The 115,343-nt window shown below is 30.2% G+C and carries 97 protein-coding genes and 1 other RNA gene (2 of these 98 only partly in view); 56 read left to right on the forward strand and 42 right to left on the reverse strand.

Features of this window, described 5'->3' with window-relative positions:
• The 6 genes from FRY74_RS07340 to FRY74_RS07365 form a co-directional block, all read right to left on the reverse strand.
• A protein-coding gene (locus FRY74_RS07340; RefSeq protein ID WP_147100071.1) for an acyl-CoA dehydrogenase family protein crosses the window boundary here: on the reverse strand, positions 1 to 101 show its start. The gene continues 1,039 nt to the left of window position 1, outside the view; the window shows 101 of its 1,140 coding nt (coding positions 1–101); its start codon is at positions 99 to 101; the stop codon falls past the left edge of the window.
• Positions 102 to 112: 11 nt separating this feature from the next.
• The gene (locus FRY74_RS07345) at positions 113 to 640 is read right to left on the reverse strand and encodes an adenine phosphoribosyltransferase (RefSeq protein WP_147100073.1); all 528 of its coding nucleotides are present in this window, start codon (positions 638 to 640) and stop codon (positions 113 to 115) included.
• Positions 641 to 700: 60 nt separating this feature from the next.
• Complete coding sequence (locus tag FRY74_RS07350) at positions 701 to 1,543, reverse strand: class I SAM-dependent methyltransferase (protein ID WP_147100075.1); 843 nt, start codon at positions 1,541 to 1,543, stop codon at positions 701 to 703.
• A 69-nt stretch (positions 1,544 to 1,612) separates the two neighbouring features.
• The gene (locus FRY74_RS07355) at positions 1,613 to 2,728 is read right to left on the reverse strand and encodes a helix-hairpin-helix domain-containing protein (protein WP_147100077.1); all 1,116 of its coding nucleotides are present in this window, start codon (positions 2,726 to 2,728) and stop codon (positions 1,613 to 1,615) included.
• A 15-nt stretch (positions 2,729 to 2,743) separates the two neighbouring features.
• Positions 2,744 to 4,300: an alanine/glycine:cation symporter family protein gene (locus FRY74_RS07360; protein ID WP_147100079.1), complete on the reverse strand. Its 1,557-nt coding sequence runs from the start codon at positions 4,298 to 4,300 to the stop codon at positions 2,744 to 2,746.
• Positions 4,301 to 4,350: 50 nt separating this feature from the next.
• Entirely contained in the window at positions 4,351 to 5,415 is a 1,065-nt protein-coding gene (locus tag FRY74_RS07365) for an anhydro-N-acetylmuramic acid kinase (protein ID WP_147100081.1), read from the reverse strand.
• A 64-nt stretch (positions 5,416 to 5,479) separates the two neighbouring features.
• On the opposite strand from FRY74_RS07365, the gene FRY74_RS07370 reads away from it, so the two are divergent.
• Entirely contained in the window at positions 5,480 to 6,619 is a 1,140-nt protein-coding gene (locus FRY74_RS07370) for an acyl-CoA dehydrogenase (RefSeq protein WP_147100083.1), read from the forward strand.
• A 35-nt stretch (positions 6,620 to 6,654) separates the two neighbouring features.
• Here FRY74_RS07370 and FRY74_RS07375 read toward each other — a convergent pair whose 3' ends face one another.
• The 3 genes from FRY74_RS07375 to FRY74_RS07385 all read right to left on the reverse strand — a co-directional run bounded on the left by FRY74_RS07375 (position 6,655) and on the right by FRY74_RS07385 (position 10,513).
• Complete coding sequence (locus tag FRY74_RS07375; RefSeq protein ID WP_147100085.1) at positions 6,655 to 7,941, reverse strand: UDP-N-acetylmuramoyl-tripeptide--D-alanyl-D-alanine ligase; 1,287 nt, start codon at positions 7,939 to 7,941, stop codon at positions 6,655 to 6,657.
• A gap of 67 nt (positions 7,942 to 8,008) precedes the next feature.
• Positions 8,009 to 9,508 (reverse strand): SUMF1/EgtB/PvdO family nonheme iron enzyme, encoded by a 1,500-nt coding sequence (locus FRY74_RS07380; protein WP_147100087.1) that lies wholly within the window; start codon positions 9,506 to 9,508, stop codon positions 8,009 to 8,011.
• 36 nt (positions 9,509 to 9,544) lie between these two features.
• Positions 9,545 to 10,513 (reverse strand): PorP/SprF family type IX secretion system membrane protein, encoded by a 969-nt coding sequence (locus tag FRY74_RS07385; protein ID WP_147100089.1) that lies wholly within the window; start codon positions 10,511 to 10,513, stop codon positions 9,545 to 9,547.
• A gap of 167 nt (positions 10,514 to 10,680) precedes the next feature.
• Here FRY74_RS07385 and porU point away from each other — a divergent pair, with 167 nt between their 5' ends.
• The 10 genes from porU (at position 10,681) to bshC (ending at position 22,340) form a co-directional block, all read left to right on the forward strand.
• Positions 10,681 to 14,472, forward strand: a complete 3,792-nt coding sequence (porU, locus tag FRY74_RS07390) for a type IX secretion system sortase PorU (protein WP_147100091.1) — start codon at positions 10,681 to 10,683, stop codon at positions 14,470 to 14,472.
• A 105-nt stretch (positions 14,473 to 14,577) separates the two neighbouring features.
• Positions 14,578 to 15,792 (forward strand): type IX secretion system outer membrane channel protein PorV, encoded by a 1,215-nt coding sequence (gene porV, locus FRY74_RS07395; RefSeq protein WP_147100093.1) that lies wholly within the window; start codon positions 14,578 to 14,580, stop codon positions 15,790 to 15,792.
• 8 nt (positions 15,793 to 15,800) lie between these two features.
• Positions 15,801 to 16,277, forward strand: a complete 477-nt coding sequence (gene ispF / locus FRY74_RS07400; protein ID WP_147100095.1) for a 2-C-methyl-D-erythritol 2,4-cyclodiphosphate synthase — start codon at positions 15,801 to 15,803, stop codon at positions 16,275 to 16,277.
• Between the two features lies 1 nt (position 16,278).
• Positions 16,279 to 17,289, forward strand: a complete 1,011-nt coding sequence (gene murB, locus FRY74_RS07405; RefSeq protein ID WP_147100097.1) for a UDP-N-acetylmuramate dehydrogenase — start codon at positions 16,279 to 16,281, stop codon at positions 17,287 to 17,289.
• Between the two features lie 67 nt (positions 17,290 to 17,356).
• Positions 17,357 to 17,539, forward strand: a complete 183-nt coding sequence (rpmG, locus tag FRY74_RS07410) for a 50S ribosomal protein L33 (protein ID WP_147100098.1) — start codon at positions 17,357 to 17,359, stop codon at positions 17,537 to 17,539.
• A gap of 7 nt (positions 17,540 to 17,546) precedes the next feature.
• Positions 17,547 to 17,699: a DUF4295 domain-containing protein gene (locus FRY74_RS07415; protein WP_147100101.1), complete on the forward strand. Its 153-nt coding sequence runs from the start codon at positions 17,547 to 17,549 to the stop codon at positions 17,697 to 17,699.
• Between the two features lie 66 nt (positions 17,700 to 17,765).
• Complete coding sequence (gene ftsY / locus FRY74_RS07420) at positions 17,766 to 18,719, forward strand: signal recognition particle-docking protein FtsY (protein ID WP_147100103.1); 954 nt, start codon at positions 17,766 to 17,768, stop codon at positions 18,717 to 18,719.
• Positions 18,720 to 18,759: 40 nt separating this feature from the next.
• Entirely contained in the window at positions 18,760 to 19,413 is a 654-nt protein-coding gene (locus FRY74_RS07425) for a DUF1566 domain-containing protein (RefSeq protein WP_147100105.1), read from the forward strand.
• 31 nt (positions 19,414 to 19,444) lie between these two features.
• Entirely contained in the window at positions 19,445 to 20,761 is a 1,317-nt protein-coding gene (gene rimO, locus FRY74_RS07430; RefSeq protein ID WP_147100107.1) for a 30S ribosomal protein S12 methylthiotransferase RimO, read from the forward strand.
• Positions 20,754 to 22,340, forward strand: coding sequence for a bacillithiol biosynthesis cysteine-adding enzyme BshC (bshC, locus tag FRY74_RS07435; RefSeq protein ID WP_147100110.1), 1,587 nt, complete (start codon positions 20,754 to 20,756; stop codon positions 22,338 to 22,340). Before rimO ends, bshC begins: the two co-directional genes overlap by 8 nt.
• A 7-nt stretch (positions 22,341 to 22,347) precedes the next feature.
• On the opposite strand, the gene FRY74_RS07440 is transcribed toward bshC, so the two are convergent.
• Positions 22,348 to 25,107 carry an InlB B-repeat-containing protein gene (locus tag FRY74_RS07440; RefSeq protein WP_147100112.1) on the reverse strand — a complete coding sequence of 920 codons (2,760 nt, stop codon included), beginning with the start codon at positions 25,105 to 25,107 and terminating at the stop codon, positions 22,348 to 22,350.
• Between the two features lie 265 nt (positions 25,108 to 25,372).
• On the reverse strand, positions 25,373 to 27,604 hold the full coding sequence (locus FRY74_RS07445; RefSeq protein WP_147100114.1) for a T9SS type B sorting domain-containing protein: 2,232 nt from the start codon (positions 27,602 to 27,604) through the stop codon (positions 25,373 to 25,375).
• 208 nt (positions 27,605 to 27,812) lie between these two features.
• Between FRY74_RS07445 and guaA the strand changes: the two genes are divergently transcribed.
• From guaA to FRY74_RS07460, 3 genes are all read left to right on the forward strand, one after another.
• Positions 27,813 to 29,342, forward strand: coding sequence for a glutamine-hydrolyzing GMP synthase (guaA, locus tag FRY74_RS07450; protein ID WP_147100116.1), 1,530 nt, complete (start codon positions 27,813 to 27,815; stop codon positions 29,340 to 29,342).
• Positions 29,299 to 31,218, forward strand: a complete 1,920-nt coding sequence (locus FRY74_RS07455) for a LysM peptidoglycan-binding domain-containing protein (protein ID WP_147100118.1) — start codon at positions 29,299 to 29,301, stop codon at positions 31,216 to 31,218. Before guaA ends, FRY74_RS07455 begins: the two co-directional genes overlap by 44 nt.
• Positions 31,219 to 31,350: 132 nt before the next feature.
• A complete protein-coding gene (locus FRY74_RS07460) occupies positions 31,351 to 33,717 on the forward strand; it encodes a choice-of-anchor B family protein (protein ID WP_147100120.1) in 2,367 nt (788 codons plus the stop codon).
• Positions 33,718 to 33,775: 58 nt separating this feature from the next.
• Here the strand turns inward: FRY74_RS07460 and FRY74_RS07465 are convergent, their stop codons facing one another.
• The 5 genes from FRY74_RS07465 to FRY74_RS07485 all read right to left on the reverse strand — a co-directional run bounded on the left by FRY74_RS07465 (position 33,776) and on the right by FRY74_RS07485 (position 37,537).
• Entirely contained in the window at positions 33,776 to 34,096 is a 321-nt protein-coding gene (locus FRY74_RS07465) for a MerR family transcriptional regulator (RefSeq protein ID WP_147100121.1), read from the reverse strand.
• Between the two features lie 10 nt (positions 34,097 to 34,106).
• Complete coding sequence (locus FRY74_RS07470) at positions 34,107 to 35,438, reverse strand: MATE family efflux transporter (RefSeq protein WP_170227978.1); 1,332 nt, start codon at positions 35,436 to 35,438, stop codon at positions 34,107 to 34,109.
• A 37-nt stretch (positions 35,439 to 35,475) separates the two neighbouring features.
• Positions 35,476 to 36,018, reverse strand: a complete 543-nt coding sequence (gene rsmD, locus FRY74_RS07475) for a 16S rRNA (guanine(966)-N(2))-methyltransferase RsmD (RefSeq protein WP_147100125.1) — start codon at positions 36,016 to 36,018, stop codon at positions 35,476 to 35,478.
• A complete protein-coding gene (locus FRY74_RS07480; protein WP_147100127.1) occupies positions 36,009 to 36,872 on the reverse strand; it encodes a DUF3822 family protein in 864 nt (287 codons plus the stop codon). Before FRY74_RS07480 ends, rsmD begins: the two co-directional genes overlap by 10 nt.
• Before the next feature lie 68 nt (positions 36,873 to 36,940).
• Positions 36,941 to 37,537 carry a hypothetical protein gene (locus FRY74_RS07485; protein ID WP_147100129.1) on the reverse strand — a complete coding sequence of 199 codons (597 nt, stop codon included), beginning with the start codon at positions 37,535 to 37,537 and terminating at the stop codon, positions 36,941 to 36,943.
• A gap of 173 nt (positions 37,538 to 37,710) precedes the next feature.
• Here FRY74_RS07485 and FRY74_RS07490 point away from each other — a divergent pair, with 173 nt between their 5' ends.
• The 5 genes from FRY74_RS07490 (at position 37,711) to FRY74_RS07510 (ending at position 45,524) form a co-directional block, all read left to right on the forward strand.
• The gene (locus FRY74_RS07490) at positions 37,711 to 39,150 is read left to right on the forward strand and encodes an ATP-dependent DNA helicase (RefSeq protein ID WP_147100131.1); all 1,440 of its coding nucleotides are present in this window, start codon (positions 37,711 to 37,713) and stop codon (positions 39,148 to 39,150) included.
• A 120-nt stretch (positions 39,151 to 39,270) separates the two neighbouring features.
• Positions 39,271 to 40,371, forward strand: coding sequence for a non-hydrolyzing UDP-N-acetylglucosamine 2-epimerase (gene wecB, locus FRY74_RS07495; RefSeq protein WP_147100133.1), 1,101 nt, complete (start codon positions 39,271 to 39,273; stop codon positions 40,369 to 40,371).
• A gap of 143 nt (positions 40,372 to 40,514) precedes the next feature.
• Positions 40,515 to 41,726: an OmpA family protein gene (locus tag FRY74_RS07500; protein ID WP_147100135.1), complete on the forward strand. Its 1,212-nt coding sequence runs from the start codon at positions 40,515 to 40,517 to the stop codon at positions 41,724 to 41,726.
• A 46-nt stretch (positions 41,727 to 41,772) separates the two neighbouring features.
• Complete coding sequence (locus FRY74_RS07505; RefSeq protein ID WP_147100137.1) at positions 41,773 to 44,175, forward strand: GumC family protein; 2,403 nt, start codon at positions 41,773 to 41,775, stop codon at positions 44,173 to 44,175.
• On the forward strand, positions 44,172 to 45,524 hold the full coding sequence (locus FRY74_RS07510; RefSeq protein ID WP_147100139.1) for a lipopolysaccharide biosynthesis protein: 1,353 nt from the start codon (positions 44,172 to 44,174) through the stop codon (positions 45,522 to 45,524). Before FRY74_RS07505 ends, FRY74_RS07510 begins: the two co-directional genes overlap by 4 nt.
• A 4-nt stretch (positions 45,525 to 45,528) precedes the next feature.
• Here the strand turns inward: FRY74_RS07510 and FRY74_RS07515 are convergent, their stop codons facing one another.
• Positions 45,529 to 46,188, reverse strand: coding sequence for an FkbM family methyltransferase (locus FRY74_RS07515; protein ID WP_147100141.1), 660 nt, complete (start codon positions 46,186 to 46,188; stop codon positions 45,529 to 45,531).
• Positions 46,185 to 47,192: a sulfotransferase domain-containing protein gene (locus tag FRY74_RS07520; protein ID WP_147100143.1), complete on the reverse strand. Its 1,008-nt coding sequence runs from the start codon at positions 47,190 to 47,192 to the stop codon at positions 46,185 to 46,187. The genes FRY74_RS07515 and FRY74_RS07520 overlap by 4 nt, the downstream gene beginning before the upstream one ends.
• Between FRY74_RS07520 and FRY74_RS07525 the strand changes: the two genes are divergently transcribed.
• Genes FRY74_RS07525 through FRY74_RS07540 form a run of 4 tightly spaced genes read left to right on the forward strand, consistent with a single transcriptional unit; the run spans position 47,192 to position 50,574 of the window.
• A complete protein-coding gene (locus FRY74_RS07525) occupies positions 47,192 to 48,343 on the forward strand; it encodes a glycosyltransferase family 4 protein (protein ID WP_147100145.1) in 1,152 nt (383 codons plus the stop codon). The genes FRY74_RS07520 and FRY74_RS07525 overlap by 1 nt on opposite strands.
• 1 nt (position 48,344) lies before the next feature.
• Complete coding sequence (locus tag FRY74_RS07530; protein WP_147100147.1) at positions 48,345 to 49,202, forward strand: glycosyltransferase family 2 protein; 858 nt, start codon at positions 48,345 to 48,347, stop codon at positions 49,200 to 49,202.
• Positions 49,202 to 49,774: an acyltransferase gene (locus FRY74_RS07535; protein WP_147100148.1), complete on the forward strand. Its 573-nt coding sequence runs from the start codon at positions 49,202 to 49,204 to the stop codon at positions 49,772 to 49,774. The genes FRY74_RS07530 and FRY74_RS07535 overlap by 1 nt, the downstream gene beginning before the upstream one ends.
• Positions 49,774 to 50,574, forward strand: coding sequence for a glycosyltransferase family 2 protein (locus FRY74_RS07540; protein WP_147100150.1), 801 nt, complete (start codon positions 49,774 to 49,776; stop codon positions 50,572 to 50,574). Before FRY74_RS07535 ends, FRY74_RS07540 begins: the two co-directional genes overlap by 1 nt.
• 18 nt (positions 50,575 to 50,592) lie before the next feature.
• On the opposite strand, the gene FRY74_RS07545 is transcribed toward FRY74_RS07540, so the two are convergent.
• A complete protein-coding gene (locus FRY74_RS07545) occupies positions 50,593 to 51,060 on the reverse strand; it encodes a hypothetical protein (RefSeq protein ID WP_147100152.1) in 468 nt (155 codons plus the stop codon).
• Between the two features lie 134 nt (positions 51,061 to 51,194).
• Here FRY74_RS07545 and FRY74_RS07550 point away from each other — a divergent pair, with 134 nt between their 5' ends.
• The 14 genes from FRY74_RS07550 (at position 51,195) to FRY74_RS07615 (ending at position 69,159) form a co-directional block, all read left to right on the forward strand.
• Entirely contained in the window at positions 51,195 to 51,920 is a 726-nt protein-coding gene (locus FRY74_RS07550) for a class I SAM-dependent methyltransferase (protein ID WP_147100154.1), read from the forward strand.
• A 23-nt stretch (positions 51,921 to 51,943) separates the two neighbouring features.
• Positions 51,944 to 53,041, forward strand: coding sequence for a glycosyltransferase (locus FRY74_RS07555; protein ID WP_170227979.1), 1,098 nt, complete (start codon positions 51,944 to 51,946; stop codon positions 53,039 to 53,041).
• Positions 53,041 to 54,966 (forward strand): asparagine synthase (glutamine-hydrolyzing), encoded by a 1,926-nt coding sequence (gene asnB, locus FRY74_RS07560; RefSeq protein WP_147100158.1) that lies wholly within the window; start codon positions 53,041 to 53,043, stop codon positions 54,964 to 54,966. Before FRY74_RS07555 ends, asnB (FRY74_RS07560) begins: the two co-directional genes overlap by 1 nt.
• Entirely contained in the window at positions 54,966 to 56,105 is a 1,140-nt protein-coding gene (locus tag FRY74_RS07565; protein ID WP_147100160.1) for a glycosyltransferase, read from the forward strand. Before asnB (FRY74_RS07560) ends, FRY74_RS07565 begins: the two co-directional genes overlap by 1 nt.
• Positions 56,095 to 57,342 carry a hypothetical protein gene (locus FRY74_RS07570; RefSeq protein ID WP_147100162.1) on the forward strand — a complete coding sequence of 416 codons (1,248 nt, stop codon included), beginning with the start codon at positions 56,095 to 56,097 and terminating at the stop codon, positions 57,340 to 57,342. Before FRY74_RS07565 ends, FRY74_RS07570 begins: the two co-directional genes overlap by 11 nt.
• The gene (locus tag FRY74_RS07575) at positions 57,342 to 58,439 is read left to right on the forward strand and encodes a glycosyltransferase family 4 protein (protein ID WP_147100164.1); all 1,098 of its coding nucleotides are present in this window, start codon (positions 57,342 to 57,344) and stop codon (positions 58,437 to 58,439) included. The genes FRY74_RS07570 and FRY74_RS07575 overlap by 1 nt, the downstream gene beginning before the upstream one ends.
• A 130-nt stretch (positions 58,440 to 58,569) precedes the next feature.
• The gene (gene asnB / locus FRY74_RS07580; RefSeq protein ID WP_147100166.1) at positions 58,570 to 60,435 is read left to right on the forward strand and encodes an asparagine synthase (glutamine-hydrolyzing); all 1,866 of its coding nucleotides are present in this window, start codon (positions 58,570 to 58,572) and stop codon (positions 60,433 to 60,435) included.
• 72 nt (positions 60,436 to 60,507) lie between these two features.
• Entirely contained in the window at positions 60,508 to 62,613 is a 2,106-nt protein-coding gene (locus FRY74_RS07585; protein WP_147100168.1) for a bi-domain-containing oxidoreductase, read from the forward strand.
• On the forward strand, positions 62,613 to 63,773 hold the full coding sequence (locus FRY74_RS07590; protein ID WP_147100170.1) for a glycoside hydrolase family 88 protein: 1,161 nt from the start codon (positions 62,613 to 62,615) through the stop codon (positions 63,771 to 63,773). The genes FRY74_RS07585 and FRY74_RS07590 overlap by 1 nt, the downstream gene beginning before the upstream one ends.
• Positions 63,766 to 64,524, forward strand: a complete 759-nt coding sequence (locus FRY74_RS07595; protein ID WP_147100172.1) for a hypothetical protein — start codon at positions 63,766 to 63,768, stop codon at positions 64,522 to 64,524. The genes FRY74_RS07590 and FRY74_RS07595 overlap by 8 nt, the downstream gene beginning before the upstream one ends.
• Complete coding sequence (locus FRY74_RS07600) at positions 64,521 to 65,354, forward strand: formyltransferase family protein (protein ID WP_147100174.1); 834 nt, start codon at positions 64,521 to 64,523, stop codon at positions 65,352 to 65,354. The genes FRY74_RS07595 and FRY74_RS07600 overlap by 4 nt, the downstream gene beginning before the upstream one ends.
• Positions 65,355 to 65,423: 69 nt before the next feature.
• The gene (locus FRY74_RS07605) at positions 65,424 to 66,482 is read left to right on the forward strand and encodes a hypothetical protein (RefSeq protein WP_147100175.1); all 1,059 of its coding nucleotides are present in this window, start codon (positions 65,424 to 65,426) and stop codon (positions 66,480 to 66,482) included.
• 16 nt (positions 66,483 to 66,498) lie between these two features.
• The gene (locus FRY74_RS07610) at positions 66,499 to 67,533 is read left to right on the forward strand and encodes a sugar transferase (RefSeq protein WP_147100178.1); all 1,035 of its coding nucleotides are present in this window, start codon (positions 66,499 to 66,501) and stop codon (positions 67,531 to 67,533) included.
• A 9-nt stretch (positions 67,534 to 67,542) separates the two neighbouring features.
• On the forward strand, positions 67,543 to 69,159 hold the full coding sequence (locus FRY74_RS07615) for a hypothetical protein (RefSeq protein WP_147100179.1): 1,617 nt from the start codon (positions 67,543 to 67,545) through the stop codon (positions 69,157 to 69,159).
• A 14-nt stretch (positions 69,160 to 69,173) separates the two neighbouring features.
• On the opposite strand, the gene FRY74_RS07620 is transcribed toward FRY74_RS07615, so the two are convergent.
• On the reverse strand, positions 69,174 to 70,274 hold the full coding sequence (locus FRY74_RS07620) for a hypothetical protein (protein ID WP_147100181.1): 1,101 nt from the start codon (positions 70,272 to 70,274) through the stop codon (positions 69,174 to 69,176).
• Positions 70,275 to 70,393: 119 nt separating this feature from the next.
• Between FRY74_RS07620 and FRY74_RS07625 the strand changes: the two genes are divergently transcribed.
• On the forward strand, positions 70,394 to 71,503 hold the full coding sequence (locus FRY74_RS07625) for an SPOR domain-containing protein (RefSeq protein WP_147100183.1): 1,110 nt from the start codon (positions 70,394 to 70,396) through the stop codon (positions 71,501 to 71,503).
• Here the strand turns inward: FRY74_RS07625 and FRY74_RS07630 are convergent.
• From FRY74_RS07630 to purB, 5 genes are all read right to left on the reverse strand, one after another.
• On the reverse strand, positions 71,500 to 72,288 hold the full coding sequence (locus FRY74_RS07630; protein WP_147100185.1) for a hypothetical protein: 789 nt from the start codon (positions 72,286 to 72,288) through the stop codon (positions 71,500 to 71,502). The genes FRY74_RS07625 and FRY74_RS07630 overlap by 4 nt on opposite strands.
• Positions 72,289 to 72,390: 102 nt before the next feature.
• Positions 72,391 to 72,849, reverse strand: coding sequence for a hypothetical protein (locus FRY74_RS07635; protein WP_147100187.1), 459 nt, complete (start codon positions 72,847 to 72,849; stop codon positions 72,391 to 72,393).
• A gap of 45 nt (positions 72,850 to 72,894) precedes the next feature.
• The gene (locus tag FRY74_RS07640; protein WP_147100189.1) at positions 72,895 to 74,724 is read right to left on the reverse strand and encodes an ABC transporter ATP-binding protein; all 1,830 of its coding nucleotides are present in this window, start codon (positions 74,722 to 74,724) and stop codon (positions 72,895 to 72,897) included.
• Between the two features lie 23 nt (positions 74,725 to 74,747).
• Entirely contained in the window at positions 74,748 to 75,614 is an 867-nt protein-coding gene (locus FRY74_RS07645; RefSeq protein ID WP_147100190.1) for a glycosyltransferase family protein, read from the reverse strand.
• Positions 75,614 to 76,969: an adenylosuccinate lyase gene (gene purB / locus FRY74_RS07650; protein WP_147100192.1), complete on the reverse strand. Its 1,356-nt coding sequence runs from the start codon at positions 76,967 to 76,969 to the stop codon at positions 75,614 to 75,616. The genes FRY74_RS07645 and purB overlap by 1 nt, the downstream gene beginning before the upstream one ends.
• A 99-nt stretch (positions 76,970 to 77,068) precedes the next feature.
• On the opposite strand from purB, the gene FRY74_RS07655 reads away from it, so the two are divergent.
• The 4 genes from FRY74_RS07655 (at position 77,069) to FRY74_RS07670 (ending at position 80,770) form a co-directional block, all read left to right on the forward strand.
• Complete coding sequence (locus tag FRY74_RS07655; RefSeq protein ID WP_147100194.1) at positions 77,069 to 77,905, forward strand: EI24 domain-containing protein; 837 nt, start codon at positions 77,069 to 77,071, stop codon at positions 77,903 to 77,905.
• A complete protein-coding gene (locus FRY74_RS07660) occupies positions 77,895 to 78,647 on the forward strand; it encodes a menaquinone biosynthetic enzyme MqnA/MqnD family protein (protein WP_147100195.1) in 753 nt (250 codons plus the stop codon). Before FRY74_RS07655 ends, FRY74_RS07660 begins: the two co-directional genes overlap by 11 nt.
• 141 nt (positions 78,648 to 78,788) lie before the next feature.
• Positions 78,789 to 80,420: a tetratricopeptide repeat protein gene (locus FRY74_RS07665; protein ID WP_147100197.1), complete on the forward strand. Its 1,632-nt coding sequence runs from the start codon at positions 78,789 to 78,791 to the stop codon at positions 80,418 to 80,420.
• Positions 80,420 to 80,770 carry a hypothetical protein gene (locus tag FRY74_RS07670; RefSeq protein ID WP_147100199.1) on the forward strand — a complete coding sequence of 117 codons (351 nt, stop codon included), beginning with the start codon at positions 80,420 to 80,422 and terminating at the stop codon, positions 80,768 to 80,770. Before FRY74_RS07665 ends, FRY74_RS07670 begins: the two co-directional genes overlap by 1 nt.
• On the opposite strand, the gene FRY74_RS07675 is transcribed toward FRY74_RS07670, so the two are convergent.
• From FRY74_RS07675 to ribD, 3 genes are read right to left on the reverse strand one after another with little or no spacing between them, the layout of a single operon-like run.
• The gene (locus tag FRY74_RS07675; protein WP_147100200.1) at positions 80,767 to 81,375 is read right to left on the reverse strand and encodes a YigZ family protein; all 609 of its coding nucleotides are present in this window, start codon (positions 81,373 to 81,375) and stop codon (positions 80,767 to 80,769) included. The genes FRY74_RS07670 and FRY74_RS07675 overlap by 4 nt on opposite strands.
• The gene (locus FRY74_RS07680) at positions 81,376 to 82,242 is read right to left on the reverse strand and encodes an EamA/RhaT family transporter (protein WP_147100202.1); all 867 of its coding nucleotides are present in this window, start codon (positions 82,240 to 82,242) and stop codon (positions 81,376 to 81,378) included.
• Positions 82,235 to 83,287 (reverse strand): bifunctional diaminohydroxyphosphoribosylaminopyrimidine deaminase/5-amino-6-(5-phosphoribosylamino)uracil reductase RibD, encoded by a 1,053-nt coding sequence (gene ribD, locus FRY74_RS07685; RefSeq protein WP_147100204.1) that lies wholly within the window; start codon positions 83,285 to 83,287, stop codon positions 82,235 to 82,237. Before ribD ends, FRY74_RS07680 begins: the two co-directional genes overlap by 8 nt.
• Before the next feature lie 68 nt (positions 83,288 to 83,355).
• On the opposite strand from ribD, the gene FRY74_RS07690 reads away from it, so the two are divergent.
• Positions 83,356 to 84,444 carry a M42 family metallopeptidase gene (locus tag FRY74_RS07690; RefSeq protein ID WP_147100206.1) on the forward strand — a complete coding sequence of 363 codons (1,089 nt, stop codon included), beginning with the start codon at positions 83,356 to 83,358 and terminating at the stop codon, positions 84,442 to 84,444.
• 52 nt (positions 84,445 to 84,496) lie between these two features.
• Here FRY74_RS07690 and FRY74_RS07695 read toward each other — a convergent pair whose 3' ends face one another.
• On the reverse strand, positions 84,497 to 85,294 hold the full coding sequence (locus tag FRY74_RS07695; protein WP_147100208.1) for a DUF2797 domain-containing protein: 798 nt from the start codon (positions 85,292 to 85,294) through the stop codon (positions 84,497 to 84,499).
• Positions 85,295 to 85,373: 79 nt separating this feature from the next.
• Here FRY74_RS07695 and FRY74_RS07700 point away from each other — a divergent pair, with 79 nt between their 5' ends.
• The 3 genes from FRY74_RS07700 to FRY74_RS07710 are packed head-to-tail and all read left to right on the forward strand — an operon-like array spanning position 85,374 to position 88,372.
• Positions 85,374 to 86,882 carry a GH3 auxin-responsive promoter family protein gene (locus FRY74_RS07700; RefSeq protein WP_147100210.1) on the forward strand — a complete coding sequence of 503 codons (1,509 nt, stop codon included), beginning with the start codon at positions 85,374 to 85,376 and terminating at the stop codon, positions 86,880 to 86,882.
• Positions 86,883 to 86,902: 20 nt separating this feature from the next.
• A complete protein-coding gene (locus FRY74_RS07705; protein WP_147100212.1) occupies positions 86,903 to 87,694 on the forward strand; it encodes a hypothetical protein in 792 nt (263 codons plus the stop codon).
• Between the two features lie 54 nt (positions 87,695 to 87,748).
• A complete protein-coding gene (locus FRY74_RS07710; RefSeq protein ID WP_147100214.1) occupies positions 87,749 to 88,372 on the forward strand; it encodes a deoxynucleoside kinase in 624 nt (207 codons plus the stop codon).
• A gap of 355 nt (positions 88,373 to 88,727) precedes the next feature.
• On the opposite strand, the gene FRY74_RS07715 is transcribed toward FRY74_RS07710, so the two are convergent.
• The 3 genes from FRY74_RS07715 to FRY74_RS07725 form a co-directional block, all read right to left on the reverse strand.
• Positions 88,728 to 89,576, reverse strand: coding sequence for a hypothetical protein (locus FRY74_RS07715; RefSeq protein WP_147100216.1), 849 nt, complete (start codon positions 89,574 to 89,576; stop codon positions 88,728 to 88,730).
• A gap of 253 nt (positions 89,577 to 89,829) precedes the next feature.
• On the reverse strand, positions 89,830 to 92,580 hold the full coding sequence (locus tag FRY74_RS07720) for a sodium-translocating pyrophosphatase (RefSeq protein WP_147100218.1): 2,751 nt from the start codon (positions 92,578 to 92,580) through the stop codon (positions 89,830 to 89,832).
• Between the two features lie 164 nt (positions 92,581 to 92,744).
• Positions 92,745 to 93,722, reverse strand: a complete 978-nt coding sequence (locus FRY74_RS07725; protein ID WP_147100220.1) for a pyruvate dehydrogenase complex E1 component subunit beta — start codon at positions 93,720 to 93,722, stop codon at positions 92,745 to 92,747.
• 117 nt (positions 93,723 to 93,839) lie between these two features.
• On the opposite strand from FRY74_RS07725, the gene FRY74_RS07730 reads away from it, so the two are divergent.
• Both FRY74_RS07730 and FRY74_RS07735 read left to right on the forward strand, forming a co-directional pair.
• Positions 93,840 to 94,778: a GNAT family N-acetyltransferase gene (locus FRY74_RS07730; RefSeq protein ID WP_147100221.1), complete on the forward strand. Its 939-nt coding sequence runs from the start codon at positions 93,840 to 93,842 to the stop codon at positions 94,776 to 94,778.
• 85 nt (positions 94,779 to 94,863) lie between these two features.
• On the forward strand, positions 94,864 to 95,709 hold the full coding sequence (locus tag FRY74_RS07735) for a polysaccharide deacetylase family protein (RefSeq protein WP_170227980.1): 846 nt from the start codon (positions 94,864 to 94,866) through the stop codon (positions 95,707 to 95,709).
• On the opposite strand, the gene FRY74_RS07740 is transcribed toward FRY74_RS07735, so the two are convergent.
• The gene (locus tag FRY74_RS07740) at positions 95,699 to 96,910 is read right to left on the reverse strand and encodes an NAD(P)-dependent oxidoreductase (RefSeq protein ID WP_147100223.1); all 1,212 of its coding nucleotides are present in this window, start codon (positions 96,908 to 96,910) and stop codon (positions 95,699 to 95,701) included. The two genes, FRY74_RS07735 and FRY74_RS07740, sit on opposite strands and share 11 nt — an antisense overlap.
• Before the next feature lie 99 nt (positions 96,911 to 97,009).
• On the opposite strand from FRY74_RS07740, the gene ssrA reads away from it, so the two are divergent.
• Positions 97,010 to 97,412: a transfer-messenger RNA gene (gene ssrA, locus FRY74_RS07745) on the forward strand.
• A gap of 41 nt (positions 97,413 to 97,453) precedes the next feature.
• Here ssrA and FRY74_RS07750 read toward each other — a convergent pair.
• From FRY74_RS07750 to FRY74_RS07770, 5 genes are all read right to left on the reverse strand, one after another.
• Positions 97,454 to 98,899, reverse strand: coding sequence for a TolC family protein (locus tag FRY74_RS07750; protein ID WP_170227981.1), 1,446 nt, complete (start codon positions 98,897 to 98,899; stop codon positions 97,454 to 97,456).
• A gap of 1 nt (position 98,900) precedes the next feature.
• Positions 98,901 to 100,247: an ABC transporter permease gene (locus tag FRY74_RS07755; RefSeq protein WP_223265847.1), complete on the reverse strand. Its 1,347-nt coding sequence runs from the start codon at positions 100,245 to 100,247 to the stop codon at positions 98,901 to 98,903.
• Positions 100,225 to 101,457 carry an efflux RND transporter periplasmic adaptor subunit gene (locus FRY74_RS07760; protein WP_147100226.1) on the reverse strand — a complete coding sequence of 411 codons (1,233 nt, stop codon included), beginning with the start codon at positions 101,455 to 101,457 and terminating at the stop codon, positions 100,225 to 100,227. The genes FRY74_RS07755 and FRY74_RS07760 overlap by 23 nt, the downstream gene beginning before the upstream one ends.
• A gap of 2 nt (positions 101,458 to 101,459) precedes the next feature.
• Positions 101,460 to 102,137 carry an ABC transporter ATP-binding protein gene (locus tag FRY74_RS07765; RefSeq protein WP_147100228.1) on the reverse strand — a complete coding sequence of 226 codons (678 nt, stop codon included), beginning with the start codon at positions 102,135 to 102,137 and terminating at the stop codon, positions 101,460 to 101,462.
• Between the two features lie 230 nt (positions 102,138 to 102,367).
• The gene (locus FRY74_RS07770) at positions 102,368 to 102,748 is read right to left on the reverse strand and encodes a hypothetical protein (protein ID WP_147100230.1); all 381 of its coding nucleotides are present in this window, start codon (positions 102,746 to 102,748) and stop codon (positions 102,368 to 102,370) included.
• Between the two features lie 190 nt (positions 102,749 to 102,938).
• Between FRY74_RS07770 and FRY74_RS07775 the strand changes: the two genes are divergently transcribed.
• On the forward strand, positions 102,939 to 104,027 hold the full coding sequence (locus tag FRY74_RS07775) for a T9SS type A sorting domain-containing protein (protein ID WP_147100231.1): 1,089 nt from the start codon (positions 102,939 to 102,941) through the stop codon (positions 104,025 to 104,027).
• Here the strand turns inward: FRY74_RS07775 and FRY74_RS07780 are convergent.
• Complete coding sequence (locus tag FRY74_RS07780; RefSeq protein ID WP_147100232.1) at positions 104,017 to 105,735, reverse strand: M23 family metallopeptidase; 1,719 nt, start codon at positions 105,733 to 105,735, stop codon at positions 104,017 to 104,019. The genes FRY74_RS07775 and FRY74_RS07780 overlap by 11 nt on opposite strands.
• A 159-nt stretch (positions 105,736 to 105,894) precedes the next feature.
• On the opposite strand from FRY74_RS07780, the gene FRY74_RS07785 reads away from it, so the two are divergent.
• From FRY74_RS07785 to rny, 3 genes are all read left to right on the forward strand, one after another.
• Complete coding sequence (locus FRY74_RS07785; protein WP_147100234.1) at positions 105,895 to 106,179, forward strand: hypothetical protein; 285 nt, start codon at positions 105,895 to 105,897, stop codon at positions 106,177 to 106,179.
• A gap of 11 nt (positions 106,180 to 106,190) precedes the next feature.
• Positions 106,191 to 106,475, forward strand: coding sequence for a cell division protein ZapA (locus tag FRY74_RS07790; RefSeq protein ID WP_147100235.1), 285 nt, complete (start codon positions 106,191 to 106,193; stop codon positions 106,473 to 106,475).
• A 332-nt stretch (positions 106,476 to 106,807) separates the two neighbouring features.
• A complete protein-coding gene (gene rny / locus FRY74_RS07795; protein WP_147100237.1) occupies positions 106,808 to 108,349 on the forward strand; it encodes a ribonuclease Y in 1,542 nt (513 codons plus the stop codon).
• A 3-nt stretch (positions 108,350 to 108,352) separates the two neighbouring features.
• On the opposite strand, the gene FRY74_RS07800 is transcribed toward rny, so the two are convergent.
• Both FRY74_RS07800 and FRY74_RS07805 read right to left on the reverse strand, forming a co-directional pair.
• Positions 108,353 to 109,450 carry a GNAT family N-acetyltransferase gene (locus tag FRY74_RS07800; protein ID WP_147100238.1) on the reverse strand — a complete coding sequence of 366 codons (1,098 nt, stop codon included), beginning with the start codon at positions 109,448 to 109,450 and terminating at the stop codon, positions 108,353 to 108,355.
• Between the two features lie 17 nt (positions 109,451 to 109,467).
• Positions 109,468 to 110,121: an ABC transporter ATP-binding protein gene (locus tag FRY74_RS07805; RefSeq protein ID WP_147100240.1), complete on the reverse strand. Its 654-nt coding sequence runs from the start codon at positions 110,119 to 110,121 to the stop codon at positions 109,468 to 109,470.
• Between the two features lie 208 nt (positions 110,122 to 110,329).
• On the opposite strand from FRY74_RS07805, the gene sucC reads away from it, so the two are divergent.
• The gene (gene sucC, locus FRY74_RS07810; RefSeq protein WP_147100242.1) at positions 110,330 to 111,541 is read left to right on the forward strand and encodes an ADP-forming succinate--CoA ligase subunit beta; all 1,212 of its coding nucleotides are present in this window, start codon (positions 110,330 to 110,332) and stop codon (positions 111,539 to 111,541) included.
• Positions 111,542 to 111,638: 97 nt separating this feature from the next.
• On the opposite strand, the gene FRY74_RS07815 is transcribed toward sucC, so the two are convergent.
• Positions 111,639 to 112,973 carry a zinc-dependent metalloprotease gene (locus FRY74_RS07815; protein WP_147100243.1) on the reverse strand — a complete coding sequence of 445 codons (1,335 nt, stop codon included), beginning with the start codon at positions 112,971 to 112,973 and terminating at the stop codon, positions 111,639 to 111,641.
• Positions 112,974 to 113,171: 198 nt separating this feature from the next.
• On the opposite strand from FRY74_RS07815, the gene ffh reads away from it, so the two are divergent.
• Together ffh and FRY74_RS07825 are read left to right on the forward strand one after the other, a co-directional pair.
• Positions 113,172 to 114,503 (forward strand): signal recognition particle protein, encoded by a 1,332-nt coding sequence (gene ffh / locus FRY74_RS07820; RefSeq protein WP_147100245.1) that lies wholly within the window; start codon positions 113,172 to 113,174, stop codon positions 114,501 to 114,503.
• 1 nt (position 114,504) lies between these two features.
• A protein-coding gene (locus FRY74_RS07825) for a bifunctional 5,10-methylenetetrahydrofolate dehydrogenase/5,10-methenyltetrahydrofolate cyclohydrolase (RefSeq protein ID WP_147100247.1) crosses the window boundary here: on the forward strand, positions 114,505 to 115,343 show its 5' portion. 43 nt of this gene lie beyond the right edge of the window; the window shows 839 of its 882 coding nt (coding positions 1–839); the start codon lies at positions 114,505 to 114,507; its stop codon lies beyond the right edge, outside the window.

Genomic DNA, 115,343 nt, shown 5'->3' on the forward strand with positions numbered 1-115,343 from the left:
TCTTTATCCCATTGATAACGGTTTGGTCTAATTTCTTTTTCTGCAAAATCACGCACCATTTGTGCAATCATTTGTTCATTTTCACTAACATTAAAATCCATCGATAATTTTTTTAAAAGTGTACTAAACTACTAATATTTTCGGAATATTTTGAAAGACTTTTGCTTCCTTCTAAAAAATCTAACTCTACAACAAAGCTAAATCCTGCAACATTTGCATTTTGCATTTTTATTAATTCAGCTGCAGCAATTGCAGTTCCACCGGTCGCTAATAAATCATCATGAATTAATACATTCCAGTTGTCTTGTAAAGCATCTTCATGAATTTCAACTTCAGCAGTTCCATATTCTAAATCATATTTATATGACATTGTTTTGTATGGAAGTTTACCTTTTTTACGAATAGGAATGAAAGGTATATCTAATTTATTTGCCAGCATAATTCCAAACCAAAACCCTCGACTTTCTATACCTACAATAGCATCAATACATTTATCTTTATAATTTTCAGCCATATCATTTACTATTTTTCTAGTTAATTCAGCATCTAATAGGATAGGAGTAATGTCTTTAAAAATAATTCCAGGCTTTGGAAAATCTGGTACATCTCTTATTACTTGTTTGATTGTTTCTGCTAGCATTTATATTATTTTTTAATAAAATACAATTTTAGGATATAAATCTGATTAATCAAATGACTTTTAAAAGACTTTAGTTAATTCGCCGTATTCAATAATTTTACCTGTGGTTGATTTTATACAAAGTTTATTTATTTCTATTTTTTTTGAAGGAAAATATTTAATTACTGTTTCTTTTATTTCTTCTTCTCCTAGTTTGGGAGAGTAAGTGTTAACAATTAAAAATCCTGTTTTATTTAAAATTTGACTGGAAGTTTTCACTAATTCAGGAAAGAGAGTTTCAATTTTCCATCGTTCTTTTTTTGCTCCAATTCCATAAGCAGGGGGGTCCATTATAATTGCATCATATTTATTACCTCTTTTTTCTTCTCTTTTAGAAAATTTCAGGGCATCTTCAAGTATCCAGGAAATGTCATTTAAATTAGAACTTTCCATATTCTCTCTTGCCCATGAAATAATTTGTTTAACAGAGTCACAATGATTTACATTAGCTCCAATAGAATTTGCAACTAACGAGGAGCCTCCTGTATGAGCAAATAGATTTAAGAACTTATCATCTTTATTTAAATTTGAAATTAAATAATCCCAATTTGTTTTTTGCTCTGGAAAAATTCCTATGTGTTTAAATTTTGTTAATTGAAGATTAAATACGCAATTTTTAAATTCAATTTGCCAGTTTTTTTTGGCTTTTTTATTTAATATTTTCCAATAACCAGAATTAGAGGTTTCCTCAATAAATTCAAAATCAGCCTTTTTGTTCCAGTCATTTTGAGAAAGAATAGGAGTAAAGTACGCATTTCGTTCTGGGCGAATTGTAATGGTATTGCCCCATCGCTCTAGCTTTTTGTTGTTGCCAGCATCAATTAATTCATAATCTGCCCAATGTGAGCTGTATATTCGTTGCATCTAAAAAGCTATAAATAATTGGATAAAAGGCTAAATTAACGATTAGAGAGTGGAGAAGCAAAAAGCGATTTATTTCACTGTTAAATATGGCGAAATTTTCAGGTAAGTTTCTGTTGAAATTAAATGAATCTTTTTAATATCAGTTATTGATTTATAGTTTCCATTTGCTTTTCTATATTTTATTATGGCATTGCCTGTTTTCCAATCGATATAAGGATGCTTTGTCAAATCCTTAATTTTATCAGTATTAATATTTAGTTGTGTCGGGTTAATATTTTCTAATTCAAGCTGAGATTCAAATCCATTATAGGTGTCTTCTGATAAATTATATACTTCTTTAAGTTGTTCTTTTTTAATAAATCCTCCTAAACTGTTTCTATACTTGATAATTATATTAGCATATTTTTCAGAGTTTATTCCTTTTAACTTAGTGAGTTCTTTTGCATCTGCTTTATTTATATTTATTTTTTCAGTAAAGTCTTTTTCTTTTTTTGTGGCCTTTGATTCATCAAATTTATCTGGAAGTAAGATAAAAGGTTTTAACTTATAATAATTACTTTCATCTAAGCCATAAATTTTCTTTACATCAGCTTTTGTTTTCCAGCTACCTCCTTTAGCTTTATAGTTAAAAATGGTTTTTATTTGCCAATCAGAAAAACCAAGTTTTTTCCATTCTAACTTTGTTATAGTGTTTGGGTTGAACTCAAAATATAATATTTCAGTTTTATTATCCTTTTTGGAAGTTATTACTGAATTATTTTCAATTTTTTCTGGGAGTAAGATGTAGGGTTTTAAAATTTCATAATTTGAAGAATCTAAACCATAAATTTTGGAAACATCATTTTTCACTTTCCATTTTCCACCCTTAGATTTGTATTTGTTAATGATTTTAATTTGCCAATTTTCAAAACCTAATTTTATCCATTCTTCATCAGAAATGATGTTTGGATTGAAATTAAATAATTCAATATTTGAGGTTTCTTTATTTACTTTTAAATTTGAATCTCTTTGTTTCTCAAATTGATTTATAGCGTTTTCAAATTCACTAAAATCAGTTGTTTTAGTGAGATTGAAATAATCAGCAAATTGAATACCGAAAATCAGTAATAGGATAATGAAAAATAAAACAACCACACCGTTTTTTTCTCCTCGAGAAAAAGAAAAGTAGTCATTTAACTTTCCCATAGTAATTTTTGTGGATTATTTAAACTTTTTAATTGCTCCGCTTTTAATTCGAGCAAAATAGTCATTTAAGTCAGCTTTAATTTCTCCAGCAAAAAAGTAAAGACCCAAAATATTTGGGAAAGCCATACCTAAAATCATCATGTCAGAAAAATCCATAACAGCACCTAGGGTAGAAGAAGCTCCAACAACAATAAATCCTAAGAATAGTGCTTTGTAGGAATAATCAGCAGCTTTAGATGATCCAAATAAGTAAGTCCAAGCTTTAATTCCATAATAACTCCATGATATCATTGTAGAGAATGCAAAAAGAACAGCGGCAAAGGCTAATATATATCTAGACCAACCTCCTAGAGCATGTTCGAATGCAGCAGAAGTTAATTCTGCTCCAACTAAGCCTTGAGGCTCGTGAGCATAACCTGTAAAAATTAATACTAAGGCAGTCATTGTACAAACAACCACAGTATCAATAAATGGTTCTAATAAAGCAACAATTCCTTCACTAACTGGCTCATTTGTTTTTGTTGCTGCATGGGCTATAGAGGCTGAACCAACCCCTGCTTCATTAGAAAATGCTGCACGTTGAAAACCAACTATTAAAACTCCAATAATACCACCTTTAGCAGCATCTGGACTAAAAGCTCCTGAAAATATTTCACTAAAAGCTTCCCCAATGTTTCCAATATTTAAGATAATAATAGTTAAAGCACTTAGTACATAGATTCCAACCATTAAAGGAACTATTTTATCAGTTACATTAGCTATACTTTTAATTCCTCCAATAATAACAATACCAACTAAAATTGCCAATATTACACCAAACCATGCTCCATATTCACTTAAGAAACTTAATTCTTCTAAACTAGTTAATTGTGCAAAAGCTTGGTTAGCTTGAAACATATTTCCACCACCAAAAGAACCTCCAATACACAAAACTGCAAAAAATATAGCTAAAACACTTCCTAATGTACCTTTACCTTGTTTTTTCAAACCCTTAGAAAGATAATACATTGGACCTCCAGATACAGTTCCATTTTCATCAATATTTCTATACTTAACTCCTAATGTGCATTCTACAAATTTGGTTGACATTCCCAATAATCCAGCAAGTATCATCCAAAAAGTAGCTCCTGCGCCACCAACAGTAACTGCAACAGCAACACCAGCAATATTTCCTAACCCAACTGTTCCAGAAAGAGCAGTAACAAGAGCTTGAAAGTGAGATACTTCACCTTTATCATTTGGATCGTCGTAATCACCACGGATAAGCTCTAAAGCATGTTTAAATCCTTTAATATTTATGAATTTATTGTAAATGGTGAAAAATACAGCTCCAATAACTAACCACAAAACTACGACAGGGATATTCGCTAAAGGACTTGATTCGTCAACAAAATATTTAAATGGTTTCCAAAAAACAACTTGAGCCATTACTTCTACTATAGGAGTAAATACTTCATTAATTTTATCGCTCAGCGTTTTTTCTACTACTTCAACTGTTTCTTGAGCAAAAGTAATCGCAGGAATTATTAATGTTATGATTGATAAAAAAGTAAGTTTCAATTTATTTTTCATAGAGTTGGTTTTCGATTTTTTCAATAAAGCTCAAATATAATTAAACTTTATTAATTTGTTAAAGCATTGTAGATACATCCTCCAATATTATCAAATTGAGCACCAGTAACACTTTTCAAAGTGTTTATTTCATTTCTATATCTTAAAACGCCTAAAAATCCAAAGATTAATGCTTCTTTAAAATTTATGATTTCCTCGGGAGGGATTATTATAGAAAGATTACTATTTTTCTTTAATCGCTCAATTAAAAAGGAATTAAAAACTCCACCTCCAGTTATTAATAGAGTAGATTTTTCTGTTACTTGATTTGATATTTGTAATGCAATATGCTCTATAAATGTGCTCAATTTATTTTCAACAGGAATATCATAATTATTTAAAATAGGGAATATATATTTTTCAACCCATTCAAAACCTAATGATTTTGGATGAGGTGTTTGATAATATTCTAAATTATTTAGTTTAGTTAATAAAGAACTATCAATTTTTCCAGATCTAGCAATATCTCCATTAGCATCATATTCCTTACCTAAATCATTTGCAAGTTTGTTTAATACCATATTAGCCGGACATATATCGTAGGCAATTCTTTTTTCTTCTTGATAAGAAATATTGGCAATTCCTCCTAAATTTAAGCAATAGTCATATTCATTAAATAGTAATTTATCCCCTATTGGAACTAATGGAGCTCCATTTCCTTTTAAGGCCAAATCTGAAGTTCTAAAATCACAAATTACAGGATATTTAGTGATTGAAGAAATGTTTGCACCATTTCCTATTTGTAAGGTTAATTTCTTTTGAGGTTGATGAAAAATGGTATGACCATGAGAAGATATAAAATCAATAGATTTTATATTATTTTTTTTAATAAAAATATTAATAGAATGCCCTATGAAATCGCCTAATTCATTGTCTAGTAAAGAAAGCTCTAATCCTGAATAATTTATTGCTTTTATAAGTTTAGTTTTTAGTTTATCACTAATATTAATGGTGCTTGCAGCATTAATATTGTAAGACCATTGTTTGTTTTTGGATATAGAAAAGGAACAATAACAAATATCAAGACCATCTAATGAAGTTCCAGACATAACACCAATAACATTATACGTATTCATAGGTTTGAAAAATCAGATTAAAAAGTTATTTTTGTATTCCTTTCAAATTTATAAATAATTAACAATGAATATAGAATTAACAGAAGAACATTTAGCAGTTAGAGATGCTGCTAGAGATTTTGCACAAAATGTGTTAAAACCAGGTGTAATTGATAGAGATGAGCAACAACGTTTTCCTGCGGAAGAAATAAAACAATTAGGAGAGTTAGGTTTCATGGGAATGATGGTTGATCCTAAATATGGCGGTGGCGGTATGGATACTATTTCTTATGTTTTAGCAATGGAAGAAATTAGTAAAGTTGATGCTTCTTGTTCTGTTGTCATGTCAGTTAATAATTCTCTTTATTGTTGGGGAATTGAAAAATATGGAACTGAAGAACAAAAACAAAAATATTTAGTTCCTGCGGCTAAAGGTGAAGCGATTGGAGCTTTTTGTTTATCAGAGCCAGAAGCTGGTTCAGACGCAACATCACAAAGAACTACAGCAATTGATAAAGGAGATTATTATTTGTTAAACGGAACAAAAAACTGGATTACAAATGGAGGTTCAGCATCTTACTATATTGTTATAGCTCAAACAGATGTTGAAAAAGGGCATAAAGGTATTAATGCTTTTATTGTAGAAAAAGGAATGGAAGGATTTGTTGTTGGAGCAAAAGAAAACAAAATGGGAATTAGAGCAAGTGATACTCATACATTATTGTTTAATGATGTAAAAGTTCCTAAAGAAAATAGGATAGGAGAGGATGGATTTGGCTTTAAATTTGCGATGAGTGTTTTATCTGGAGGTAGAATAGGTATTGCTTCTCAAGCACTAGGAATTGCGTCTGGAGCGATGGAACTTGCAATTGCTTACTCAAAAGAAAGAGAAGCATTTGGTAAACCAATTCACCAACATCAAGCAATTGCATTTAAATTAGCAGACATGGCTACAGACGTTGAAGCTTCAAGATTGTTATGTTTGAGAGCGGCTTGGTTAAAGGATCAAAAAATTAATTTTGATAAAGAAAGCGCAATGGCAAAAGTTTTTGCTTCAAAAACTGCAATGTGGGTTACTACTGAAGCTGTTCAGGTTCATGGTGGTTATGGTTTTGTTAAAGAATACCATGTTGAGCGTTTAATGCGTGATGCAAAAATCACACAAATTTATGAAGGTACTACAGAAGTTCAGAAAATTGTTATTTCAAGATCTATTTTGAAATAAGATTACTTTTGTTTTAAATATAAAAGCTCCACTTTTTAGTGGAGCTTTTTTTGTAGATATTCTGCAACTTTTTCTAATCGAATTCCTCTTGACCCTTTTATTAAAATAGATGAATAATTAATTACTTTTTTATCAAAATGCTGAATTAAGTCTTCACTATTTTTAAAATAACTAAAGTTGTATTTGTCTTTTACATTACTAAAATGCTCTCCAACAAAAATGGTATCAATACTTAATTCGTAAGCTTTATTAATAATATTTTGATGTTCGTCAACACTTACTTTTCCAAGTTCTAACATATCCCCTAATATCATCAACTTGTTTGATTTTTTTGTTGTGGCGAAACTATTTATGGCAACATCCATACTTGAAGGATTTGCATTATAAGCATCTAAATAAATCTCTAAATCTTTCAATTTTATTAATTGTGAGCGATTGTTTGAAGAAACATAAGTTTCAATACCTTTTATTATTTTTTTAGATGGAACTTTGAAATATTGACCTACACAAATAGCTAATAATATGTTATAAAAATTATAGTTTCCATAGAGATTTGAATTAACGTCCTGGTTATTCCATTTCAATTTTATATTTGGTGTTTCTGTCAGAAGCTCAGATGTGCAATCAGCCTCTTTTTTACCATAGGTATATTTATTTAGCGAAAGAGATATTTTTTGCAAAAGTGGATCATCATTATTACAAAATATCAATCTGCCATTTTTAGAGATGTAATTATACATTTCATTTTTTGTTTTAATAACTCCTTCCTTACTTCCAAAGCCTTCAATATGTGCTGTACCTATATTTGTAATAATGCCATAATTAGGTTCTGCAATTTTACATAAATCATTTATTTCTCCTATATGATTTGCACCCATTTCAATTATTGCAATTTCACAATCTTTTTTAATGGACAAAATAGTTAATGGAACTCCAATATGGTTATTTAAATTTCCTTGAGTATAAGCTGTATTATAGTGTTGACTAAGAACTGAATTTATTAATTCCTTACTAGTTGTTTTACCATTTGTTCCTGTTATACCAATGAAAGGAATATTTAATTGTTTTCGATGATAATTCGCTAATTTTTGTAAAGTACTTAATACATCATCAACTAATATTGTTTTTTCATTGATAAAAAATTCTTTTTCATCAATTATAGAAATACTTGCACCATTAAGAATCGCATTTTGAGCGAATTTGTTTCCATTAAAATTATCACCCTTTAAGGCAAAAAAGATGCAATCTTTCTCTATTTTACGAGTATCAGTGCAAATCCCAGAACTATTCGAAAATAGTTTATATAACTCTTTAATTTCCATTTTGTAAACATAAAAAAAGCTCGAACATTTTGTTCGAGCTTTTAAAAATATAATTAATTGTCAATTGTTAATATCCTAAACCAACCGGGCTACCAACTCTAGTCATAGCACATCTAAATCCTATAAAGTCAGTTGATTGATCTTCCAATAACCATCGTCTTGTTCCAGGTACAGCCCAGTAAGCTCTGTCTTTCCATGAAGCACCCTTATAAACTTTAGATCTATCATTAATACGAGTAGTCTCACCAAATTGATACATCTGTAGTAATGGGTTTTCGTTAGCAAAGTCAGGGTTATTACCCATATCAGCATTCACGTAATTAATATTAGATTCCCAGTTTCCATCTAAATGATTTATGTTATCAGCTCTTCTATAATTTCTTCTAGCTTGTAAATTATCTTGTTGCGGATCTACATCTCTATAGATTAATCTACCCAAACTATCTTTTTCTGCAACAATACCATCTTCATCTAATAATCTTGTTTTGTAAACATTACCTCTAAATGGTCTAAAATCATCATTATCTTCCATTGATAGAGGTCTATATGTATCCATAACCCATTCAGAAACGTTACCAGCCATGTTGTATAAGCCATAATCATTTGGCCAATAAGCATAAACTGGAGCTGTAATATCAGCATTATCATTTAGCTTTCCTGCAACCCCCATATTATCTCCTCTTCCTCTTTTAAAGTTAGCAAGTATCTGACCAATATAATTTTCATTTGAGTTTCTTACAGCATGACCATTCCATGGATATAATTTTTTATCAGGAATAAGTTCGTCAATAGTATTACCGATTAACCCATAAGCAGCATACTCCCATTCAGCTTCAGTTGGGAGTCTATATTTAGGAAGTAAAATACCATCCTCCATTCTAACATTTCTATATTCTTTGTTAGGATCTAAATCAGGAATACCATCTACACGTTTACCACTTTCGTATTGCCCAGCTCTATATGCTTCTGTGTTAAAGTTATCTTCATTAATTTGGTTAGGATAGTGTTCAAATAGTCCTTCTCTAATTAAAATAATTTCATTTACTCGGTCTGTTCTCCATGCACAGAAATCATTTGCTTGAAGCCAATTAACACCAACTACAGGGTAATCTCTATATGCTGGGTGTCTTAAATAAAATTCTACATAAGGCTCATTGTATCCTAATCTACTTCTCCATACCAATGTGTCGGGTAAAGCTTTATGATAAACCTCAGGATAATCGGCACTGAATACTCTATCTAACCAATATAAATATTCTAAATAAGCAAAATTAGTAACCTCGGTTTCATCCATGTAAAATGAAGAGACTGTTACGGTTCTTGGTATATTATTCCATTCGTAATTTACTTCCTGTTCAACTCTACCCATAGTGAAACGTCCACCTTCTACAAGAACTAAACCAGGGCCTGTTTCTTGCTCTAAATATGGAACTTTTTGAAAACCTCCATTTTTTGGATTGTTATATTCCCAACCAGTTGAACTAGACTGTTCTCTTTTACATGAAGTGAAGAAAAGAGCAGAAATTGACATTATCGCCAAAAAGTAATTTATTCCTTTTAATTTCATAACTATTAAGTTTCTTGAATACAAATATAAGATAAACTAAAAAGAAGGGCAACTTATTGTTCTGAATCTTCTTTTTTTAGGTTTACAATCAAACTGAAGTCCTAACGAGAATTCGTGAGAACCAGCTGTCTTGTTTGTTAGGCTTGAAATCGTTATATCGTAGCTATAACCAAATTTCATTATTCCTGTTTGAAAGCCAATTAGAGTAATAAATGCATCTGAATTTCTATACCATAAACCACCAATAATAGGTCCTTTGTTATAATACATACCAAAATTAATCTGTGTAAATTTTTCTTGCATTTGAATTAAGACATTTGGAGATAAAGATGCAACAGCGTCTCCTTTACCTTCTAGTGGAATTACAGCACCTCCATGAATTGTTATTTTCATAGGTAAAGGGCTTTCTCCTTTAATCACAGATTCGTTAGGTTCTGTTAAGTGGTTTACAGCAACACCAAAGAAATATAAATCGCTAAAACCTAGTAATCCTGCTGAAAAATCAACATAATTTGCTGGAGCATCTCTCTTTACTTCATTAGTATTGTACACAAAACCTCTTCTAGCATCTATCATATCTCCAAAAGTAAGTTTGCTCCAATCTACACTCTTTTGAGCCCATGTAGCTTGCAATCCAGCTTTAATAGAAAATCTTCTAGTAACTGGAAGTTGATATGAATAGATACCACTTACGTTTGTTGTGTTTAAAGTTCCTTCACCAGCTCTATCGTTCATAACTAATAAACCCAAGCCTCCATTTAAAGCGTCAACATGCTGATCATATGATGCGCTGTAAGTAACAAATGATCCGCTAATACCAGGCCATTGATTTCTATAATTTAAAGACACTCTAGGGCAATGGGCTGTACCTGCGAATGCTGGATTCAGGTATAATGGGTTCGCGTAAAATTGTGTGAACTCAGGATCCTGACCATAGGCATCAATTGACAATAGAGATAAAGCTATTGTGGCAATGTAGATTTTACTCAAAAAGTTTCTCAACATATAGTAGGTTTTGAATCAAACATTTTACGGAAAAATGTTTAACAAAGTTTCAAATGTATAAAATTTACAATACTTATAAAAACAATAAATAAAAAATTGTTACGTTTTTCTGTAAATTTAGCTTTAATATTACATTTTATAAACTTTTTTAATCAAAAATTAAATCAATGAGATTTTTTAAGTTGTTGATAATCATATTTTTACCATTAATTGGTTTTTCTGGAAATAAAATTATAGAGGGGGAGATTGATTGGCAAAACAATATTGAAAATAATACTTTAGATGGTGAAAAAAGGACTTTTTTTAGCTTTAAAAATGCAAATTACGATGAAGACAAAGATTTTTTGGCTTTTTTTTCTCATCGGATAAAACTTAATAACGAAAGAATTGTAAGTGTTTCTATTATTAATATTGAATATGAAAATATTCAAGTTAATTTAGAAAAAAATATTGCCGGAATTACTTATGTATCAGATAATATAGACCTTCAATTTTATAATGCGATTCAAAAAAAACAAAATTTTGGAGTAATTAATTTTACGCCTTTAGTTTTTGTGTCAGGTAATTATCAGAAAATTAAAAGTTATAAAATTAATGTTGTTACAGCACCAGTAATATCTACGGTAAGTTCAACAAGTAAAACTTTTATACCTAATTCAGTTTTATCTTCTGGTGAATGGTTTAAAATTGGTGTTGTTGAAGATGGTGTATATAAATTGTCTTATTCTTTCTTAAAAGGTATTGGAGTAGAAATTGATAACATTAACCCACAATCAATTAAAATTTATGGTAATGGTGGTAAGATGCTACCTGAATTAAATTCAGACTTTAGATTTGATGATATTCAGCAAAATGCTATTGAAGTTTTTGGAGAGTTGGACGGGCGATTTGATATTGAGGATTATGTTTTATTCTATGGACAATCGCCAAATTTATGGAGTTATGACCAGTCTAATCAAATCTTCACTCATGAGATAAATAGATTTAGTGATACTACTTTTTATTATATAACTGTAAGCAATACTGGAGAATCACCAAAGAGAATAACTACACAAGGATCTTTATCTTCTCCAAACAATATTGTAACTTCCTTTAATGATTATGGATATTACGAAAGAGATCTTTATAATTTAATTAAATCTGGTAGAGATTGGTATGGAGATGTTTTTGATGTAAAAACTTCGTATGATTATGTTTTTAATTTCCCTAATATAGATTTAAGTACTGCTGCAAAAATAAGTGTTAGTGGAGCAGCTAGGTATAGTAGCTCTAGTAATTTTGCTGTAGGTGTTAGTAACTCTAATTTTAATGTAACTTTTGGAAGCGTCAGTTTGCAAAATTATTCAGGTCCTTACGCTTCGGCTTCTAATGCTTCAATGACTTTTACACCGAATAGTAGTTTGTTAAATGTTAATGTAGTTTACAATAAACCAAGTTCAACTTCTGTTGCTTGGATTGATGAAATCGAACTTAATGTTAGAAGAAATTTAGTGATGACTGGAGATCAGCTATTTTTTCGAGATGCTCAGTCAGTTGGTGTTGGTAATGTTAGTCAGTTTAATCTTTCTAATGCTTCTAATATTTCTAAAATATGGGATGTAACAGATCCTTTAAATGTTAAGGAACAATTTTTTACTTTAGGATCTTTAGCGAGTTTTTCTTGTTCAACATCAGAATTAAAACATTTTGTTGCATTTAATAATAATTATAAAACGCAAGTATTCAATAAAGGAAGAGTAAATAATCAAAATTTACATGGATTATCTGCTCAAGATATGATAATTGTTAGTCATCCTCTTTTTTTGTCACAAGCTGAAGATTTAGCCAATCACCATAGGGAAGAAGGAATGAGGGTGGTTATCGTTACTCCAAACCAAATTTATAATGAATTTTCATCAGGCTCTCAAGATATTGTAGCGATTAGAGATTTTGTTAGAATGTTCTATGAAAGAGCAACTTCTTCAGATGATATGCCTAAGTATTTACTTTTATTTGGAGATGGCTCTTACGATAATAAAAATAGGTTAACTGATAATACAAACTTTATCCCAACATATCAATCTGTTAACTCTCTATCAATTACAGGTTCTTTAGTTTCTGATGATTATTTTGGTTTATTGGATCCCAATGAGGGTAAATGGTCTTCTACAACTGAATATGTTGACCTTGGGATTGGAAGGTTTCCCGTTAAATCTATTGAAGAAGCCGATAATGTTGTGAATAAAGTTATAAATTATAATACGGCTATGACTATGAAAGATTGGAGGAATAGAATTGAGTTTATAGGAGATGATGAGGATGGAAATACTCATATGTCACAATCGAATCAATTAGCTGGAATAGTGGAGATTGATAATCCAAATTATAATGAGGATAAAATATTTTTTGATGCTTATAAACAAATTTCTACACCAGGAGGGAATAGATACCCTGAAGTTAATGAAGCTATAATCAAATCTTTTGAAGAAGGTGCCTTAATTGTTAATTATACAGGTCATGGTGGAGAAACCGGTCTTGGTCATGAAAGAGTTTTTACGGTTAGTGATATAAATGGTATAGAAAATCCTAATAATTTACCTCTGATGGTAACAGCAACATGTGAATTTAGTCGATTTGATGACCCTAAGAGGACTTCCGCAGGTGAATTAGTATTGTTAAATAAAGGAGGGGGAATTGCTTTGTTGACAACTGTAAGGTTGGTTTATTCAACTCCAAATTTTTATTTAAATAAAACTTTTTATGACAAAGTATTTGAACCTGTTAACAATGAAATGCCTAGGCTTGGTGATGTTTTTATGGAGGTTAAAAATTTAAATGCAAGTAATTCAAATAACAGAAATTTTACTCTTTTAGGTGACCCTGCTCTTCGATTGGCATATCCTATACATGATGTTGCTACAAAAAAATTTAATGGAGCTTTTTTAAGCGCTACTATCGATACAGTTAGAGCTCTAGATAAGGTTACGGTTGAAGGTCAGGTTCAAGACGAGAATGGACAAAAATTATCAAATTTTAATGGAATAATTTATCCTACAGTTTTTGATAAGAAAAAAGAAATAACTACGCTATCAAATGATGGAGGAACTCCATTTATTTTTGACTTACAAACTAACAAGCTTTTTAAAGGAAAAGTAAGCGTCGTAAATGGTGATTTTAGTTTCTCTTTTGTTGTGCCTAAAGATATAGCATACAATTATGGAACTGGAAAGATTAGTTATTATGCCGAAAATCAAGTTGAAGATGCAAGTGGATCTTTTTCTGATTTTTATATTGGAGGTACTTCTCAGAACTTTGAAGCGGATAATGAAGGTCCTGAAATTGAACTTTATATGAATGATAAGACTTTTGTTTTTGGAGGGTTGACAGATGAAAGTCCAAATATGTTGGCCTATGTTAGTGATATACATGGTATTAATATGGTGGGGAATGGAATTGGACATGATATTGTTGCTGTTCTTGATGATAAAACAGATGAAGCTTTTATTTTAAACGATTACTATGAAGCTGATTTAAATAGTTACCAAAGAGGTGTGATAAAGTTCCCTTTTAAAGATTTAGAGGAAGGAAGACATAAGTTAACATTGAAAGTTTGGGATGTTTATAATAACTCAAGGGAAGTAACGACAGAATTTGTGGTTCAAAAAGCTAAAGATATTGTTATAGATCGAGTATATAATTATCCAAATCCATTTACAACGCATACAGAGTTTTGGTTTGAGCATAATCAGGCGAATAAGCAAATATATGCTCAGGTACAGATTTTTACTGTTTCAGGAAAGTTAGTTAAAACTTTAGAAAAAAATATTCTTAATGAAGGTTTTAGATCAACTTCAATAACTTGGGATGGTTTGGATGAATATGGAGATAAATTAGCTAGAGGTGTTTATGTATACCGACTGAAAGTTAGAGCTGAAAATTTATCGATGGCAGATAAATATGAAAAATTAGTTATTTTATAATAACAACAATAAAGTTAGATACTTGTCGTTTTTTAATCTCTATATAAAAGGATAACAGATTTAAGAATTAACGTATATTTGCTATCCTTATAATTTTTTAAGTGAATGAAAAGAGTAGTATTAGGATTATTAACTGTTATATCAGTTTCTCAAATAAAAGCACAAAGCGACCTTAATAGAGGAGCCTTACAATTAAACACAATTACAACTGCGGTACCTTTTTTATTGATAGCTCCTGACTCAAGAGCTGGTGCACTAGGAGATGCGGGTGTAGCAACTTCTCCTGATGCAAACTCAATACACTGGAATCCAGCAAAAATGGCTTTTATAGAAAAAGAAATGGGAGTTTCTATTTCTTATTCTCCATGGTTGAGAAGATTAGTTCCAGATATTAGTTTATCCTATGTTAGTTTGTATAAAAAATTAGGTGATGACCACGCAATAGGAGGTTCTCTTCGTTATTTTTCATTAGGAGATATTAAGTTTACAGATGAAACAGGTAATGCATTAGGAGATTTTAGACCTGCAGAGTTCGCTGTTGACATTGCTTATGCAAGAAAATTAAGTGATCGTTTCTCAGGTGGTATTGCTGCTAGATATATTTATTCTAATTTAACTGGAGGTATTGATGTAAGTGGAGCTGGAACAAGAGCCGGAACAAGTTTTGCTGTTGATGTAAGTGGGTTTTACACGAATGAGGATGCTGAATTATTTGGACAAGATGTTATTTTTAATGTTGGATTAAATGTTTCAAATATAGGTGCCAAAATATCTTATACAGATGACGCAAATAAAGATTTTATTCCTATTAATATGAAGTTAGGACAATCCTTAGCTTTTGTATTGGATGATTATAACTCTATTGCAATTATTACAGATGTAAATAAATTGTTAGTTCCAACCCCTCCAATTTATGCAACTGATGATAAAGGAGATCCAATAATTGATAATACAACTGGAGAGCAAGTAATAGAATCTGGAAAAGATCCTAATGTAGGAATAATGTCTGGTATGATTCAGTCGTTTAGTGATGCCCCAGGTGGGTTTTCGGAAGAGCTTAAGGAGTATAATCTATCTGCAGGTTTGGAATATTGGTACAATAAGCAATTTGCAGTTAGAACAGGATACTTTCATGAACATTTAACCAAAGGGAATAGAAAATACGTAACACTTGGTGCAGGATTAAAAATGAATGTTTTTAGTGTCGATTTTTCTTATTTAATAGCAATGACTCAAAATAATCCATTAGCAAACACAATGAGATTTTCGTTGATGTTTAATTTTGAAGACTTCAAAAAACAAGGTAAAAGCGGAGAATAAGTTAAATTATGAAGATTAAAGTTGGTTTCGGTTTTGATGTACATCAACTGAAAGATGGTGCTGATTTCTGGTTGGGTGGTATAATGATACCTCACACAAAAGGTTCTATAGGACATTCAGATGCAGATGTTTTAATTCATACAATTTGTGATGCTTTATTGGGAGCAGCTAATCTAAGAGATATAGGTTTTCACTTTCCACCTTCAGATAGTAAATACAAAGGGATAGATAGTAAAATTCTTTTAAAAGATGTGGTTGCTTTAGTTGAAGAAAAAGGTTTTTCTATAGGTAATATCGATGCAACAATTGCTCTTCAAGAGCCCAAAATCAACCCTCATATTCCAGAAATGAAAAAAGTGCTATCTTCAATAATGAATATTGAAGAAGACGATGTTTCTATAAAAGCAACCACAACAGAGAGATTAGGATTTGAAGGTAGAGAAGAGGGTGTCTCAGCTTACGCTGTTGTCCTGATTCAAAAATAAAATGGCAATTATTCAACAAAAAATATCTTTAAAATCTTACAATACTTTTGGAATAGATGTTCTAGCAAATAAATTTATTGAAGTTTCAAGTCAAATAGAATTAAAAGAAGTTTTAGAGCATAATCAAGATCCCCTTCTAATTTTAGGAGGAGGTAGCAATATTCTTTTAATAGAAGATTTTAAGGGATTAGTTTTAAAAAATAATTTTAAAGGTATAGAATTAGTTAATGAAACTGAGAATGATGTTACACTTAATGTTGGAGGAGGAGAAACTTGGCATGAGTTTGTTTTATATTGTGTAAATAACGGTTTTGCAGGTATAGAGAATTTATCATTAATACCAGGGAATGTTGGTGCTAGTCCAATGCAAAACATTGGAGCCTATGGTGTAGAAGTTAAGGATGTTATTAAAGAGGTTGAAGCGATTAGTTTAGAAGATTTTTCTATTAGAAATTTTACTAATCAAGAATGTGATTTTGGCTATAGAACTAGCATTTTTAAAACTACGGAAAAAGGTAATTATTTTATTAGTTCCGTTACATTTAAGCTATCAAAGCAACCGCTTATAAATACAAGCTATGGTGCAATTAATAGTGAATTAGAACATAGAGGAATAAAAAACCCAACAATAAAAGATGTAAGTGAAGCTGTAATTGCCATACGACAAAGTAAGTTGCCTAATCCTTCCAAAATTGGTAATTCAGGAAGCTTTTTTAAAAATCCAGTTGTTTCTAAAATGGTAAAAGATAAAATTTTAGAAAAATATATTGATGTACCTAATTATGAGCAATCAAATGGGACATTTAAAATTGCTGCAGGTTGGTTAATTGAACAATGTGGCTGGAAAGGTAAAAGAATCGCTAATTATGGTGTTCACGATAAGCAGGCATTAGTTTTAGTTAACTATGGCGGGTCTACTGGTAAGGAAATTTTCGACTTATCTTCTGACATTATAAAATCGGTTGAAAATAAATTTAATATAACTTTAGAAAGAGAAGTTAATATTATTTAGATTTTAATTTGTTGTTATAAAAAAAATACTACATTTGCAGTCCGTAAAAAATTAAAGAGACCAAGAGATGGCAAAAAAAGGAAATAGAGTACAAGTTATAATGGAGTGTACAGAGCACAAGGAAAGCGGAATGCCTGGTACTTCAAGATATATTACTACTAAAAACAAAAAGAATACTCCAGACAGAATGGAGTTAAAAAAGTATAATCCTATACTTAAAAAAGTTACTGTTCACAAAGAAATTAAATAATTAAGTTATGGCTAAGAAAACCGTTGCATCGTTACAAACAGCAGGAAAAAGTTTAACCAAAGTTATTAAAATGGTTAAATCGGAAAAAACTGGTGCTTATGCTTTTCAAGAAAGTATTGTGCCTAATGATAAAGTACAAGAGTTTTTATCAAAAAAATAATTCAATAAAATTGTATAGATTTAAGCTTCTTTCACTTTAGAAAGAAGCTTTTTTTTTATTAGACATATGGGCTTTTTCAATCTATTTTCAAAAGAAAAGAAAGAAGTTTTAGACAAGGGATTGGATAAAACAAAACAAACTTTTTTCTCTAAATTATCTAAAGCAGTAGTTGGTAAATCTAAGGTTGATGATGAGGTTTTAGATAGCTTAGAAGAAATATTGGTTACTTCTGATGTAGGTGTAGATACAACTCTTCGTATAATTGAAAAAATTGAAGCACGTATTGCTCGTGATAAATATGTTAGCACTTCTGAATTAAATCAAGTTTTAAGAGAAGAAGTAGCATCTTTATTGGAAGAAAATAATACTGGAGATTATAAAGAAATTGAAATTCCTCAACAAGAAGAACCATATGTGATTATGGTTGTTGGGGTTAATGGTGTTGGTAAAACAACTACTATTGGTAAGTTAGCTTATCAGTTAAAAAAACAAGGTAAAAGTGTTATACTTGGCGCTTCAGATACTTTTAGAGCTGCAGCAGTTGACCAATTAAAAATTTGGGCAAAAAGAGTAGATGTTCCAATTGTAGAGCAAGGCATGAATGCTGATCCTGCTTCTGTGGCTTTTGATACATTACAATCAGCTAAAGCTAAAGGTTCTGATGTTGTAATTATAGATACTGCTGGACGTTTACATAATAAAGTTAACCTGATGAATGAGTTATCTAAAATTAAACGTGTTATGCAAAAGGTAGTGCCAGATGCACCTCACGAAATTTTATTGGTTTTAGATGGCTCAACTGGTCAAAATGCTTATGAACAAGCTAAACAATTTTCGTTAGCTACTGAAATAAATGCATTAGCTATAACCAAATTAGATGGAACTGCTAAAGGTGGTGTTGTAATTGGTATTTCTGACCAATTTAAAATACCTGTTAAATACATTGGAGTTGGAGAAGGTATGGAAGATTTACAAGTATTTAATAAATATGAGTTTGTAGATTCATTGTTTAAAGACTAATAAGTAATGTTTGTAATTATAATTTGATATACGAACGAAGATGTTCAAGTTATATACGTTTCTACTAATTTTTATTGTTTTTCTTTATTTAAAATCGTTTTCTCAAGAAAATATAAAATATCAAATTGGAGATTTTGCTCATGGAGGAATCATCTTTTGGTTAGATGAGACGGGTGAACATGGTTTAGTTTGTACTAAATCGGATATTTCAGAATCAACTCAATGGGACACTGAATTGAAATATATTGGTGAACCAATGAATTCCCCTGAAAGAAATACAAAATCTGTTGCAATTCTTGATGGAATTTATGCTGGGAAAGAGAATACTCAATCAATCATTAAATTTGTAGGTAAAAGCGATATACCTTTCGCAGCACTTATTTGTGATGAATATGAATTATTAATAGATTCAATTTTGTATGATGATTGGTATTTGCCTTCGAGAGAAGAATTAAATATAATGTATTTAAATCGTACAATTATTAATGAAACTGCTTTACAAAAAGGTGGTGAATCTTTAAACAAGAATAGGTATTGGAGTTCTACAGATGTTGATTGTGGCGAGGACCCGTATAATAAATTTGACAATGTTCATCAAGCTTATGGTCATGACTTTTCGTTAGGAAGCAAAAAGTACCAATTACCCAGTAAAAAATATATGCTTTATTCTGTAAGGGCAATCCGATCTTTTTAGATAATTTTAAGCTTTTATAAAATCACTCATCTTGAAAACAAAAACCTTAAAAAATAATAAAGTTAATGTCATCACTTTGGGTTGCTCTAAGAATCTTTTTGATTCTGAAGTAACCATGACTCAATTAAAAGCTAATGGCTACGAGGTAGAGCATGAAGCTCAGCAAGATGATTCTGAAATTGTAATCATAAATACTTGTGGTTTTATAGATAATGCAAAGGAAGAATCTATAAATACAATACTTAGATATGCCGAAGCAAAAAAAGATGGACAAGTTGATAAATTGTATGTTACAGGTTGTTTATCAGAAAGATATAAGGAAGGTTTAGAGGATGAAATAAAAGAGGTGGATGCTTTTTTTGGAACAAGAGAATTACCTAAGTTGTTAAAAACATTAAAAGCTGATTATAAACATGAACTAGTTGGTGAAAGAATTATTACTACACCTAGTCATTACGCTTTTTTAAAGATATCAGAAGGTTGTGACCGTAAATGCGCATTTTGTGCCATTCCATTAATGAGAGGAAAGCATATTTCAACACCAATAGAAGAATTGGTGTTACAAGCAAAAAACTTAGCTAAGCAAGGAGTAAAAGAGTTGATATTAATTGCTCAAGAACTTACTTTTTATGGGTTAGATATTTATGGAGAGCGTCGTTTACCATTATTACTTCAGGAGTTGTCTAAGGTTGAAGGTGTAGAGTGGATTCGATTACATTATGCCTATCCAACAGGATTTCCTATGGAGATTATTGAGGAAATGAAAGTTAATCCAAAAGTTTGTAACTACCTTGACATTCCTTTACAGCATGCTTCTAACAATATGTTAAAAGCGATGAAAAGAGGTGCGACTCGCGAAAAAACAACTAAACTGATTAATGATATAAGAGTTTTAATTCCTGAAATTGCAATTCGAACTACTTTTATTGTTGGCTTCCCTGGAGAAACAAGAGAGGATATTGAAGAGATGAAAGAGTGGATTGCTGAAATGCAATTCGAGCGTTTAGGTGTTTTTACTTATTCTCACGAAGAAGATACAACAGCCTATGATTTAATTGATGATGTTTCAGAAAAAGATAAACAAGATAGAGCGCAAGAAGTTATGGATTTTCAACAAGGAATATCTCTTAGCTTAAATGAACAAAAAATAGGAAAAACCTTCAAAGTATTATTTGATAGAGTTGAGGGTGATTATTTTGTTGGTAGAACAGAATATGATTCTCCAGAGGTTGATAATGAAGTGCTAGTAAGTACTAAAGATAATTTTGTAAGGATTGGAGATTTTGCAAATGTTACTATTACAGGAGCTTCTGATTTTGATTTGTATGGAGAGGTTGTAAATGAATAAAATTAAAATTCCATATCAACAAACAGGTTATTTTTCCAACTTAATGTTGGATTATATCTCAGGTAATGAAAATTTAAAGCCCTTTTATAACCATTTTCATTCTATTGAAGGATATAAAAATCAATTGGAAGAAAAACAGTTTTCAGATGAGAGTAGAAAGGTTTTATATGATTCGTTAAATAAACAATACCAAGAATTAAGTGTTGTTGATTCTGTAAAGCAAAATATTGAAAGATTAAAAGAGCAGAATACTTATACAGTTACAACAGGACATCAGTTAAATTTATTTACAGGACCACTTTACTTCATTTATAAAATTATTTCTACTATAAATTTGGCAAAGCAGTTAAAGAATAATTTTCCAGATAAAAACTTTGTTCCTGTTTTTTGGATGGCTACCGAAGATCATGATTTTGAAGAGATTAATCATTTTAATTTATTTGGAAAGAAACATCTAATTAACTCACTCCAAACAGGTGCTGTAGGACGAATGAAGTTAGATGGAATTGAGGCTGTTTTTACTGATATACAAGAAACCCTAAATGGTAGAAATGGGTTGGAAGAAATAATACAAAAGCTAAAAAAATATTACAATTCAAAAAACACTTTCACCCAAGCAGTAAGAGAATTAGTAAATGAGTTGTTTGGTAAACATGGATTAGTAATTATTGATGGTGATGATAAAGAACTTAAAAGAACATTTCAATCTTATATCAAATCTGAATTATTAAATCAAACTAATTTTAAAAGTATTAATGTTAGTTCTGAAAAATTAGAAACTTTAGGCTTTAAAAAGCAAGTCAACCCAAGGGAGATAAATTTATTTTATCTCAAAAATAACTTACGTGAACGTATTGTTTTTGAGGATGGAAATTTTAAAGTTTTAAATACGGAAATTGAATTTTCTGAATCAGAAATTTTAAAAGAATTAGAAAACTACCCGGAAAACTTTAGTCCAAATGCGGTAATGAGACCTTTGTATCAGGAAGTTATTTTACCAAACTTAGCTTATATTGGTGGTGGTGGAGAATTGGCTTATTGGCTACAGTTAAAAGAGATGTTCGCTAATAATGGCGTAACATATCCAATATTAGTTTTACGAAATTCAGCACTATTATTAGATGGTGGAACCTCAAAAAAAATTAATAAATTGGGATTAACAACAAAACAATTGTTTCTTAAAGAAGACGATTTAATTAAAACTTACTTAAAAGAAGGAGCTGAAATTATATTAGATTTAAAAGCAGAAGAGAGAGGAGTTGAATTAGTTTTTGAAGATGTGATTAAGAAAGCTGGTAAAATTGATCAAACTTTACAGCCAATGATAAAAGCAGAACTACAAAAAAGCTTAAAATCATTACAAAATATTGAAGCAAGATTAATAAAAGCTGAAAAGCAAAAAGAGGAAGTAGCTATTAATCAAATTAAAGGAATTAAAGATAAATTATTTCCTAATGGCTCATTACAAGAGCGTAAAGACAATTTTTTATATGCTTATTTATTGATAGGTGATTCTTTTATTGAACAATTAATAGAGCAGTTAAATCCTTTTGAGCAAGAGTTTTTAGTCTTGTCTTAAAAATTAATTATCTAACAACAATCTTTTTACTATATATCTGATTAGCTGTTTGAATAGTTACGATATACATTCCATTGGCAATATCTAAAGGAATATTTTCATTGTTAGCAAGGATTGTTTTTATTAGTTGCCCTTGTATATTGTAAATAGATACCGTTCCATTCTCTATGTCTCCAATTTCTATTTTTTTGGAAGTATTATTATAATAAATCATGTTTGATAAATCAGTACTTAAGGCAATTGTATTAGAATATGAATATTCACCATTAAAATCAGTTTGTTTTAATCGGTAATAATTGATAGGGTTTGTTATTCTGTCATCAGTAAACTGATAGTATTGATTTGTAGAACTATTACCTGCTCCATTTATTATTCCTATCTCATTAAAGTTAAAACCATCTTCTGCTCTTTCTAAAGTGAAATAATCGTTATTTATTTCAGTAGTAGTTGTCCATTCTAATAAATTACCATACACTGTTTTTTTGCCTTTAAAGAATAACAGTTTAATAGGTAATACTTCAGTTGTAACATTACAATCAGCTAAAACTCCAACAGAAACAGCATTACCGCCTGGTGAAGTTGATGAAAAAGTTGCGAATTCACCATCGCCTTGATTACTAGAAGTATAAGAATAAGTATAAGAGTAAGTATTTCCATCAGTTGCAGTAATATCTAGATCGAAATCTTTCGTACCACTTGAATTCCCGAAATTACCACTATCATGCCAAGTGTCTCCAGTTGAAGCAGCTGATTGTCCAAAAACTACATAAATAGGACCTTGCCCGCATAAACCTGACCAATCAAAATTTACTTCTGCACAGATACTTGAAGATACTAATAACATAGTTGAATTCGGAGGTAGAGTTTGTCCGTTAGCATCATAAAATACAGTCCCACAAGCAGCACTATCATTCATTGTAGTGATAGTTGAATTATTGCTAACTACTGTACCAAGAAGGTCGTAAGCAGGAAAAGCCGGATAGATTAAATCAAAATTAGCTGAATTCACTAAAACGCTATTTGCTCCTGTGTTAGCAAAAACAATTTCAGACCTTCCTTCACCACCACATCCTACAGGGTCGCAACCATTAAATAATACACTTGTAATATGTGGGGGAGCACAATGTCCATCTGTTAGATTGATTGTAAAAGTTGAAGATTCACTACCAATAACATATGGGTTTGATGAAATTACTCTTATTTTATAGTTTGCTCCGTTTGGTGTGCCTCCTGGTATAGTAAAGTTTATTGTTCCACTATTAGCAGTAGAAACTAATGTTCCAATGTTAATTGGAGATCCAAAATTTCCTGAACCATCTGATAATTGAGCGGTGTATACGTTACCAGCACCAAAAGTATCTGTAGAGGTGAAAGCAACTGTTCCATTATCACTTACTGCACATTGAACACTAAAAGGACTTCCTGAAACTGATCCAGTAGTAATTGTATTTGTAGGTGGTGTTGATCCACAAATACTAACATCATCAATCCATAATTCTCCAGCGCGGGTTGTTGAAAATTCAAATAAGCCTCCAGTATATTGTCCAGAGGTATAATCTATATCAGTTTGAGTTCCTGCTGAAGTTTCTCCAGATCCTGAATCATAGTATAATTGCCAAATACCAGCACTGGTACGAGTAATTCTTATACAAACATCATCAGTACTATTCCAATCATAAGCACTAGTTATTATTGCAGTATAAACACCAGCATCAACTCTATATAAAGTAATTAAATCAGAGGTTCCAGTTAGATTAACACCAACTGTATAACCGTTAGGAGTGCCAAAAAAATCTGAGCCATCAGAAATTAAATAATAACCAAAATAATTACTTCCAGAAGGGTCCCAATTTCCATTTCGCATACAAAAAGACCATTCAAAATCACTAGTAGTTAAATCTTGAACACCAAGGTCGTGAAAAATATAACTTGTACCTGATACTCCAGATAAGTTATGATTTAGTTCTCCTGAAGATATGGCCCAATCAGTAGTGTTCGACCATTGGGATAAGGTTGCACTAAAATCATCTGAAAAAATAGGAGTACAACTAACTGGGCAATTCCATTGAGCATATAACGTAATGTCAGCAGAAAAATCATAAGTTGCTCCATCAGAATAAGATGTGCCGCTCCCGTTTGAAACTGTATTCCATTCAATAAAAGTACAACCAGTTTGTGTAAATGAATTGGTTGTTAAAGCAGTTGAACTACTAGCAGTTTGATCGCTCATAGATCCACCATCACTTCCATTTCCGTTAAAGTTCACAGTGTAATTGCTTGATCCACTACAAACACCGGTTGAAATAGAAACATCATCGAGAGCTATATTGCCACTAGTCTTATTTGTGTAAATAAACTTTAAATATCTAGAGTTGCAAGACAATGTTTCTGTTTCTGAATTACTTGTATTTGATATGTTTATATAATTATTTACATCTGAATAAGTAATTCCATCTATTGACTCTTGAACAGTAAATGTTCCAGTAATGTTTGATCCTGAGCTTGGATTACCTTTAATACAAAAAGTTAAATCTGAAGCAGGACCATTATAATTAACGATGATGTAATCGCCCGAAGTATTAAATTGTGCTGATGATGAATTAGATGCGCCACAAACATCAGTTCCATAAGTAGATGTACCTGATTTAGACCAGCCAGTTGGCTCCGCTCCTGACCATGTATCTCTGGAAACCGGAATTGTAGCTTGTGAATGTAAATTCCTGCAGATAAGAAGAACAATACTTAATAGTATTACTCGAAAAAGCATTTGTATTCTGTAATAATTATAAAATGGTTTCGGGAATTTCCCTGTAGGTGATCATTTTATAATTTACAGAAGTAAAGTTACTTAAATTAGGTGTTTAATTTGTTAAGGATAGGTTAAGCAGCTATTAATATTTTTCAACAAAATGTTGAAAACGAATTAAATATGAAATTTAGTTTACTAAAAAAAGAAAAATTGGTATTAAAAGAATAATTAAAATTTTAATACCAATTTTTGAAAATCTTGAACAGTTTTAATTTTAATCATTTTATTTTAATAAAGTTATATGCCCTGTTAAAGTTTCTGTTAATTCATTATTCCAAGTAATTGTAGAAATATAAAAATAAGTTCCATCAGCAACTAGTGTTCCTTCGTAATAGCCATCCCAACTTCCATCAATAGCATCCCAACTATATAATTCTTTTCCCCATCTATTAAATATTTTACAAGTTAAGCTAGAAATATTTTCTCCTTTAATTGTAAAAACGTCATTTGTAAAGTCGTTATTTGGAGTAAATACATTTGGTATGTAAACGGTATTTGGCCTTTCAAAAAGAAGTGTTTCTTGATAAGTGTCTTGACAGTTATTATTTGAAGCAGTTAAAGTTACAGTGTATTCTCCATTCTCTATGTACGAAGTTGAAGGGTTTTCATTTAAACTTAATTGACCATTACCAAAATTCCAGCTAAAATTTGTAGCAGAAAGGGAAGATTCATTTGTAAAATTGATAATTGATGGAAGTTCACTGCCATAAAAATAATCAGAAGAAAATAATGCTGTAATGCTATTGTCTAAAATTGTTTTGTAGGCTGTATCTGATCCGCATTCATTGGTTACAGATAAAAAGACATTAGCGGCTGAGCTAAAGTTTTGGGTTATAGAATTGCTACCAGTTGACCATAAATAATTTCCATTTCCACCAGCAGTTAATTGAACAACATTGTTACAAATTATGGTATCTCCAGTAATAGAAGCAACAGGTAAAGTTCCAGGAGAAACTATTAATGATTCGCTATCAGAACCGCAAGAGTTTGTAGATGAAACAGAATAGGTACCAATTGAACTTACGGTAATACTTGACGTAGTCTCGGAAGTATTCCATAAATAATTGTCTGATCCGCTGGCTATTAATGTAATGGTTTCACCATTACAAATAACATTGGTAGCTGAAGAACTACTTAATGAAATTGTTGGTGGAAATAATACGGTGATTGAAATACTTTGAGAATCGCGATAGCAATTGTTATATCCAATTACATAATAATCACCAGTATTACTAACACTTTGAGAGGTTGAATTAGCGTTGTTGAACCAGGTGTAATTTGGGGCTCCGCTAGCTGTTAAAACTGCTGAATTACCATTGCAAATAGTAGTATTTGGCGTTGTTAAGTTTAGATTAATTGTTGGTGCATCAGTAATTGTTATATTATCAGAAGCACTTCCACAAGAAGAGTTACTAGTTACACTATAATTTCCTGAAGTTAAAACATAAATTGAATTAGAAGTACTTCCTGTGTTCCAGGTGTAATTTCCTGAACCACTTGCAGTAAGTAAAATACTATCACCACTACAAAGCTCTGTTGAGGATGAGGTAATCGTTGCTATAGAAGTATTTCCTCCAACTTCTACTAGAACACTATCTTTTGTTGGCTGACCACAATTTGTAGCACCTTCGTAATAAATATAGAAATCACTATTGTCAGTTGAAACAGAATAATAACTTGTAGTTGAATTAGAGTTTGAAGAAAAAGTCCCGTTACCTCCAATCCATGTTGTTGAAGAAAAGCTTCCATTTATAGTTGCTGATAAATCAATTGTATCTCCAGGACATATAGTAAAACCAGTTTCATTAATATCAATTGTATTAATTACTATTGGGGCGGTACATCCATTATTAATATATGTAGGAGAACCAGGCCAAGTATAATCAACTGCAGCCCCGTCACCTCCAGTCAAATCAGTAGGTAAATAAGATACAACATCTGAACAACCTGCGGGAGAGCTAAAACTAATAGTTAAAGTTTTTACTGATGAAGAGGAATTAGAAAAATGACCAAGTGTATTCCCTGGGCATTGAAAAATTGCATAAACGGTATCATTTAAATTTGCAAATGAATTTGCAGAAACATCAAATAATGTGCTCGTAAATAAAATAACAGAAGCTCCTGCGGGAAGAATATTTGCAGTTGGTTCTAATATTACTCCGCACCCAGTAATTGTACTATTTAAACTTGCTACTTTAGATGCTGTTGTTCCATTTTTACAAATTCCATCGTAAGAGTTACTAGTTGTTGGCCAACTGACATTCATGTCATTATAATTTAAATTGTTTGGTCCAACTGTAAAACGTACCATTTCGTTGTCAGATTCAGGAGAACCACAGGCATCTACAAGAATGCTTTCAATTTCAAAACAAGAACTAGGAGTTTGAGATTTAACAGTTGTAATTGTAAAAACAACAAAAGTAGCTATAAGGCATACTCTATTAAAAAATAACATGTTTTAGCGCAACAAAAACAAAGTGGTTTCAGGAATTTCCATCTAGGTGATCACGTTTGTTTTTCAATGCAAATTTAAGAAGATTAATACTTTATGAATGTTAAGAGCAAGTTAATTTTTGCACAATTGTTTATAAGTAGCTTATTATTTTTAAAAGTTGGCACTAAAAATATACCATAATATCTGTTCCAAATTTTATCTTTGCGAAATGGAAAAAATAGTGATTTTAGATTTTGGCTCACAATACACGCAATTAATTGCAAGAAGAGTTAGAGAATTAAATGTTTATTGTGAAATACATCCACATAATAAACCTCCAGAAATTGATAAAACAGTAAAAGGAGTAATCCTTTCAGGAAGTCCATTTTCTGTTAGAGATGAAAAATCTCCAAAACCAGATTTATCTATTTATAGAAAAAAATTACCATTATTGGGAGTTTGTTTTGGAGCTCAATATTTAGCATCTAGTAATGGAGGTGAAGTACTACCATCTAGCACCAGAGAATATGGACGTGCAAATTTATCTTTTGTTGATAATACTCATCCTTTGATGAAAGGAGTTAGTGATAATTCACAGGTATGGATGTCGCATGGAGATACGATTAAAAAATTACCCGAAAACACAAAAATATTTGCAAGTACTGCTGATGTTGAAATTGCTGGGTATGAGTTTGAAAATGAAGACACTTATGCTATTCAATTTCACCCAGAAGTATACCATTCAAAAGATGGAGGAACAATGCTTAAGAATTTTATAGTTGGTGTTTGTAAATGTGCCCAAGATTGGACACCAAATTCTTTTGTAGAAGAAACGGTTGAAGGATTAAAAGAAAAAATTGGAAACGATAAAGTTGTTTTAGGTTTATCGGGAGGAGTTGATAGCACAGTCGCTGCAGTATTACTTCATAAAGCAATAGGTAAAAATTTGTATTGCATTTTTGTTGATAATGGTTTACTGCGTAAAAATGAATTTGAAAGTGTTTTAAAACAATATGAACATTTAGGACTAAATGTAAAAGGAGTTGACGCAAAAAATAAGTTTTATTCAGCATTAGAAGGAGAAAAAGATCCAGAGAAAAAGCGAAAAGCAATTGGTAAAGTTTTTATTGATGTTTTTGATGAAGAATCTCATTTAATTGAAGATGTTAAATGGTTAGCACAAGGAACTATATATCCAGATGTAATTGAATCAGTTTCAGCAACAGGAGGACCATCACAAACTATAAAATCGCATCATAATGTTGGTGGATTGCCTGATTACATGAAATTACAAATTGTAGAACCTTTACGTTTATTATTTAAAGATGAAGTTAGACGTGTTGGTCGTTCAATGGGCTTAAATGAAGAGCTTTTAGGAAGGCATCCTTTTCCTGGTCCTGGACTAGCAATTCGTATATTAGGAGATATTACAGCTGAAAAGGTACGGATTTTGCAAGAGGTCGATTATATTTTTATTGAAGGGTTGAAAAAATCAAATTTATATGATGAGGTATGGCAAGCGGGAGCTATTCTTTTACCTGTTCAATCTGTAGGGGTAATGGGAGATGAACGTACATATGAGCAAGCAGTTGCGTTACGTGCAGTTGAGTCAACGGATGGAATGACTGCTGATTGGTGTCATCTACCTTATGAATTTTTAGCAAAAACTTCTAATGAGATAATTAACAAAGTAAAAGGAGTTAATCGTGTGGTTTATGACATTAGTTCAAAACCTCCAGCAACAATTGAGTGGGAATAATTTAATTTTATTAATATTGATTATCAAAAAGTTAATACCATATTATGTTTTAGCAATAGCATTAATTTTTTCATTAAAAATTAATGCTCAAGTTGACACGACCACAGTTCATCAAATAAATGGTAAGGATTATTACATTCATAATATAGAACAAGGTAATACGCTATATTTTTTGAGTAAAGTATATAATACTCCGATTGATATTATTCAAAAAGAAAATCCAAGTGTAAATGACGGCCTTAGTGTTGGAGAAAAAATATTTATTCCACTAAAAAGAGAAGTTGATACAGAAGTTATAGTAAACGGTAATTATATTCTTCATACTGTTGAAAAAGGAAGAACACTTTATGCTTTAGCTAAAGAGTATAATGTTCAGCAAAATGATATTATTGTTTTAAATCCTGAAATTGTTGATAATGGAATAAAAGAAGGTCAGGTTATTAAAATTCCTGTCCTAAAAATTAAACAAGAGCAAGTTCCAACAAAAGAAATTAAGGAGAAGCCTATTTATAAAACACATAATGTTAATGCGGGAGAAACACTTTACTCATTAAGTAAGTTATATAAAGTTTCAGTAGACTCTATTAAAATTGTTAATGATGGCTTATTGAATGGTTTAAGGGTTGGTGAAAAAATTTATTTGCCAATTTTAGTTGAGCAAAAAAGAATAGCTACAAGTTCTACATTTAATAACATGCTTTCTTCAGACAGTATTGTTAATTCAATTAATCTGAATCTGTTTAACACTGATTCAATCATTAAAAAGTCAGTTTATAAAATTGCCCTTTTATTGCCCTTTTATATTGAAGAAAATGAAGAAATAGTTACTAGTGCATTGCAACAAAAAGAAATTTACCCAAAATCTAAATATGCAGTAGAGTTTTACCATGGAGTTGTTTTAGCGCTAGATTCTTTATCAAATCAAGATGTTAATTTTGAGTTATTGGTTTATGATACTAAAGGACAAGACTCAATATCTACAAGAAAAGCTTTGAAAAAAATAGATATTGAAAAAGTGGATTTAATTATTGGGCCTCTTTATTATAGTAACTTTGAAGTTGCTTCTCAATTTGCTTTAGAAAGAAATATCCCGATTATATCCCCTGTAAAACAAAACAATAAAATCCTTTTAGGAAACCAATTTGTATTTAAAGCAGTTCCTTCAAAAATGTCAATTCTTAAGCATATAGCTCATTTAGCAGTAGATAGCTTTAGTACAAATAATAATTTAATAACGATAGAGCATATAACTTCTAAAGAAAAATCATTAGCTGATGCTTACATCAAAGATTATAATGAGTTAATGATGAATAAGACAGATACACTAATCTATTCTTCAATGAAAAAAGTTCAGTTATCTAATGCTCAAGAAATTATTTCTAGTTTAAATAAATTAACTAACAATGTCATGTTTGTTCCTTCTAGCAATAGCACATTTGTAACTAACTTGTTTAGTGTTTTAACAAATGTTTTAACCACCAAAGATTATAAGTCATGTAAAGTTACTTTGATTGGATTAGAAGAATGGTTACAATTCGACAATATTGATTTAGAATATTTTCAAACACTTAATGTTTACCTACCAATAAATCAATTTATTGATTATGAAAATGAAAGTGTGGTAACAATGATAAATAAATATTATGAAAGCACTAAAACTTATCCTTCAAATTCATCTTTCTTAGGTTTTGATATTGCCTATTATTTTGGGAATAAGTTAAAAACAAATGGAAATGTTTTTACTAATGAAGAAAAATTATCATCTTTTACTTCATTAGAATTTAATTTTCTTAAAACCGGAGTTGAAAGTGGTTTTGAAAATACACATTCAACTATAGTTGGATTTCAAAATTACAAGGTCGAAAGGATAGATTAATTCACTTATCTATAAAAATATACCGCTTATTTAGGAATACAACCCTTTAGTATAATTATACCTGTTTGTAAGGATAAGAATTGTTAAATTGCAACAACATTTAACTAAACTATCTAAATTCTTACACCCAAAATGAAAAAAATTCTATTATTTGCAATAGTTCTTTTACAAATAAACTTTGCTTCTGCTCAATTAAATATGTCGCTTTTAAGTCAATTTACGTTTCCAGGAAGTAGAGGAGATGTTTCTGATATTTGGGGGTATGTTGATGAAAATGGTAATGAATACGCAATTGTTGGGCTTCAAGAAGGTGTTGCTATAGTTGACGTTACAAATCCTACTTCTCCAAATGAAGTTTTTTATACTGCAGGAGCTACTACTATATGGAGAGATATGAAAACATGGGGTGATAAGGCGTATATTACTAATGAAGGAGGTAATGGATTGATGATAATTGATATGTCTCCTTTACCAGGTAGTACTTCGTTAACAGTTACTAATTATACGGGATCTAATTACCCTTTTACAACTGCTCATAATTTATATATCGATGAAAATGGTTACTGTTATATAATAGGTGCAGATAACGGTGTTGGCGGTGCAATTATTTTAAACTTAAATGTACCAACAACAGATACTAATTTTGAAGTAGGAAGATATAATGATTATTATTTACACGATGGTATGGTTAGAGGAGACACATTGTGGGGAGGAGCTATTAATGATGGTTTTTTAGTAGCAGTTGATGTGTCAACCAAAAGTAATCCAGTTACAATGGCAACAAAAATAACCCCTAGTAGTTTTACTCATAATATTTGGATTTCTCCAGATGGACAAACTGTTGTGACTACTGATGAGAAGAGTAATGCATATTTAGCTGCATATGATGTTAGTAATTTAGCAAACATAACAGAAACGGATAGAATTCAGTCTAGTCCTGGCCAAAATGTTATACCGCATAATGTTCATTTTAAAGATAATTTTATTGTAACTTCTTATTACAGAGATGGTGTGACTATTCATGATGTTAGTGATCCATATAATATTATTGAAGTAGGCAATTATGATACATCTCCAGCATTTAGTGGAAATGGATTCAATGGTTGTTGGGGAGTATATCCATGGTTACCTTCTGGTAATGTAATAGCAAGTGATATTGAAAATGGATTATTTGTTTTGGGAGCAACTTATGCAGGGGCATGTTATTTAAAAGGTAATGTTACCAACTTAAACACAACTGCAAATCTTGATGGAGTTCAAGTTGATATTTTATCAAGTTCAATATCTACAAATTCTAACGTTATTGGTAATTACTCTACAGGGTTGGCTACAGCAGGAAGTTATGATGTAGTTTTTTCTAAAGCTGGATTTAAAAATGATACTACGTTTAATGTATCTTTAACTAATGGAAATACGACTATTGTAGATGCTCAACTTGAACCTTTAGTAGCATTTAATTTTTCTGGACAAGTTTTAGAATCAGGAACCATGAATCCAATAGCAAATGCAAAAGTTAGAATTGAAAACTCACAATCTTCAACGGTAGTTTCAACAAACGCTTCTGGAAATTTTACTGTTAACGGATTTACCGAAGCAACATATAACGTAACTGCTGGTAAGTGGGGGTATGTAACATCATGTTCTAATAACCAGACTATAAATCAGTCAACTACAGCTTATACTGTTGTTTTAGATAAAGGTTATTATGATGATTTTTCTTTAGATTTTAATTGGGTAGCAACAGGTAATGCTTCTACAGGTGATTGGGAAAGAGGTGTTCCAAATGGAACTATGCTAGGCAGTTTAGAGTCTAATCCTGGAGCTGATGTATTAACAGATTGTAATGATGAAGCATTTGTTACTGGTAATGCAGGTGGTGGAGCAGGTGATGATGATGTAGATGATGGAACAGTAATTTTGACGTCTCCAGTTTTTGATGCTACTTTGTTCTTTGATCCTTATGTTGAATATGATCGTTGGTTTTTTACAGGTAGTGGAGGTTCTCAATCTACAGATGTTTTATCTGTTAAATTAAGTAATGGGTCAGCTTCAATTGAAATTGATAATGCCAATATAAATTCTTCAGATAATTCAACTTGGGCTAATAGATCTATTAGAATTTCTGATTTTATTACTCCAACAAATAATATGAGATTTATTATTGAAACAGCAGATTTAGGCTCTGGCCATCTTGTTGAGGCTGGTTTAGATAAGTTTATGGTTTTTGATGGTGCAGTTGCTATTAATGAGATTGATGATAATGATAAATTCATTATTTCACCAAATCCATTTAATGAAGTAATTAATGTTAAACTGAATACTGAGCTAAGCAATATTGAGATTAAAATATTTGATGTTACTGGTAAATTGTTAGATTCATATTCATTTAATAATCAGCAAATTATTAGTTTAAATAACAATTATGAAAATGGTATATATATGATAAATATATATACTAATAATGAGTTAGTAAAAACTCAAAAACTGATTAAATTTTAAGTTTTAGTTGAATAAAAGAAAAAAGGCTCTGATTAATTTCAGAGCCTTTTTTTATGAATTATAATTCTTCTTTTAATTCTAATAAAAATGATTTGATGTTTTTTAACTTCTGAATAATTTCAAAATTATCCGTAGTCTCTTTTTTACTTGATTTAAGCTTGTTTTTAGCTCCTTCAAGAGTAAATCCTCTTTCCTTAACTAAATGGAATATTAAATGAAAATTATCAATATCTTGTTTAGTGAATAATCGATTTCCTTTTTTATTTTTCTTTGGTTTTATAATGTCAAATTCTTTTTCCCAAAAGCGAATAAGAGATGTGTTTACATTAAACATTTCAGCAACTTCTCCAATAGCGTAATATAATTTATCGTCTGACATTAAAACAAATTTAAATATTTAAACTCTTCCAGTTCCCTTTTTTTAAATAAAGATAGGATAAGAGACCTAAACATCCAAAATAAATAAATTCAGAAGCCCATACTACAGGTAAAGATGATTGAAGTGTTATACCTATATAATAAGCAGAAGCTAAGTAGATAACTATATTAATAAATTCAATTAATAAAGATGCTCTTGTATTTCCAGTTCCTGTTACGCCATTAAATAAGATAAATGAGACACAAAAAAAGAACATAGTAATATTAATTACCCGAAGAGTTTCAACTGTTTGAGAAATTAATAGGCTGTCGCTTGTATAAAAACTTACTAATAATTCAGGGATGAAAAAGCATATTAAAGAAAGAACAAAAGTACAGGCAAGGCTCAATAAAATAATTTTTTTGATAACAGGCAGAACTGATTCTGTTCTGTTTTCACCAATAAGATTACTCACTAAAGTGTTTGTAGCATTACTAAATCCAAAAAGAGGTATCATTAACACCATATATATACTTCTTACAATATGAGAAATTGCTAACTCAGTTTCCCCAATTTTTTCTATAATCATAAAAAATATAAACCATGAACTTAAGGATAAGAAGTTTTGTGCCATTATAGGACTACTTACATTAAAGAGCCTAAAGAATAATTTGCTTTCAAATTTTTGAAATTTAAAGAGACTATATTTATTTAAATCAACTTTAGTTAATGTATAGCCTAAAATAAAAAGAAAAGCAATACCCTCTGATATTACTGAAGCTAGTGCAGCTCCACTAACTCCCATAGGAGCAAACCCTAGATGTCCAAAAATTAAAATATAATCAAGTATAACATTAACAACCATCATTAGAATTGTAACATATGAGAGTATTTTAGTTTGGGTAGTACCTACAAAAAAAGCAATAAATGTAAAGTTTATAAAAGCAAAAAATATTCCCCAGATTCTATAATCTAAGTATTGATTAGCAGCAATCAATATGTTTTCCGACTTTATAATTTCTGATAAAAAATTCGAAGAATAAAATTGAACAATTGTAAAAAGTAATAATGCAAAAGGGATAATAAAATAAAAAGTATGGTCTGTTATTTTACCTATTTGTTTATAATTCTGTTCTCCATTTCTTCGCCCAATTAGAATTTGAGTGCCAGTTGTAAACCCCATTCCTGTAATGATGATAACAAAATATAGAATGCCAGCATTGCCAGCAGCACCTAGTGCAACATTACTAACCTGACCTAAAAAAGCAGTATCAGTAACATTTACAATGTTTTGAGCTACACCACTAATTATAATAGGCAAAGAGATTTGCCATATTTTTTTATAGGATACGTTGTTAAGCAAAATAAGTATTTAAAGTCTCAAGATTAGGACTAAAATATTAGATAGATAAGTTTTTGAAAATACTAAAGTTTACATTTCCATATTTCCGTTGTTGGTAAAAGTTTGGATGTGTTTCAAAATTAGTGTGCTTATCGTGTTCAATTATTAGCCAGCCATTTTCATTTAGTATATTCTTTTCAAAAACTAAATCAGGAATATCGATATAGTTTGAAATATCATAAGGAGGATCAGCAAAAATTAAATCAAAAGATTGTGTGTTTTTTTTCAAATATTTAAATACATCATTTTTGAAAACAACAATTTGGTTAAAACCAAACGTTCTAATTGTTTTCTTTATGTGATTTATACAATTAAAATTTTGTTCTACACATAAAATACTCTTTGCTTCTCTTGATGCAAACTCAAAAGTAATATTTCCAGTTCCAGTAAATAAGTCTAAAACCGTTAGATCATCAATGTCAAATTCATTAATAATTACATTAAATAATCCTTCTTTAGCAAAGTCGGTAGTAGGTCTTGTGGGTAAATTTTTAGGGGCACTAAAAACTTTTCCTTTATGTATTCCAGATATTATTCGCACAAATATTGATTAAACAATGAATAGTAATGATGTTGAGGTATTTCTTCAAAAACATAAGAAAATTTTAAATTCTCCGTTCTTTTACCTAAAGTTATAGAGTTTGAATATTTGTAAAGAATTTCATAAATAGCTGAATTTTTATCTACTTCACCTAATAATCTAATGTTAATGTCTTTTGGTTTAATATCAAGTTGATTTAATACAAAAAGAACATAATAAATAAAATCTTCACTAGTTTGATAAGGAAAAGAATTATACAATTCTAACGATTGGTTTTTTACTACCATCATTTGAAATGAAGAAGGTAAAATATGAATGTCAATTATTAAATCGTTAGTTGTTTTTTTAGCATATAAAACTGAAGCTTCTATTAATGAAGAAGAAAAGTGGTGATAATTAACTTTTTCAATTTTATTAAAAAGATTAATTATATAATCAGGAATACTATACACATTATGAGCCGGTATGTTAATTAAGTTATCCGCATAGAATAAATCTTCTTCTTGCTCAGAAAAGTTAAATTGATGGTAAGTTTTTAATTCGTTATTATTAAACAGAACATTAGGTATTAAAGTGGCTCTATGATTCACATAAGCAACATTAAAAGATTTAAGTGGTTGTTTAAATAAAATAGTTTGATTAACTATTTGGGTTAAAGGATCAACTAAAGAATAGTCGTTATAGATATCGTTTAACAAATATTTTTCTAGTCCAATAAATGTATTATTCTGAGTGTTTAAAATAGTATAGGTAATAGCATTAAAGTCAATGCTCAAATACACTTGATAATGACTTGTATTAGCTGCAGAAAATGATTTGTCAAAAATACTTATGTGAGGAACAATACTACTCATGAATTGCTAAGTTAAAAAAAAAGGATATGAATTCAATCATATCCTTTTAAGTATAAAAGATTAAATTTTTAATCCCAATTTCCGTTTGTTGTTGGTTCTGTCATTGAGCCAATAGTTAAAGCTTGGTTCATGTCAATACCTTCATTATCAGTTTTTAAGCCTTTAAAGATTTCTTTATAAGGTGCTGAAACTTCAAACACTTTAACTTTAACTTTCCCTTTTTCAATTTCTCCTGCATCAATAGAAAATTCTGTTCCTTCAGAGAATGGAATGATGTTGATTTCTGAAACAACTTTTTCAAAGTTATCTTTAAATAATTCTGCTCTCACAGGAATTTTAGTTGTATCACGCGTTATTATTCCCATTTCTAAAGCTTTGGATTCTTGTCCTAATAAGCTGTCAGGTACTTCTCCAATTGCTTTAACAATAATTAAAGAATCATTTTCTAAAAAGTGTTTAAGTTGTGCAAATGATTTTGCGTAATGACCTTTAACTTTTTTAAAGCTAATTTGAGCTTCTTTAACATTCTCAAGTCTTTCAATTACGACATCTTTTCGAGACCTAATTTCTTCTTCTAATTTAATTTTACTGTCAATACTATCGTAAATCATATAGCCCATAAAAGCTGATGCTACTAAAAGTACAAGTTGAATTACCAATTTCATATAAATAATTTTTTTATCTAGATTATCACAAATCTACAATTTTTTTTAGCCTTTAATAACACTATTTGAAAAATTAATCTAAGTTTAATTTTAATTACTTTATTAAAGGTACAAATTAAGCATTTAAAGGTACTTTTATTTGCTAATTGAGTGTAATAGCTATTAATTTTTAAATGCAGAATTTATTTTATCAATCTCTTCTAAACAACTTTGGGTTTAAACCAACTCAAAACCAACTTAAAGTTATTGGTGAGCTAACTGATTTTACATTTAGTAATATAAAAAAACATGTTTTTGTTTTAAAAGGCTATGCCGGTACAGGTAAAACATCTATAGTAGGAGCAATGGTAAAAACCATTCCACACTTTAACTATACTTCAGTTTTATTAGCACCTACAGGTAGGGCGGCAAAGGTATTGTCTAATTATTCTAATCAACCTGCTTTTACTATCCATAAAATGATATACCAGTTAACTTCTGGTGGTGATGGTTATACTAAGTTTTCGATTAAGCAAAATAAATTTCAGAACACTATTTTTTTTATTGATGAAGCCTCTATGATTGGTAATGGGGGAGGGTTAAGCTCAATGGAATGGGGTAAACAAAAAAGCTTACTAGATGACTTATTAGAATATGTGTTTTCTGGAATTAATTGTAAATTGATATTGATTGGAGATACTGCTCAATTACCACCAATAGGGTTAGAGATTAGTCCTGCTTTGGATGAAGATGAATTGTATAAACTATATGGATTAAATCTTGAATTTAATGAGTTGATAGAGGTAGTTCGTCAGCAAAAAGATTCTGGTATTCTTGAGTTAGCTACTTTTTTAAGAAATAAAATTCTTTTTAAAAAATACTCACTTCCTTTATTTAATGATATTAAAAAGCCAGATGTAAAAATAACTTCAGGTTACGATTTAGAAGATGCTTTAGATAACGCTTATAGTAAATATGGTGACGAAAATGTGATGGTGATTTGTAGAAGCAATAAAAGAGCTAATTTATTTAATCTTCAAATACGTTCACGAATAAAATGGCTGGAAGATGAACTTTCTACTGGAGATTATTTAATGATAGTAAAAAATAATTATTATTGGTTAGACGAATCTTCTAAAGCTGGTTTTATTGCAAATGGTGATATTGTTGAGGTAATGAAAGTAAGAGGAGAGGAAGAGAAGTATGGATTTAGATTTTTTAATATCACTATTCGATTAATTGACTACCCGGATGAGCCTAATTTGGAAGTAAAAATATTACCTGAAACGATGTTGGCAGAATCGCCTTCAATATCTCCTGAAAGGTTTTATAAACTTTATGAAGCAATTTCTGAAGAGTATAGTTACGAGCCAAATAAAAAGAAACGAAATGAATTGATTCGTAAAAATGAATATTACCAAGCATTACAAGTAAAATTTTCTTACGCAGTAACTTGTCATAAATCTCAAGGTGGCCAATGGGATGCTGTTTTTGTTGAACAAGGATATTTAACTGAAGAAATGTTAAATATTGAATATTTGCGCTGGCTTTACACAGCGGTAACTAGGGCGAAAAAAGAACTTCATTTAGTTAATTTTAATCCTCAATTTTTTGATGGAAATAAAGAGGAATAATTTTTTTTTGATAATTAAGATTTCGATAGTATCAATTTGCATCTAAACATATTTCCATCAATAATAACACAATCATCTTAAGTCATAAATAATTATCTTAGCAGCATATAATATATAGCTATGTCTAAAAAAATAATGATAGTTGTGGGTACAAGGCCCAACTTTATTAAAATCACCCAGTTTGAAAAAGAGTTTAAAGCTTATGGAGATAGATTTGAGTATATATTAATTCATACACAACAACATTATGACGAAAATATGTCTGACATATTTTTCAAGCAATTACAACTAAAAGAACCCCAGTATTTAAATATAAAACCTGCAAGTCCAGCTAATCAAATTGGTCAAACTATAATTGAAATAGAAAGAGTAATAGTTCAACATCAACCAGATGCTTTAATTGTAGTGGGAGATGTAAATTCAACATTAGCAGCTAGTATTGTAGGCAATAAGTCAAAAATTAAAATATTTCATTTAGAGAGTGGTTTAAGAAGTTTTGATAATGAAATGCCTGAGGAAATTAATAGGATAATCACAGATTTAATTTCTGATCATTATTTTATTACAGAGCAGAGTGGTTTAGATAATTTATTAGCCGAAGGCAAAGATGAAAAACAACTTCATTTTGTTGGTAATACCATGATTGACACTTTAGTTGCCTATGAGCATGAAATTCAACAAAGTTTAATTTTAAAAGAATTAAAGTTAGAAAGAAAAAGCTTTGTATTGATGACAATTCATAGACCAAGTAATGTTGATGAAAAAGATAGATTAGAAATTTTGATTAACATCATTAACAAAGTTGCTGAGTTCAATTATTTAGTTCTTCCAATTCATCATAGAACAAAAAATAGTTTAATTAAACATGGGTTATTTGATCAATTAAAAAGTAATTCGAAAGTAATACTAACCGACGCTTTAAATTATTTAGCCTTTCAGAAGTTAATAAGTGCTTGCAAGTATGTATTGACTGATAGTGGTGGAATTCAAGAAGAAACCACTTTTAGAAAAGTTCCTTGTTTAACTTTAAGAGATAATACAGAACGGCCAAGCACAATAACAATAGGTACTAATACATTGGTTGAGTTTAATTTTGATGTTGTAGCTGAAAAAATTAATGAAATTGAAAATGGAACATATAAGTTAGGAGAAGTTCCTCCTCTTTGGGATGGTAAAGCTACTGCCCGTATTGTTAAAGTACTTGATGAATTATTGAAATAAACCAATCCTATATTGTCAGATAAATAAGACGTTAGTTTTTTATAATCATTTAATTACTGACAATCATCTTTTGACAACTAATAAAAATCTACTTCTTTTTAAAGCTCGATAAAATTATTTTTATAGTGAGATTGTAAAAAGAAATGAATATTAAAAGATTTATAAGTTTATTGATTTTGATAACTTCTTTCCTCACTATTTTTGGACAAGAAGAACATCCTAATTGTATTAGTGCAAAAGAATTTAACCTTCCTTTTGGTGATAATATTATTAGTTTCAATGAAATTTATTATCAAGCCGAAGATAAATACACCTATTGGTATAAGGTAAACATAACTTCTGATTGTCAGTTTTCTTATCGAGTAAGTTCCATAGGTAAAGATGATGATTATGAGTTATTAATGTATAAATATGAAGGGGAAGATTTTTGTAATGATAGGATTGTAAATGATATAATGCCTATATCCATCAGGAATAAAGGTGTTTTATCTGTAAAAAAAGGAGAGTTATATTATTTGAGTATAATTCATATACAAGGACAAGGTTGTGGACATGTTATAGAGCTTGATGATGGAGTTAAAAATATACATATAAAAGCGATTCAAAATGATTGTGTAGAGGAAGCTATAGAATTAGTAACTAAAGAAGAAAATATTGTCCAGGTTCAAGTGGTTGATACAGTAAAACCAGTTCCTCCTTTAAATTTAAATAAACAAGTAAAAGGATATCTAGTTAATAGTGTTACGCAAAAAAATATTGAAGCAGATATTTTAGTTTTAAATATTAGAGGAGAAAAAATACAAGAAGTTATTAAATTCAATAATTCTGGTGGTTTTGAATTAAATAATTTAAAAGGAGATACTATTGTTTTATCTATAACTAAGTTTGGTTATGAGAATTTATTAGATACGATTATCCTTAAATCAGATTCTTTAAAACTAGAGTTGAATCCAATAAAAGTAGGGGATAAATTAGTGATGTATCAAATCTATTTTCATCCTAATACTTATGCATTGAAAAATGAATCGAAAAATGAATTAAAAAAACTTTGTCAGTTTATGTTAGAAAATGATAAGTACATTTTTGAAATTCAAGGTCATACTAATGGAAACAGATCAGTGAAGCTGACAAAACAATATGAAAATTTGGGTCAAGAATGGAATTTCAAAGGTTCATCAAAGAAATTATCGAAACTTAGAGCTGAAAAAATTAAATCATATTTAATTGAAAATGGAGTTTTAGAAAATCAATTACAAACAGAAGGTTTTGGTGGAGATCAAATGATAGTAGCAAAACCAAAAAATATGAAGCAAGCAATGAAAAACATTAGAGTTGAAGTAAAAGTTATTGAATAATGATACTCAGTTACAAAATTGTATTTTTGTTAAGTAAAATAAGTTAATGCAGGAAAGTACATCAACAGAAAATTTTGACGAAGAGGAATCGGATTTTAACCTAAAAGGTTTTATTTTCAGCTATCTTCGATATTGGTATATATATGCCATAGCTCTATTTATAGGGTTAGGTACCGCTTATTTTTATAATTGGTATGTAAAACCAGTTTATAGTATTTCCAGTAAAATTTTAATTAAAGATGATAAAAGTACCAGTATTGGTACTCAGGAACTATTAAAAGACTTAGATGTTTATAATGTAAATAAGAACATCGAGAATGAAATTGAAATTTTAAAGTCACGTAAAATTTTAAAAAGAACACTACAGCAATTAGAAGTAGATGTTCTATATTATTTAGTTGGAAATGTTAAGAAGAGTCAGGTATACAAAGACTCTCCGTTTAAAATTAATTATGACTCACTAAATTTCTATGCTTATAACAATCTCTTTTTTATAAAGATAGTTGATGAGAGTAAGTTTGAGTTGCAATATACCAACGAACAAACTAATGAAACCTACGAAAAAGAACATTTGTTTGGAGAAAAAATACATCTTCCTGTTGGAATTTTTACGGTAAACAAAAGACCTCATTTTGATAATGATATGTTTAACAATGAGGCTTATGAAAAAAGAGAGTTTAGAGTCAAATTCAATAACATTAGAAACAATGTTGAGTTTTATCGAGCTAAACTAAATGTAGAGCAACCAGGTAAAAATTCTTCTGTTTTAATATTAGGTATAGAAGATGAAATTCCTCAAAGAGGGATGGATTTTTTAAACACTTTGGTAAAGGTTTATCTAGAAAATGATATTCTCGAAAAGAATAAAATAGCTAGTAGTACTGCTAGTTTTATTGGAGCTCAATTAGAAACTATTTCTAAAGAGTTGAAACAAATAGAAACCACTAAACAAGATTTTAAAATTGAAAAAGGGATTACAGATGTAAGTGCCGAATCACAAATGATTTTAGATAATGTAAGATCAAAAGATGACGAGCTCTCTAATTTCAATTTACAAATTAGTTTTATTGATTATTTGTATGATTATGTAAATGAAAATAAAAGCTTAGCTGATATAGCACCATCTTCTTTAGGTATTGATGATCCTTTATTGGTTAAATTAATAGGAAACATTACAGAGTTAGAAATAGAAAAACAAAGAATAGGGATTGATACAAAAGGGAATAGTCCTGCATTATCTGCAGTAAACGAACAAATTGAATACACTCGAAAAAAATTACTTCAAAATATTCAAAGTATAAAGAGTGGTTTAGATGCTTCAAAAAAAGAAACGTTAAGGTCTCTTGCCATTTCTGAAAATGAATTACGCTCTATACCAAAAACAGAAAGAGAGTTGGTAAGTATTGAACGTGAGTATCGAGTTAAAGAGAGTTTGTATTTGTATTTACTTCAAAAAGAAGCTGAAACATCTTTAGCATTAGCTGCCTCGGTATCAGATAATAGAATTATAGAAGAGGCTCGTTCTACTCCTTATCCAATTAGGCCTATACCTCAAAAAAGTTATTCTTTAGCATTATTATTATCTCTACTCGTTCCAACAGGATTAATTTTCATTAAAGAACAATTTAATGATACTGTTAGAGATAAAAAAATGATTGAAAAAATGACAAAGATGCCTATGTTAGGAGTCGTTGGATTGAGTAAAGAAAGTTACGCTCTTATTGTTTCAGAAAAACCTAAATCACTTGTAGCAGAATCATTTAGATCTATTAGAACAAATTTAAAATACTTTTTATCAGGCAAAGAACAGAATGTGATTTTGATTACATCTTCAGTTGGCTCTGAAGGTAAAACCTACACAGCAATGAACTTATCTTCTATTATTGCTGCATCAGGAAATAAAACTGTGTTATTGGGATTGGATTTAAGGAAACCTAAAATTGTAAATGATTTTAATATATCTAATGACAAGGGAATAAGCTCATTTTTAATAGGTTCAGAAACTTTTGATTCTATCGTTCAAAAATCGAGTGTGGAAAATTTAGATATCATTCCATCAGGACCTATTCCTCCTAATCCTTCAGAGTTAATTATGAATGAAAAAATGGATGAATTGATTGAAATTCTGAAAACAAAATATGATACTATTATTATAGATTCGCCTCCTATTGGATTAGTAACAGATGCGTTATTGTTGAATAAATATTCTGATGCATTGATTTTTGTAGTTCGTCAAAATGTAACAAAAAAGGATCATCTTACTCATATTGGTCAGTTATACAAAGAAGGAAAATTAAAAAATGCTTCGGTTTTGTTTAATGCTGTAAAAGCAGGGGGTGCGGGTTATGGCTATGGCTACGGTTATGGCTACGGCTATGGTTATGGAAGCGGCTACTATGAGGAAGATTCTCAAAAAGGATGGTATAATCGAATATTTAAAAAATCTTGATAACCAATTTATTCAATAAATTCTTTTCTGGACACGAACGCTCTGTTAAAGCAAAAAAAAATATACTAGGTTCTTTTGCATTAAAAGGAATGAGTATGTTAATTAGTTTACTTTTAGTTCCTTTAACAATAGATTATTTAAACCCTACTAAATATGGCATTTGGATTACATTAATGTCCGTAATAGCATGGTTTAATTTTTTTGATGTAGGATTAGGAAACGGACTCAGAAACAAATTTGCTACAGCTAAAGCTGAAGGAAAAGATGAACTAGCCAGAACTTATATAAGTACAACTTATGCTATTATTACTATAATTTCTATTTCTCTTTTCATCATTTTTTTTCTTATTAATCACTTTTTAAATTGGGGGAAGATATTAAATACTACTAATGATTTAGTAGAATTAGAAAAATTAGTATTTATAGTTTTTAGTGTGTTTTGCATGCAGTTTATTGTAAAGCTTATTAATGTTATTTTTATAGCTGATCAGCGACCAGTAATGAGCAATTTAATTAATACAACTGCTAGTTTAGTCTCTTTAATTACTGTGGTAATTTTAATGAAAACTACTAAAGGGTCTTTATTTTATTTAGGAGCTTCTTTTAGTCTTATCAATTTAATTATTCCATTGTTGGCTGGAATTTGGTTTTTTAATACATCATACAAAAAATACAAACCAACATTTAGTTCGGTAGATTTTTCACACTTAAAAGAATTAGTCAGTTTAGGAATGCGTTTTTTTATTATGCAGGGAGCAGCTTTAGTAGTGTTTATGACCGATAATATGATTATTACTCAAACCACTGGTCCACAAGATGTAACACCTTATAATATTGCTTATAAATACTTTGGTATTGTTACGATGGTTTTCACTATTGTCACAACTCCTTTGTGGTCGGCATACACAGAAGCTTATGTGAAGAAAGATTTTTCGTGGATAAGACAAGCAACTAAAAAAGTATATAAATTGTGGGGATTAGTATTTGTAGGATTAGTTGTTATGCTGTTGGTTTCTAATTATGCATATTCATTTTGGGTGGGAGATAAAGTTTCTGTTCCATTTTTACTTTCTGCAATTATGGCGCTTTGGGTATTGTTAAGTACTAGTACGATGGTCTTTTCTAATTTTTTGAGTGGAATTTCTAAAATAAAATTAAGCCTTTGGCATTCGGTTTTTGTGAGTATTATCAATATTCCTTTATCAATATTTTTTGCTAAAAATTTAGCAATGGGAAGTGCTGGAGTTATTTTAGCTTCGGTAATTTGTGTTTTTCCAAGGGCTATATTTCAGCCTATTCAATACTGGAAAATAATTAATGGAAAAGCTAAAGGTATCTGGAATCAATAGATCTTTATAGAAGCTTTTGCAATAAACTCAATTTCGTTTTCTTCCTATACACTTCATCATGACCAATTTTCTTAATTCGTTTAAATCCTTTTGAGGTCATAAATTCATTCATTTCTTCAGTTTGGTAATTGTTTTCCACTAATAAAATATCAAAATCAAAACCATCAAAATCAATAGTCTTTAATATTTTTAGCTCATTACCTTCTGTATCAATGGTAAAAAAATCAACTTGCTTTATGCTATTTTCTTTAAGCACTTGATTAATATCGTAGCATTTTACTTCAATTTCTTCTTTACTTCCTCCGTATTCTTTTATTTCTCTGTCAATTCTTTCAAGGTGTCTAGCATCATAATCTTCTAATAATCCGCTCAACATTTCTGTATCCACATATTCCCCTCTAACTCTAAGAAATTTTTCAGTTCCTACTTTATTAGAAACACATCCATTTATTTTAATGCAGTTTCTGGTTTCATTCAACTTTGCAAAAATTTCAGGAATAGGTTCTACACAAACGCCTTTCCAGTTTCTTACTTTCTCAAAAAAGTAACTATTGCTGAATGTTAATCCATCATGTGCACCAATATCCACAAAAGTCCCGTTCGACTTACCTTTAAAAAGTTTGTCTAAATATTTATCCTGTTGATATTGTCCGTAATATTTCATTGTTCTAAATAATAATCTTTGGCATATTTATTTAAACCTAATTCAGGATATTTCGCATGAAGTATTGAATTGTTTTTATGGAAATAAGCTTTTAATTCGGTTTCCTTTTTAGTAGAAAAAAATGGTTTAGAGCCATTACTTTTAGCCTGAATGATGTTTCTTTTAAGTTTGTTATAAACCCTATTTCCTAAAGCTGATTTTTCTGAAATAGCACTATACTTATTCAGTTTAGTCAATTTGTTGGCTTGTTTTTGAGAAACCCCAGAATTCATTTTAGGTTGATTAGAAATTCGGTGTTCGATGATTTCTTTATCTGTATCAAAAAAAGTAGCCAATTGAGTAGAAAATTGCTCTGGTTGATTGATAAAATCTTCAAAAAGCAAAACTTCTACTTTATTAAATAACGATTGATAAAGCTCAATTAAAGGTAAATAATTGTATCCATCTAAGCATTCATATCCTTCTGTTGTGTTATAATAAGAACTAGCCGGGCCACCTACATTTTGAACTTTTTCCTGAAAAGGTTCCCAGATAAAATCATCAATATTTCGGGTTTCTTTCCATTGCAAATTAATTGAATATAAAGAAGCGAGTAAGTCAACTTGATTTCTCAAAACCAATAGAATTTTAGCATCAGGGAAACTATCACTTAATCTTTTAGCAATCATACTCCTATTAATGTGATTAAAGTGTGTAGACTGTCCAATAAAATTTTCATTGGAGAGCAAGATTTTATTCGCTTTCCATGTTTGCTTTACTTCTTGGATGATTGTTGCATCATAAAAACTATCATCAGCAAATTGAAGCTTGTTAAAAGCTTCAGAATAATGTGTTTCATTTAATCCATAAAATTCTATTTCGGGCAAATGAGGGAAAATTTCTTGTTGCAAAAAAGTAGTCGCTGTTCGCGGCATTCCAATATGAATATAAACTTGCTGTTTGTCCATTATAATAGCGAAAGTAGTGAATAATTTCAAATAATTCTTGTATTTTGGTACACTCAATGAAACCAAATTTTGTAACCATATTTCCTGTTGCGCAAAATGTGCATTTAATTAAAGACGTTGGTCAAATTGCCAATGCGATGGCTAAGAATGGTATTTTTAAATCTACTTTGGTTTGTTATCCGAATAGTAAAACTTACGATAACCTTAAAACGGAGGCCAATCATTTAAAAATTGAATTTTTAAAACCATCAGGGCGATTTCTTTTTATGGAAAAAGCGGTTTTAAGCTACCTAAAAGAAAATGCTAAAAACATTGATGTTTTACATTTATTCCATTTGACTAAAGAAACAATTTATTATGGGCTTCATTATTTAAAACACAATAAAAAAGGGAAAATCTATCTAAAAATGGATGTTTATAATGAAACACTGAAACAAGAAATTATATATTCCAAGAAGTGGATATTTCAGAAATTTCATAAACTAAAAGAGCAATCATTTTTAAAAAAAATATCGGTTGTTTCAGCAGAGAATCCAATTAGCCTGGATTTATTGAAACAACGTTTTCCTATTTTAGAAAATAAAGCAATATTAGTGACTAACGGAATTAATGTCGATTTTATTTCAAAAGCATTTCCGCAACCAAAATCATTCGAAGAAAAAGAAAATATCATTTTATCTGTAGGAAGAATAGGGGCAGAAGAAAAGAATTATAAAATGTTGATGGATTCAATTTTGGGTTGTGATTTAAATGATTGGAAACTAGTTTTAGTTGGCCCGATAGAAAATAATTTTGATTCATATGTGGAGCAAAAGATTAAAGAACATCCTCATTTAAAAGATAAAATTGAGTTGGTAGGTAATGTGGAAGATAGAGTAGCTTTATACCAATACTACAATCGTTCAAAAATTTTTTGCTTAACCTCTCCCTTTGAATCTTTTGGAATTGCTTTTATAGAAGCGATGTATTTTGGTAATTATATTATTGGTACAGACGGAATGTCAAGTTTCGATTATATTTCTAATGATTTAGAATTAGGAAGTAGAGTATCCGTAAATGATGAAGAAGCATTAACTTTGCAACTGAATGAGCTTATAATTCATCCAGAAAAAATGGAAGAAACATATTCAAAAGTTCAACAACAAGTTGCCGAAAAATTTTATTGGTCAGAAATAATTAAAAATCTGGAAGAAGTTTTGTCAAAATAGAATGAATAAGATCAGGAGAATATTAAAGCAGTATTGGCATGAAGTAGAATGGTTTTTTATAAGATTAAGCTGGCTTTTTATTGCAATGCCCAAAGAATGTAAGTCTTACTCAGATACTTCTTTTACTTTTGGAATAACAACATATAAAGAACGATTTGAAACATACTTAAAGCCATTGGTAAAAAAAATGGTCTATTTGTTTCCTGAATCACCAATTATTATTGCTGTTAATGGTTACCATAATTTAATTGAACAAGAGAAATATTTAGAACAAATTACTAAATGGGTTCAACCTTACCAGAATGTAAGTTTAATTACCTATAAAGAACCTCAAGGATTATGTAAGTTATGGAATCAAATTTTAATTAAATCACCATCGCAAAAAGTGTTTTTAATGAATGAGGATATCAATATTTCTCAATCGTTTAAAAAAGATATCATTTCATGCGGAATTTTAAACTCAGAATTTGGATTAATTAATGGTAGTTTTAGTCATTATATGCTCAGTAAAAAACTGGTAAAAACAGTCGGTTGGTTTGATGAACGTTTTCCTGGAATAGGTTATGAAGATCATGATTATGAAATACGAATGACATTACTAGGGAAAAAAGTAGAACATTTTACTGTAAATGGAATTAAAAATGAAAGAGTAGTACCTAAAGATTGGTCTTACGATAAAAAGCATGAGGTTATTTTAACAAAATATTCTGGTCCAAACGAAAAACATTATTTTAGCAAATGGGAGTTTTCGGATACTGAAGAAAAAGGCTACGAATACGTTCGTATTATTCAAGGTTATGCAAAGTTGAAAGAGCAGATGAAAACACCTAATTTTTACCCTGAAATTGAATTGAAATAATGGTTGGATTAATTGTTTACATAGAACAAGCATGTCGAAATATTAGGTATCGTTGCAAAGGGAGGTTTTTCAAATTGTATTTACAACTTCATGGCTGTAAAGTTGGGAAAGGCTTAAAGTGTATGGGATTTCCTAAAATGAGAGCAGTACCTAAAAAGAATATTGTAATTGGTAACAATGTCACCTTGGGTAGACATGTGGTTTTTGAAATTGGCTCCGAAGGAAAATTAACTTTAGGAAATAATGTTTTATTAGCCGACAATATTTTATTGAGTACCATTTCTGAAATTAAAATAGACGATTGGGCTGCTATTGCTGAGAATGTGAGCGTACGAGGAAGTTTTCACGAAATGAAAAAAGATAAACCTTATCGTTTGCAAGGTAATGTTTCTGAACCTATTGTTTTAGGAGAAGATACTGGAATTGGTGCTGGTTGTGTAGTGTTGATGGGAGTAACTGTTCCTAAAGGAGTTTTTATTGGCTCTAATTCAACTGTGGTAAAAAATATCGAGCTAGTTCCTTATGGAATTTATGGAGGTACTCCGTTGAAGCTTTTAAAAATGAGAGATTAATGAATCCATTGGTCTCAATCATTACAGTTGTTTTCAACGGAAAAAATCATATTGAGCAATCGATTCAAAGTGTATTAGCGCAAACTTATGGCAACATTGAATATATTATAATCGATGGAGCTTCCAACGATGGAACAATAGATATTATTAAAAAGTACGAGGCAAAAATTGACACTTTTATTTCAGAGAAAGATTCTGGCATTTACAATGCGATGAATAAAGGGTTAAAATTGGCAAAAGGAGATATCATAGCCATTTTAAATGCTGATGATTATTACTACCCCGAAACGATACAACTAGTAGTCGATAAATTTGAAGATACCAAAGCCGATGTGGTGTATGGAAACATGACCAAACTTCGAGCTTTTAGCGGACAAGAATATTTAAAAGAAGTAGAACCGAACATTGAGCTAATGGAGCAAACTATGCCCATTTTTCATCCAGCTACTTTTATTAAAAAACAAGTGTACGGTGATGTAGGACTTTTTAATGAAAGCTATAAACTTTCAGCTGATTACGATTTGATATACAGAATTTACAAAGCAGGGAAGCAGTTTAAATATATTAACAAAGCTTTAACAGTATTTAGAATTGGCGGAGCCAGTAATGTGAATTGCAATTCATATAAAGAAGGCTATCAAATACTCTTGTCACAAAATTCACTTCATGCAGCTGAGATGAAAGCACTCATTAGCAAATGCCAACGCAAGAATTTAATGCGCTCTATTGTTACTTTTATCATTACCATTTTTGGACTAAAAAAATGGAATGAAAAACGATTGGAGAGGAAGTGGAATTAATATAACTTTAATTAATTTTTAATAAAAATCAGACCGAAGTTGATTGACAATTTTATTTAATTTTTCTTCGAATTGATCAAATTCTTTAGGATGATCTTCTGGATCAAGATAAATTATTTTATTACTAAATTTAATTAAAATACCACATTGATCAACACAGTCAGGACATCCAATTTTTTCAGGATATTTATTAAGGTTGTCAGGAAGAAGGTTTATTAATCCTATCAATTCTTTCTGAGGGATGATAGATTGATTTACTCCTTCATTATTTTCAAAATAATTATAATTTTTTGTTTGAAAAAAGAAATCAGAAGTGTCAATTTTGTTAGAATTATTTTTCACCATAATCATTATTGAACAATGATTATAGCACATACCACAATAAGAACCTATAATAATATTTTCATATTTAGGTTCAAAAAAGCGACAACTTACAACCGAAGTAAGTAATATACTAATAAAGAATAGGTATATTTTATGTTTCATTGATTTAGATTATAGAGAATATATTTTATTGGCTTTGTAATTCAAATATAACAAAACCAAGTTATTAATAATTGCTTCTCCATCTCATTGCAAAATTCAACAAGAACTTTATCTTTGAGGGATAGAAAATAACTATGAAGCGCAAGGAAGAAGTAAAGCATTTTTTTGAACAAACCGATATCTATTTTAATTTTGATTATAACATCAAAATAAGAACTGAAACGGTGGCTGAGATGATAGTGGATGAGCAGTTTGATAATGTGTTGGATATGCCTTGTGGTAATGGAGTTATTTCATTAAAAAACAAAAAACAATTTGAAAAATTAACGTTAGTTGATTTTTCTGAAAGCATGATTGCACTGGCAAAAAAATATGCCGAACAAGAAAATGCAAACAATATTTCCTTTACCTGTGGAGATATTTTCGATACCAATTTTCAGGATGAAGAATTTGATTTAATTATTTCTTTAGGCATTTTAGCACACATTGATGATATTGATAAATTTCTGAATTACATTCAAAGCAAAGTGAAAAAGGGCGGAAGCATTATTATACAAAACACCAATAGCGACCATTTTTACAGTAAACTTATTCGTTTGTATTTGGGAGTTCGTAAGTTGTTAGGAAAAGATAAATACTCTTTAAACAAAGTGCCAACCAGTCTGGTAGAAAACAGTTTTAAAAAAGCAGGATTTACTTGCCAGAAAGTATTTCGTTACAATCAATCATTTATTGGTTTTTCTAAATTATTTTCTAATACTAAAAAATACAAACTAACCAGAAAGTGGTTTGGAAAAGTAGGGAACAACAAAAATGCTTCTTTAGGAAGTGATTACATTTATCTCTTTAAAAAAGATTGACCGAACAAAAACATATCAAACTTTTGGTACTGCCCGAACTTTTCCCCGATTTTGAAGGCGACTGGAAAGGTGTTTTTGTAGAAGATTATTTAAAAAGTGTCGAAAATATTGATACTCAAACTCTTTATATTCGGTTAAGAGGAAAAGAAAAAGGAATTAGTGATGAACTTTTTCGAGGTCAATTTAAAGTAAGACGATACAACCTTGCCAATAAAAAAGTAAGTGCATTTTTAAAGCCTTTCAAATATGTTCAATGGTTTTTAAAAGGAACTCAATTAGGCTCATCGTATAGCGATACAACAATAATTCATGCACATGGAGCTATTTTAAACGGAACACTGGCTTATTTAATTAGCAAAAAATTAAAGGTTCCTTTTGTAGTTACTGAACATACTGGTCCTTATTCCAGAATTTTAGATAGTTGGCTAAAAAGCAAAATTTCCAAATTTGTATTCAATAAAGCAGCCAAAGTATTGGTGGTGAGTAAACATCAAAAACAGCAGGTGTTAAAGTTGGGAATCGCTGCCGATAAAGTTGAAGTATCTTACAATCCTGTTAATACCGACATTTATCAATTAAGCACTTCAACTGCTAAAAATATAGTCTTTGTAAGTCGGCTAGATAAATTTAAGGGAGGGTTAAGAACGCTTAAAGCGTTTCATCAACTTTTAGATAAACATCCAGATTATACCTTAACGATTATTGGAGAAGGAGAAGATTTGGAGGCGATTGAACGATACATTTCCAAAAATAATTTATCAAAGAATGTAATTTTAAAAGGAACATTAACTAAAGCTGAAATTGCTGAAGTGTTTAGCAATAGTAGTTTTATGGTTTTTCCTAGCCGGCACGAAACTTTTGGTTTAGTGGTAGCAGAAGCATTAAGTTCTGGTTTGCCTGTTGTTTGTACTAACCAAACAGCACCGAAAGAATTTATCAACGATAAAAATGGTATATTAGTTCAGCCCAATAATGTAAATGAAATAGCTGCGGCTATGGAGCAAATAATAAAGCATAGAAGCGATTACAATGCTCAAGAAATTCGCCAACAAGTGATAGATCGATTTGGATTGGAAAGTTTTGGAAAGTATTTGATAGACGTTTATAAAGCAATAATTTAATGTGCGGAATAGCAGGAATATATCAGCCCAAAGGAATTGAGATTGAAGAAGTTATCACTTTGTCTCAAACCATAAAACATCGCGGACCCGACGATGAAGGGTTTTTTCTAGCTAGCCCTGAACAAGTGCAACATTGCAGAGGAAACGATACCATTTCTGAATTACAATCGTTAAAGCACCTTTCTGAAATTAATTATTCACCCAACTTAGCTTTAGTCCACAGGCGATTATCCATTTTAGATATTTCGGCTTTAGGACACCAGCCCTTAACAACAGCAGACGAAAGATATACGATTGTTTTTAATGGGGAGGTATATAATTTTAAGGAAATTCGGCAAGAATTAGAACAAAAAGGGTATGGATTTAAATCACATTCAGATACCGAAGTAATTATCAATGCTTTTGCTGAATGGGGAAAAAATTGTGTTTCTCAGTTTGTAGGGATGTGGGCATTTGTTATTTACGATAATCAAGAAAATACTTTAACACTTTCTAGAGATAGATTTGGAATAAAACCGCTTTATCTTTTTAAGAACGAAAATTGTTTTGCTTTTGCTTCTGAAATTAAAGCTTTACTAAAATTAAAAGCAGTTGACAAAAGTATTTCGAATGAAAATTTAGGAAGTTATTTAGCATTTGGAACAACTGCAAAACCCTATCAAAACTTATTTGAAAACATTGTAGATGTTGAACCAGGCTGTAATTATCAGTTCTACTTAGAAGACTTTTCATTGACTAAAGAATCCTATTTTTCAATTGATGAAAAGGTTGCTAATAATAAAGCAGACATTGAAACCAACATTCAAAATTTTGAGGAACTGTTTAATGATTCTATTGCTTTGCATTTAAGATCAGATGTGGAAATTGGATCCTGTTTAAGTGGTGGATTAGACTCAAGTGCAATAGTTTACTCAGCTAGTAAGCAATTAAAAGATGTTCCGTTAAAAACGATAACAGCAGCATATCAAAACAAAATTATTGATGAATCGGAATATGCCAAAATGGTGGCTAACGATTTAAAAAATGTAAAAGATATTTATACTTATCCTGATGCTAAAACTTTAGTAGCGGATATGGATAAAATGATTTATGCTCAGGATTTGCCTATTGGTTCAACTTCTATTTTTGCACAATGGGAAGTGATGAAATGTGCTGGGCAGAACAATATAAAAGTTTTATTGGACGGGCAAGGAGCTGATGAAGTTTTGGGTGGCTACTACAATTTTGCTGGAATTCATTTAATTGAATTATTGAAAAAATTTCAGTTTAATCGATTTTTTAAGGAATACCAGCAACTCAAAAATAACTTTACCCCCCAAATAAAAAATGCAGTATTAAGAGCTGCATATTATTATTTACCAAGCAGCTTACAAAAGCAACTTAGAGCAAAAGAACGTTTGAGTTATAATTTTATCAATCCAAATAAGGTAAACGAACTACAATTAGTTATTCCTAAAAGAGGAGGAAAAACCTATTATGAACACGTTGATTTAAGTGTTAAATTTGGTATGTATGAATTATTGAGGTATGAGGATAGAAATTCAATGGCTTTTTCTATTGAATCACGAGTTCCATTTTTAGACCATAGATTGGTAGAATTTATCAGAGCTTTACCCAACGAACAAAAGATACACAAAGGATGGACGAAGTATGTGCTTCGAAAAATGTTAAATGATAAACTGGACGATAAAGTAGTTTGGCGAAAAGATAAAAAAGGTTTTGTAACGCCTCAGCAAGATTGGAAAAATGAATTGATGAAGAAACTGACCGAGGAGTTAAAAGATAGTGAAATCCCATCAATAATGGATAGAAGTTATGTGTTGCAGTTGTGTGATAAAGACTTCTCTAATGCATCGCATTTAAGTGAGTTTTGGAGAGCTTATTCAGTTATTAAATGGTATAATATTTATAATTTAAAAGGATAATGAAAATTGCAATTGTATGTGGACACTTTATTCCTTCAATGGGTTACATTGAAGTCCATTTAGCAAATGCTTTTCATCAATTAGGACATGAAGTAAAAGTCTTTACTTCAAGAATTATTCCTTCTTATGTTCAATCGGTAGCTAAGCTAACAGATAATACACCTTATAAAATTTTGAGATTGCCTGCCAGTTTTTCTATGGGGCAAATGGTTAAATCGAAAGGATTGGCTAAAGAAGTTCAACTTTTTGAACCTCAATTAGTCATCTGTATTGGTGTGGGAAAATTATTTCCTAATCCGATTTATGAAATTAAAGACAGAAAATTTAAGCTCATTACCTTATTAGGTGATAATGAAGAAACTTACACTACGAAAAGTGCTATTAAAAAGCTGAAGAATACCATTCTTCAACAGGTGTTTAAGAAAAAAGTTTACTTAAAAGCCATCAAAAAATCGGATGTTCTTTTACCTTATACACCATCAACTATTGATGTAATCACTCAATTTGTGAGTGAAAAATATGCTAATTTGTTAAAAGAAAAAAGCCAGCAAATTTCCCTAGGATTTGATGAAGCGCATTTTTTTTATAATGACTTGGAACGAAGAGAAGAACGAAAACAGTTGGGAATTGGAGAGAATGATACACTTCTCATTACAACAACTCGTGTAGTTCCAGAAAAAGGATTGGAGAAAGTAATTGATTTAGTAGAGTCAGTAAATCAAAAAGGATTTCATATTAATTACCTCATTGTTGGTTTTTTGGAAGATGAATATGGTATACAATTGCAGCAATACATTTCTCAAAAGGAATTTAAAAACAGAATTATTTGTAAGTCGTTTACTCACGCTTCTGAAACTAGAAAATATTACAATGCAGCCGATTCAGCAATTTTTACTCGTGCTGCCATTTCTATTTTTGAAGCACTGGCAACTGGGTTGTTTTTGTTGTTACCAAAACAAAAAAACATCAGTCATATCTTAACCAATAAAAATGGCTTTTATTTTACAGATTTGAACGAAGAAGTGATGATTGAAAGTATTAATCATCAGAAAGAAAAAAGGCAAGAACGCATAAGTGAAGCAAAGAAATTTTCTTATGGTAATTTAGCAACTCAAATTATAGCCTTAAGTGAAATTTAAAGATTGGAAAATATGGCTGAAATCCAAACCGTGGATTTTAAAATGGTTTATCATTGTGGTACTTTTACGACCAATTATTGATAACCTTTATTTTCTAAAAAACATTTCTCCATTTTTATCGCCACTTTATATTGTGGGAGTCTTAACTCCTGTTTTGGTTCTTATAGTTATAGCTAAACTTCCAAAACCCAAAAGAACCAAGTTGGATAAATATTTTAATATTTGGTCGGTTTTTATATTGTTGGGTACTTTTTTTGTTATTCTTTTCGATCCACTTTCAGCTATTTCATTTGAATTTTTATTGAAATTAACCATCCCAATTTACCTCTATTATTTTGCTCGAAGGTTTATCCAATCTAAAAAGGATTTAGATGGAATTTTAACTACATTTTTATACTCTGGAGCATTTGTAGCAGCTATTCTTATTTATGAGTTAGTTTTCGGAGCCATAAGAGTAGTTGAAAGTAGAGGTATGGAAAGAATACAAGGGAGTTTTGGTGATGTAGTTAGTTATGGTATTTACTTAGCTTTTTGTTTTTTAATTGCTACCTACTTTTACTTTTCACGCAAGGGTGAAATTCCTAAAATAAAGCGAACTAGAACAGTTATTATCGTTGGAGTTTTGTGTGTGTTAACTTTGGTTAATATTCATCACATTGCATCTTATACTATCTTTTTCGGAATCTTGTTATTGTTTATGGTGTTTAATTTTAAAGCCAATAAAGGTGCAGCAATAAGTTTATCTGTTTTGGTGTTTTTAATTTTTTACCTTTTTGGTCAACCCATTATCGAAGAAAAAATAGCACCCTTACTAGAAACTGATATTGAGGTTTATGAAGGAGAACAAGAGTCTGGACGATTAATGCATGGTAGAGTAGGGCGTTGGACTGCAATGTTTGAAACCTTTACTAACGAAAATGTATTTGCACAATTTTTTGGATACCCAACAACTTTAAAATATTCATTTCATTATGTAGGAGTAGGGTCGCACAACGATTATGTAAGAATGTTGTTCTTGTCAGGTTATTTTGGGTTGTTTTATTACATCACTTTATTAGTAATATTTTATAATCGTGCAAAGAAATTAAAGAATGCTACCAAGTATTTAGCCTTTGGAACACTCGGAATTTTAGTTCTGTTTTCAATTAGTATTGTGCCTACTTATTACCCTCCATTTATGTATGTGGTAATGTGTGTGTTTGCCTATGTGGCTTTACCTAAACAAATGCAAACATAATGGAACATAAACCAACCATATTGATTTTAGGTAAATTGCCTCCACCTTTAATGGGACCAGCTATTGCTACACAAATTATTCTTAATTCATCATTAAAAAATCAGTTTAAACTCATCCATTTTGATACAAGAATAAATGCAGAAGTTGCCACGATGGGTAAATGGAGTTTTTCTAAATTTTTTAAAAGTATAACCTTATACAAACGTTATAAATCAATTGTTAAAGAGCAAAAGCCAGATGTAATATTGGTACCCATTAGCCAAACTACAATGGGGTTTGTAAAAGATGCGCCATTCATTTTCATAGGAGCAAAATATGCTAAAGTTATTGTTCAATTAAGAGGAAGTAATTTTAAGAATTGGCTTTCGGCTGCAGGAAATTCGACTAATAATTTTGTAAGGAAAACCCTAAAAAAATGTGAGGGAGTTATTGTTTTAGGAAAAAACTTAAAACATTTATTTGAAGATTTTTTTACCGAAGAACAGATTTTTGTGGTTCCTAATGGGGCTGATTATGAGTTGAAAACAAAAAATGAAGAAGGGTTAAATCTATTATATTTAGCTAATTTTTTACCCTCAAAAAGCTTTGATGACGTGCTAAAAGCAGTAGCGTTGTTAAAACAAAAAGGGATTACAAATTTTAAGCTAAATGCTGCCGGAGCTTGGGATAACGAAACCTTTAAGCAAAATTGCTTGTCTATAATTGAAGAAAATAAATTGGACAATGTAACATTGTTTAAACCACAAGCAGGAGAAGATAAAATGCAGTTGTTCGCCAACGCTGATATTTTTGTTTTTTGCCCAAAAATGCCTGAAGGACATCCATGGGTAATTGTTGAAGCCATGGCGAATAGTTTGCCGATTATTGCTACCGACCAAGGTGCAATAATAGAATCGGTAATAGATGGAGAAAACGGGTTTATAATACCTGCAGAAAAGCCAGAAATGATTGCTGAAAAATTAGAACTATTAATTACAGACAGTAATTTACGTGCTCAATTTTCGATAAAATCTAAAGCAATTTATACGGCTAATTTTACGGAAGAAAAAATGGTGGAAAATTTAAAAAGTGTATTTAAATGGATAATTGAAAGCTAGCTTTCGTATAACGTCTTTGTTGGAAACGTTTTAATGTTTCTTACATTGTGTTAAACGAAGTTAGCGTATTTTAAGGAGAAAGTCAATACATAAAAAAGTAAAACCAGCAATTTCTTTTACCTTTGTCTTTATGTGCGGAATAACAGGTTATATAGCTAATCGTAAATTACCATTAAATACTATGGTAAGCGCATTAGAGCATCGTGGTCCAGATGCTTTTGGTCTATATGAATCTACCATTAATAACAAGTTTGTTGGTTTAGGTCATACTCGATTAAGTATTTTAGATTTATCTGAAAATGGCAATCAACCTTTTGTATCTAATGACAAAAAAGTTCAATTGGTTTTCAATGGAGAAATCTACAATTTTAAAGAGTTAAAAGCAACATATTTAAAAAACGAGAGCTATAAATCGAATACCGATACTGAGGTTATTTTAAAGTTGTATCAGCAAAAAGGAATATCTTTTTTAGACTTTTTAAATGGTGATTTTGCTATCGCTATATTAGATGAGAACGAGAATAAATTTTACCTGATTAGAGATAGAGCAGGGGTAAAACCACTTTATTTTTCATTTAAAAATGAGGAGTTAATTTTTGGGTCGGAAATTAAATCTATTTTAAAAGCAGGTGTAAAAGCTGAATTGGAAATAGAAAATTTACAAAAGTATTTTGTGTTTAAATATTCTCCGGCAAATGAAACCTTGTTTAAAAATATTAATCGCTTAAAAGCTGGACATTTTGCAGTTTATGACATTAATGATTCTTCTTTTCAAATAAAAAAATATTGGGAGCCTCACCAAAAAGATAAATACAAGGGCATTAGCTTTCAAGACGCACAAATAGAAATAAAAAGTTTATTGCAAGATGCTACCGAAAAACGTTTAATTGCAGATGTTCCCGTAGGTACTTTTTTATCTGGTGGGTTGGATTCTTCCATTATTGCTTCCTTTTTAAAAGGAAATGAAAATATTATGCATTATTGTGCAAGTAAGGAAACAAAAGACCTTATTAAAGAAGGGACAACTTCCGATTTTAAATACGCTCAACAACTGGCTAATGAGTGGCATTTAAATATGACAGAAATTCCAATAGGAAGCGATAATACTAACATAGAGCAAATTAGAAATACCATTAAATATAGTGATGATTTAATTGCTGATGGCTCACAGATTCCTTCGTTTTTGATTACCCAAAAAGCTGCAGAACAATCTAAAGTTATTTTGAGTGGAATGGGTGCCGATGAAATATTTTTAGGTTATGCAGGTCATCAAATGACTTTGTTGGATGGTTGGCTTGGCAAACTTCCGTTAGATAAATTTATCGCTAAAAAATTATACAGCATTGATCAAGGAAATGGAAGGTTAAAAGCCTTTAGAAGGTACTTACATAAACTGGGTAAATATTATAATTATCCAAATTATAAATATGGTTTATATACAATTGTAGGAGATTTTGAAAATTCGCTATCAATTTTTAAAGGAGATACTGAAGCAACAAAACAAATGTTAAGTAATTATTTTCCTGAAGGAAAAGACCCTTATGAATGCTTTAAAACTTTTGAGTTTGAGAATTTTTTACAAAAAAATGTTGCTTATTTAGACAGAATGACCATGGCAAATGGAGTAGAAGGAAGAGTTCCTTTTTTAGATCATAGAGTTATAGAATTTGCTCATTCTATCCCAAGAAAATATAAATTAAGTAATTCGGGCACAACAAAAACTGTTTTAAAAGAAGCATTTAAAAACGACTTACCCAATTATGTTACCAATAGAAGAAAAGCTGGTTTTGGGATGCCTTTAAGAAGTATATTTAGTTCAGAAAAAAAGATTAACGATTTATTAGATAGAGAGTTATTAGTAAGTATTGATGGTTTTTCTATGGATGATATTGAGAAATCTATTCAGTCTCATTTATCAGGTAGAGAAGATAATTCAGCATTAATTTATGCTTTAATTTCTTTTCAGGAGTGGTACAAAATGTACATTTTAGATTAGGAGTTTTTCCTTTATGAATGTTATCTTTACATTCTATCAATTTTTAACTAAACGATTTACTGAATTCTACTTATGGATCAATTAACACAGAATTTAAAAGATGGACATATGCAGTTACTTGAAGTGCCATTTCCAGCTTTAGGTGAAGGACAAGTAATGGTAAGAAATCATTATTCGGTAATTAGTGCAGGTACAGAAGGGAAAACAGTTAAAGATGCTCGATTAAGTTATATTGGAAAAGCTAAAGCCAGACAAGAAGAAGTAAAGAAAGTAATTGCTGCCGCGAAAACGCATGGAGTAATGAAAACCTATAAAATGGTGATGAATAAGCTAGAATCACCAAATCCTATGGGGTATAGTTGTGCTGGAGAAGTCATTGCCATATCTGATGATATAAAACATTTAAAAGTGGGAGATTTTGTAGCGTGTGGAGGTCAAACTGCCAATCATTCAGAAGTTGTAGTTGTACCTAAAAATTTATGTGTTAAAATAGATAATCCAGAGGTAGTTAAAAGTGCATCTTTTGCAACCATTGGAGCTATTGCTTTACAAGGAGTTAGACAAGCAGAACTAACCCTAGGAGAGAATTGTGTGGTAATTGGTTTAGGAATAGTTGGTCAGTTAACCGCTCAGCTGTTAAGAGCTTCAGGAGTTAAAGTTATTGCTTTAGATATAGACCAGAATCAGGTAGATTTAGCCATGAAAACTGGATTTAAAAATGCTTTTAACAGTAATGATGAGGGTATAGGAAGTGTGATAGAACAAATTACCAATGGTAATGGTGCCGATGCAGTAATCATTACAGCAGGTACATCATCTTTACGGCCTGTTAATTTTGCTGGTGAAATAGCAAGAAAAAAAGCGAAAGTGGTAATTGTTGGTGCAGTTCCAACAGGATTTGATAGAAAACATTACTTCAAAAAAGAATTAGATTTAAGAATGTCATCTTCTTATGGCCCTGGTCGTTATGATAACGATTATGAACAAAAAGGCAATGACTATCCAATAGGTTATGTTCGTTGGACAGAGAATAGAAATATGCAAGCTTTTGTAAGCTTAGTAGAAGATGGGAAGTTAGATTTAGAGAGTTTAATCTCTCACCAGTTTAATTTTGAAAAAGCTAAAGATGCTTATCAATTAATAGTTGATAGATCAGAGCATATATGTGGGATTGTTTTAAAATATGACACCACAAAAGAGTTGAAAAGAACCATAAAAATCAACGAAAAAAGTTACAATTCTAAAGATGTAAATATTGGTTTTATTGGAGCAGGTTCTTTTGCACAAAACTTTTTACTTCCTAATTTAAGAAACGAAAAGTTAGTTAATGTTGCTACTGCTAGAGCAACAACAGCAAGAAATGTAGCCAATAAGTATGGTTTTGATAACTGTACTGGAGATGCTAATGAGGTAATTAACGATAAAAATATAAATACAGTTTTTATTGCTACGCCTCATAATTTACATGCTAATTATGTTATCCAAGCTTTAGATGCAAACAAAAATGTTTTTGTAGAAAAGCCACTTTCTTTAACAAAAGAAGAATTAGAAGCGATTAAAGAAGCAGAAAGTAAAAGTTCGGGGCAAGTAATGGTTGGATTTAATAGACGATTTGCTCCTCAAATTATAGCTTTAAAAAAGGAATTAAATGAGGGTTTGCCAAAAGCCATTAATTATAGAATTAATGCAGGTAAACTTCCTGCTGATCATTGGACTCAAGATCCAAAAGTAGGTGGAGGAAGAATTATTGGAGAAGCTTGCCATTTTATAGATTTATGTGCTTTTATAGCTGGTTCAGCAATAACTAAAGTAGATGCAAATGCATTAAAAGATGCCAATAACTTGTTAGATACAGTGAGCATAAGTCTAGCTTTTGAAAATGGAAGTGTTGCAAGTATTTCTTATTTTTCTAATGGTAGTAAATCATTAAATAAAGAATATTTAGAGGTTTTTTGTGGTGAAAAAGCCATTGTTTTAGATGATTATAAAACAATGGATATTTTAGGAAAAGGAAAGAAAACCATAAAAAATGGATCTCAAGATAAAGGACATGCTACAGAAATAGAAGAATTTTTATTGGCAATAAAAGAAGGGAAGGAACTTCCAATTTCTTTTACTGACTGTTACAATTCAAGCAAAGCTACTTTTACAGTTTTAGATAAAATTAAAGGAGCCTAGTGGATATTTTTCAATCACGAAATAATCTTCAGGCTTATATAGAATCTGAAAATTTTAAGGGGTATGACCCTTATGACACCTTGAATTCTCCTATACCTTTTCATTGGTTAGGGAAGTGGGGGCCAATTTTGGCTATTCAATTTCAGAAAAGAAATCCATTTAACATTAGAAATCTTTTAGGTATAAATAAAGATTATAATCCGAAAGCAATTGGGTTGCTCTTGCATACTTATTCTTTAGATTATCAGAAAAATAAAAGCGAAACAACATTAACCAAAATGGAGTTTCTTTTTACTTGGTTAATCGATAACAAAACCAAAGGGTTTGATGAATATTGTTGGGGGTATAATTTTGATTGGGCAAGTCCAGTTAAGTTTTTAGAAAAATTTTCTCCAACAATAGTGGTTAGTGGATTTGTATCTAAAGGAGTTTTTGAATATTACCAAGCTACTAAAAATCCTAAAGCTTTAGAGGTTTTAAAAAGCATAGGTGATTTTACTGAACATAAGTTGACTTGGAGTAAGACAGAAAAAGGGTGTTGTGTAAGTTACAGCACAAAAGCTGTAGATTGTTGTTACAATGCTAATATGTTAGGAGCAGAGTTGTATGCAAGATTATATTTTTTAACTAAAGAAGAAAAGTATAAAGATTTAGCATGTAAAATGACAGATTTTACAATTGCTTATCAAAAAGACTCTGGTTTATGGAATTATAGTATTGATTTAAAAACAGGAAAAGAGCGAACCCAAATTGATTTTCATCAAGGATATGTGTTGGATTCGATTCATTATGTTTTAAAATATTGTGGAGAAAACGCTAGTTATTTAAATGCACTTAAACTTGGTGCAGCTTATTATTTCAAAAATCAGTTTAAAGAAACAGGTCAATCTATTTTTAGAGTTCCCAATGAATATCCAGTAGAAATTCATAACCAATCACAAGGAATAATTACCTTCACAAGGTTGTCTTATTTGTCGGCAGACTATTCAGTTTTTTCTGCTACTATTGCTAATTGGACTATAAAAAATATGCAGAGTAAAAAAGGGTTCTTCTATTATAAAAAGTATCCTTTGTATACGATAAAAACTCCTTTTATGCGTTGGAGCCAAGCATGGATGTTCTTAGCGTTAACAGAGTTAAAAAATGCTCAAAATGGCTAAAGATTTTACGTTAGAGAAATATGAAGCATTTTTAAAAGCTGCAATTGATAATGGATATCAATTAGTTTCTTATCAAAACTATTTAAATAATGATTTTGAAAAGGTTTTGATTTTAAGGCATGATGTGGATAAAAAACCACAAAATTCATTAAGAACAGCTCAATTACAACATCAATTAGGTGTAACAGGAACCTATTATTTTAGAGCTGTTCCTGAAAGTTTTGATGTTAGCGTAATTAAACAAATAGCAAATTTGGGTCATGAAATTGGTTACCATTATGAAGACCTTACAATTTGTAAAGGTGATTATGAAAATGCAATTGTTCATTTTGAGAAATGGTTAACTAAGCTAAGAGAATTCTATCCTGTTAAAACAGTTTGTATGCATGGGAGTCCGCTTTCAAGACATGATAACCGAAAGCTTTGGGATAAATACAACTATAAAGATTTTGGTTCAGTAGCTGAACCTTATTTTGATATTGATTTTAATGAAGTTTTTTACATTACCGATACAGGAAGAAAATGGGATGGAAATAAAGTGAGTGTTAGAGATAAAGTAGCCTCAAAATTTGAGCTCACATTTCATTCTACAGATGATTTGATAATAGCTTTCAAAGAAGGAAAATTGCCTAATAAAATAATGCAGAATATTCATCCACAACGTTGGTCAAATAATAGGTTAGAATGGATACAAGAGTTATTTTTGCAAAACATTAAAAACAGCATAAAAAAAGCATTATTTGTTAAGTGAGTAAATTAAGAGTATTTATAGTATCTCAAGAAGAACCTTTTTACATTCCTAAAGTAATTCGTTATTTAGTTGAGCATCAAAATGAAAATTTTGAAATAGTTGGAGCATCACGCTTACAGCCTCATCGTAAAAATAAAACAATGAAAGATTGGTTGCTGGAGCGTACTCAAATTTATACTTATTGGGAGCTTTTTATAACAACTTGTTTTTTTATTTATTGTAAAATTGGATTTAAAATTTTAGCAAAAATGGGTGTTGATAATCCATTTTCTGTAAAACATGTTTATGCTAAAAATGCAATTAATGAAATTGAAACAAACGATATCAATTCCCCATTCTATTTAACTAAACTCAGAGAGTTAAAAATAGATGTTGTATTGTCTATTTCACCCCCTCAATTATTTGGTAAAGATTTATTAAATCTTCCAAACAAGGTTTGTTTAAATGCACATGGCACCTTGTTGCCAAGGCATAGAGGTGTTTTTGGAAGTTGGTGGATGTTGTTTAATGGGGACAAAGAAATAGGAACAACTATTCATACAATGGTAGAGAAACTAGATGCTGGAGAAATTGTATGGCAAAAAGAAATTCCAATGCCAGCTCAACCAACCCAATATGCAATTGCTTACCATACAAAAAAAATTATGGCAGTAGGTTTAGTAGAAACCTTAAATAAATTGAATGTTAAGAGTTTAGATGTAATTAAATCTCCTTATCAAGAGAGTTATCATAGAGCACCAACAAAAGAACAAGGACGAAGTTTTCACAAAAAAGGATTGAGAGTAGTGACATTCAAAAATGCTAAGCTCACGCTTTCAAAAAGTTTTTAAACAAAATGCTGTATTTCTTTATCGTTCCTTTATAAGGATTTACTCTCATTTTTATTATTATTGCTGAATATGGCAAACAAAGCGGAAACATTTTTATTTTATTTGGGTCACCCTGCTCATTATCATAATGTTTCTGTGGTTATTAAGCAATTATCTGCAAAAGGTTTTAGAGTAGTTATTGTTGCTAGAGGTAAAGATGTGCTTTTTGATTTATTGGAGGGATTACCTTATGAAATTATTTACCTTAAACCGAGAAAAGGTAAAAGTAAATTAGCATTGGTTAAAACAATTCTTTTTAGAGAGTTCGTTTTATTTCGTTTAGCTTTAAAGTATCGCCCTAAAATGCTTATAGGAACAGATATTGTTATTGCTCATATAGGTAAAATCATAAATATTCCTTCTGTAATATTAAATGAAGATGACGCTAAAGAGGTTCCTTTTTTAGCTAAATACGGCTTTAAATATGCAACAGCAGTATTTTCACCTAATAGCTGTGATATAACTCCCTATAATAATAAAGTTGCTTATCAAGGCTACCACGAGTTAGCTTATTTGCATCCTAATTATTTTACCCCAGATAAATCTAAAGTTTCAGAGTTGGTTAAAGATGATGAAGATTACTTTATTTTAAGGTTTGCCGAACTTACAGCGCATCATGATGAAGGTAAAAATGGTATTGATTTGGTTATAGCAAAAAAGCTAATCAAGCTATTATCTCCTTTTGGTCGAGTTTATATTACCTCAGAGCGAAAATTAGAAACGGAACTTGAATCTTACCGTATTCATATACAACCTAAAAATATACATCATGCATTATTTTATGCTAAGATGTATATTGGGGATAGCCAAACTATGGCAGCTGAAGCGGCAGTTTTAGGAACTCCTTCGGTTCGTTTTAATGATTTTGTTGGTAGATTAGGGTATTTAGAAGAGTTGGAACATAAGTATAGGTTAACGGTTGGTGTGCCAACTAATAATCCTGATTTGCTTTTTTCTAGAATAGAAACGTTGTTGAATAACAAAAATCTTGAAGGAGATTTTAAACAAAGAAAAGAGTTAATGCTGAGAGATACTATTGATGTAGCTGAGTTATGGACTAAGTATTTTATTGAAAACAGGAAAAAATAACTACTTTTAAGAGAGAATGAATAAAGGGATAATTATAGCGGAGCAAGGAGAGAAAACTTATGCGTATTTATCTAAATTTCTTGATATAGAAAGTGAAGATGTTGAAGTTGTTAAAACTACTACTGCTTTTAATGTGTTAAAAATACCTTCATCAAAAAAGGGAATTATCAACTTAAATAAGATTAACGATATTAAAAAAATCAATGATTTTTTTAAGTTAATTAATGATAAATTAGAGAATGGTGGAGTTTTTATTGGTTGTGTAGAAACCAAGAAGGAACGAAGAAAGAGAATTTATAAGAAGTATCCGATTGGAATTGCTCAAATATACTATCTATTTGATTTTATTTTTAAACGTGTTTTTTCAAAGCTTTGGATTACTAGATGGCTTTATTTTTTTGTTACTGCAGGAAGAAATCAGGTTCTATCTAGGGCTGAAGCATTAGGAAGATTGGCTTATTGTGGCTTTGAAATAGTTAATGAACATGAAATTGATAACATTAACTATTTTGTAGCTAAAAAAATAAAGACTATTGAAAATGTAAAAGAACCTCGTTTTAGTATTTTATTTAGAATGAATAGAGTAGGAGAAAATGGAGAGCTAATTAATGTTTATAAAATAAGGACAATGCATCCTTATGCAGAGTATTTGCAAGACTATATTTATAAAATTAATGATTTACAGAAAGGAGGTAAATTTAAAAATGATTTTAGGGTAACTACTTGGGGGAAAGTTTTAAGAAAGTTATGGATAGATGAGTTACCAATGTTAGTTAATTTAATTAAAGGACAGCTTAAAATTGTGGGTGTTCGACCTTTAAGCAAACATTATTTAAGTTTATATAGTTCAGAACTAATCGAAAAGAGAAAAACAATTAAACCTGGATTGATTCCACCATTTTATGCTGATATGCCTGAAACCTTGGATGAAATAATGGATTCAGAATTAAAATATATAGATGCCTATTTAAAGAATCCTTTTTCTACTGATTTAAAGTATTTTTTTAAGGCGTTTTCAAATATTATTATTAAAAAAGTTAGAAGTAATTAATCAATAAATATGTTAAAAAGAATCACTCTTTTACTTTTTGTGTTTGTAGGTTTTAATACAATTAAAGCACAGGTTGTTATGCAGCCAATTTCGTCAAGTGTATATGAATTTTTAGATGAAATGGCACAAATGAAATACATTGAGTTGAACTCTTCGGTAAAGCCATATTCTAGAAATTTTATAGCAAAAAAGTTAGTTGAAATAGAAACTCATAAAGATGAATTAAACAAAAGGCAAACAAAAGAACTAGCTTTTTACTTTAGAGATTTTAATAAAGAATTAAAGGCGAAAGGTGATTTTGAAAAAAGGAAAGATTTGTTTTTTTATAAAGATAGTCTATTCACTTTAAGTGTAAATCCAATACTAGGAATGGAATATGGAACAAATAGTTCTGGAAATTATATTCATCGGCGTAACGGAGGAGAATTATATGGATATGTAGGAAAGCATTTAGGTTTTTCTGCAAGTTTAAGAGATAATGGTATTTCGGATATTTTAACTTCACCACAATTTTTAACTTATAGCCAAGGAGGTAATTTTAAGATTAATCAAGGTCAAGAAGGAGCAAGAAGTGATTATAGTGAAGCCTTGGGTTCGATTTATTATTCAACTGAATGGATGAGGTTAGGTTTTTCTAAAAATAATTTTACTTGGGGAGATAATTATCACGGAGCTAACATCCGTTCTGATAAAGCTCCTTCTGTAGGCTACATAGATTTTAACTTATCACCAGTTAAATGGTTTGAATTAAACTATACGCATTCTTGGTTGGTTTCGGAGCTTATAGATAGTAACAGAAGTTTTACTTATAATAATGTAGCTCGCGATATATTTATTAATAAAAATAGAGCAGCTAATCTTTTTACATTTAAACCTTTTAAAAGATTACATTTTTCTGTTGGTAATTCTATCATTTATTCAGATGATGCAATAAAACCATTTTATTTAATCCCTTTTATGTTTTACAAATCTGTAGATCATACCTATAATAGTGCAGGAAGTAATGCGTTAGGTCAAAATTCGCAGATGTTTATAAATATTAGCTCTAGACAAATTAAACACCTACACTTATATACCTCAGTTTTTATCGATGAGATTAGTATTGGAAAAATATTTGATTCAGAAAAAAGTTCTAATATATTGAGTGCTAAATTAGGTTTCAAGATAAATAACTTTCCTATAAAAAATACATACATAATTGCAGAGTATACAAGAACAAATCCATGGACATACCGTCATCAAATTGAAACAACAACATATGCTTCTAATGATTATACACTTGGACATTATTTAGGTGAAAATGCACAGGAGATTTATTTAGAGGGTGGTTTTAGGTTGTTTAGAGGTCTTAAAGCTTCATTGTCTTACTTGTTTGCTAAAAAAGGAGCAGAACATGTATATGAACTTGTTGCAGGTAATGCTAATGTTAAGGGTTTACCATTTCTAGAAACTGTTGTATGGCAAAACCAAACTGTTGAAGCATCACTTAGTTACGAAATAATTAATGATGGTTTTGTTTATGCAAAAGTAAGATTAAGTGATATTACTGGTGATGAAAATTATACACCTAAAATTTATAGAGGTGATAAAACAACAATAGTAGGAGGAATAAACTTTGGATTCTAGGAGAGAATTAAATTCTATTTTCCAATAAGGTATTGCATTTCAAAAAGCTTAAGCTGAGTTTCAAATAATTTGAGCCTTATGTTAAGTAACTCATCATCTTCTTTAACTTTCTTTTTATTACTTCCGAATAGTCCTATTTTATTTACAGGTGCTTCACTAACGTTTTCAACCTTTTCTTTGGTAGGTTTATTTTTTTTTTGACGTTTTTTAGGTGCATCATCAAGGGTTCTATTAAAGTTATAGGTTAACCCAATACCTGTGTAATTATATTTGTCTTTTGCTGTCCAGCTTCTGTTAAAAGCATCAAGTCGATCTGTAAAAGTTGAAGTTTGTGTAAGATCAAAATGAACATCTACTTTATGACTGATTTTGTAAGTTAAAATTATTCCATAAGGTATAGTAAAGGCTTTAGCCTTTGGAGTTTTATCGCTTAGAACTTTTTGAGCAGTACTAATAGTGTTATCAGACTCTATGTAACCTTCAAAATCTTTAGTGTTTAATGTTTCAGAATCAAATAATTGTGTCCTATACCACATGTATCCAAGCCCAAAGTTAGAGTATAGCTTTAATCTAGTCTCAGTTTTCTTTTTGAATAAAACAGCACCTAAATCATATTTTACTTGTAGAGCCAAATTAAAAAATTGATTTCTGAAAGATATTTGTGATGAATTTTTACCGGTTTTTCGTGTTCCAATTAAACGTCCTCTTTGGTAGCTTAATTCAGCTCCTAAGCCCCATTTTATATCTCTAGCAATAGAAAGCTTAAATCCAGGAGTAAGATATTGTTTCAATTGGTCTGTACGAGGTAAAAAGCTATAAGCGGCTAAATCTCCAAAATAATTATTTGTTCCTAAAGAGAAGCTTACTGAAGCTCCGTCAAAGACTTTTCCTAAATTTTTATCTGGTATAATTTCAGATGAATTATCATCTTCGGAAGAAGAAATAATATTTTCTTCTTTAACTATAGGGAATGAAGAAGTTGTATTATCTTCGGGAGTAGTGTTAATTATTTCTTCCTCGTTCAATACAGGAGAAGATACACTTGCGCTATCTGTAGATTCTTGGGCATAAGAATTTATGCTTAAGAAAATAAATATTGATAAAAGGTATCTCATAGGTTTAGTATACTAAAAACAACTAACAAATATCGAGTAATATTATAGTTTATCCAAATTTTGCTTGTAATTTGTTTATGTTTACTTACAAATATCAACATTGTTTGTATTTTTGATATATGATTAAACATCAGTTAATTTATATTCTTTTTTGCATCTTTTCTACATTTTTTCAGTCATTAAATGCTCAAAAAATTGAATTAAACGCTTATGAAAATAAAGCTAAAGCTTTTGCCATATTAGCTGCACAATACAATACTGATGCTTATAACTATTCTAGAAAGAACTATTTTTTAAGTTCTAAAAAAGAAATATTAAGTAATTGCGATAGTGGATTAGTTTCTATAGAAATAGCTCAAAAATTTACAGATAGTTCTTTGTTTTACGCAGGAGATACTTGTTATCATGCTAAGAAATTATTGCAGATAGTAAGAGCATATCAAACAGAATCTAAAAATGCTTTTTTAAATGTTGCTAATGGCTCTAATTTCCAATCTTTTAATCGCTTTTCTGAAATTGCTATGTACAATATGGGGAACGCTATTTCTGATGCTTATATGGCCTCTTTACTTATTAAAACGAAGACGATTACTTCACAATTAAAAGATGATAAAAGGAGTTTCACCCGTTTAGAATCGGATGAGAATTCTTATGTTACAATTAAACAACTTTATACAAATAGATTGATTGAAATAAGAGATGAAATTAAATTACTTGAAGTTGAAAGTAAAAATAGTAGCGGAAAAGATTTACTTGAGATTAATAATGCAATTAACCTTTTAAATGAAGAAGAAAAACAATATGTAAATAAGGTTAATAATTCTGAATACAAATTAATTAATGTGAAGAATGAATTGAGTGCTGAAATGATGCAAATAGTTAATGGAGATGTCTTTGTTACAGATAAAAAAGGATTTTATAATGAAAATGTTCCAATACCAACTAATGTTGAAATACCAATGGGACTAGTTTATCGAATTCAAATAGGCTTTTTTGCTAACCAGCTTACTCCTGAACATTTTGATGGTATTTTTCCAATTTCTTCTCAAAAAATAGATAATGTTTATTACCGATATGAAGCTGGAAATTTCCCTACATATGAAGAAGCTCAACAGTCAAAAAAGATTATTATTAATAAAGGATACTCAGATTCTTTTTTGATAGCTTATTATAATCGAAAAAAAATATCAATTAGCGAAGCATTACAGAAACAACAACAATCTAATTAATCTTCTAATCTAGAAACCCATTTAATACTATTAATCATCATTAAGTTAGTATTAGGAGTTGCATTTATACCTTTTAAACCGAAAACTAAATTAATATCTTGCATATATCTGTTTGTGAAATCAGTAAGGGGAATTTTAATTTCTTTAAATGAGTTAGTGTCTAATATATTGGTAGAAACTGTTAGTGGATCACTCTGAAGGAATACACCACAATTACTTCCTCCGGCATTAAGTTGATTACCGTGAATCATAACTTCAAAAGTTGAAATTAATGCATCTGGATGAAGTTTAGCATTAAAAATTAGATACCCATTTTTAAATTCGGCAGCATTTTTCTTGTTCAAAAGTTGAACAATTAATTGATATTTACCTTCAGCATCACTACTTAATAACAAATAAGTATCACCTTTTACAATAGTATCTCCAGGGGTTATAGTAGTATCTGGTAAAAGTATAGGTGTTAATGTGCTGTCGCCAGGAGTAATAGTTGTATCAGCAGGAATAAAAGTAGAGTCTGGATTTAAAAAAATTGTAGTGATATCTGTATGACAACTTTTAACAATAAATGATCCTGTAACTGCATCTCCCCAATAACCAATCTTACCGTTTTCCCATATTGTAAAGGTAGAGTCTAAATATTGACAAGAGCCATCATCTTCAACTGCCAAGTTGTTGTAATTAATTGATTTAGGATCTGTACAACCTTTCTTAACCTCATCTTTACCACAAGAAACAGCAAAAAAAGTAATAACTGAAAGAGTAACAATGCTTAGTAAAGTTTTCATAGTATAGGTATTAAATAATCCTTCAAATTAATTAAATCAAAGATACATTTTTTTAAGCATCATAAAAAAATGGATTTTATCAATAAAATGATGGCAAGAATTTTATAAACATTTTTTCACTTTTCTTTCGTGAGCTTGTTTTGCTTCCATATTAGATTGATCACCTTCAAATAGAATTTTACAATCACCAGTTTTCATGTTATTTAACTCTTCCATTGCATTATCAAATTCAGCATCATCTTCTGTTTCAAGCATTGTTTTTTCTAATTGCTTTTGTTTTTTTACGCAATCACAAAAAGACATTCCGCCTGTTTCTTCAATGTTAGTTTCTGAATTAGCTTTTAAAGATTCTTGTAATGTTAAATTCTCGTCTTCATTAACTTCCTCTTGATAAACACCTGTTGAACTTGTATCGGCAGCTGTAACTTCAGCATTAGCATTATCTATAAAAACTTCTTCAACTACGGTTGAATCTTGATTGATTTCTTCTTGATTATTTTCAGTTGAATTGCAAGAAAATAACAGTAAAGTAATTGAAAGTAAAAAAGTTAAGTGTTTCATTGAGTAGCCTGTTTTATTTGTTTTGTTTAAAGATAGAAAAATATTTTAGTTTGAGAAAGTTTGTAAATCAGATAGCCTTTTATAAATTCCTTCTTGAGATAAAAGTTGACTATGCGTACCTCTTTCAGCTATTTCGCCTTTTTGTAATACTATAATTTCATCTGCATTTTGAATAGTAGAAAGTCGGTGTGCAATAACTATTGAAGTTCTGTTTTTCATCAATTTAGTCAATGCATCTTGAACCAATTTTTCTGATTCGGTATCAAGAGCAGATGTTGCTTCATCTAAAATTAAAATAGGTGGATTTTTTAATACCGCTCTAGCAATACTTAATCGCTGTCTTTGTCCGCCAGATAATTTACCACCTCTGTCACCGATGTTTGTATCGTATCCATTTTCTAGTTGAATAATAAATTCATGAGCATTTGCAATTTTAGCAGCTTCTATTACTTCTTCTCTTGAAGCATTATTAGTCCCGAATGAAATATTATTAAATACACTATCATTAAATAAAATAGATTCTTGTGTTACAACACCAATTAAACTTCTTAAACCATGTAGAGATAGATTTTTAATATTGATTCCATCAATTTCAATAGCTCCAGAACTTACATCATAAAAACGAGGTAATAAATCAGCTAAAGTAGATTTACCTCCACCAGATTCTCCAACCAAAGCAATAGTCTTCCCTTTTTCTATTTTTAAATCAATATTATTTAAAACGATATCGCTTTTATTGTAAGAAAAAGAAACATTATTATAATGGATATTTTCATTGATTGTATTAAGAATTTCTGGATTTTCTTTTTCAAGTATTGGATTTTTAGCACTTAAAATTGCATCAACTCTATCTGCTGAAGCAGCACCTTTTTGAACGATTGCATAGGCAGAAGAAAATGCTTTAACAGGGGCGATAAGTTTTGCAAAAATGATAATATAACCTATAAATTCTCCGCCATTAAAATCTGAATTTCCATCTAAAACTAAACTACCTCCATAATATGCTAAACCAACCATAGCCATTGCTCCTAAAAACTCACTAATTGGAGAAGCTAAATCTCTTTTTCGTGTCATTTTAAGAGTTAACGAAGCGTAAGAAGAATTTTGTTGATCAAAATGCTTGTTTGAACTCTCTTCAGCATTAAATGCTTTAATTATTCTTAATCCTGTAAGTGTTTCTTCAACAGTAGATAATAAAACACCCATTTGTTGTTGCACTCTTGAAGATGAACGTTTTAAACTTTTTCCTAAACGACCAATTACTAGTCCTGTTATAGGAAGCAGTATTAAAGAAAAGAGGGTTAAATGAGGATTAATTGCTATCATTACTGCCAATGATAGGATTACAGAAATAGGCTCTCTAAAAAGCATCTCTAATGAATTTAGAATAGAGAATTCTATTTCCTGAACATCAGTAGTAATCCGAGATAAGATGTCGCCTTTTTTTTCTTCTGAATAATAGGATAGTGGTAGAATTAGTATTTTGTTATAAATATCTTTTCTTAAATCTTTTACAATACCAGTTCTCATTACAGCAATAAAAAACAAAGCTAAATATCTAAACAAGTTCTTTAATAAGAACATAGCTCCAACAAGAACGCAAACAAAATATAGTGCAGCTAATTTGTCATTATCTGCAATGTATTGGTTCATTGTAAAATTAAAATAGGCTTCAAAATAGTCTTTAGAGAAACTGAATTGAGGTAATGAAGAAACAATAACTGTTTTTTCATTGAACAAAAGATTTAAAAAAGGGATGAAAAGTAGCATTGCTACAAGTTCAAATATTACAGAAAGAATATTGCTAATAATATTTAATAGCGCGTACTTCTTATAGTTTAAAGCATACTTTAATATTTTCTGGAGGTTTTTCATTTATTAAATTATAATCAAATCTACTAAAAACGATAGTTTTTATATTCACCAATTCTATATCCAGTTAATTTTTCTATAAAGTGGGTTATCTTTATCTTAAGCGGAAGTCTAATAATTGTAGGATCAAAACTAAAATTCCAATTCATTTTTTCAATTCTATTTTTCATTACGGATGGATGAGATTCATTAAACTTTTCTAATAAATCTATTGCGGTGTAATCAAATTCCTCAACATCTTTTATGTTTTGTTTCATCCAATTATCATCATGCCACATTTTGTTAAAACTTTGTTGTTTGGCTTGTTGCTGTTCTGGGTGTTTAACCCATCCATAGTGATAAATATAAGCATCAATTGCTTTTACTTTTAGTTTTTGATTATTAATTCTAAAACCTTGAGCATCTCTATAAGAACGTATTTTTTTATTGTTTTTTATGATTCTGATTTCATGTCTATACCATTTTCTTGATATGCCAACATAGTCGTAAGAGCCATAAAAATGTTTGTATTTAAAGAGTAATCCATCAATTGAAGAATTATTAGCTTCAAGCTCCAATTGTTTTTTAATTTCAGCGTGATATTTTTCGTGTACTATTTCGTCACTTTGGATATAAAAACACCAATCAAAATCTTCAGAAATTGCATCAAAAGCTTTATTTGTTTCGTCTGCTAAAACTTTACCTCCAACTCTTAAATTATCGTCCCAAATAGTTTCAATAATTTTTATTTTAGGTGAATTAATGCTTTTTATGAGTTCAAGTGTATCATCATCAGAATTTCCGACAGCGACTACAAACTCATCACAAAGAGGTAGAATAGAGTTAATAGATTCAACTACTGGATAGTCAAATTTTAGAGCATTTCTAATTATGGTAAAACCACAAACTTTCATTAAAATAATTCTACTCCTGTAAAGTTATAAGGAGTGATTTTTTTTAATTCAGCTTTGATTTCATCGTTTACATTTAATGTTTCAATAAAATCTGCAATAGAGGAAGCTGTAATTTTAGAATTAGTTCTTGTTAATTCTTTTAGCGCTTCATATGGTTTCGGGTAACTTTCTCTTCTTAATACAGTTTGAATAGCTTCTGCAACTACAGCCCAATTATTTTCTAAATCAGCAGCAATTTTATCTTCATTAATTAATAGTTTATTTAATCCTTTTATTAAAGAAGCAAGAGCAATTACAGAATGGCCGATAGGTACCCCAACATTCCTTAAAACAGTAGAATCAGTTAAATCTCTTTGCAAACGAGAAATAGGAAGTTTAGCCGAAAGGTGTTCAAAAATAGCATTTGCAATTCCTAAGTTTCCTTCAGAATTTTCAAAATCGATTGGATTAACCTTGTGTGGCATTGCAGATGAACCTATTTCACCTTCTTTAATTTTTTGTTTAAAATAGTCCATAGAGACATAAGTCCAAACATCTCGATCTAAGTCAATTAATATGTTATTTATTCTTTTTAGACCATCAAATAATGCGGCTAAATTATCGTAATGTTCAATTTGAGTTGTTGTTTGAGAACGATCTAAACCTAATTTCTTGTTTACATAATTATTAGAAAATTCAATCCAATTGTATTCTGGATAAGCAACGTGATGAGCATTTAAATTTCCAGTTGCGCCACCAAATTTTGCTGAAAAAGGGACAGCTTTAACTTGAGCTAATTGTTTTTCGATACGCTCAACAAAAACATAAAATTCTTTCCCCAATTTAGTTGGAGAAGCAGGTTGCCCGTGAGTTTTTGCTAACATTGGAATGTTTTTCCAATCGTTTGCTTTTTGTTTTATTAAATTTAATGCTTCCTCCAATAATGGATAAAAAACATCATTTAAAGCCTCTTTCAAGGTTAAAGGTACAGAAGTGTTATTGATGTCTTGAGAAGTTAACCCAAAATGAACAAATTCCTTAAATGCAGGGTTAATATTTAATTTGTCGAATTTATCTTTAATAAAATATTCAACAGCTTTAACATCGTGGTTGGTTACTTTTTCAGTTTCTTTAACTACTAAAGCATCTTCGTTAGAAAAATTGATGTAAATGTTTCTTAGATCAGAAAAACGATTCTTATCAAAATCTTTTAGTTGTGGTAAAGGTAATTCACATAAAGCGATAAAATATTCAATTTCTACTCTTACTCGATATTTAATTAAAGCTTCTTCTGAAAAGTAAGCTGATAAACTATTTGTAACTCTTCCATATCTTCCATCAATTGGAGAAATAGCTGTTAAAGGAGATAAATTCATTTCTTAAAAAATTATAAAAAAACAAAAGTAACCCTTTTAACTAGAATAAAAGGGGGTTTTATTACGTATATTTGATATAGTTTTTAATACGAAGTTGTTATGTTTAAAAATTTCGGAATAGGATTAAGTTCATATGGTAAAGCAATAGAATTATTGTTCTCTAAAGGCTTAATCTGGTATATGATTTTTCCAATTATACTAAATCTGTTGTTTTTAGTTTTGGGTTGGTTAGGTATTGGTTCATTAACTGATTTTGTAGGAAATTGGTTAGAAGATATTACTAAGATTGAAAAAGATTCTTTTTATGGAGCAGAATATTTAACGCCTATTTCTACTTATTTATCAGGAATAGCAAGTGGCTTTGTTTGGGTGTTAATGAAGTTTATTTTCTTCTTCGTATTTGCATATTTTGGAGGTTATATTGTTGTTATTTGCCTTTCACCTGTTTTTGCATTTTTATCTGAGAAAACAGAAGAAATTTTAACAGGAAATAAGTATAAATTTGATGGAGATCAAATGATGAGAGATGTTGTTCGTGGAGTTTTACTAGCATTAAGAAACTTATTTATCGAATTATTTTACATGATAATTATATTTATTTTAGGATTATTTATTCCTTTAATAGGAGGTATAATAGGTTCTTTTTTCTTATTCTTTATCAGCTCTTACTTTTATGGATTTTCATTTATTGATTATAATAATGAACGGCGAAGAATAAAATTAAAAGATAGTGTTCAATTTATGAGAGCTAATAAAGGAATGGCAATTGCAAATGGGATGGTTTTTTCAATTTTTTTATTAATTCCTTTTTGTGGAACGACCTTAGCCGGTTTTGTTGCGATTATTTCTGTTATTGCGGCAACAGTTTCAACTCATAAAATAGTAGATTTGTCAAATAATCCATACGCTCAAAACTACACACCCATTGAAGATTAAAATCTCATTAGTATCTTACTTAAATACGTTGCCGTTTTTATACGGAATTAATAAAACAGCTTTTAATAACGAAACTGAATTACAATCAGATATTCCTTCTGTTTGTGCACAAAAGTTAATAAATAAAGATGTAGATTTAGGCTTGGTTCCAGTAGCAACTTTACCTTACTTAAAGGATTATCATATCGTTTCAGACTATTGTATTGGAGCAAAAGGAAAAGTAAATTCAGTGTTATTGTTAAGCGATGTCCCACTTAATGAAATAGAAGAAGTGTATTTAGATTATCAATCTAGAACATCAATAAACCTAACAAAGGTTTTGGCTAAAAACTATTGGAATATTGCACCTAAATGGAAAAATTCTGAAGCAGGTTATGAAAATCACATATTAGGAAAAACAGCAGGTGTAATTATTGGCGATAGAACTTTTAATTTAAATAAAGAATACAAGTTCAAATACGATTTAGCTGAAGAGTGGTTTAACTTCACTCAATTACCATTTGCCTTTGCATGTTGGGTATCTAATAAAGAATTAGATAAAAGTTTTATTGAAGAATTTAATAATGCTTTATCTTTTGGAGTTAGTCATATTCCAGAATCAATTTCACTAGCAAATAATGATCAAGTTCATGAAAAAGATTTGCTTAAATATTTAACTGAGGATATTGATTACAATTTAGATAATGACAAAAGAAAGTCTATTCAATTATTCTTAGAATATTTAACAGAAATTACTGATTAATAGCTTTTTATTAAACTCTTTTTTCCTTTCAATATTAGTTTTTATATTTAGACCTTATTCGCTATTTTTGTTTCGTTTCATCAAAATGGCATAAAATATGCAATTAGATTAAACACTATTAAAATTGAAATTACAACCCTTATGAAAAATAAATTTACGCTACTACTTTCCCTAATCTTAAGCCTTAACTCATTTGTACTAAATGCCCAAGATAAAACAACCGGTAAAATTGGTTATAAAATGAAAATGAGCGAAGCTCGTCATGAATATTTGAATGGCAACATTAGAGGGGGGTTATTAATTTATAGAGAGTTGTTAAAAGAGTTTACCAACGATGCTATGGTAAATTATAGAATGGGGGAATGTTATCTTGATTTAAAAGAATGGAGTTTAGCTGTTGAGTATCTTCAAAATGCTAAAAATATTGATGAAAATGTTGTTCCTGAATTATATTATCAATTGGGTGTTGCCTATCATAGAAACAATCAGTTAGATAACGCTTCTGAGGCATTCAATACTTATTTACCAAAATCTAAGAAAAGGGATAGAGAAGTTTACGATGTAAATACTATGCTCACCCAAGTTGACTTTGCTAAAAAAATGATTAACTCACCAGTTAAAGTTGAAATAACCAACTTAGGGAAAAATATTAACTCAAGAGGAGGAGATTATTCTCCGTCAATTTCTGCAGATGGAAAAACGTTAATATTTACTTCTAGACGTTCTGATACTAAAGGTGGAGGGGTTGATAAAGCTGGTGATTATAAATATTTTGAAGATATTTATTTATCAGAATGGGACTCAGCTAAAGGTGATTGGGGAAAAGCACAGCCAATCGAAGGAAAGTTAAATACAGAAGGACACGATGCTAGTTTAAGTATTTCTCCAGATGGTTCTCAAATATTTATTTATCGCAATGATGGTAAAATATATATAGGGGATATTTTTGTTTCTAAAAAACGAACTTCTGGCTCTTGGGGTAACCCTAAAGATATGGAGAAGCCAATTAACTCTTCATATTTTGAAAGTTCAGCATCTTTATCTGCAGATGGTAACAAGTTATATTTTGTTAGTGAAAGAGAAGGAAATAAAAATGGAGCTCAAGGTAGAGGTGATATATATGTCGTTGAAAAAATTACTAAATCTACTTGGGGTGAACCTAAAAATTTAGGACCAATAATTAATACTCCTAAAGATGAAATTTCAGTATTTATTCATCCAGATGGTAAAACATTATTTTTTAGTTCAAAAGGTCATTTATCAATGGGAGGTTATGATATTTTTATGTCTAAATTACAAATGGACGGAACATGGTCTAAGCCAGAAAATTTAGGCTATCCAATTAACACTATTGATGATGATGTTCACTTTATATTAAGTACAGATGGTAGAATTGGCCACTATTCTACCGTAAGAACAGACGGGTTGGGTGAAAGAGACATTTATAAAATAGATTTATCAAACTATGATTTATTAAAAGGTGTTCAGGTTAACTTATCAATTTTAAAAGGAAGAATTTCATCGACAAATAAGGATGAATCAGTTCAAGGCGAAATTGAGTTTAAAAACGATAAAGGTGAAGTTGTAGCAAAAACAAATGCTGATGATGAGGGCAACTATTTCATAACCTTATCGGGTAATCAAAAATATTCACTTTTAATTAACGCTGAAGGGTTTGAATCAAAGACTAGTGAAGTATCTCTTCCTTTAGGTGAAACTACTACACATATTCAAGTAGAAAACTATCAAATGACACCTGTAGTTGGTCAATAATGCTAGAATTAAAGACCTTATTAGTAGATAAAGAAGAAGGTAAGTTTAAAATCTATTCTAAGTTTCTTGGATTTAAGCTTGGTGAGTGGAATAATTTTAAAGAAATTAATTACGTTGCTATTTCTAAAGTTCGCTTTGCAAGAACAGTTGTTTCCCCTAAATTAAACGGAAATCAAAAATGTACTTCTGATTTTACTGACTTTAAGTTTGTGGTTTTTATTTGTAAAGATTCAAGAATTAAACACCTAGTTTTTAAAGGGGAATATGAAGATGCAAAGGTTGTAACTAAAAAAGTAGCAGAATATTTAGGAGTGGAAGTAGTTGATTATACAAAAGATAAAGAGATTTAGATAGTTCTCAAAAACTCAATTTTCACATTTTCAATTTTTTCAAATTCAGTTATTACTTGCTCAGCTTCTTTTGTTCTTATATTAAATTCTATTGAGCAATTATTTTCAAAAACTTGGTTGGTAACGTTTAGGTTATGGAGTTTTATAAAGTTCATTACATCACTCATAGCCGCGTAATCGAATTTAATCGTATAGAAATGATTAACTGTTCTTTTTACAATTTTAGCATTATTAATGGCATCTCTTGCAGCTTCTTTATAAGCAGTTATTAATCCACCAACACCAAGTTTTGTTCCACCAAAATAGCGAATAACTATAATTGTAACATTTGTAATATTACTAGATAATAACTGTCCATAGATAGGTTTTCCTGCAGAGTTGTTTGGTTCACCGTCATCACTATAACGATATTCATTTTCAGTAAGTCCTAGTCTAAAAGCATAACAATGATGACGAGCATCATGATAGTCTTTTTTTAGTTGAGTAAGATGTTCTTTAAATTCTTCTTCATTATAAATAGGGTATGCAAAAGCAATGAATTTACTTCCTTTCTCTTTATAAACTCCTTCGCTTGGTTGTTTTATAGTAAAATAAGCATCAGTCATCTAAGCAAAAGTAATGATGAATATTGCTATGATAGCGATTCCTAATCCTAACCAATTATATAACGACAAATGCTCTTTAAAAAGTAATTTGCCAACTATAGCTGAAATAACAATAACTCCCATACTAACAACAGGAAAAACTTGAGAAGCTTCTAAGCCAGAACTTTCTAATGCATTAAAGAAAAATACTAGAGAAGCATAATTTGGAATTCCTAGAGCTATACCACCAATTACATTTTTAATAGACAGTTTTAGCTTTGATTTTATTGATTTGAAAAGAAGAATAACTAGACCAGAAAGTCCTGCCATCATAAACAAAACAATAAAAAATAGTGTTTTTTCATTGTCGTTAACAGCAGTTTGTTGAGCATGATTAAAAATAGAGTCAGCAACACCTTGTCCTACAAAAACAAGTATAATAAGCCACAAATATTTTTTATCAAAGTTTAATTTCTTGTTTTTTGTTGAAGACAAATAGATACTAATTGCAGCTAATCCAAAAGCGATTAGTTTCGATAAACTTATTTTTTCATTAGGATAAATTATTATGGCGACAGCAACAGGAATAAACAACGAAAGTTTATTGGCGACTGTAGTTATTGCAATGCCTACCTTTTGAGTTCCAGTTGCATAGAAATTAAAAACAATAATAAATAAAAATCCAATTGCTATAGCATGGTATATAAAGTCAGAATGTAAAACTTCGCTTACAACAATAGATTGTTTGGTGAATAATAAGGCACAAAATCCAGCCGTGATGTAATTAACAATTAACGCTTGTAAATTGTCAATTTTTAGTTTGTCAAAAAACTTAAAAATTATGATTAAGATGTTAAACGCTAGGATAGTAAGTACAATATCAATCATTATAATAAATGCTTAGTTTATCCGTACTTATTTTTTGCTCAGTTGTTACAATTTTATTAACTAGAGGGGCTTTCAATCCATTACCAAATTGTTTTTGTCCAATAAAAATTCTAGCTTCATCCCATAAATCATTATCAATAAAAGTTTGAAGTAGTTGTTTACCACCTTCAATAATAATAGACTGTATATTTTTATTATAGAGCTCGGTTAAAATTTGGTCTATAATATTATTAGTAGAATCAATTTTACAAAATTCAATATTTGGTTGATTCTCCTTTTCTAAAGTAGTAAAAAATAGAGTAGGAGTACTTTTGTCAAATATGTTTAAATTTTGTGGTAAACGATTATTTAAATCTAGAACGATGCGCAAAGGGTTTTTACCAGCCCATTCTCTAACATTTAGTTTAGGATTATCGTTTATCGCTGTATTTGTTGCAATCATTATAGCAGCCTCTTCACTTCTCCATTTATGAACTAACTTTTTACTTAGTGGAGTTGTAATCCAATTATCTATTTTGATATTATCAGGATAGTTGTTTGATCTTTCCACATCAATAAATCCATCTTTGGTTTCAGCCCATTTAAGAATTATATAGGGTCTTTTTTTATTGTGAAAAGTAAAAAATCGTTTGTTTAAAGCTAAACTTTCTAATTCTAATATACCAATCACCACTTCAATTCCAACCGATTTTAATTTTTCAATTCCTTTGCCAGAAACTTTACTAAAACTATCAACACAACCAATTACAACTTTTGGAATTTTGTATTCAACAATTAGGTTTGCACACGGAGGTGTTTTGCCATAATGTGCACAAGGTTCAAGATTAACATAAAGTGTACTATCTTTTAATAGTTCTTTATTTTTTACTGAATTAATTGCATTTACTTCGGCATGTGCTTCTCCATATTTTTGATGATAACCTTCGCCTATAATTTTATTTTTATAAACGATTACACAACCTACCATTGGATTCGGGGCAACATTTCCTAAACCTTTTTTTGCTAACTCTAGGCAGCGTAGCATGTAAATTTTATCGATATTCATCTTTACCAAAGGTACTTTTTTTAATAAAAAATACTAACTTCATCTTTCTAAAAAATAAAGACAAAAACATGGCAAAAAAATCAATATTAAACGCTAAATCATTAAAGTTTTTAGAGGCTTATATTAATAATCCTTCTCCTACTGGTTTTGAATCAGAGGGACAAAAAATGTGGTTAAATTATATTAAACCTTTTGTTGATGATCATATGGTTGATACTTATGGCTCTGTAGCAGCAATTATAAATCCTAAAGCAGAATATAAAGTTGTTATTGAAGCTCATGCAGACGAAATTTCTTGGTTTGTTCATTATATTACAGATCAAGGGTTTATTTACTTGAGAAGAAATGGTGGTTCAGATCATCAAATTGCACCTTCCAAAAGAGTAAACATCCATACGGATAAAGGAATTGTAAAAGCAGTATTTGGATGGCCAGCAATACATGTAAGAAAAGCAGCAGCTGAAGAAACTCCTAAATTGGATAATATATTTTTAGATTGTGGTTGCACTACAAAAGAAGAAGTTGAAGCTTTAGGTATTCATGTAGGATGTGTGATAACTTACGAAGATGAGTTTATGGTACTGAATGATAAATATTATGTGGGACGTGCTTTAGATAATAGAATTGGTGGTTTTATGATTGCAGAAGTTGCTCGTTTGTTGCATGAAAACAAAGTGAAATTGCCATTTGGATTATACATTACAAACTCTGTACAAGAAGAAGTAGGCTTAAGAGGAGCTGAAATGATGGTTCAAAATATAAAACCAAATGTTGCTATTGTTACGGATGTATGCCATGATACGCAAACGCCAATGATGAATAAAATTGAAAGTGGAGATAATGCAGCAGGTAAAGGACCTGTGTTAACTGTTGGACCAGCTGTTCAAAATAATTTATTAAAGTTAATTCAAACAACAGCTGACAAGAAAAAAATACCTTTTCAACGTGCAGCAGCTAGTAGAGCTACAGGAACAGATACTGATGCGTTTGCTTATGCAACTGGTGGGGTAGCTTCGGCTTTAATTTCTTTACCTTTAAAATATATGCATACAACTGTAGAAATGGTTCATAAAGAAGATGTAGAAAATGTAATTAAGTTGATTTACGAATCACTTCAGAACATTAAAAACAATCACGATTTTAGATATTTAAAATAGAAATAAAAAAGGAGCCATTTGGCTCCTTTTTTATTTCTATAATTATTATTAATCAAAATTCTAAGCTAACAACATATCCTTCATGTTTTCTAACATTTAAAACAATTCCGTTAGCAAACATTAAATACTGTCCTTTAATACCAGTAAGTTTTCCTGTATATTCTGGTACTTTATCAAAGCCAATACTTTTTAATTTTACAGGGTATTCTAGTACAGGGTAATTTAAAATAATGGGCTGGTCTTCTTTAGGAACATATTGTAAATACTCATCACCTAATAATTCCATTACTTTATGTTTTTCACTTATTAAATCCACATCAGGATAAACATTGGTTAACATTTGTCGCCAGTTGGTTTTGTCAGCCATATGCTCTTTTAAACTTACTTCTATCATTCCTGCCAAATAACGGTTTGGAGTTTCAGCTAACTTAATTGCTTTTACTGCTCCTTGGTCAATCCATCTTGTTGGAACTTGTGTTCCTCTTGTAATACCAACTTTAATTCCGCTTGTTAATGACAAATAAACCACATGAGGTTTTAATTGTACTGATTTTTCAAATTCTAAATCTCTATCCTCAATGCCTAAATGAGCTTTCGATAATTCTGGGTGAATTATCCAATCAGCAGCAGCAGGTGAGTTTTTAAAGCAAGTGTAGCAAAATCCTTGATTAAATGACTTTACTGTTTCTCTACCACATTCTTTACATAAAATTTGATGCTCATATTTTAGTGTAATTTCATTTCCAATTAGCTCATTCATGGAAACTAAATTATCGCCAATCGGTAAATTATAGCTAATTTCTTCCGTTAATTGAGCGTTCATTTTGCGTAAAGGACCAGTATATATCATTAAAGAGAAAGTTTATATTATTGAAGTTCGTAAAGTTACAAGTTTACTTTTAACTTTACTCTTTTAGTCTTTAACTCAAATGGAAATAATTAATTCAGTTTTTTCTTGGATTATCAAACAACGAATTCATCAAATGGAGTTGTTTATTAAATATCCGACTGAGGTTCAGAATGACTTATTGTTAGAATTAATTAAAACCGCAAAGAATACAGAATGGGGTAAAAAGTACGATTATAACAATATTAAAACTTATAATGACTTTAAAAATAATGTTCCATTACAAGATTATGAGACTTTAAAAACAGATGTTTTAAGAATAAAAGATGGTGAACAAAACATTTTGTGGCCTTCTGAAATAAAATGGTTTGCAAAGTCTTCAGGAACAGTTACAGGTAAAAGCAAATTTATTCCTGTAAGTAAAGAAGCATTAATTGATTGTCATTATAAAGGCGGAAAAGATTTATTATCTATTTATCATAATAATCATCCCGAATCAAAATTAATTTTAGGGAAAGTATTGGTAGTTGGAGGAAGTAGTCAAATAAATAAACTTAATAGTGGTTCTTATACGGGAGATTTATCTGCTATAATAATGAAAAATTTTCCGTTTTGGGTGGAGCAAAGAAGAGTGCCTAATATGGAGGTTGCTTTAATGGCCGAATGGGAAGAAAAAATAGAAAAAATGGCAATTTCTACAGCAAAAGAAGATGTTTCTAATATTTCAGGTGTACCCTCATGGACTTTGATTTTGATGCAAAAAATATTAGAAATTACTAAAGCGAATAATATTTCAGAAGTATGGCCAAATCTAGAAATGTATATGCATGGAGGTGTAAATTTTTTACCATATAAATCGCAGTTTAATAAATTACTTGGTGGTAATCATTTGAATTATTATGAAAATTACAATGCTTCTGAAGGTTTTTTTGGATTACAAGATCAATATAATAGTGACGAAATGTTATTAATGTTGGACTATGGTATTTTTTATGAGTTTATTCCAGTAGAAAATACAGAAGAAGAACAGCCAGATACACTTTCTTTAGAAGAGGTTAAACTCAATAAAAATTATGAAGTGGTTATTTCAACTAACTCTGGATTATGGAGATATAGAGTAGGTGATACAATAAAGTTTACATCTTTAAGTCCCTTCAGAATTCAGGTAACAGGTCGTACAAAACATTTTATTAATGCTTTTGGCGAAGAATTGATTATTGAAAATGCAGAAATGGCATTAGCAATGGCTTGTAAAAAAACAGAGAGTTCAATAAGAGATTTTACTGTTGCACCTATCTATATTGATGGGAAGAAGAATGGTAGGCATCAATGGCTAATTGAGTTTGAAAATGAACCAATTAATCTTGACTATTTTATTGAAATTTTAGATAATGGATTAAAGAGCTTAAATTCTGATTATGAAGCAAAGCGATATAAAAACTTAATTCTAACTATTCCTGAAGTAATTTCATTACCTGAAAATACATTTTATATTTGGATGAAAGAAAATAATAAGTTAGGTGGGCAACATAAAGTTCCTCGTTTATCAAACAATAGAAATATAGTTGACCAAATCCTAAAAATGGTATAATTTTAGTAAGAATTATGAATATGATAAAATCACTTCTTTTTACTTTTTCGCTTTTATTTTTATCGTTGGCTGGTTTTAATCAGATTTTAACTAAATCATTGGATGGGAATCAGTTCACAACTGACCAGTTTGGAAATTTTTATGATATTTCTAGTCGGGAAGTAAAAAAATACAATAAAAAAGGGGAATTATTATTTACATACAGTAATAACATTTTAGGTGAAATCTCTAGTGTAGATGTTATCAACCCATTAAAAGTATTGATTTATTTTAGAGACTTTACTAAAATATTAACATTAGATGACGCTATGTCTGTAAGAGGTGATGTGCTGAATTTAAATGATTTAAATTTAGAAGAAACATCTTTAGTTTGTAGATCTTATAATAATGGAGTTTGGTTTTATAATCCGATTAAATATCAATTAACGCGAATTGAAAATAGACAAGTTATAAACGTTTCGAGTAACCTTTCAAACTTGTTAGGTGAAAACATACAACCTAACTATTTACTCGAATTTAATGAAAAAGTATATTTAAGTGATATAAAATCTGGCATATTAGTTTTCGATATTTATGGTACTTACTTGAAGACAATACCTATATATAATGTAAAAGCTTTCCAGGTAAAACAGAAATACATTTTATATGTAAATGCCAATCAACAAATAGAAATATATAATCTTTTTACTCTTGAAAAAAGTATATATCAGGCTGAGAAATATGATGATGTAAAATCAGTAAGAATTGAAGGCTCTAATATTTATATATTATCTAAAAAAAATCAATTAATTATTGATAAAATTGAGCTTTAGGCCTTAATCATTGTAATTTTTTGTATTTTTAATTCCTTAATAAAAATCAAAAATATGCTTGTAGCTGTTGCCGGAAATATAGGCTCTGGAAAAACCACATTAACCACTTTATTAGCAAAACATTATAATTGGGAAACTCATTTTGAAGATGTTGATGAAAATCCATATTTGAATGATTTTTATAACGACATGCAACGTTGGTCATTTAACCTTCAGGTTTATTATATGACAAGTAGAATTAGTAAAATTCAAGAAATTAATGCAAGTGGTAAAGCAACTATTCAAGATAGAACATTGTACGAAGATGCTTATATTTTTGCACCTAACCTTCACTCAATGGGTTTAATGACAACAAGGGATTTTGAGACTTACTTTTCTTTATTTAAGTTGCAAGAAACTTTTATTCAACCCCCAGATTTATTAATTTACTTAAGAGCTTCTGTCCCTACACTAGTTAATCAAATACAAAAGAGAGGAAGAGATTATGAAGAAAGTATTCGTTTAGACTATTTAAAGCGTTTAAATGAACGTTATGAAGCTTGGATATCTACTTATGACCAAGGTAAAATTTTAATCGTTGATGTAGATAATAATAACTTTTCAGAAAAGGCTGAAGATCTAGGTAAAATAATTAATGGTATTGATGCCGAACTTCACGGTTTGTTTGAAAGTAAATAATTAATAACACTCTTATTATATTTAAAGCATCTCATTGAGATGCTTTTTTTGTACTCTAATATCCCTTTATGATTTTTAAATAACATTCTTATTATGTTTCATGATTGTAATTCTCATCATTTAGGACTTGACTTTTTCATGAATTCAAAACCATTTTAATTTTAGTTAGATTATTATTGAAGTAAAAATCTTTAATGATAGATAGGTTTATTAAGAATTTAAGTGATTATTTTTTTCTTTTTATTTTCAGAAGACTGTTGTAATTATCTATTCAAATGAATCTATTTATATAATTTAAAGCAAAAAAAATCCCGACCATTGGTCGGGATTTTTAATATATCTTATACTCTACTTCTTAGAAGTGGAAGTTTAAAGAAATGTTAGCTCCTGATAAACCAGTATCAATTCCGAAAGAACTTGATTTTCCAGTTTTAGCAGTATTTGTAACAATGTGGTTAGGGTTAGTAGCAACTTCACCTGGGTTAAGACCCCATGACTCAGAAGTAACTTCACCTTCACCTGTAGAAGACATTGCAAGACCCCAAGTATATTCAGCACCTAAAGATACTTTTGGAGCGAAGAACCATTCAACACCAATGAAACCAGCAATTCCTAATTGGAAAGTTGAACCAGCTTTAGTTTCTAAAGTTCTACCATTAACTAATCCAGGGTTAGCAGCGAAAGCTGAATCACTGTATGCTAAACCATAAGTGTTAGTAGTTTTTCCACCACCAAAACCGATGTTCATCATAGCTCCGTATACACCTTGAATTCTAGTGTTTCCTCTTCTTTTCTCAAGACCGAAACCTAAAGTTACATTGTTTCCAGATACTTTTACTTCATCAGTAAATTCTTGATCTTCAACATCACTTGGGTTAACAAAGTAGTTGTTAACTGTTCCAACTGTAGAGCTAGAAAAACCAATTCTTAACATTGCTCTGTAAGCAGTGTTTTCATCTTTAAAGTATTTACCAGTAATTGCGTTTGAACCATTAGTCCAAGCTGCATTTAAAGTACCAGCTCCGTTAGTACCAGCATTTGCCATGTTACCAACGTAGTTTAATAATGGTTGAGCATCAACGCTAATAGACCAATCACCAGCTTCTGGTAAATAAGCTTCACCTTTTTTAGATGTTAAACCATCTTGAGCGAAAGTTGTCGAAGCAGCTACGATAGCAGCAACAAATAATAATCTTTTTTTCATTTTTAATTGTTTTAGTTAAACTTTTTTAATTTTTGTTTTAATTTTTAGTTTGGACAAACTTACAACATTTTTTTTAATGTATGCAAGTTTTTTTTAAAATTATTAACAATTGTTAATAGTTATCAACAACATGTTTATAACTCTAAGCCCTTTGTTTTTACTGTGTCAAATGTATATTATTCTTTAATATTGCATTTTATTGAATTAAAAAATAACACTTTTTTAACATAAGTACAATCAATATATTTCTTGATTATAGCTCAGTATTAATGTTTAATTCTATTTCGTCATAAATAAATTTACCAGCAATCTTTCCAACAATAGATTTAGAGCCATATTCAATTCCATAATCTGTTCTATCAATAGCAAAAGTAGTTTCTATATGAATTGCCCCCTCTTTTTGCTCAACATAAACTGGGAACTCTATTCCATTAGTTACTCCTTTTATTGTTAATTCTGCAGTTACTTTGTACCAACCATCACTTTCTTCATCTTTAACTGAATTTATAATCTTTATTGTTGCGGTAGGGTGAGCTTCAACTGCAAAGAAGTCATCATCTTTTAAGTGTCCTATTAAATTATCATTGTCTTCTCCAGGTTCGATATCTGTACAAATCATTTTTGTCATATCTACAGTCACACTTCCTGAAAGTGCATTTTCTTCTAATTTAACAGTAGATTCAGAAATTGCAATTGTTCCCTCATGCATTCCTCCAACTTTTCTCCCTGTCCATTTTACAACTTTTTCATTTTTAATAACTGTAGGAGTATCTATAGTTTCAATTACTTCTTCAATAACAACTTCAGCTTCTTCTGCATGAGCATCATTTGTATGACCGCCTAATATAGGAGCTATAACTAATCCAATTAAACAAGTTAATTTGATTAAAATGTTCATTGAAGGTCCAGAAGTATCTTTAAAAGGATCACCAACAGTATCTCCAGTTACAGCAGCTTTATGAGCATCTGAACCTTTGTAAGTCATTTCACCATTAATTTCAACACCTGCTTCAAATGATTTTTTAGCATTATCCCATGCGCCACCAGCGTTGTTTTGAAAAATAGCCCAAAGAACACCACTAACAGTAACACCAGCCATATAACCACCTAACATTTCAGCAACTAATAAGTTGTTATCAGGATAAACAATCATTCCAATAATTACAATTGCAATAGGGAAACCAATTGTTAAGATACCTGGCAACATCATTTGTTTTAAAGATGCTTTAGTCGAAATATCAACACATTTCCCGTATTCAGGTTTACCAGTTCCTTCCATAATACCTGGAATTTCTCTAAACTGACGTCTAACTTCTTCAACCATTTCCATTGCAGCTTTACCAACTGCATTCATTGCTAATGCTGAGAATACAACAGGAATCATACCTCCAACAAATAACATTGCTAATACAGGTGCTTTAAAAATATTAATTCCATCAATTCCAGTAAATGTAACATAAGCAGCAAATAATGCTAAAGAAGTTAATGCTGCAGAAGCAATAGCAAAACCTTTACCAGTTGCAGCAGTTGTATTTCCAACTGAATCTAAAATATCTGTTCTTTCTCTAACGATTGGTTCTTGTTCACTCATTTCAGCAATACCTCCAGCGTTATCTGCTATTGGTCCAAAAGCATCAATTGCTAATTGCATAGCTGTAGTAGCCATCATTGCAGAGGCAGCTAAAGCAACACCATAAAATCCAGCAAAAGCATAAGAAGACCATATTGCAGCTGCAAATAGCAAAACAGAAGAGAATGTAGATATCATACCAGTTGCTAAACCAGCAATAATGTTTGTTCCTGCTCCAGTAGATGATTGTTGAACTATTTTTAAGATAGGTTTTTTACCTAAACCAGTATAGTATTCAGTAAATGAAGAAATACCAGCTCCAACAACTAATCCAACTAATGTTGCATAAAATACTCTTAAAGAAGATATTTCTCTAGTTCCTTCACCAAAGAAATTCATTTGCATTGTTTCAGGTAACATCCAAGTTACTAAACCAAAACAAGCACCTGCAACTAAAATAATAGAAGTCCAGTTACCAATATTTAATGCTTTTTGTACTTCAGCTTCTTTTGCATCGTTAGATGAAATTTTAACTAATAATGTACCAATTATTGAAATAATAATACCAATACCAGCAATTGCCATAGGCAACAAGATAGGACCAATTCCGCCAAAAGCATCTTGAATTGCACCACCCATATCTTGTATAACATAGTTTCCTAAAACCATAGCTGCTAATACTGTTGCAACATAAGAACCAAATAAGTCAGCTCCCATACCAGCAACATCACCAACGTTGTCACCAACGTTATCTGCAATTGTAGCAGGATTACGAGGGTCATCTTCAGGAATACCTGCTTCAACTTTACCTACTAAATCAGCACCAACATCGGCAGCTTTAGTATAAATACCACCACCAACTCTTGCAAATAAAGCAATTGATTCAGCACCTAATGAGAATCCAGCTAATGTTTCAAGAACAACAGTCATGTCAGCCGTATTTGTCCAAACACCACCCATATATAAGTTAAAGAACAAAATAAAGAATGCAGTTAAACCTAAAACAGCTAATCCAGCAACGCCTAATCCCATTACAGTACCACCACCAAAAGACACCTTTAAAGCGTTTGGTAAGCTAGTTTTTGCTGCTTGAGTAGTTCTTACGTTAGTTTGTGTTGCTATTTTCATTCCCATGTTTCCTGCTAATGCAGAAAAAATAGCTCCAATAATAAAAGCAACAATAATTAAATATTCAGTAGTAGGAACAACAAAAGCTACTCCAGCTAATACAATACTAGCACCAACTACAAACATTGCAAGTAATTTATATTCAGCTTTTAAGAATGCTAATGCACCTTCATAAATATGATCGGCAATTTCTTTCATTTTACCATCACCAGCATCTTGCTTCATTACCCAACCTTTCTTTACCATCATGTAAAGAAGGCCTAATATTGCCATTGCTATTGGCATATAAATCATCATTGATTCCATAACTTTTATTTAGTTTATTATTTAAATATAATTTTTTAAGGACGGCAAAAGTATAAAAATTAATGTATAAAGAATAGTGAATACTAATTAATTTGGTTTTAGACGACTAAAACCAAATATTCATCTAAACTTATTATACTTTCTTTTAGAGAAGAAAATATTTATTATTTATACATTACTTGCTTTACAGCTTTCATTATTTTATCTACGTTTGGTAAGTAAGCTTCTATTAAAGGTACTGAGAAACTCATTGGCACATCCGCACCAGTAACTCTAACTATAGGAGCATCAAGATAATCGAAAGCTTCTTTTTGAACTTTGAATGTTAATTCAGAAGAAAATGAACCTAAAGGCCATGATTCTTCAACAAATACCATACGATTTGTTTTCTTAACAGATTTTATTACTGTATCATAATCAATAGGTCTTAAAGTTCTTAAATCTATTGTTTCAGCTTTAATCCCTTCTTTTTCTAACTCAATTGCAGCTTGGTTTACTAATTTCATCATTTTACCGAAGCTAACAATTGTAACATCAGTACCTTCTTTAGTTACATCAGCTAATCCAATTGGAATAATGTATTCTCCTTCAGGAACAGGTCCTTTATCTCCGTACATTTGTTCCGACTCCATAAAGATTACTGGATCATTATCTCTGATTGCAGCTTTTAATAAGCCTTTAGCATCATATGGATTAGATGGTTGTATTACTTTTAATCCAGGGCAGTTTGCGTACCAATTCGAAAAATCTTGTGAGTGAGTAGCTCCTAATTGACCTGCAGCACCAGTACCACCTCTAAATACAACTGGTATATTAAGTTGACCACCAGACATGTTGTACATTTTAGCGGCATTATTAATTATTTGATCAATAGCTACTAAAGAGAAATTCCAAGTCATAAATTCTACAATAGGTCTTAATCCATTCATTGAAGCTCCAATTGCAATACCTGTAAATCCATTTTCTGCAATAGGAGTATCAATAACTCTCTTTGCACCAAATTCGTCAAGCATACCTTTACTTACTTTATAAGCACCATTATATTCAGCTACTTCTTCACCTAACAATATAATGTTTTCATCTTTGCGCATTTCTTCGCACATTGCTTCATTTAAAGCTTCTCTAAATTGAATTTCTCTCATAGTTCTATTATTAAATAGTCAATCAAAATATTTAGTATAACTATTGGATGCCAAAATTATAAAATAAATGTAGTTTTTTAATGTTTTTAATTATTAAAGCTATTTTTGAATTATATAATGTTAAGCAATAAAGAAAAATACAAGAAGTTTTGTGAGATAAACAATGATGTTCCTTTGTTTATGACTTATAATTGGTACAACTTTTTGTTTAATGATGTTGATTGGAATGTTGTATTGATTGAGAAAGGAGAAGAACTCGTTGGGTTTTTACCATATATATTATCAAAAAAGAAAACTTTTAATGTGATAAATCAGCCTTTACTTACACCTTACCAGGGTGTTTGGTTGAATTATCCAAAAGATCAGAAATATGCTAATAAGTTAGGCTTTGAAAAAGAAGTTATAACTGACTTAATAAAACAATTACCGAAGACTGATTTATTTCAACAAAAATTTAGTCCACAATTTACAAATTGGCTGCCCTTTTATTGGAAAGGATTTGAACAAACTACTAGGTATACCTATATTATAAATGATTTATCTAGTTTGTCAGATGTTTTTTCAAATTTTAAGGAAAACATTAGACGCGAAATTAGAAAGGCTGAAAAAAAGCTTACTATTTCAACTATTACTGATGTAGAGTTATTATATCAAATGAAGAATGAAATATATACTGCTAATAAATCTACCTACCCAATTTCGTTAGATTTATTAACAATGGTATATGAGTTTTGTAAAGTAAATAACTCTGGAGAAATTCTAACAGCAAAAGATGAAGAAGATAATATTCATTCGATTCTTTTTTATGTGTGGGATAATTCTTCTGCCTATTATTTACAAGGAGTAACTGCCGATAAATTTAAAACCACTGGTTCTATGAGCTTATTACTTTGGGAAGCTATAAGTCGTTCCGCTTCAAAATCCAAAACTTTTAATTTTGAAGGAAGTATGATAGAGTCAATAGAGCGTTATTTTAGAGCTTTTGGAGGAGTACAAACTCCTTATTTTGAAATAAAGAAAACAAGTTCTAAATTTTTAAAATTGTTGAATTATTAAAACTTTTTTTCAAAATATAGCTTTTAGAGGAGCTAAATATTTTAGTCAACGACAGTTAATTAGCTTGACTAGGCAAAAACTTATTTTGCCTTTTTATCATATTGTTTCTGATGAAACACCTGTTCATATTAAAAATTTATATGAAGCTAGAACTATAGTTGAATTCAAAGAAGATTTAGATTTTTTACTTGATAACTATAAACCTATTTCTTTAAATCAGTTAATTGAAATACATAAGACTAAAAACAAGCCAGCTGAAAATTATTTTCATTTAACATTTGATGATGGTTTAAAGGAGTTGTCAAGCATAGTAGCACCTATTTTAAAAGAGAAAAACATCCCTGCAACTTTTTTTATAAATACACACTTCTTAGACAATCAAAACCTTTTTTATCGATTTAAGGAAAGTATTTTAGCTGAAAAATATGCAGCAAAAGGATTGTTAGATTTTAGTGCTGAAAATGAGAGGGAAATAGATGAGTTGGCAATTCTATTGGGTGAAAATTTTGAAGAATATTTAAAAAACAATCAGCCTTATTTAACATCAGAGGATGTTAAAAGTTTAATTGAAGATGGATTTACAATTGGTGCACATAGTAAAAATCATCCTAAATATTTTGATATTTCTATAGATGAGCAAGTAGCTCAAACAATAGAAAGTGTAGATTTTTTAGTTCAAAAATTTAACTTAGAATATAAGGTGTTTTCGTTTCCATTTACTGATGACGGAATAGGGGTAGAGTTTTTTAAAAAAATTGAAGGGAAATTAGATTTAACTTTTGGTACTGCAGGTTTAAAAAATGATGTTATACCAAATAATCTTCAGCGTATACCAATGGAAGAAAACAAAAAAGGTATTGAAATAATTAAATCGCAATACCTTTATTATCTTTTAAAGATGTTTGTTGGAAAGAATACTGTTAAGCGGTAATTTCTCCATTTACATAATCTCTTAAGTATTCATATTTTGGCATTAGATTGCCATTTTTACAAATGGTTGCTCTTTCAATTAGTTGTTCTTTATCATCAATTAAATGAGGTAATATTTTATCAATAAATTCTCTTCCAAAATCTGCAGAAGCATCTCTAGGAAGTTCACAAGGCAAATTGTCAACTGCCATTACGGTAATTGCATTTTCATTGTCGAAATTAGTTTCTTTCTCATTATTTGCATCATAGCCATATAATGGATTGGCAATTGTAGATGGACGAATAGTACATGCAACAGCAGTATCTATATCGCAGCTTACATCACCAACAACTTTAATTTTAAATTCAGAGTTTTTAGCATCTTCTCTATTAAAAATATAAGGTGCTTTATTGTCCCAAAAATGACCAGAAATGTACATGTCGGCAATTTTTGCAAATTTCATAAAGTCTCTTTCAAACTTTTCTGGGGTTTTATAAACATCTGATCTTTTGAAAGAAGAATCATCTTTCATTTTGTAATAATCATCAACTAAAAGTTGAGCATAAACAGGTTCGCTGTATGTATTGTTTAGTATTTCTTGAGCAGAAACTTTTTTAATATTTATTTTATTAAGTATTTCAATAATTCCAGTTGCAACTCTACCACCACCAGTTATTACAATCTTATAATCGTTTGGCAGGTTAATTTTAGGTATTTCAGCTTCCATCTCAGCTCTGTCAACACATTGGTAAGCTCTTTTTAAATCAAATTTTCCTGTTCGTTTACCATAAGCATAAAATGAGTTGTAACAACCAACAATTCCTGCATACTTTCCAAAACCTATTAGTCTATTTCCTTTGGCATTAGTTAGGGTTTCATAATCTACCATAGTAATGTTTTTGTTTAACATTTCTAATAATAAATCTCTGTTGTAGGATTGTTTTTTTATAGTATGAGAAAAATAGAAGTAGGTTTTATTTGGTATTAAGTCTTTTTTAGGAACCTCTTTAACTCCAAGTATTATATCACAGTCATCAACGTTATCAACTAATTCTATTCCTTGTTCAATATATTCTTGTTCTGTAATTCTTCTTACATCACTTTTTTGAACAACCAAATTTACATTTGGGTATTTGTCTATAATCTCTTTACATTGAATTGGAGATAATGGAACTCTCTCATCTGGTGGTATTTTACCTTCTTTTAATACTCCTATTTTCATGCTTAAATTTTATTTAAACTCAAAAATATGAAAATGGATGAAATTTGCCCTATAAATAGGTTGATAAGTTGTAACTTTGCATAGTTCTTTGAATATTTTGGGGTCGTTTTTGGTTTTGACTGCAAGATGAAGTGGTAAGCAAGCATGTCGAGCGTTGTGAATTTGCTCGTAAATCTCGGTTCTCAAATCGCTAACTGGCGAAAATAACTATGCAATGGCTGCATAATCACGACTAAGTCGGATTATCTTAATACTTACTCTTAGAGGGTAAGCACCATTAATCTCTCAACAGTTCTGTTCATTAATTGTTGTACTCGAGGTTTCAAAATTTTGAACTAGCTAAGTAAAATGCTTCGATTTACTGGCGAAACACAAGAAGCTTAAGCTTATGGTTGGATGCTTTTAACCTGCAATAAGCCTAACAATTAATTAAAAGCTAAGCATGTAGAAACCTTATTAGTTCCTTGTTTGGACGAGGGTTCGAATCCCTCCGACTCCACAAATAAAAAAGCCAATCTAATGATTGGCTTTTTTATTTTGTAATTATCCTCCAATAATGGTTTTTGTTTCAAAATCATAATGGGTTACTTTTCTAATGTTATAATACGATTGCCAAAAAGATCGATATGCATTAATATAACTTATTAATGCTCTGTCTTTTTCTTGTTGTGCTATTTGTAAATCGGTTACTAAAATTTTACCTATTAAATAACGTTGTTTTGTAACATAAAATCTTTTTTCTGCCACTTCTTGTGCCTTTTTGCTTACTTCTAATTGTTTTCTATTTAGATTGAATTCAGCTACTTTAACAAAAATATCTTGGTTGAAATCAATTTTTTGTTGTTCTACATTAGAGCGAACTAATTCAGCATTAGATTGAGCTTGCCTAATGTAGCCTTTACCTAATCCCCACTGAATAATAGGAACTCTAATGCCTAAAGAAACATATTGTTGATCTTTAGGGGAAGTATAAACATCTTTTAAATTTGCCGCTGTTTGTGTTAAACCAAAAGAAGCAGTTAAATTAAGGTTAAATCTATTTTCGCTTTTCACTTTAGCTACATTCATTTCAGCTTCAAAGATTTGTCGATCTTGCTGAATTAAATTTGAGTTATATTCGTTTGCATAGTTTAAAGCTTCTTCATAAACCACTTTAAAGTCAGGAATAATACTATCTAAAGTTAATTCAAATTTTTCTTGAGAGCTATACCCTAAAAATGTTGCTAATTTCTGACGACTCAATTCAAAATTTAATTTTTCTTGTTCGTAAGCCATTTCTGCATTCAATAAAGATAGTTCAAGCTGTAATAATTCATTTTCGGCAATTTTTCCGTACCTATATCTTCCTTTACCTATCAAGTAAATGGTATCGTTATTTAAATAGTTGTTTTCAGCATTTTTCATGCTTAATTGTGCTTGTAATAAATCAAAATACTTATTTACTGCTAACATTGATAAATCTTCTATCTCTTCAGTTTTAAAAAGTTCAGCTTCTGTAAAATATAATGGTTCAATTTTTTTATCCCATTTAAATCTATTAAAACCAAACAGCGATTGAGTATACCCAAATTCAACAGGTCGGCTTAGGTAAGTTATTGTACTTGATTCACCAGTAAGTAAAATATTATCTAATCCAGTTCGAACAAAAATACTACCACCAGTTGCCGGAATAATTTGATTAAGGCTAAGATTAGAGCTATTTGAAATTAAATTTCTGTTAACAAATAGAGCTGAACCATCAGGTTGAGTAACACTAGATATTGTTCTTGAAAACTCAGGAATAGTTCCATCAAAAACTAGTGAGGGTAAAAATTGACGTTTGTATGAAAAGTTTCGCCAATATGAATTTTGAAATTTATTTTCAATTTGTTTACTTCTAATACTTTGTTGTTTTGCTAAGTTAATTACATCGTTTAACGAAAGATTTTGTTGAGCTTGAGTAAAGAAACTCAACAAAAAGCAAATAAATAATAAGTTATATTTTTTCATTTTAATCATGTCTTAAAGAATGAACAGGGTCTTGTTCGGCTGCTTTTTTTGCTGGAATATATCCAAAAATAATCCCTATTAAAGCACTTACAAAAAATGAAATAATAACACTCCATACAGATATAATGGTTGGAGTTCCTGTTAGCCATTCAGCTAAATAGGATAAAATAACTCCTAATACTATTCCAATTATACCACCTATCAATGAAATTAGACCAGCTTCGTAAACAAATTGTTCTTTGATATCTTTCTTTTTTGCTCCAATAGACATTCTTAGGCCTATTTCACGAATTCGTTCGTAAACTGAAGCAAGCATTATATTCATGATTCCTATTCCACCAACTAAGAGAGATATACCAGCTATAACACCAAGAAGAATATTAAAGATATCATCAGTTTGTTTTTTTTGTTGTAGAATTTGTTCTGGTACCACAATTTCAAAATCCTCAACTTTATTATGTCTCCTAAAAAGTAATCGGTACAAAATATCTACACTTTGACTCATGTTATCCGTGTTTGATATGCCAATAATTATTTTTTCAATTTGATCGGTTATTTCGTTTTCGTCTTTTACAGGTTGGTTGTCATCTTCATTGTTGTTGTTATTGTTTGTTTGAAGTAATTTTTCAGTAATTCTACCACGATCTTTATATCTTCTTAAAGCAGTGTTTACAGGAACAAAAATTTCATCATTATAGTTGTTCATACCTATATTTCGAAGAGATTCTCCAATATTTCCTCCAGGAGCAATAATGCCAATAATCGAAAGTTGTAATCGACTTGTTTTAAGTGTTTGTCCGATAGGATTTTTACCAGCAAAAAGTTTTACTGCTAAATTAGACCCAATTAAACATACAGCATCAGAATTTTTTTCTTGTAGTTCAGAAAAAATAGAACCCTTATCAAGTTTTAAGTTGTAGATATCAAAATAGCTTGCATTAACCCCAACCAAATTGCAGTTCTTCTTTTTGCCATTAGCTATTACAGATGTTTCGTAACTAACAAAGGGCGTCATAATATCTATTTTGGGCAATATTGATGCAATCGATTTTGCATCAGCAATACTTAACTTAGGGCTATATTTTTTTGTTACATTATCTTCTTCTTCAACGTTTCCAATACTTTTTGGACGGATAATAATGTTTTTTGCACCAACTTGTTCAATTTGTTCAATTATTTGTTGTTGTGCACCATTACCAATTGCTAGCATTGTAATAACGGCTGCAACTCCAAAAATAATTCCAAGAGCAGTTAACCCAGATCGAAATTTGTTTTCGAAAAGGGCTTCTAAAGCGATGTTAATATTTGTACGATTAATTACCAATTTATCTCCAAGATATTGATTCAATATCCTCTGGTTTAACCATTAAGATTTCTTCTCCTTCGGTCAATCCTGATAAGATAATTACATGGTTGTCGTTTGTTTTTCCAAGTTCAACTTTTTGTCTTTCTAAACCCATTGTTGATTTTACAACAACATAACTAACAGAATCGGTAACAAAAACGCTTTCCTGAGGAATGTAAATTACATCTTTAATTTCTTCAATAAGAATTTGATTGTTTGTTGTCATGGCAGGACGAAGCAGAGTGTCTTTTTCGTTAATTTCAACGGTAACTTCAAAAACTTTAGCATCACTATTTGGTAGCTGTTCCCCAACATTTGCTACTGCAACTACCTTCCCTGTATAAGTTTTGTCAGGAAATGCATCTACTGTAAGATTTACTTTTAGATCTGTTTTAAGATTGCTAATGTCAATTTCATTTACATAAGTTTTAGTCACCATTTTTGACAAGTCAGGTAATGTAGCAACAGTTGGATCCCATACGCTTATTTGACTGCCAGAAGTTATTTTTTGGCCATCCCAAGAACGTTTATAAACAACCATTCCATCTTTAGGGGCATTAATTTTTAATTCTTGAACTAATTCTTCTAATCGGGTTAATTCACTTTGTTTTTGCCTTAGTGATAGTTCGGCTTGATGAACTTTGGCCATGTTTTGTTTCTTTTTAAGATTATAGCTACTAAGGTTTTGAGAATAGTTTCTATTTGCTTTTTCTAAATCAATTTCAGCTTGTCGCTGTATGGCTAAAGCTTCATATGAACTTTGCTCAGAAATTAATTTTTTTTCTTCTATTTCATATTTAAAGTTGAGAAGGTCATCTCTTATCTTCATCATTTCTATCGCTGTATCTAATTTAGCTTGATCATATTCAGAAGTGAATTTTTCAACTTCGGTTGATGCAGCAATTATTTTATTAGCAACTTCCGACTTATCTAGTTGAGCAACATAATCACCCATTTTAACATAACTTCCTTCGGAAATGATATCTGTAATTTTAATTTGCCATATTCCATGTGCTCTTAGCCCGGTTGGACCTTTGATATCTTCGCTTTTTTTAGCTTGTAATTCTCCAGAAGTATTTACTTCTATTTTAAAGTTTCCTTTTTCAACTTTTACAAACAATTCTTCATTGCTAGCTGATGGCCAAAATATATAAGCCATTAACGCAACGATTGAAGCTATGACAGCTATTAGTTGTGGTTTTTTTAATTTCATATTTAATTGTTTGTTAGTATAAGACCATCTTGTAAACGAATTATGCGCTGAGTATAATTTGCAATATCGTCTTCATGAGTTACCATTAAAATAGTGTTTCCTTGTTGGTGTAACTCAGTAAAAAGATCCATAATTTCATAAGAAGTGGTTGAATCTAAATTACCTGTAGGTTCATCAGCTAATAATAAACTTGGGTTATTTATTAGTGCTCTTGCTACTGCAACTCGTTGTATTTGTCCACCAGACATTTGACTTGGTTTTGATTCTGCTTTAGATTTTAAACCAACTTTGTCTAACATTGCTAAAGCTCGTTCAAATCTTTCATCTTTATTTATATTAGCATAAACAAGTGGCAGGGCAACATTTTCCCAAGCTGATTTTTTATTTAAGAGATTAAATGTTTGAAATACAATTCCAATTTCATTATTTCTAACTAATGCTAAATCATCATCATTCATGCAAGAAACATCTTGCCCATTTAAAAAATAACTTCCTTCTGTAGGTGTGTCTAAGCATGAAATAATATTCATTAATGTTGATTTGCCAGAACCAGAACTACCCATTAGTGCCACAAATTCATTTTTTTGAACCTGTAAAGAGACACCTTTTAGAGCATGAAATTCATTGTCTCCAAATCCGAAAGTTTTTCTAACATTACTGATATTGATGATTTCGCTCATTTATTTACAACTCTTTTTCAATTGGATTATTGTAGAAATGTATTTTACAAGATTAGCCTATTGATGAACAAACTAATGAAAATAAAGTGTGAAAAAGTGTTAATGAAATGTAAATTATTACAATTTACAAAAGTTAATGACTAAAAAACATCAGGTTATAATTATTTAGAATTTTAATAGTTAGTTGGCTGTTAGTTTTTAACTATTAAACTAAATAACAAGTCAAAATATTATTCTTGTTCTTTTTTTAATTCTTCTCGCATTTCTTTTGCCATTTCTCTAAAAGCAGCAACTTCAATTTTTTTCTGTTCTTTAACAGTTTCAAGTGCTTGGGCTACAATTTTATTTCGTTCTTCTAAATCTTTAATTTTTCCAGGTTTTTCAATTCGCATTTCTTCAGAAATACCTAGTTCATCAAGAATATCATCCATAAAAGTAATTTTGTCCAAGCCAAAATATATTTTAATCAATTCTTTATGCTTGTTCATTATTAAAATATCTTGTATTCTAATCTCTTTAATTTCTTTATAGCCAAATCCTAAACGAGATTTGCGGGTTAATTTTCTTAAGTTAACACTATAGCTGCTATTAGCGAATTCTAAAATGTCCATTTATTATGAATAAAGTATTGATTATTAATTTGCGAAGTTATAGAAATTAAATAGGTAGAAATAGTTATTTTAACAAAAAGGAGGCAAAATCTCTTTTTTATAATAACTGGGTTGCAATTTTATTTTGATTAGGTAGAATTTAAAAAATAATTATACTTTTAAATCTTAAATATTTAAAAATTAACTGATTATGAATAAAAATATACTTCTTTTATTATTTACATTATGTTTTAGTCAATTTTATTATGCTCAAATTACAATTACTGACTCAGATATGCCAAATGTAAATGATGTAATTACTTATAGTATAACAACCGATCCACAAGGTCAAGATCCTGTATTAACTGGAGCTAATTATTCGTGGGATTATTCTTTGTTGCAATCTACAACTCAGCGTTCAGATACTTTTGTTTCAGTTATTTCAACACCAATTGCTTATCAATTTTATTTTAACAATGGTATATTGTATTCTTCGTGGAAAGCTAGTTATGCTTTGAAAGGAGTTGATATTGGAATTCCTCAGGTACCTATTACAGATGTATATAACTTTTATAAAAAATCTAGTGGAGAATATTCTAATGTAGGTTTTGGTTCTAATATAAACGGGATCCCATCATCTACCCGAAATATTCCTGTTGATGTTGAGTATGTATTTCCATTGAACTATGGAAATACAAACGTTTCAAATTCTGAATTTGGAATATCAGTTCCTACTTTTGGGTTTTACGGGCAATCGTTAGAAAGAAATGATAGTGTTGATGGTTGGGGGACTTTAACAACTCCTTATGGAACATTTAATTGCTTAAGAGTAAAATCTGTATTATCTAAAATTGATACTACTTATATTGATGTTGTTAGCTTTGGTACAACGATAGCTAGGCCAGAAGAGATTGAATATAAATGGTTAGCTAATGGGATGAGTACCCCTGTATTAAAAATTGTTACAAATAATGGAAATATAACATCAATTGAGTATCAGGATAGTTTAAGTACTGTTGGGATTAATGAATTGGAGGAGTTAACTAATATATCGATTTTTCCTAATCCAACAAGAAATTATGTATCTATAACTTTAAACTCTAAATTATCTACTAAATCTTCAATGCTGGTTAAAGATAACCTTGGTAGGGTTGTAGCTGAACAAAATTATAACCTTGTTCATGGAAAAAACATTTTACTTATCGATTTTGTAAAGTATAATATTAATCCTGGTATTTACTTCATTGAAATTTTGGTTGATGAAAAAATTTACACAAACAAGGTTTTATTTACCGAGTAAAAGGAATCTCAGTGATAGAAGTATTTCCAACATCATCAGTAACAGTAAGTTTAAATGTGTGATTACCTGCTAATAAATTGTCGAAAACATGAGTTAAATGTGATTTTTTAGATTCGAAATCCATAAGAACCCATTTACCATCAATCTCACCTCGGTAAGATTTTATACCGCTTAAATTATCCGCAATAGAGATAATAATACTTGAGTTTTTGCTCATGTTTTTGTTTGCAAAAATATTATAAGGTTTAATTGTTGGAGGAATTGAATCAATCATAATTGTATAACCTCCAAATACTTTTGATTTAGCAGTTAAATAATTGTTTCGCCATTCACCACCTCTTGAATAGAGTCGACCATTTCTATCAATATTTACAATTACTGCTTTGCTTCTTAATTCTTCAGAAATTCGTCCTGGTTTTATAGATACTGTTATGTAATCATGTAAAGGGGTATAATCATTGTGTAGATTATAAACGGGAGTAATGGCACCTCTTAATGTATCTTTAATTTGATATTCAAATTCAAGATTTTTATAAAGAGCATTTTTTGGTATTTCCATAATGATGTTTTGCTTGTCAAAAATATTTTCGTCTTCATAAGAAAACACAGTGTCAATTTTTGATTTTAGTTTTGGGGAAATAGATGTTGGTTTTAATCCATTAATTGTGAATTGAAGTGATGAACGATTTCCGTAACTATCAATAATTAAATAATCAAGTAAATTGTTTGTAGCATTCGAAACAGTTAGTATGCCTTTATTTTTATGAGTAGTGTAAATACTTAAAGGATTATTATCTTCTATAAAACTTTTTTGAAACCTTGTCTTACTCCTTAAGTAGGTTTCGTAATCTATCAAGGAATTAAGAGCTCTAGATTCATCAAAGCTAAATTTTTTCATTTCTGATTTATAAATGATTTCATTGTTATTGGAAAGTTGAATTGAATAAATACCATTTTGATTGCTAACATCATTTAGTTTGTCAATGGTTTCAATACCTATACCTATTTGGCCGTATACGTTTATTGGTGAATTATATTTTAGTTGGTAATTGCCATTCGAACCAACAACATCAAATTTTTGCATCAAATTTTTGTTGTTCACATAACTGGTGTCATTTATTGGATAAACTGCAATTCTTTTTAAGGTTGGTTTAATATCATCTTTAATGTCAAAGCCACATAATAAAGGATTAATAGGATGTTCAGTTTTAGTTTCTCTTATTTCAAAATGTAAATGAGGGCCACCAGAGCCACCAGAATTTCCCGAAAGAGCAATAATGTCACCTTTTTTCACTTTCATTAAAGTGTCTGGTGGGTACCAATCTATTTCCCAAGATTCAATACTATATTGGTATTTTTTTATTTGCTCTGCAATATTTCCTTTATAAGTTTGTAAGTGAGCATAAACAGTAGTATACCCATTAGGATGATCGATATAAATTGTATTTCCATAGCCCCAAGGTGAAATTTTTACTCTTGATACATACCCATCAGCGGCTGCATAAATATTAAAACCCTCTCTGCCTTGAGTTTTCATGTCTAATCCAGAATGAAAATGATTAGATCTTAACTCTCCAAAATTACCAGCTAAGTATAAAGGAATACCTAAAGGAGAACGAAAATAATTTATAGGTAAGCTATCTGTATTTTGACTTTTAACTGAAATTAAAAAAGAAAAAAATAAGCTAAGAATTAATAAGTATTTCATAAAATAAATGACGGATAAGTGATGTAAACAACACAATAACAAAGCTATCGAAGTAAGAACTTAAAAAAGCTAAATTTTAAATTTAATATTCACAAAATATGGTTTAAAAAATATTATCTTTGTATGAGTTGAATTTTTTATTGGTTTAACAATTTTTTAATGAAAGATTTATCTTCTCAAATAACAGGTCTCAAAAAAAAGGCCAAACAGTTGGTAGAAAATTACCAATCGGTAAAAAAAGAGAATAATAAACTTAAAGAAGAAGTTGATAGGTTAGTAAAAAACTTAGACGAAAAAAATCAACAAGTAATGGAATTGACTAACAAGGTTAATGTGTTAAAAATTTCAGGAAGTGTTGGTAATGAAAGTACCAAAGATGTGAAGTTGAAAATAAACGAATTGGTACGGGAAATTGATAGTTGTATTGCTCAAATAAACAAATAATTAAATCCCAAATGGGGGAATTATCGATAAAAATAAAAATTGCAAACCGAGTTTATCCATTAACGATAGACGCTAAAGAAGAAGAAGGTATTAGAAAAGCTGCGGAACAAATTAATCATTCAATAAGCGAATTTGAAAGATTATATGCAGTTAAGGATAAGCAAGATCTTTTAGCAATGGTTGCTCTTAAAATTGCATCGCGTAATTCAGAACTAGAAGATAAAGGCATTTTAGCGAATGCAAATATTGAGGAAGATTTAATGGAGATTGAACAATTGTTTGATCTAAATTTGTAGCGTTCTTTAAAATAAATAGCAACATAACTGGTAATAATATTTTTTTAGAGTTTTCTAAAAAATAAAAACTCCCGTACAAATTTTTGTTTGATAAACTAACGTTTTACTTAATTGGAGCATAGCTCATTAGTAATCGAAAACAGGCCCCTCGTAACTCCGTAAGGATATTCACAGATGTGAACATGGGAAGTTTGAAAATACTAGGCGGTTCCAATCATTTTTTATCTTGGGTTTATCCAAGCCACTTTGTGCGGGTTTTTTTATACCTAAAAAAATAGTAAAGCTGTTTTTCTCAATTTCATTTGTTATTAATTTAAATAATTAAATAAAAAATGGATTTACTAAGTATTATAATTGGACTTATTATTGGAGCAGGAGCTGCTGCTGTGATAGTTTCAATTATATTTAAAAAAGGAGGAGACAAGAAAAGTCAAGCCCTTATTGAAGATGCTAAAGCAGAAGCAGAAGTTCTTCGAAAAGAAAAAATTCTTCAAGCAAAAGAGAAATTTTTGCAATTAAAAGAAGAGCATGAAAAGGTTATTAATGAAAGAGAAAGAAAAATTGCAGATCTAGAAAATAGAGCAAAGCAAAAAAATGAATCTGCATCTAAGCAATTAGAAGAAGTTAAGCGTAAAGAAATTGATATTGACAAAATCAGAGAAAACCTTACACATCAATTAGATATAGTTGGTAAAAAGGAAACTGAATTAGAAAAAGCTCACCGTAAACAAGTAGAACAATTAGAAGTAATTTCTGGTTTAACAGCCGAAGACGCAAAATCACAATTAGTTGAGGCTTTAAAAGCTGAAGCTAAAACCGATGCATTAGCTCATATTAAAGATATTGTTGATGAGGCAAAAATTAATGCAAACAAAGAAGCTCGTAAAATAGTTGTTCAAACTATACAACGTGTTGCAACAGAGCAAGCAGTTGAAAATTCAGTTTCGGTATTTAATATTGAAAGTGATGAAATTAAAGGTAGAATTATTGGTAGAGAAGGTCGTAACATTAGGGCTTTAGAAGCTGCTACTGGAGTTGAAATTATTGTTGATGATACTCCTGAAGCTATTATTTTATCATGTTTTGATCCTGTGCGTAGAGAGATAGCTAGATTGTCACTTCACCAATTAGTTACTGATGGAAGAATACATCCTGCTAGAATTGAAGAGGTAGTTAAGAAAACCAAAAAACAATTAGAAGAAGAAATTATAGAGGTTGGTAAAAGAACGACTATAGACTTAGGAATTCATGGATTACATCCAGAATTAATAAGAATGGTTGGTAGAATGAAATATCGTTCTTCATACGGTCAAAACTTATTACAACACTCTAGAGAAGTAGCAAACCTTTGTGCTACAATGGCTTCGGAATTAGGTTTAAATGCTAAGTTGGCTAAAAGAGCGGGGCTTTTACATGATATTGGAAAAGTGCCAGATGATGAACCAGAATTGCCACACGCAATTTTAGGTATGAAAATAGCTGAAAAATATAAAGAGAAACCAGATATCTGTAATGCAATTGGTGCTCACCACGATGAGATTGAAATGACAACAATTATTTCTCCTATTGTACAGGTTTGTGATGCTATTTCAGGAGCTAGACCAGGAGCACGTCGTGAAATTATGGAATCTTATATTCAAAGAATTAAAGATTTAGAAAACATAGGAATGACTTACCCAGGTGTTGAACAAGCTTATGCTATTCAGGCAGGTAGAGAATTAAGAGTTATTGTAGAAAGTGGAAAAGTAACTGATGCTGAAGCTGATACAATGTCGTTTGAATTAGCTCAAAAAATTCAAACTGAAATGACTTATCCTGGACAAGTAAAAGTAACTGTGATTAGAGAGAAAAGAGCAGTGAATTACGCGAAATAAGACTTAAGTAAAAATCATATCTCCATCCCCAGCTTCGAAAGATAGTTGGGGATTTTTTTTGAAATAATGTTCGAAGTTTTTACTGTAATAGAATCCTCTTTTTAATGTTTTTTTATAAATAAAGGGATTTGGATTATTATTAATAAGGTTAATCAATTCTTGATTATAAACACTGAACGAGTTGGTTTTATCCTTTTTAATAATGTAATAAATATAATTTAACACATTCTCTGCTTGACTTTTATTAAAATAAGCATGGAAAACAGATAAGTGCTTATCTATTATTTGGAGTGTAACAAAGCCTTCGATTACTTGGTTCTTGTTATAAAATTTTATATTTATAAGCCTAAAATCTTTAGCTATACTTGAAAAATGATAGTTAGCACTAACGTGGTCAATAGTATTAGAAGAAAGCACCCATGGGTAATTTATTATCCAATTGAATTCTGATTTTGTTCTTTTAAATAAATTTGATGCTTGATGTTTTTGAATAAATTGAAATATTTCATCATCAATTTCAGTTATTACTTCAGTATTGTTTGGAGAATTTCTTTTTGAACTGAAGCTATCTACAAAAAAATTAAAAGCACCATCAGTGAGCTTGAATAAAAAAGAGAATGGTTTAAGGTTCGGTTTTTTTGAAGTAATAACTTCATTACTATCAAAGCGAGAATAAGCTCTTAAACCTGAAATAAATACCTCATTAAAAACATTAGTACTTGTGTACAAGTTTTTTGACGCTGTAACTGGACCTTGAAAAATAATACTGTTACCCCAATCTTTTAGTGATAATTCAACTAGTTTTTTGGCAATACCACTACCTCTTTTTTGAGGGTGCACCCAAACACAACTGTACCAGCCAACCTTTTCAGATTGATTGTCAATGTTTATACTATCAACCATTATAAGCCGATAGCCAACTATTTTATTTCGTTCAAAAGCGATATAGAGTATTTTGTCTGTTTCACTACTTCTTGGATTATTTATGTGAGATAAAGCTCTATGACGAGTAATGGGATAATTTTCGAGGTGTTTAAACTCTTCAGAATTAATAAATTCTAAAAGTTGAGGTGGAGTGTATGTTTTAATTTGAAAATTCATTGTTTGGTAAACTAAAATTACTCAACAATATTGCCGTCTTTCATAACTAGTTTTTGGTCAGCCATGTTTGCCAAATCTTCGTTGTGTGTTACAATAATAAAAGTTTGGTTAAACTCTTTTCTAAGTTTAAAAAATAGTTCGTGCAAATCTTTTGCAGAAGCAGAATCTAAATTTCCAGAAGGTTCGTCAGCTAAAATAACAGATGGGTTATTAATTAACGCTCTACAAACTGCGACACGTTGTTGCTCTCCTCCAGATAATTCTGATGGTTTATGATTTGCTCTTTCTGATAATCCAAGAATAGCTAGGAGTTCAAATGCTTTCTTTTCAGCTTCAGGTTTTGGTGTTTTATGAATGTAAGCTGGAATACAAATGTTTTCTAAAGCAGTAAATTCTGGTAATAAATGATGGAATTGAAAGACAAAACCAATATTTTTATTTCTAAACAAAGAAAGTTGTTTATCATTTAATTTATTTGCAACGACCTCGTTAATCTTAACAGAACCTTCATCTGGTAAATCTAATGTGCCAATAATTTGAAGTAAAGTAGATTTTCCTGCACCAGATGCACCAACAATTGAAACAATTTTTCCTTGCTCAATAGTTAAGTTTACTCCTTTTAAAACTTTTAAATCACCATATGATTTATGTATGTTCTCAATGATAATCATAGTTCAATGTTAAGAATACTAAGTTAGAATTAAAAATAGCTATCTAGTAATTTAGTTTGTAATTAATTTTCTTGTTTTTTAAAAGTAGTGCAAGAAAATGAATATAAAATTTATTTCAAAAATATAGTAAAAGTTTATTGAAAACAGCTTTGAAAAACCTATCAAAAAAACTACTTTTGGTTACTTAATTCACAAAATAACTATTGTAATGAATATACACGAATATCAAGGGAAATCATTGTTAAAAGGATTTGGTGTTGCAATTCAAGAAGGAATTGTTGCTGATACACCTGAGCAAGCAGTTGAAGCTGCTAAAGAATTAAATAAACAAACAGGTACTGAATGGTTTGTTGTAAAAGCTCAAATACATGCAGGTGGTAGAGGTAAAGGAACTGTTACTGAAACTGGATCTCATGGTGTTGTTTTGGCTAAAGGATTAGACAAAGTTGAAGATATTGCAAGAGGTATTTTAGGTGGTCACTTAGTAACTGCCCAAACTAATGCTAAAGGTAAAAAAGTAAACAAAGTGTTAATTGCACAAGATGTTTATTACCCAGGAGAGTCAGAAACTGAAGAGTTTTATATGTCAGTTTTAATGAACAGAGAGACAGGAAGAAATGTTATTATTTATTCTCCGGAAGGGGGAATGGATATTGAAGCTGTTGCAGAAAAAACACCTCATTTAATTTATAAAGAAGAAATCGATCCACAAATTGGATTGCAAGGATTTCAAGCAAGAAGAATAGCATTTAATTTAGGCTTATCAGGTCAAGCATTTAAAGAAATGACAAAATTTGTTTTTTCTTTATATGCAGCTTATGATGGTATTGATGCTTCAATGTTTGAAATTAACCCAGTATTAAAAACTTCTGATAACAGAATTATTGCAGTTGATTCAAAAGTAAGTATTGATGAAAGTGCTTTATACAGACATAAAGATATTGCAGCAATGCATGATCCTTCTGAAGATAACCCAGTTGAATTAGAAGCTAAAGAGGCAGGTTTAAACTATGTTGATTTAGATGGTAATGTTGGTTGTATGGTTAACGGAGCAGGTTTAGCAATGGCTACTATGGATATCATTAAACTGTCAGGTGGAGAGCCAGCAAACTTTTTAGATGTAGGTGGTACAGCCGATGCAGAAAGAGTAGAGAAAGCATTTAGAATGATATTGAAAGATCCTAACGTTAAAGCAATTTTAATTAACATCTTTGGAGGTATTGTAAGATGTGATAGAGTTGCTCAAGGGGTTGTAGATGCTTACAAAAGCATTGGAAATATCCCTGTGCCAATTATTGTTCGTTTACAAGGTACAAATGCAGAAGAAGCTAAAAAGTTAATTGATGAGTCTGGATTAGATGTTCATTCTGCAGTATTGTTAAAAGAAGCTGCACAAAAAGTAAGTGAAGTTTTAGCTTAAAAAATAATTCGAAGACAAGTTTTACTTGTAACAATTTAGCATAAAAAAATCCCGAACCAATTTGGTTCGGGATTTTTTTATGCTTGCTGTTTTTAGCTTATTGATTTACAATTTTCTTCACTAAAGTTTCTTTTTCAGACGAAAACTTTAGGAAGTAAATTCCTTTTGAAGGAAGTTGAAGTTGAGTTTTGCTTAAGAAATTAGGAATGATTTCTTGACCTAAATTATTGTAAACAGTCAATTTAAAATTAGCATTATCACTTTTTATGTTTACAAATCCACTAGAAGGGTTAGGGTAAACACTAATTGAATTTGCAAGACTATTTTCTTCAATTGATGTAGGGCAATCAAGGCCAGTTGATGTTAAAAGTCCAGCACGATTATTAACAATCACATCTCGCATAATAGAAACTTGACCTTGGGTAAAGCTGTTCTGACACGTTTGATCGGAGTAATCCATGTAGTTTTCAACCATATCTGGTAAATCACCAATACCAGGAATAGTATCTGTACAAGAGTTTCTTGAAACATCACAGCCTTGAGCTGATTGGTCACAATTAGGAGTATCATTTAAGCCATCATCATCACCACAAATGCTTCCTAATAAACCTCCAAAAGTATTTTCTGCACAATGCCTTACTCCAAGGTAATGTCCAACTTCATGAGTAACTGTTCTACCATTCACAGGTATTCCAGTTATTAAATTTGGATTATTTCTACTAAAAGCATTGTATTGAATAATTGCTCCGTCTGTTAATTCAGCAGGAATAGAGCCAGCAGGCCAATTTGGTAAGCCAGCAGGAGGAGTAGCAATACCTAATAAAGAAGGGTCATTACCACTATTTATGTCACCAACCCAAATATTTAAATATTCTGCTGTGTTCCATGCATCAGAACCACCTTGACTTGTGTATTGAATTTTACTAATTGAAGCCATATCAGGTAGTGCCCCACCACCAAAAGAAGAATCTGTTTGAACTCTTACTATTCCATTTGTAGGGTTACCGCTTGGATCTTTACACGCTAATTGAAATTGAATATCTGCAGTTCCAACTATAGGTAAGAATGCTGGTCTTAAGTTAGAAGTATCAGCATTAGTTCTTGAGTAATCTTCATTTAGTACATTTATTTGTTCAAATAAAACACTATCTGCTAAATTTTGTGCTGGTACAGCTGAGTTCCAAACAACATGAAAAACAACGGGAATAGTATATGTTACACCAGCTTTTTTTTGATTTTCATTATTTGAGTTTGCATTTTCAAGATGGTTTCTATAAATATTATTTGCCTGCTCTTTATAGTTAGGGTTTAAACTATTCTGGTATTCCATGGCGTGATTAAATCCGCAATGGTCACTAATTTGTTGTGCTTGAATAGTAATAAAGCTACCAACCAAATAAAATACGGAAAATAGTTTGATAAAGATTTTCATAGTTTGTTAGTTTTAAGTTTAGTTTGTTTAAATTTTAAGTTTAAAATTAATAAAGAAATATTAAGATGTGTTATTTGTTGAGTTTTTGATTAAAAAATAATTGGTTTGTTAAATATTTAATTTAAACCTTTTCAATATCAGTTTAAATATATTAGATAGAAATATTAGCTTTGTAAGTACTTAAAAATACAACAAAATATGTTTGATAGTTTATCCGATAAGTTAGAAAGAGCCTTTAAAGTATTAAAAGGACAAGGGCAAGTAACGGAAATTAATATTGCAGAAACTGTAAAGGAAATTAGAAGAGCATTATTAGATGCCGATGTTAGTTATAAAGTAGCCAAACAATTTACCGACACTGTAAAAGAAAAAGCATTAGGACAAAATGTAATTAATGCAGTATCTCCAAATCAATTAATGGTAAAAATAACTCACGATGAGTTAGCTAAATTGATGGGTGGAGGAATGGCTGATATTAATATTTCAGGTAATCCTGCTGTTATTTTAATTTCAGGACTTCAAGGTTCAGGTAAAACAACCTTTTCAGGAAAGCTAGCTAACTATTTAAAAACTAAAAAGGGAAAATCACCTTTATTAGTTGCTGGTGATGTTTATCGTCCAGCAGCAATAGATCAACTGCATGTACTTGGTGAGCAAGTTGGGGTTGAAGTATGGAGTGATAAAGAAAATAAGAATCCTGTTGATATTGCTAAACAAGCTGTAATTCATGCTAAAAGTAAAGGACATAATGTTGTAATTATAGATACAGCTGGACGTTTAGCTATCGATGAGCAAATGATGAATGAGATTGAGCAGGTTAAAAAAGCTGTAAACCCTCAAGAAACATTGTTTGTTGTAGATTCGATGACGGGACAAGATGCTGTTAATACTGCAAAAGCTTTTAATGATAAATTAGATTTTGATGGAGTTGTATTAACTAAATTAGATGGTGATACAAGAGGTGGAGCAGCATTATCAATTAGAACAGTTGTTGATAAGCCAATTAAGTTTGTTGGTACAGGAGAAAAAATGGAAGCATTAGACATTTTTTACCCTGAGCGTATGGCAGACAGAATATTGGGAATGGGAGATGTTGTTAGTTTAGTTGAACGTGCTCAAGAACAATATGATGAAGAAGAAGCAAGAAAACTTCAAAAGAAAATTGCAAAAAATCAATTTGATTTTAATGACTTTATGAGTCAAATTGCTCAAATCAAAAAAATGGGTAATGTAAAAGATTTGATGGGTATGATTCCTGGTGTTGGAAAAGCAATGAAAGATGTAGATATTGATGATGATGCATTTAAAGGTATTGAAGCTATAATTCAATCAATGACTCCATACGAAAGAGAAAATCCAAAATCATTAACTGGTAGTAGAAGAAAAAGAATTGCAGGAGGAAGTGGAACATCTATTCAGGAGGTTAATCGATTAATTAAACAATTTGACCAAACAAGTAAAATGATGCGTATGATGGGAGATAAGAAAAAGATGGCTCAGATGATGAAAAATATGCCTAAACAACAATAATATGATTAACCCAACAATAGTAAGCGGAAAAGAAGTTTCTAATAAAGTAAAAGAAGAAATTGCTTTAGAAGTAGAACAACTTAAAAAAAATGGAGGAAAAGTACCTCATTTAGCTGCTATACTTGTTGGTAATGATGGAGCAAGCACTACTTATGTAAATGCTAAAGTTAAAGCATGTGAAAAAGTAGGATTTGAATCTACTTTAGTTCAATTAGATTCAACTATTTCACAAGAATTATTATTAGAAGAGGTTGAAAAACTTAACAACAATAAAGTTATTGATGGATATATTGTTCAACTTCCATTGCCAAAGCATATTGATGAACAAAAAGTAACTGAAGCTATTGATCCTTCTAAAGATGTTGATGGTTTTCATCCAGTTAGTCTAGGAAAAATGTTGTTGGATATACCAAGTTTTTTACCTGCAACACCATACGGTATTACTGAAATGTTAAAGCATTACAATATACCAACAGAAGGTAAGCATTGTGTTGTTATAGGTAGAAGTCATATCGTTGGTTCACCAATGAGTGTGCTTATGGCTCGTAATTCTTACCCAGGCAACTGTACGGTTACTCTTACACATAGTAGAACTCAAAATTTAAAAGAAATTACATTACAAGCTGATATATTAATTGTTGCAATTGGAAAGCCTGAGTTTGTTACCGCAGATATGGTTAAAGAAGGGGCGACAGTTATTGATGTCGGTATTCATAGAATTGAAGACAACACTAAAAAATCAGGATATAGGTTATTGGGGGATGTTAACTTTGCTGAAGTAGCTCCAAAATGTGCTTTTATTTCTCCTGTTCCAGGAGGAGTTGGGCCAATGACTATTGC

This window comes from Vicingus serpentipes (assembly GCF_007993035.1).
In the GTDB taxonomy this organism is placed as follows: domain Bacteria; phylum Bacteroidota; class Bacteroidia; order Flavobacteriales_E; family Vicingaceae; genus Vicingus; species Vicingus serpentipes.

What these genes read in the sequence shown, in the direction of transcription:
- FRY74_RS07345 (WP_147100073.1), bottom strand. Translation starts at nt 640, where the DNA reads ATGCTAGCAGAAACAATCAAACAAGTAATAAGAGATGTACCAGATTTT.
- FRY74_RS07350 (WP_147100075.1), bottom strand. Translation starts at nt 1,543, where the DNA reads ATGCAACGAATATACAGCTCACATTGGGCAGATTATGAATTAATTGAT.
- FRY74_RS07355 (WP_147100077.1), bottom strand. Translation starts at nt 2,728, where the DNA reads ATGGGAAAGTTAAATGACTACTTTTCTTTTTCTCGAGGAGAAAAAAAC.
- FRY74_RS07360 (WP_147100079.1), bottom strand. Translation starts at nt 4,300, where the DNA reads ATGAAAAATAAATTGAAACTTACTTTTTTATCAATCATAACATTAATA.
- FRY74_RS07365 (WP_147100081.1), bottom strand. Translation starts at nt 5,415, where the DNA reads ATGAATACGTATAATGTTATTGGTGTTATGTCTGGAACTTCATTAGAT.
- FRY74_RS07370 (WP_147100083.1), top strand. Translation starts at nt 5,480, where the DNA reads ATGAATATAGAATTAACAGAAGAACATTTAGCAGTTAGAGATGCTGCT.
- FRY74_RS07375 (WP_147100085.1), bottom strand. Translation starts at nt 7,941, where the DNA reads ATGGAAATTAAAGAGTTATATAAACTATTTTCGAATAGTTCTGGGATT.
- FRY74_RS07380 (WP_147100087.1), bottom strand. Translation starts at nt 9,508, where the DNA reads ATGAAATTAAAAGGAATAAATTACTTTTTGGCGATAATGTCAATTTCT.
- FRY74_RS07385 (WP_147100089.1), bottom strand. Translation starts at nt 10,513, where the DNA reads ATGTTGAGAAACTTTTTGAGTAAAATCTACATTGCCACAATAGCTTTA.
- porU (WP_147100091.1), top strand. Translation starts at nt 10,681, where the DNA reads ATGAGATTTTTTAAGTTGTTGATAATCATATTTTTACCATTAATTGGT.
- porV (WP_147100093.1), top strand. Translation starts at nt 14,578, where the DNA reads ATGAAAAGAGTAGTATTAGGATTATTAACTGTTATATCAGTTTCTCAA.
- ispF (WP_147100095.1), top strand. Translation starts at nt 15,801, where the DNA reads ATGAAGATTAAAGTTGGTTTCGGTTTTGATGTACATCAACTGAAAGAT.
- murB (WP_147100097.1), top strand. Translation starts at nt 16,279, where the DNA reads ATGGCAATTATTCAACAAAAAATATCTTTAAAATCTTACAATACTTTT.
- rpmG (WP_147100098.1), top strand. Translation starts at nt 17,357, where the DNA reads ATGGCAAAAAAAGGAAATAGAGTACAAGTTATAATGGAGTGTACAGAG.
- FRY74_RS07415 (WP_147100101.1), top strand. Translation starts at nt 17,547, where the DNA reads ATGGCTAAGAAAACCGTTGCATCGTTACAAACAGCAGGAAAAAGTTTA.
- ftsY (WP_147100103.1), top strand. Translation starts at nt 17,766, where the DNA reads ATGGGCTTTTTCAATCTATTTTCAAAAGAAAAGAAAGAAGTTTTAGAC.
- FRY74_RS07425 (WP_147100105.1), top strand. Translation starts at nt 18,760, where the DNA reads ATGTTCAAGTTATATACGTTTCTACTAATTTTTATTGTTTTTCTTTAT.
- bshC (WP_147100110.1), top strand. Translation starts at nt 20,754, where the DNA reads ATGAATAAAATTAAAATTCCATATCAACAAACAGGTTATTTTTCCAAC.
- FRY74_RS07440 (WP_147100112.1), bottom strand. Translation starts at nt 25,107, where the DNA reads ATGCTTTTTCGAGTAATACTATTAAGTATTGTTCTTCTTATCTGCAGG.
- FRY74_RS07445 (WP_147100114.1), bottom strand. Translation starts at nt 27,604, where the DNA reads ATGTTATTTTTTAATAGAGTATGCCTTATAGCTACTTTTGTTGTTTTT.
- guaA (WP_147100116.1), top strand. Translation starts at nt 27,813, where the DNA reads ATGGAAAAAATAGTGATTTTAGATTTTGGCTCACAATACACGCAATTA.
- FRY74_RS07455 (WP_147100118.1), top strand. Translation starts at nt 29,299, where the DNA reads ATGACATTAGTTCAAAACCTCCAGCAACAATTGAGTGGGAATAATTTA.
- FRY74_RS07460 (WP_147100120.1), top strand. Translation starts at nt 31,351, where the DNA reads ATGAAAAAAATTCTATTATTTGCAATAGTTCTTTTACAAATAAACTTT.
- FRY74_RS07465 (WP_147100121.1), bottom strand. Translation starts at nt 34,096, where the DNA reads ATGTCAGACGATAAATTATATTACGCTATTGGAGAAGTTGCTGAAATG.
- FRY74_RS07480 (WP_147100127.1), bottom strand. Translation starts at nt 36,872, where the DNA reads ATGAGTAGTATTGTTCCTCACATAAGTATTTTTGACAAATCATTTTCT.
- FRY74_RS07485 (WP_147100129.1), bottom strand. Translation starts at nt 37,537, where the DNA reads ATGAAATTGGTAATTCAACTTGTACTTTTAGTAGCATCAGCTTTTATG.
- FRY74_RS07490 (WP_147100131.1), top strand. Translation starts at nt 37,711, where the DNA reads ATGCAGAATTTATTTTATCAATCTCTTCTAAACAACTTTGGGTTTAAA.
- wecB (WP_147100133.1), top strand. Translation starts at nt 39,271, where the DNA reads ATGTCTAAAAAAATAATGATAGTTGTGGGTACAAGGCCCAACTTTATT.
- FRY74_RS07500 (WP_147100135.1), top strand. Translation starts at nt 40,515, where the DNA reads ATGAATATTAAAAGATTTATAAGTTTATTGATTTTGATAACTTCTTTC.
- FRY74_RS07505 (WP_147100137.1), top strand. Translation starts at nt 41,773, where the DNA reads ATGCAGGAAAGTACATCAACAGAAAATTTTGACGAAGAGGAATCGGAT.
- FRY74_RS07515 (WP_147100141.1), bottom strand. Translation starts at nt 46,188, where the DNA reads ATGAAATATTACGGACAATATCAACAGGATAAATATTTAGACAAACTT.
- FRY74_RS07525 (WP_147100145.1), top strand. Translation starts at nt 47,192, where the DNA reads ATGAAACCAAATTTTGTAACCATATTTCCTGTTGCGCAAAATGTGCAT.
- FRY74_RS07530 (WP_147100147.1), top strand. Translation starts at nt 48,345, where the DNA reads ATGAATAAGATCAGGAGAATATTAAAGCAGTATTGGCATGAAGTAGAA.
- FRY74_RS07535 (WP_147100148.1), top strand. Translation starts at nt 49,202, where the DNA reads ATGGTTGGATTAATTGTTTACATAGAACAAGCATGTCGAAATATTAGG.
- FRY74_RS07540 (WP_147100150.1), top strand. Translation starts at nt 49,774, where the DNA reads ATGAATCCATTGGTCTCAATCATTACAGTTGTTTTCAACGGAAAAAAT.
- FRY74_RS07545 (WP_147100152.1), bottom strand. Translation starts at nt 51,060, where the DNA reads ATGAAACATAAAATATACCTATTCTTTATTAGTATATTACTTACTTCG.
- FRY74_RS07550 (WP_147100154.1), top strand. Translation starts at nt 51,195, where the DNA reads ATGAAGCGCAAGGAAGAAGTAAAGCATTTTTTTGAACAAACCGATATC.
- asnB (WP_147100158.1), top strand. Translation starts at nt 53,041, where the DNA reads ATGTGCGGAATAGCAGGAATATATCAGCCCAAAGGAATTGAGATTGAA.
- FRY74_RS07565 (WP_147100160.1), top strand. Translation starts at nt 54,966, where the DNA reads ATGAAAATTGCAATTGTATGTGGACACTTTATTCCTTCAATGGGTTAC.
- FRY74_RS07575 (WP_147100164.1), top strand. Translation starts at nt 57,342, where the DNA reads ATGGAACATAAACCAACCATATTGATTTTAGGTAAATTGCCTCCACCT.
- asnB (WP_147100166.1), top strand. Translation starts at nt 58,570, where the DNA reads ATGTGCGGAATAACAGGTTATATAGCTAATCGTAAATTACCATTAAAT.
- FRY74_RS07585 (WP_147100168.1), top strand. Translation starts at nt 60,508, where the DNA reads ATGGATCAATTAACACAGAATTTAAAAGATGGACATATGCAGTTACTT.
- FRY74_RS07595 (WP_147100172.1), top strand. Translation starts at nt 63,766, where the DNA reads ATGGCTAAAGATTTTACGTTAGAGAAATATGAAGCATTTTTAAAAGCT.
- FRY74_RS07605 (WP_147100175.1), top strand. Translation starts at nt 65,424, where the DNA reads ATGGCAAACAAAGCGGAAACATTTTTATTTTATTTGGGTCACCCTGCT.
- FRY74_RS07610 (WP_147100178.1), top strand. Translation starts at nt 66,499, where the DNA reads ATGAATAAAGGGATAATTATAGCGGAGCAAGGAGAGAAAACTTATGCG.
- FRY74_RS07615 (WP_147100179.1), top strand. Translation starts at nt 67,543, where the DNA reads ATGTTAAAAAGAATCACTCTTTTACTTTTTGTGTTTGTAGGTTTTAAT.
- FRY74_RS07620 (WP_147100181.1), bottom strand. Translation starts at nt 70,274, where the DNA reads ATGAGATACCTTTTATCAATATTTATTTTCTTAAGCATAAATTCTTAT.
- FRY74_RS07625 (WP_147100183.1), top strand. Translation starts at nt 70,394, where the DNA reads ATGATTAAACATCAGTTAATTTATATTCTTTTTTGCATCTTTTCTACA.
- FRY74_RS07630 (WP_147100185.1), bottom strand. Translation starts at nt 72,288, where the DNA reads ATGAAAACTTTACTAAGCATTGTTACTCTTTCAGTTATTACTTTTTTT.
- FRY74_RS07635 (WP_147100187.1), bottom strand. Translation starts at nt 72,849, where the DNA reads ATGAAACACTTAACTTTTTTACTTTCAATTACTTTACTGTTATTTTCT.
- FRY74_RS07640 (WP_147100189.1), bottom strand. Translation starts at nt 74,724, where the DNA reads ATGAAAAACCTCCAGAAAATATTAAAGTATGCTTTAAACTATAAGAAG.
- FRY74_RS07645 (WP_147100190.1), bottom strand. Translation starts at nt 75,614, where the DNA reads ATGAAAGTTTGTGGTTTTACCATAATTAGAAATGCTCTAAAATTTGAC.
- purB (WP_147100192.1), bottom strand. Translation starts at nt 76,969, where the DNA reads ATGAATTTATCTCCTTTAACAGCTATTTCTCCAATTGATGGAAGATAT.
- FRY74_RS07655 (WP_147100194.1), top strand. Translation starts at nt 77,069, where the DNA reads ATGTTTAAAAATTTCGGAATAGGATTAAGTTCATATGGTAAAGCAATA.
- FRY74_RS07665 (WP_147100197.1), top strand. Translation starts at nt 78,789, where the DNA reads ATGAAAAATAAATTTACGCTACTACTTTCCCTAATCTTAAGCCTTAAC.
- FRY74_RS07670 (WP_147100199.1), top strand. Translation starts at nt 80,420, where the DNA reads ATGCTAGAATTAAAGACCTTATTAGTAGATAAAGAAGAAGGTAAGTTT.
- FRY74_RS07675 (WP_147100200.1), bottom strand. Translation starts at nt 81,375, where the DNA reads ATGACTGATGCTTATTTTACTATAAAACAACCAAGCGAAGGAGTTTAT.
- FRY74_RS07680 (WP_147100202.1), bottom strand. Translation starts at nt 82,242, where the DNA reads ATGATTGATATTGTACTTACTATCCTAGCGTTTAACATCTTAATCATA.
- ribD (WP_147100204.1), bottom strand. Translation starts at nt 83,287, where the DNA reads ATGAATATCGATAAAATTTACATGCTACGCTGCCTAGAGTTAGCAAAA.
- FRY74_RS07690 (WP_147100206.1), top strand. Translation starts at nt 83,356, where the DNA reads ATGGCAAAAAAATCAATATTAAACGCTAAATCATTAAAGTTTTTAGAG.
- FRY74_RS07695 (WP_147100208.1), bottom strand. Translation starts at nt 85,294, where the DNA reads ATGATATATACTGGTCCTTTACGCAAAATGAACGCTCAATTAACGGAA.
- FRY74_RS07700 (WP_147100210.1), top strand. Translation starts at nt 85,374, where the DNA reads ATGGAAATAATTAATTCAGTTTTTTCTTGGATTATCAAACAACGAATT.
- FRY74_RS07705 (WP_147100212.1), top strand. Translation starts at nt 86,903, where the DNA reads ATGATAAAATCACTTCTTTTTACTTTTTCGCTTTTATTTTTATCGTTG.
- FRY74_RS07710 (WP_147100214.1), top strand. Translation starts at nt 87,749, where the DNA reads ATGCTTGTAGCTGTTGCCGGAAATATAGGCTCTGGAAAAACCACATTA.
- FRY74_RS07715 (WP_147100216.1), bottom strand. Translation starts at nt 89,576, where the DNA reads ATGAAAAAAAGATTATTATTTGTTGCTGCTATCGTAGCTGCTTCGACA.
- FRY74_RS07720 (WP_147100218.1), bottom strand. Translation starts at nt 92,580, where the DNA reads ATGGAATCAATGATGATTTATATGCCAATAGCAATGGCAATATTAGGC.
- FRY74_RS07725 (WP_147100220.1), bottom strand. Translation starts at nt 93,722, where the DNA reads ATGAGAGAAATTCAATTTAGAGAAGCTTTAAATGAAGCAATGTGCGAA.
- FRY74_RS07730 (WP_147100221.1), top strand. Translation starts at nt 93,840, where the DNA reads ATGTTAAGCAATAAAGAAAAATACAAGAAGTTTTGTGAGATAAACAAT.
- FRY74_RS07740 (WP_147100223.1), bottom strand. Translation starts at nt 96,910, where the DNA reads ATGAAAATAGGAGTATTAAAAGAAGGTAAAATACCACCAGATGAGAGA.
- FRY74_RS07750 (WP_170227981.1), bottom strand. Translation starts at nt 98,899, where the DNA reads ATGAAAAAATATAACTTATTATTTATTTGCTTTTTGTTGAGTTTCTTT.
- FRY74_RS07760 (WP_147100226.1), bottom strand. Translation starts at nt 101,457, where the DNA reads ATGAAATTAAAAAAACCACAACTAATAGCTGTCATAGCTTCAATCGTT.
- FRY74_RS07765 (WP_147100228.1), bottom strand. Translation starts at nt 102,137, where the DNA reads ATGAGCGAAATCATCAATATCAGTAATGTTAGAAAAACTTTCGGATTT.
- FRY74_RS07770 (WP_147100230.1), bottom strand. Translation starts at nt 102,748, where the DNA reads ATGGACATTTTAGAATTCGCTAATAGCAGCTATAGTGTTAACTTAAGA.
- FRY74_RS07775 (WP_147100231.1), top strand. Translation starts at nt 102,939, where the DNA reads ATGAATAAAAATATACTTCTTTTATTATTTACATTATGTTTTAGTCAA.
- FRY74_RS07780 (WP_147100232.1), bottom strand. Translation starts at nt 105,735, where the DNA reads ATGAAATACTTATTAATTCTTAGCTTATTTTTTTCTTTTTTAATTTCA.
- FRY74_RS07785 (WP_147100234.1), top strand. Translation starts at nt 105,895, where the DNA reads ATGAAAGATTTATCTTCTCAAATAACAGGTCTCAAAAAAAAGGCCAAA.
- FRY74_RS07790 (WP_147100235.1), top strand. Translation starts at nt 106,191, where the DNA reads ATGGGGGAATTATCGATAAAAATAAAAATTGCAAACCGAGTTTATCCA.
- rny (WP_147100237.1), top strand. Translation starts at nt 106,808, where the DNA reads ATGGATTTACTAAGTATTATAATTGGACTTATTATTGGAGCAGGAGCT.
- FRY74_RS07800 (WP_147100238.1), bottom strand. Translation starts at nt 109,450, where the DNA reads ATGAATTTTCAAATTAAAACATACACTCCACCTCAACTTTTAGAATTT.
- FRY74_RS07805 (WP_147100240.1), bottom strand. Translation starts at nt 110,121, where the DNA reads ATGATTATCATTGAGAACATACATAAATCATATGGTGATTTAAAAGTT.
- sucC (WP_147100242.1), top strand. Translation starts at nt 110,330, where the DNA reads ATGAATATACACGAATATCAAGGGAAATCATTGTTAAAAGGATTTGGT.
- FRY74_RS07815 (WP_147100243.1), bottom strand. Translation starts at nt 112,973, where the DNA reads ATGAAAATCTTTATCAAACTATTTTCCGTATTTTATTTGGTTGGTAGC.
- ffh (WP_147100245.1), top strand. Translation starts at nt 113,172, where the DNA reads ATGTTTGATAGTTTATCCGATAAGTTAGAAAGAGCCTTTAAAGTATTA.